Consider the following 115343-nt stretch of genomic DNA (forward strand, 5'->3'; position numbering starts at 1 on the left):
TAAGGAAACTTCTTCAATATTCATGTGAAACAAATCAGCCAATAATTTAACATTGCTGGTGCTTAAAGCCTGAACAAAGGCTGCTCCGTCACCTAATGTATTAATCAGATTTGTTTCGTAACGGTTAAGCGGCTCGTAAATGAGGGATACGCCTTCGCTTTGGGCGTGTTTTCCTAATTTGGTAAGACCTTCGGCCAGCCATTCAAAAGCTTGCTCCCTTTCTACGCCCGGTACCACATTGCCTTGCATCGAGCCAATAATTGCCGGGGCACCAAACTGAGCGCCAAAAGAAATCATATCGGAAATAAAGGTAATGGCCTGTTTTCTTATTTCCTGGTTTGGATCGGTTAAGGTTAAGCCGTGAATAACTTTGCCGGCACCGGTACCCACCGCCGCAAGTGCCAGGTTATATTTTTGGAGCAGGCCGGTTAATATTTCCGGCTCAATAGCACTGGCAGCAGGTGTGAAAAGTTCTAGCGCGTCAAAGCCCAGGTCAGCCGCTTTGGCTATGCCGGTTTCCAGGTTTTCCCAGAATATCCAGGGGCCGGTTTTTATTTCGGGAACTAACGCGATGGTAACACAGGATTTTATCATAGATGCTTATCGGTCAAAATCAACCATTATTTTGGTAATTGGTCCGGGGTTATCCGACCATTCGGCCAGGGCGTCGCCGGCCTCCTCAATAGAAACCACCTTGCTGATAACTGCCTCAACCGGAAATTTGCCGGATTCCAGGTAGCTGATAACATCTTCGAATTCGCCGAGGCAATTGCGGGAGCCCAGGATTTCAATTTCTTTCCGGACAAAAACGCCGGTATTAAATTCGGCTGGTTTCTTGGCGTAGCCAATGCAAACGACCCGGCCGGTATAGGCAACTTCTTCTACGGCGGCCCGGTACGTGGCCGGACTACCTACGGCTTCAATAATTACATCGGGGCCATCGCCGTCGGTAATTTGGGCCAAAGCCTCGTGCAAATCAACCTTGGAAGTATTAATAGTATGAGCTACGCCAATTTTTCGGGCAATTTCCATTTTAGAATCATCGATGTCGATGGCAATTACTTCGGCACCCCGGTTAACGGAGGCAGCCAGGGCACCCATGCCCACAATGCCGCAGCCTATTACTGCTACCCGGTCTTTATCCGAAACCCGGCCGCGGGCCGCCGCATGAAAACCCACCGTCAGCGGTTCTACCAAGGCTAACTCCTGGATCGATAATTTTTCGGAAGAGAATAAATTTTTATAGTTTATAGTAATGTAATTGGTCATGGCACCGGGTCGCCTGACGCCCATGGTTTTATTATCCTGGCAGGCATTCGGGCGGCCTTTGCGGCACGAAACGCAGGTGCCACAGTTTAGGTAAGGATAAACCGTAACCCGCATACCGGGTTTAAAATTTTCGGGCACATTATTGCCCACCTGTTCAATAGTAGCGCCTACTTCGTGGCCCAGAATATTGGGATATTCCTGTAACTCAAATAAGCCCCGGTAGCCATTCAGATCACCGCCGCAGAAACCCACCATCCCAATCCGCAACAACACTTCTTCCGGTCCGGGTGCCTGCGCCTGGATTTCCCGGACTTCAGTTTTGCCGGGTTCAACTAAAAATAATGCCTTCATAATTATTTAGTTAATATTTCTCGCTTAGGAATATTATTAGCCGGGTTGCCTTCAAACCACATCTGGTTTTTAACGGGAGCTACTAAAGCTGCTATTTCGGCTAACAGCCCGTCGGGTATTTGCAAATCCACGGCGTTCAGGTTTTGCCGCACGTGCGTAGGGTTAGACATGCCCACAATGGTGGTGGCAATAGCCGGGTGATCCATGGCATAACGCATTGCTACTTCGCTTAGGTTTACGCCGTAGTTCTGGCATAAGGCTAACAACTTAGGCTGCATGTCTTTTACCGCCTGGGGCGAACGGTGCCATTCGGGTAAAGGTGCATCCGATAAAATCCGCTGCAGCAAAGGGGCCGCGTTCATCAGGCCAAACCCTTTTTCTTTGGATAGCGGCACCAGTTCGTCGTTTATTTCGTCTTCCAGTAAATTATAGTGCGCCCAGGAAAGTACCGTATCGGGTTCCACTTGCCGGGCAATATCGGCGAGATAGCGCACGGGCAAACCTGTAATACCTATGTAGCGGGCTTTTCCCATTTCCTTTACCTTCAAAGCGGCCGGAATGGCTTCGTTTAATATTTGTTCTCTGCTAACAAATTCGATATCGTGTAATTGTAAAATATCAACGTAGTCAGTTTTAAGCCTAGTCAGCGATTCATCAATGCTTTTTAAAACCCGGTTGTAGGAGAAATCAAATTCCTCCAGTCCGTAGCGGCCACATTTGGTAGCCAGAAATATATTATTTCGTTTACCGGCTACTGCTTTTCCCAATCGTTCCTCGGCCAAAGTAAAGCCATAAAAAGGAGCTACATCGAAAAAGTTTATGCCGTGTTCAATGGCATCGTGTACCGCCTCGATGCCTTCCTGCTCAGTGGCTACATCAAACACATTGCCCATCGGCGACGCCCCGAAACCCAGCACCGAAACGTCCATATCGGTTATACCTAATCTGCGATATTCCATGTTTTACTTTTACAGCGTTGCAAATGGTCTTTATTACAAAGACCGTTTGTAAGAATTTATATACCCAGTACTTTATTACCAGAAAAAAAGCGGTTAGGCTATAAGGGGTTTAATATAGGTAATTTTTTCAGGGGAGTACCTATGTAAAGAAAAAGCCTTAGCAATTTTTTGCTAAGGCTCTCCTGTTTAAACGAAACTAATAAAAATTACCGGTTATCGGGGCGCGGTGGATATTGCCGCAGAATATTCGTAACAATCTGGTGAACTTTCTCTTCGCTGATGTTGCGGTTACCAACTTCGGTTTCGCCTACCCCCCGCCACAGTAATTCTTTTTTGTTGGCGTTAACCATGTCTATGGTAATGGTTCCTTCTTTGTATTGCTGTACGGTGGCTCCCATGCCAAACGGATAACCATAATAGCCATAGCCATAAGGCGAGTTGTTGCGGTAGCGCTGCTGATTCGACACATTTACGGAGTAGTTAATCAGCACGTCCGGATTGTTATCAGTATAGGTCATTCCCAAACCCTTCAACTGCGTCTCAATAGATCTTTTCATGCGCTTGTCGAAGAAGGTATCGTAACCTGCTGAATCGGATTTGGTTTTAACTTTATCGGTATACCAGCCAAAAGTTTTAAACTCCCGGAAGTTCGTAGCAACGTCGTAATCACTGCTAACCTGCAAACCCGGCGAACAGGATGCGAGGAATACAAATAAGAATAATATTAAAATACTACTATATTTTTTCATCTCTGATTAGGTTTTTGTTAATTAAATGCTATTTACTTATAGCAATAATAGGACCATTTTTAATTATTTTTACGATTCAACCTACCAGCAGTTCTATTTTATAACGATTTTGATATAACAGCCTAATAGAGATTACTTGAATATGTTTACAAATAAAAAGCCCGGTTACCAAAGTAACCGGGCCTCTTAAAGGAGAAAAATTTATTAAATATTATTCAATACCCGTAGCGGTGGTAACTACTTCGGGTTGGGCATAAGCTTCCAGTGGCGTACAGCTACAAATTAAATTACGGTCGCCGTAAGCGTTATCTACGCGGCTAACGGCTGGCCAGAATTTAGCGGTACGGGAGAACTCGTAAGGGTAAACGGCTTTCTCGCGGGTATAAGGTTTGTCCCAGTTTTCGGCCAAAGCAACCTGCGCGGTGTGCGGTGCATTTTTAAGCACGTTATTTTTCTGGTCGGCGCGGCCTTCTTCCACTTCTCTAATTTCTTCCCGAATAGAAATCATGGCATCGCAGAAGCGGTCCAGTTCTTCCTTCGGTTCGCTTTCGGTAGGCTCTACCATTAAAGTGCCCGGCACCGGGAACGATACAGTTGGTGCGTGGAAACCATAGTCCATTAAACGTTTGGCAATATCTTCTACTTCAACGCCGGCTTTTTTGAATGCCCGGCAATCCAGAATCATTTCGTGGGCGCAGTGGCCGTTGGTGCCGGTGTACAATACCGGATAATGATCCTGTAAACGAGCCTTTATATAATTGGCGTTCAGGATGGCAAACTTCGTAGCCTCGGTTAAGCCTTCGCCGCCCATCATGGAAATATACGCGTAGGAGATTGGCAGAATGCTGGCGCTGCCCCAAGGAGCGGCCGATACCGCTGGAATAGCTTTGTCGCCGCCAGTGGTTACTACGGCATGGCCCGGTAAAAACGGTACTAAATCCGCAACTACGCCAATAGGGCCTACGCCGGGACCACCGCCGCCATGCGGTATACAGAATGTTTTGTGTAAGTTCAGGTGGCACACATCGGCACCAATATTAGCCGGACTGGTTAAGCCTACCTGAGCATTCATATTAGCGCCATCCATATACACGCGGCCACCGTTTTCGTGCACCAACTGGCATATTTCGATGATGCTTTCTTCGTAAACGCCGTGGGTAGACGGGTAAGTTACCATTAAGCAGGAAAGGTCGTTTTTATGAGCTTCGGCTTTGGCGCGCAAATCGGCTACATCAATATTACCGCTTTCATCGCATTTTACCAGCACTATTTTCATGCCGGCCATGGCGGCACTAGCAGGGTTGGTACCGTGTGCCGAGGTTGGAATCAAAGCTACGTTCCGGTGATGATCGCCGCGCGCCTCGTGGTAAGCCCTGATAACCATTAAACCGGCGTATTCGCCCTGGGCGCCGGAGTTTGGCTGCAGCGATATGCCCGTAAAACCGGTAACTTCGCATAACCAGCCTTCGAGGTCCGAGAATATTTGTTTGTAGCCTTTGGCTTGGTCGGCAGGCGCAAAGGGGTGCAGGTTGCCAATTTCGGGCCAGGTTACCGGTATCATTTCGGCGGTGGCATTCAGCTTCATGGTGCAGGAGCCCAATGGAATCATGCCGTTGGTTAAAGAAAAGTCTTTGTTCTCCAGGTATTTCATGTAGCGCAGCAACTCACTTTCGGAATGATAGCGGTTGAAAACTTCGTGCTCCAGGAAAGTGGTTTTCCGAACCAGCGCTTCTGGCCAGTTAACCGCTGCTTCGTTCGGTAGCTCCGATAAATTAGCGGCTTTGGTAGTTTTATTCATTACTTTGGAAAATACTTCTACCAACTCCTGCAAATCAGCTAAATCCGTATTTTCGTTCAGCGAGATACCGATAAAATTATCTTCAAAATAACGCAGGTTAATCTGAGCAGCTTCCGCTTCCTGGCGAATCGCATTTTTCAGTTCCGCACTTTCTACCCGAATCTTTAAAGTATCGAAATAATATTCGTTTACTTGCTCCATGCCTAAGTCTTGCAAAGCTTTTTCCAGTAATTGGGTAAGCAGATGCACATTCAGGGCAATATATTTTAACCGGCGCGGACCATGGTAAACCGCGTACATACCCGCCATTACCGATAATAAAACCTGGGCCGTACAAATATTAGAAGTAGCTTTTTCGCGGCGAATGTGCTGCTCGCGGGTTTGCAAGGCCATGCGGTAAGCTTTATTACCGTGCGCATCTACCGACTGCCCGATAATCCGGCCCGGAATATTACGCTTAAAAGCTTCTTTGGTAGCAAAATAACCGGCGTGCGGGCCACCGTAACCCATGGGCACCCCAAAACGCTGGCTCGAACCCACGGCCACATCGGCACCCAGCTCACCCGGAGGTGTTAATAAGGTCAGGCTTAATAAATCGGCGGCTACAGCCACCATAATGTCACTATCGTGGGCCTGCTTAAAGAAATCCGAATAATCAAATACTTCACCGTCAGCACCGGGATATTGCAGCAGTGCCCCAAAAATGGTTTCGTCGGTTAAGTTGGCTTCTTGGTGATTACCTACAATTAACTCAATGCCCAGGGGCGTAGAACGGCTCTTCAGTACATCTAAAGTTTGGGGCAGCACCTGTTCCGATACAAAAAAACGAGTAGCATTTTTGCGGGAGCCTTTGCGCTGGGCGTAAAACATGCCCATGGCTTCGGCGGCCGCAGTGGCTTCGTCGAGCAAAGAGGCATTGGCAATTTCCATCCCGGTCAGGTCCATTACCATGGTTTGGTAATTAATCAGGGCTTCAAGGCGGCCTTGCGCAATTTCGGCCTGGTAAGGGGTGTAAGCCGTATACCATCCCGGATTTTCCAAAATATTCCGCTGAATAACCGGTGGTAAAACGGTATCGTGGTAACCCAAGCCAATGTACGACCGGAAAACTTTATTTTGCTGAGCAATTTTCTTAAATTTTTTGAGGAAATCGCGCTCGGTTAAAGCCGCCGGAATATTTAACGGTTTTTTCAGCCGGATGGCCGCGGGTACGGTTTCATCTATGAGTTGGTCCAGCGAATCAACTTTAACGGTTTTAAGCATCGCCTGAATCTGACTTTTTACCGGGCCATTGTGGCGCTCTTTAAAAATATCGGCAGGCTTAATTTTATAGGACATATAAGAATATTATGATCTGAGAATTAGGATAAATCTGGTCTTAATAACCTCTTAACACAAAAGTAACGGGAATAATTTAGAAATATAAGCCGCCGGAATTATTTTCCCGGAGCTCCATCGGTATTAAATTTTTAAGTCTGTTTTCTGCCTGTTTCAGTTTAGATTTTGCTTTAAAACAGGAGCAAATATTATTTATTTTAGTACATAGCTATACAATGTATTAAATTTCTTTGTATATTCAAGTTATGAATACATCGGAGTTATTAAAAGGCACTTTAACCACTATTATTCTGAAGTTACTAGCCGATAACGGCAAAATGTACGGCTACGAAATAACCCAGAAAGTAAAAGAACTATCGGGCGATAAAATATTGGTGAAAGAGGGCTCCTTGTACCCGGCTTTGCACAAATTATTAAGCGATGGTTTGGTGGAGGTAGAAACGGTAAATATTGGTAAACGGGTCCGGAAATATTATTACCTAACGCCACAGGGACAAGTCCGGAAGCAAGCCCAGTTTAAAGAATTGCAGGAATTTCTCCAGACCATGCAACACATGCTATTTCCGTCTTTAAACCCGCAAATGCCATGAAGTTATCCGATGAAGAAATAGCATTTATCAGCGCCGAAATTGATAAAAGCAATATTTCGATGCAGGAACTGAAAGATGATTTGCTCGACCATTTCTGCTGTTTTATAGAGCACGAAAAAAAGAAAGGATTATCATTTGCCGAAGCTTATAATAAAGCCACAGTTCAGATTTGCCCGGATGGATTTGCGCAGCTAGAAAAGGAAACTTTGTTTTTGTTGAACGCTAAAAGAATTATTCTGATGAAAAAGCTCATGTATTTTATTGGCCTTATCTCTTCTATGAGTATCAGTATTGGCTGGTTGTTTAAACTCTTACACTGGCCGGGTGGCGGTGAATTATTTACTTACGGCTTTCTAGGTTTTGTACTGCTTTTCTTACCACTGCTGGCAATCGATCGGTACAAATTAAACCTGCAGGCCGCCTTGTCGGAAAAGCTGCGGCTGGTATTGGGCTTTGGCAGCGCCATTGTAACGGGGATGGCCGTATTATTTAAAATGATGCACTTACAGGGTGCTGATATACTATTAATAGGCGGAGCACTAATATTTGCCTTTGGTTTCCTGCCATTTCTGTTTTTCAGGATGTACCGGAAGGCGTTGGAATAAATTCTTACAAAGCCTATTCGCGGCAGCATTGTATGCTATCCAAATATTATTTATTTTCCTAAACCAGTAAGGATAGCCGGGGTTGTTATTTTACGGTAAATCTGATTTAGATTTTAGGCTATCTGTTGTATAGCCGGGCTGTTTATGCTGACTATGAAAAAGATAAAATTAGGCATCATCCGGGAAGGACGCGTACCACCCGACAAACGTGTGCCCTTAACGCCTTTAAAGTGCCAGGAAACCTTAGCCGCTTTTCCGGAAGTGGAAATACTGGTGCAGCCCAGCCCCATACGCAGCTACGCCGACGAAGAATATTTAGAACTGGGGATTCCGGTGCAGGAAGATTTAAGTAGTTGCGATATTTTGATGGGCGTGAAAGAGGTGCCGGTAGACCAGCTGATTCGGGACAAAATATACCTGTTCTTCTCCCACACCATTAAAAAACAACCGCATAACCAGAAACTTTTGCGAGCCATTCTGGAAAAAAATATTACCCTGATCGATTACGAATTGTTGACTACCGATAAAGGCGAGCGTACGGTAGCTTTTGGTTACTACGCCGGTATTGTAGGCGCTTACAACGGTATAAAAACATACGGTGAAAAATGGGAGCTATTCGACCTGAAACCCGCCTGGCAATGCGTGGACATGGACGACATGGAGGAGGAATATTTTAAAGTAAAAGCTTTACCCCCCATTAAAATTGCCGTTACCGGTGGGGGCCGTGTGGCATCCGGTGCCATGGAGGTACTCAATCGGATGGGTATCCGGAAAGTAAGCGTGTTTGATTATTTGTACAAAGAATTTTCGGAACCGGTATATGCGCAGTTGCACTCTTCGGATTACAATGCCCGCCGCGACGGCAAGGTGTGGGATACACCGGATTTTTACGCTCACCCGGAAGAATACGCCTCTACCTTCGGGAAATTTAGCGAGGTAACTGATTTATTAATGGCTGCGGCTTACTGGAACCCGGCGGCGCCGCCTTTATTTACCCCGGAAGAAATGCGCCAGCCTCCTTTTAAAATAAATACCATTGCCGATATTACCTGCGATATTGATGGCTCGGTGCCCAGTACCAAACGGGCTTCTACCATCCTGGACCCGGTTTACGATTATAACCCCGAAACCGAACTGTTAGAGCCGCCTTTTAGCCGACTAGATAATATTACCGTAATGGCCGTCGATAATTTGCCTTGTGAATTACCCCGCAACGCTTCCCGTGATTTTGGCCGGCAGTTAATAGATGCCGTATTCCCGCATTTATTCCGGAACGATGAGCAGGGAATTATCCGGCGGGCTACCATTGCCAGCCAGGGCAAACTTACGCCCCGCTACGAATACCTGCACGATTATGCAACAGGTAAGTCATTGGTGCATTAAGAAGCGTAATGTTTTCTAAATACTATTTCGTGGTGGTGCAGCTGCTAATAGCTATATTTTATTTAATACTTAACTATTTAATCCGGATCAACCTCCTGAATGATGAAGTTGCGAGAGCCGGACTGACCGGTTACACCCAGGTTTTCTAATTGTTGTAACTGATGCTGCAGCAGGTTGTGTTCGCGGCGTAGTTTTTTCAGTTGCTTGCGCATGTGCAAAATAACCTCAATGCCTTCTTTATTTACTTCTAAATCATGGAACAGGCGCAACGTGCGTTCCAGGCGGGTAATAGCTTTGTCCGGTAGAAACTCCCGGTTATCTTCGACGTGTAAGGGTACCAATCCAAAAGCGGCGAACTCCCGGATTAAGGTAACTTCTACGCCGTGGTGGCTACAAAATTCTTCAATGGCAATATATTTCATAGCGGTCTATAGTGATTAGTTGTTAGCTATTAGTAATTAGAAAACAAGAATCAACAACGAACAAACAACACTAATCGAATAACGAACAACGATTAACGCACAACGAATTATTCCCCGCGCGCCTGAGCTAGTTGCTGAAATAAATCTTTTTCTTGCTCGGTTAAATTTTCGGGTAGTTGCAAATTTATTTTTACATACAAATCGCCGAACGTGTCGGGCTGGTTATAAACCGGGAATCCTTTGCCGCGCAGCCGCAGCATCGTGCCGTTTTTCGTTTCGGGTTTTACTTTAATTTTGAGTTGCCCGCTCATGGTATTTATAAAGGCATCCCCTCCCAAAGCGGCTTTATAAACGGGTATATCAGCATCTACGTACAGGTCGTTTCCGCGGCGGGTAAAGCGCGGGTCGGGTTCAAGCCGGAAGGTTAGGTACAAATCGCCGGGTTCGCCGCCGTTGGCGCCGGGACCACCGTTTCCTTTCAGCCTAATGGTTTGGCCATCTTCTACGCCGGGCTTAATATTAATGCGCAGGTTTTTACCGTTAACTGTTATGGTTTTGCGGCCACCGGTGTAAGCTTCGTGCAGCGGTAAAGTCAGTTCGGCGGTATAATCCTGGCCTTTAAACGAACGGCTGCGCCGGGAACCAGCCTGTTGTCCGCCACTGCCGCCCATGCCGCCAAAAATATCCCGGAAAAAATCCGAGAAATCAGTGCCCTCAAAATCGCCGCCCATGTTGCTGTAGGTGTAGCTGCCACCCGGCCGGCCGCCCTGTGCGTACTGCGACCAGTCAAATCCGCCCGGACCACCGCCGGCCTGTTCGTAACGTTTCCAATCAGCACCCAGGGTATCGTACTTTTGGCGTTTTTCATCGTCGCTGAGTACTTCGTGCGCCTCGTTTATAGCTTTAAATTTTTCTTCGGCCTCTTTGTTGCCCGGGTTTACATCCGGGTGATATTTACGGGCTAATTTCTTGTACTGCTTCTTTATCTCCTCTTTGGGGGCTTTCTTGTCAACTTCCAGTATTTTGTAATAATCTTTGTAGTCCACGGTCGTGTCAGATTAAAACTGGTTAGGTTTAGATAGGTTAATAATACGGAAAACTTAATCTGATTGGTTGAATTTAGATGCCAAATCTAACCGAAGTACAGTTAGTAGCGGCTGAATAAAAAAATACTTTTGGGCCTAATACAATTTGCTTATATCGTTACAAAACAAAGAAGGCCTTTGCCCCGGAATGGGCAAAGGCCTTCTTTTCTCATAGTAAAATAAGAACTTATTGGGCTTTCATTGTATCAACTACGCCATCTTTAACGGGTTGGTCCTGAACCGTAGCGGTATCACCTTCGGTGGCCATACCTACCGAATCTAGCTCCGCTTCGGCGGCATCAACGGTGCTTTCGGTAGCATCTTCTGCATTTTCAGCGGGTTTAGAATCGCAAGAGGCAAAAGTAAAAGAAATGGCAGCAAAAGCCAGAACGGAAATTTTTGCTAAATTTTTCATAATTCTATTTTTCTGTTTTGAATTAATACCGGATTTAATAAAAAGTAACCCAAGTAAAGGAATTAAGTAGGGATATTCGCAGAAAGGTTAATGCTTAAATATGTTGCTAAAACAAACAGCCCGACCGGTATAAGCGGTCGGGCTGTTTTAATATTGCAATTATTTAATAATTACTGAGCAACAGTAGTAGTGTCAGTTGTAGTGGTAGTAGTGGTAGTATCAGTTGTAGTTGCATCAGTTGCAGCTGCATCTTCAGTAGCTTCAGTTGTAGTTTCAGTAGTTTCAGTTTCAGTAGTTTGAGTTTCGCCACCGCAAGAAGCAAAAGTGAAAGAGATAGCAGCGAAAGCTAATACTGTTAATTTTGATAAATTTTTCATTGTTGTTTTAATTAGGTTTTAGTTTCTGATACCCTTTATACCCGGGGCGAAAGAAGGTAACCCGTGTTTTTAAAGAATTTTATCTTTTTTTTGCTGATTGGTGTTAAATGCTTAAAGGTCAAGGGAATATTGTGAAAATATTTTTCTGATTTTCCTGAAAATTTTAGTTTAAGCTGTTGCAAGGCTGGCTGCAGAAAAGAAATATTACCCATTAATAAAGCTTTTGTAGTTTTGGTAAAACACTGGTTAAATTTTATGCTGAAAGTTATTTTTTCGCGCGGATTTTGGTTGCTGCTGATTCTGGGTTTTTTCAGGCAGGAATTGGTTGCCCAAACCCAGGTTACCGATAAAGCCATATCGCAATTTATTCAAACAGCTTCCCCCGATTTAAGTAAGTTGTACCAGCACCTGCACACTAACCCAGAACTATCGTTTCAGGAAAAAAATACCTCGGCGCGCATTGCTTCGGAGTTAAAAGCTTTGGGCTACACGGTTACTACCAATATTGGCGGCTACGGCGTAGTAGGGGTGTTAAAAAATGGCAATGGCCCCACGGTTTTAATCCGGACCGATTTAGATGCTTTGCCAATATTAGAAGAAACAGGCTTGCCTTATGCGAGTAAGGCAATAGGTAAATCCGATGATGGCAAGGATGTAGCGGTTATGCAGGCTTGTGGCCACGATGTGCACATGACCGTTTTTACCGGCGTAGCTAAAACCTTAGTTCAGTTTAAAAATAACTGGAAAGGTACGCTGGTTTTAATTGGACAACCCGCCGAAGAACGGAGCGGCGGTGCGAAAGCCATGTTGCAGGAAGGCTTGTTTACCAAATTTCCGAAACCAGATTATATAGTAGCGCTTCATGCTAATGCCAGCATCCCGGCCGGGCAGGTAGGCTACACCGAAGGCAATATTATGGCCAATGTAGATGCTGTAGATATTACAGTGCGCGGCATTGGTGGCCACGGGGCCGTACCGGATAAAGTTAAAGATCCGGTAGTATTAGCCTCGCAATTGGTATTAGCGCTCCAAACCATTGTTAGCCGCGAAATATCTCCTTTTCAGCCGGCAGTAGTTACGGTTGGTTCTATTCACGGCGGTACCTCTTTTAACGTAATCCCCGACGAAGTAAAACTGCAGCTTACCTTAAGGTCTTACAACGACGCGGTGCGTAATAATACCATTGCCAGCATTAAGCGTATGTGCGAGGGGCTGGCCCGCGCCGCCGGCATGCCCGAAAATCGCTTACCCTTGGTAACGGTGCGCGACCAGTTTACCCCCTTTACTTATAACGATGTAGCTTTAACCCGCCGCCTTACAACTTCTTTTAAACGCGTTTTAGGTTCGGATAAGGTAGTGGAAACGCCACCCTCGATGGTAGGCGAAGATTTTGCTTTCTATGGTCGCACCGAAGCCAAAATTCCCATTTGTATGTTCTGGCTGGGCACCGTAGACCCTAAAAAAGTAGTTGAAAGCAAAGCCCAAAATATTGAACTGCCAGGGCTACACTCAAGTAAATTTACGCCTTTGCCGGAGCCTACCATTAAAACCGGGGTGCTGGCCATGAGTACAGCCGTACTGGATTTATTTAACCAAAAATAGTTTTTATTTCCTGCCTAAAGTAGAAGGCAATTGTAGTTATTGAATTATAACCTTGGCCGTAAAAGCGTGTTGTTTATTTATTACCTGTAAAAAGTAAAGGCCGGTTTGCAATTTTTCGGTAGGCAAACTTTCGGTTGCAGCATGGTTGGCGGTTGTTTGTTTGGTAAGCCAGACTTTGCCGTCGGTGCTGGTTAAGGTTATGCTAGCGGGTAAAGTATCAGGGTTATTATATTCGAGTTGAAGCGGCTTGCCTTTTAATATTGGTACCGGATATATTCTAAAATTAAGTTTTGGCGAAGCAACTGTTACGGATTTTAACGGAGAATAAGTAAACGTGCCGTTAGTATCGGTTTGTTTTAAGCGGTAATAATTTATACCTGTTATTGGTTGTGGGTCAGTAAAAGAATATTGCCGTAACACTTCAGAATTGCCGGCCCCTTTCTTTTGCCCTATTTCTTTAAAATGAACCGCATCCGTTGAACGCTCTATGGTAAAAGAAGCATTATTTTGCTCAGAGGCCGTTTGCCAGGAGAGCATCACGCCCGGATGCTTGTATGCGGCTGTAAAGTTTACCAAAGTAACCGGCAACGGCACCCAGTTGGTAGTGGAAAAAGGATATAGCCGGGGCGCTACTATAAAACCACTTCTATCAATTCGCTCTGAGGATATATAGCCATTGCCATTACTGGTAAAAGTAACGCCTTCCAGCTGCCCCTTGTCTATCGAAATACCCAAATTTATCCGTCGTTTATTACCGCTAAAAAAATTGTTGTCTGGGTAATCCCACAATACCCACATAAACAAGCTGAGCAAATTACCGCCATAACCAATCAGAACTATTTCGTTGACATTGGTAGTAGAAATATGGGCATCGGTGATTAAACCGTTTACTGCCAGTTCTTCTTTACGTTCAGCGGTGTGCGTGCCCGGAGTGGCGGGTAAGGTATAATGCACGGTTTTGTAAGTAACCCAGTCTTTGGTAAATAAATGCAACTGGTTATCTTTTACCAGAAAAGCCTCACAATCGAATTTAGTTTTATTACCGCCGGTTGGTACCGGAGTTCCTTGGTCTTGGTATGAAAAATTAATAATATCGGCGGTGACCGAAATATTTGCTCCCGAGCTAATAGCGGTTTTGCTCACCCGGTATATTTTCAGGTCGGAGCGGGCGCCATTTGCATTATTGCCAAAGTCGCCAATATAAAAATAATTTGCGTCGGCGGTTAACGCTTCCCAATCAATATTGGTGGCATTACTTATTTCTACAGTTTGTAGAATACTGCCATCGGTTTCGCTGATTCTATAAATTTTATTATAAACAGCAGGCGGTTCGCCGCTATCGTTCAAGGTCCATAACTGGTTATAGGTATAAATTAATCCGGAGCTTTCGTTTAGGCTGGCGGGTAAAGTTTTTGGGTTAGTTAAAGTGTAAGAGTAGGTGCAACTGCCATCATTGGTAGTTGCATTCGGATTGTAGTTATCGGCTGCCGGGTCGGTACAGCCAGATTGGGCTAAAGCCTTGGTAGAAAATATTAAGCCAATTAAAAGCAAAAGCAGAATTTTCATGGCTACCGGGTAATATATTTGGCTTTATGCAAGCAAAATTTACTTGCTTGATTTTTTAAAGTAATAGAAGCAGAAAATAAAACCCGGCAGCTTTAAAACTGCCGGGTTAATTACGGGCGTTTATTGTTGCTGCTGCAGCATTTTCTCGCGCCGTTCTTTAAACTCGGTGCCGGGTTTCCATGCGGGCCAAGTGTTGCCTTGCGCTACGTCGTAACCTACTCTAAAATACAACTGTAAATCTTCTATTGCTCCGGAAAAATCCCAATCTGGTTTAATTTCATCCGATACTTTGTGGTAATCCTGGGCCGTGTATACATCAGCTTTTTCCTGTAAATATTTGGCATCACGGTTTCTGGCTTTTACACCCGATTCGGCGTAGAGGGCCGGTACTCCTTTTTTGGCAAACTCGAAATGGTCGGAGCGGTAAAACGAGCCTTTTTCGGGGGTAGCTTCCGGCACAATTTCGCGTTGCTGGGTAGCGGCGGCACGGGCCAAAATATCGTCGAGCGTAGAGTTGCCGTAACCCACAATTATTACGTCTTCGGTACGGCCGTAGGGGTTCAGACCATCCATGTTAATATTGGCCAGCGTTTTATTTAAAGGATAAAGCGGGTTGTTGGCGTAATATTTAGACCCTAATAAACCTTTCTCTTCGGCGGTAACCGCTAAAAACAAAACAGATCGTTTGGGTGGCTCGGGTAATTGGGTGTAGGCTTTGGCTAGTTCTATTAAGCCGGCCGTTCCCGATGCATTATCCAGCGCTCCGTTAAATATTTGGTCGCCTTTTAACTTCGGATCGCGGCCCAGGTGATCCCAGTGCGCAGAATAAACCACGTATTCGTCTTTTAGTTTTGGGTCAGAGCCTTCGAGTCTGGCAACTACGTTTTTAGACTGAATTTCGCGTAATTTATTGTTAATGCTAAAGTTAGCCTTTGCACCCAACGGAACGGGTTTAAAGTTTTTATTTATAGCTTGTTGTTTTAGAGCATTAAAATCTTTGCCGCTGGCGCTAAATAATTCCTGGGCTTTGGGTAGCGTAATCCAGGCTTCTACCGGTATCCGGTCCATGTTTTTGTTCGGATTCTTAATATCGAAATTTTCGCGGCTCCAGCTACCCGAAACCACTTCGTAAGGGTAACCGGCCGGACCCGTTTCGTGCACAATAATACAGGCCGCCGCGCCTTTTTCGGCGGCTATTTCGTATTTGTAAGTCCAGCGGCCGTAATACGTCATGGCGCGGCCTTTAAATAAATTATCGTCCAGTTTAGAAGTATCCTGCGGATTAGATACCGGCGGGTCGTTGATGAGCATGACAATGGTTTTACCTTTTACATCCAGACCTTTGTAATCGTCCCAGCCGTATTCGGGCGCCACAATGCCGTAGCCCACAAACACCACATCGGAATTATTTAACTGCACTTGTGGTACAAACCGGTGCGTAATAGCCACATAATCTGTAGGGAAGTTGAGGTTTATTTTTTTGCCGCCGGCGGTAAACGAAGCGGTAGGCTGCGCGGTAAAACCTACCAAGGGTACCTGCTGAATATAAGTGCCATCAGGGTTGCCGGGTTTCAGGCCCAGTTGGGTAAACTGGCGGGTCAGGTAAGCTATGGTAGAATCTTCGCCGCGGGTACCGGGGCTGCGGCCTTCGTAAGCATCAGAGGCTAATATTTTAATGTGGTTGAGCAACGTATCGGGGCTGAAACTGGCGAGGGCGGGTTTAATGGCAGCCGTTGCGACCGTATCAGTAGTTGTAGCGGTGCCGGATTGGGCTTCTCCGGTTTTGCGGGCACTTTCGCTGCAACTGCTTAGCAAGCCTAACAGCAAAAAAGCATAAACACAATATTTCATGCGGTTTTCATAGTTTTGGTACGGCTCTAAGTTAAACTTTTATCCGCATCTAAACCAACGAAAAAAGCCGGCCCCAACTAAAGACCGGCTCCAACACAAACAATAAACCAAACAACAATTACTCAATTACAAAGCTTACTTCTACGGAGGCTCTTACCAAAATCTGGCCTACGGCTAAGGTAGGGCCGCTGGCTCCGGCATCCGCCGATTCCATCATTTTATTAGCCATCTGGAGGCGGGCATAAGGCCGCGGCGTATATTCAGAACCCGACTCGGTAATACTATATACCCGGCCAGGTTTAGCGCCCAATTCTTTCGTCATGGCGGTGGCTTTTTCTTTCGCCGATTGTATGGCTAATTTCCGGGCTTGTTCGCGGTGTTTTTGTAAATCCGAAGTACGGTATTCAATACCTTCTACCCGGTTAGCTCCGGTTTTGTAAATACCGGTTAATATTTCGTCAAAACGGCTAACTTTTCTAATCAGCACCGATACCGATCGTTGGGTCATGTAAAGTTCCGGCGTAGTTTGGCCGTATTCGCCTACGTACTGCGGGTACACACTTAAATTGGTAACCTGAATATCTTTGGCATCAATGCCGGCTTTTTTCAGGTAATTCAGGAGTTCTCTAACTTTGGTGTCGCTGTCCTGGCGGGCGGCTTCTAAACTTTTATTGCGTACATCAATGCCCACATTTAGTAAAACTTCGTTGGGTTCTACTTTAACCTCGCCTACGCCCGATACATTTACCAGCGGCGGCAAAACTGCCGGCACTTGTAGCTGGGCCTGGGCCGAAGCGGCAACACAAAAGAATAAACTTAAAACAACAAGCGGGTATAACAGGAGGCGTTTCATAGGGGTAAAAAGCTTAAATATTTATAACCCGGTGCATCCAAGTATCATGCCATTTCTATATACAACCTTTTTATATACCCTAATATTTTACCCTACGCGGTTTATTTTTGCGGAACGTTGTTTTCAGTAAGCTTTAAGGGTTATCCGCTATCTTTGCAGAGATTAATATTTTAGATATGACTGCGCTTACTTTATACGACCCTTTTGACCGGATGCAGTTTGGTCCCGAAACCTGCTTTTTGTGTGGAACGCCCACTGGTGCTACCGATACAATACCGGTTTTTCCGGGCTGGCTGCAACAACGCTACAACTTAACCAACAAGCAATTACAATTTTTAGATAAAAGCATTATTACTTACCCCGACTTAACCATTCCTTGTTGTGTGGTTTGCCGGGAACAGCACGTGCAGCCGCTCGAAGAAAAAATAGAAAACGCCCATGACCAGGGTGTAGCCGGCTTTAAAGCCCTTGAACAAAAAGATATATTTCTTTGGCTGAGCAAAATATTTTACGGCATTTTAGTGCGGGAACTGCTAAACGAAAAAAATCCGCTAATAATGCCGGAACATGCCGTGGGCGAAAACCCCAAAATGTTTATCAAGTTTCAGGCTTTTTATAAACTGCTGCAAGCCCTGCGGGTGCCCGTTGTTTTCGACGATTTTACGCCTTATAGTTTATTTATTCTGGAAACCGCCGAAACCGACGACACTGTACCCTTCGAGTACCGCGATGAACTAAGCACCATGATGTTCAGCATAAAAATGGGGCGGGTAGTTTTAATTTGTTGTTTACTAGATAATGGTTTGCTGCAGCAGGCCTTAAACCGGGTTTATGTTACTATAAAAGATAAACCGTTGCACCCCGTGCAGGTAGCCGAGTTTACCGCCCGCGCGTATTATGCGGCTTACTTGTTAAATATTATTCCGGAATATTTCGAACGCAAAGCTTCGCCTACCGATAATTTTTTTACCTACGATACTTTAATAGACGATATAACCATGGATATTTTTAACCCTTGGGAAAATTCGGCTTACGCCAAAGTACTGGAAGAAATGTGGAAGAAATGGCAAATTACCCGCGAACAAATATTAAATAATCCGCAGGAACCCATGACGATGCTATACGACGAAACAGGCGCCCTCCGGAATATTGTTAGCTTTCCGCCGATTGTTTAAGCGTAAAAACTATAGACCAGAAATATGCCCTGGTGAAAAATATCTGACGGGGGAGATTTATTAAAATTAGAAACGGACTAGCATTAAAGTCGTAAATTAGAAAGCATAAAGAATGAAATATATGGCTTTAGGAAATATAAAAGCAAATTTTCATCTACTCATCGAAAAAATTGAGAATGAAGAATTGCTTACATCTTTTTATGAATTACTTTTTCAGAAAAGTCAAGCCCAGGAAGGACAACTTTGGGAAAGATTAACCCAAGAAGAGAAAGCCGAATTATTATTAGCTGACGAAGAAAGTAAAGACAGTAATAATTTGCTAAGCGACGAAGAAGTAAGACAAAAACACCAGGAATGGCTAATAAAATAGTCTGGACCAAAAGAGCTGATAAAAAGTTTTTGAATATTTTAAAGTATTTAAATGAAGAATGGGGACAAAAAGTAACCAAAGCTTTTATCAGAAGAACTTATAACTTTTTAGACTTATTAATAGATTTTCCAGAAATGGACGCAGTTCAAAATCCTAGTCGGAATATTCGGGGTTTCTTACTGACAAAGCATACCACCGTATTTTATAGAATAGAAGGTAGAAATATTATCCTACTTAATTTTTTCGATAACCGGAAGAAGAATTAAAGGGGAAGCAGTTAATAATATTAAGGTGATTTTCTTTTAAAAATTGTTCTGGTAATATTATAAAAATCCTGGATGATGTTGATAGCAACATTATCCAGGATTTTTTAATTATTTAAGTAAAATATTGCCTAGCTATCTTCGCGGGCAAATTCGCTTAATTCATCGTTTTTATCGTGGCGGGGGTTCTCATCGCCGTGTTGGGTTTGTTTGCCACCCTGGCCGCCTTGCGAGTGTCCGGCCGGCTGGCCGCCCTGGGCAAATTTAGCTTGCTCGTCCGCCGATTTATTTTGAAGTCCTTCGGTGCTGTTGTTTTCGGCTTCCCGTTGGGTGGCCTGGTCGTTTTTATCTTGTGGTTCCATTGTTTTAAGTGCTTTAAGTGTTTTAAAATACTCTCGGATTACTCTTTTACGGCAGGTTTCCGGAAAAGTACGGATAGGTCTAAAAATATTCGCTTCTACAAATTAGCATTACGCCGAAACTACTCTGGTAATTATCGTAAAACCAATGGTATAAACCGCGGTTAACAAAAGAGAAAAATTATGGCAAATATTCCGCATTATCCTCTGCAACAGGCCCAGGACTTAGATTTATTAATTCAGGAAATTGGTGATGCCCGCATTGTATTATTGGGCGAAGCTTCGCACGGTACTTCCGAATATTATACCTGGCGAACAGCTATTTCCAAACGCCTGATTCAGGAAAAAGGCTTTAGTTTTATATCGGTAGAAGGCGATTGGCCGGATTGTTTTGAGGTGAATAATTTTATCAAAGGCCAGCGCAACGACAATGCTACCGCGCTGGAAGTACTCGCCACCTATAACCGCTGGCCCACCTGGATGTGGGGAAACTGGGAAGTTGCGGCGCTGGCCGACTGGCTTAAACAACATAATAATGGTAAACCCGAAAAAGAAAAAGTAGGTTTTTATGGCCTCGATGTTTACAGCCTCTGGGATTCGCTGCAGGAAATTCTGGCTTATTTAGAGAAGAAAGATGGTGCGGCTGTTGCAGCGGCCCGCAAAGCTTTCCGGTGCTTTGAACCTTACTCCGAAGACCCTCAGGAATATGCCCGCGCCGTAGCGTTTGTATCGCAGGATTGTGAAGACGAAGTGGTAAACATGCTACATACGTTACGTACCAAAGGGCTGGAGGCTGGTACAACACGCGAGTCGGATTTTGATGCGGAACAAAATGCACTTGTAGCAGTTAATGCCGAAAAATATTACCGGGCCATGATTAGGGGCGGCGGCAGTTCCTGGAACGTGCGCGACCGCCACATGATGGAAACCCTGACCCGCCTCCTGGACCTGCACGGACCCAATTCCAAAGCCATAATCTGGGAGCACAACACCCACGTGGGCGATGCCCGCTACACCGATATGGCCCGCGCCGGCATGATAAACGTAGGTCAACTGGCCCGTGAGCAATACGGCGAAGAAAACGTGTATATTGTAGGATTTGGTTCTTACAAAGGCTCGGTAATTGCCGCTGATGAATGGGGCGAACCTATGGCGGAAATGGAAGTGCCGGCCGCGCCACCGGGTACCTGGGAATACATGCTCCACGAAATAGGGGCTAACAATAAACTTATTTTCTCGAAAGACCTCCGCAACCTGAAAGAGCTGGAAAAATCTATCGGCCACCGGGCTATTGGGGTGGTGTATCATCCGCGGCGCGAGCGCTTTGGCAACTACGTGCCCACTATAATACCGCGCCGTTACGATGCTTTTGCTTACATCGATACTACCCGGGCGTTGCATCCCTTAGCCATTCACCAGGACCATACGCAACCACCAGAATTATATCCTTGGGCAGAGTAATTGTTGATGGGTGATGGCTGGTTGTTAGTTAATGGTTGAATATGGGGTTAGTAACCCACATTTATTATTCAGGAAGAAACTTGTTAGCAGGCAGCCAACAAGTTTGCTCCTGAATAATAAAAGTGGGTTTTAGCACTAATATTTTTGATTAAATAATTAAAACCAACAACCAACAACCAATTAGCAACCAGCCATCAATCATCAACAACAACTAAGTAGTGGTATAATGGCGGCGGAGCCATTGGCTTAGGCCGGCCAGTCCCGGAAACAGCACCCGTTCGGTAATATTGGCCTGATCCAGTTTATCGCGCACTTCCCATTTCAGGCGGGCAGGTATTATTATCCGGAAATATAAATCAGAATGGTTGACCAGCCAATCGTTTAAAATCGCATGAGGACTCGACATCATCGAAAACAAGGCAAACTGGTGTACAATGCGCGCGTCGATCGAAGGTGGCTCCAGAAATATTACAAAGTCTTCTTCCTGAAAAGTACCCAGTTCTTTTAAAGAAGAACAAACCGGTTCCAGTATTTCGGGGGTAAACACGTTAGAGCCTTCGGCGTAAATGGTTTCCCGCAGTATTTCCGGAATATAATTGTTTGTTTTTACATAGTTAATGCACCAGATTGCGGCATCCTTGTCAAAATTATTAAAATCGGCGGTAGCAAAATGCAAGGCCACATACGGCGAATAAGTCCAGTCGAGGAGGCGCGTGGGCAAGCCGTGGTGCTGGGCTACGGCCAGCCAGTTCCAGACAGAATTTCCCGGTGAAGCATCTTCGTGGGCGTATTTTTTAAAATTGCGAAGCAGGTGATGTTCCAGCTTGCCGTAATCGCCGCCCAAGCGGATTAAACTCGTTTTTAAATCGTACTTTCTACTGCCCAGCCCCCGGTAAATATACGGCGACCGGAACCGGTTAATGCGTTCGTCCCAGGAATTATGAAATAAAGCTTTTTGCAGTTCTTCCCAGGATTGTACCACTATGTCGTTTTCTAGCTCCATACAGGTGCTGTTTTTGCAAATTCAAAAGTTTGTTGGTTATACGGCAATAGCGTTGCTTTTAAGCGGTGATATGTACGTAAAATAACCGAAGGTTTATACGTAATTCTATTCCGGATTTAAACAAAATTTATGTTGTGCGTATGGCGTTATAGCTAACCGGCTACCATTACCTACAGCTTTGAGGTACATTAAATATTCAATATTATCGTATGAATAAAGCGTTCCTGGTTATTGTTTTCCTGGCATTGTTGGGCGTACTATCGGGGGCTTTTCAGCGAAACAACTCTTTTAAAAATAACATGACTGCAAAAGAGCCATTACCGGTAAACAAAGACCGGCTTTATGCCGATGTAGAATTTTTAACCAGTCTTAAACCTGCCCGCAATGCTTTTAACGTAGCTTCGTTAAATAAAAGCGCGGCGTATATTTACCAGGAGTTTCAAAAAATATCTACTGAGGTAACTTACCAAAACTTTAAGGTAGGTCAGCAGGAGTATAAAAATATTATTTGCTCGTTAGGTCCGGAAACCGGCGAACGCATTGTGGTGGGAGCGCACTACGATGTGTGCGGCGACCAGCCCGGCGCCGACGATAATGCCAGCGGGGTAGCAGGTTTGCTCGAAATAGCACGACTGGTAAATCAGCAAAAGCCGGCGCTAAAATACCGGATAGATTTTGTAGCGTTTGCGCTGGAAGAGCCGCCTTATTTTAAAACCGATGATATGGGCAGCGCCGTGCACGCCAAATCTTTGGCCGAGGCCGGGGTAAAATTAAGAGGAATGGTTTGCCTTGAAATGATTGGTTATTACTCCGAAGAAAAGAATTCGCAACGTTACCCGGTAGCTGCCTTAAAAGCTATTTACCCCAATAAAGGCAATTTTATTTCGGTGGTAGGCAATATGGGGCAGGGCAGCTTAGTAAAGCACCTGAAAAAATATATGCTGGCGGGCAGCCAAATTGGGGTAGAGTCGTTAACAGCGCCGGCTTCGGTGCCGGGCGTAGATTTTTCGGACCACCTGAATTATTGGCGCTACAACTATCCGGCTGTTATGATTACCAACACGGCTTTCTTCCGCAACCCCAATTATCACCTCGAATCCGACACCATTGATACGCTGAATTTTGATAAAATGGCGGAAGTAGTAAAAGGCGTTTACTGGGCAGTGGTGCATTTGTAAGATTTTAGAAGTAGCTGATTTAATATAAACTAAAGCTGATATTTATGCGTAACCTTAAGTTAAAATGCGTCTGATACCAGATGCATTTATCCTATGTACCTGTAAAAAAAAATATATGCAGAGTCACACTAAAGCAATTTATCAGAACCTGAAACGGAACGACTTTCTGACCGTTGCGCCAGGCGTTAGTTGTTTGCAAATAGTAATGGTAAACGTTTACCTGATTAGCGACCCGGCTGATACGAGCGGTAATTGGGTGCTGGTAGATGCGGGGCTGGCTGGTTCGGCTAACCGGATAAAGCGGGCCGCCGAAAAATTGTACGGCAAAGGCACCAAGCCCCAGGCCATTATTCTTACGCACGGCCATTTCGACCACGTGGGTGCTTTGCGCCAGTTATTGGAAGAATGGGATGTGCCGGTTTATGCGCATTTATTGGAATTACCTTATTTAACGGGTCGCTCGGCTTATCCGCCCCCTGACCCAACTGTTGGCGGTGGCGGCATGGCTTTTATGTCCAGGATTTACCCAAATAAACCCATAGATATTAGCCGCCAGGTGCAAGCCTTACCCAACGACGGCACCGTACCGCATTTACCCGGCTGGACTTTTCTGCATACGCCCGGCCACACGGCGGGCCATATTTCGCTTTTCCGCGACAGCGATAGTGTATTAATTGCCGGCGATGCTTTTGTAACCGTTAGGCAGGAATCTATGTTAGCCGTAATGACCCAGAAACAAGAAGTGCACGGGCCGCCGGCTTATTATACGCCTAACTGGGAAGCCGCCAAACGATCTTTAGAGCGGCTTTGGTTGCTGCGGCCCAAAGTAGCGGCTACCGGCCACGGCTTACCTATGTACGGCGAAGAATTATTAGACCAGTTAGGACTTTTGTTCCGGGAGTTCGACGAGCGAGCGTTACCGTCGCAGGGGCGCTATATTAAACAGCCGGCCGAAGCCGATGAAAGTGGGGTAATCTCTTTGCCGCCGCCGGTGCCCGACCCGGTTCCTAAAGTATTGGTGGGCGTTGGATTGGTGGCTTTAGCCGGTATGGCGGTTCTGGCTATTCGCCGCCGCAACAATACCATCGATTTTATAGATAAAAGTTTTCTGGCCGGTATTGCTAAATTTTAAGTTACCCCTGAAAATATTAAAACTAAAGATATTAAAACTAAAAAAGCCGGTTTACCCGGCTTTTTTAGTTTTAATAAAAATCGTTAATCATCGTGCCGACGACGATTACGCCTGTCCCGATTGTAGTTGTCATCTTCATCGGCCCAACGCGGACCGGATTCATAGCCCCGGTTAAAATTGCGGTTTTGCTGCTCCCGGTTGCGGTAATCATTATCATCGTCGTTGCTGGTCATGCTGTTCCATGCATTGCTGATAGAGTCGCCCATCCGGTCGAAAAAGCCGCGATCCCGATCTTGGTTATAATTGCGGTCGTTGCGGTAATTATTCTGGTAACGGTTGCGGTCATCATCGTCATAGTCCTTGCGGCCAATGCCGGGAGCTTCCCAGTTGCCCCGGTTGCCGCTGGTATAACGGTAATCATCTTGCTTGTAGCCTTCGCGCTCGCCCCAGAACCGGGTGCCGCCATGGTCGCCTTGCGGTGGGTCGTTGTAATAATTGCCGCGTCGGTCGCCGTAAGTGTTCTGGCTATCGTAATTTTGCTTATCTCCGAAATTACGATTCTGATTTTGATAGCGGTTCTGGTCTTGGTTATAACGCTGATCCTGGAAACGGTTCTGGCTTTGATCCTGATTTTGGTTCCGGTCTCTGTCGGGCCGGTTATCGCCGTAGTTTATCCGGTTCGCATCGCGGTAGGCGCTGTCGGGGCGGGCACCGTAATGCGTTTGTCCGCGCTCATTGCCTTCGTTGCGATTCTGATAATTTTGGCTGCTGCGGTATTGGTCTTGCGGGTTCCGGTCGCCGCGGTCGCGGTAAATATTACGGCCAACCCGTTGGTTTTCTTCTAAGTGTCTGCGGTCGGGGTTAAAGTTTTGCTCCTCTTCCCCCGAGTGTCTTGTGTTATAATCCATAGTTTTATTTTATTAATTAAGTTAAAATCCTTTGCTAAAGGGTTTGGCTTTTTTTACGGGAATAACTTTAAGAGAGTTAAGAAATAATTGAGCAGCAGAATATTATTAAGCTTTTAGACAGCCGCATTCTAATAATTACTGCTTACGCAGGCACAGATTCTACTAAATATTTTATAGGTATCTGACAATAATGTTATTCCGGAGCTAAACAGGGAAAGTTGTATTTTCTGTAAGGGTTTGTAATACAAAAGGCTATAATTATTATGTACTTATGGGGCTCGGGCTGGTAATTAGATTAATGCCATTTTGTCTTGTTCTTTTGCTCGTGCCTAAATAAAACAGCAATTTTTACAGTATGGTATAAGATTTGTTTTGTTAAGAAACATAAGATCATGAAGGGAAAAGACGATGTATATCATAAAAAATAAAAAAATATTAAAAAGCTTTGGTAACCAGATTGACCAACTAAATACCTTAACCGGTGGCATTAGTATGGCTCAGTTTAAGGTAACTAATAAGCCAGATAAAATGGTGGTAACTGTGTTGGCACCATCGGTTAGTCCAGACCTGATACAGGTACAGGTAGAGTATAATAAACTGATGGTGTATGCTACTTTACCGTTAAACGAAGAATATAATACCGAGCAGCCAAGTGTTAATTTGCCTTTGTTTGCGCAGGTTATTGACATACCGTTTCACGTGGATGTAGACCAGATTCAGGCCAATTACAGAAACGGCAAACTGCACATAAACTTACCGTTTACCGAAGGCCGTTTAAATAACCGCCGCAGTATTCAGATAGAACAGGAGTAAAACTGTTGAAATAAAAATAAACGAGGGGCTATGAATAATGGCCCTTTTTTATTTACTTTATATAAATGGTGCCGGAAAGCGGATAGCTCACGGTGCTTGGCTAAAACCAGAATATACCGGTGGGCCGGAACAAAAACATTTTTATAGGAGTTTAAAGGACATGGTTAATTTAATATTTCCTCCCAAATACATGGCCGTGTATGCGCAATGCATCGATGATTCGTTACCGGCCTTCGAGCCCCAGGAATGGATTCAGGAAGGGCGCATTTACCAGGTTAAACATTACACCGAAGCTTTGAATAATAGTGAGGGTTTTGCCGTTACCATTCTGGACGCAAACGGCGAAGAAATTCATCCGTCGCCGTCGCACTGGAGTTTTGCTTCGGACCGTTTCGAAATATTTAGTATCTGTTTGAATTAATTTTTCGTAGGTGCAAGCATATTTTTTTATTTAGAGCAGAGGGAGAAATGCTGGCACAGGAAGAGTTTAAAGTTTTAACCACCACCGAACAAGTAGCTATTTTGCGCAATCATGGCAATTACATTCATTACCGGGTTAAGGGCTGGTGCAAAATTGAGCTTTATTGGTTTCATAAATTTTACGTAGAAATTTGGTATTTGCACAACGACCAAACTGTTGGATTAATTAGGGTACTTACCGGTAAACCATCGCTGGAGCCTTACCTGGATACCATTCAGCTTAAAGTGGTTTAACCATTTATTTAAGAACAAGCTTTAGAGGTTTTTTAAGGTACCCCCGAAACCGGAATACCTACCGCGGTAAATAATAATTTATCAGTGTTTATAAATAAAATTAGCCGGCCAGTAATATTTAAATATTGCTGGCCGGCTAATTTTATTTTATGCCCATATAACTGGTGGCAAGTGTACGCTTTGCAACTACCTCTACATAATTGTTTTTTGTTGGGTAAAAATAATTTTTACTTTAATACAAAACTTTTGTAAAGCAAACCTGCCCTATATGAAAACAATTGCCTTGATTGCCCATAACGAGAAAAAAAACGAACTGCTAGCCTGGACCAAGCAACACCGCGAAATATTGCAGCATTACGAATTAATTGGCACCTCTAACACCGCTAAATTAATTAGTGGTTTATTGGGTTTAGAAGTAAAGCCTTTTGGCCACGGCCCCAGCGGCGGCGATATTTTACTTTCGGCCAAAATTTTAAAAGGCAAAGTGCAGAAAGTAATATTTTTTATTGATTCTGAAAACCCCCACGGCCACGAACACGATATTCAAACCCTAATCCGGACGGCGGTAATTAACAACGTGCCCATTGCGTTAAACCGGGCCTCGGCCGATTATATTATTTTGGAACAGCAAACGCAACCTTAAGCTAGTCTAGGAAGGAGCAGCCTATTTCTAAAGCGCGTGGAATATGCTAATTTGGTAAATTATCTTAAAAAAAAGGCCTCTGCCGCGTATAGCAGCAGAGGCCTTTATGTAAAAGCAGCTTTGGCTTTTAAGCAGCCTGGTGGTGCTCGTCGTTATCATCCGCAGCCCGGGCCACTACAAAAATTGTTACCACTGCCACCGCAGCTACCGCTAAAACCATTTGCCGGGGCGTTAGTTTTTTACTGGCTTTCATCAGCAGGTGACCGGTATCTTGCAGTAAATCGGGTAGTTTTTCATAGTTACCGTCTTTAAATACGTGCATCACATTTTCGAAAGCCCGCGATAAATCCTGTGGTTGTACTAGGGAAGTATTATTAGCCTGATCCATAATTTTAGTTTTTGTTTAGTGTTCTCTACTTTTTATAGCACCTATTTGTTGCAGGCAGGCCTATTTTAGGCCTATTTGCCAACAGCATTTGCTATACGTAAAACTATAAACCACGGCTAATCATTTTTTAGATTTATCAATAACCAACAATACTAAGCCAATTGGTTGCCGCCAGCGTTTTTTACCTCTTCGCCGATTTTCTGCAATATTTTATCCGGGCTGTACATCATGCTGGCCGGAAAGCCAACATTTACATTGTTTACGGCCAGGGTTTGGGTAGCCTCATCGTAGTTGTATTCGGCTGATACGCCTTTCTCAGAAATACGACCGTTGTTGCCGGCCAGGTTAATGCCAAAGCCAGATAATTTTGAACGAAGATTGTTATAGATTTCGGGAGAGATACCGGAATATTGCGCGCTTTTTGCCATAATTTTAATTTGTTAGTAAGGGTTTAAAGTAAATTAATATTTCTAATTAACGCATTTGCAGTTGATTTTGCCTAAAAAAGAGGACACAAATAGTTGTTTTAACGAATTGTTAATATGCTTTCTGCTTTTAACTACTAAAGGCCAAGTACTTCCAGGCCTTGGTCAAATACCACGTCTACCGGAATATTAGCCTCGCTCAGGCGGTCGAGGTCGGCTTGCAGTTTGCTGTCTATTTTGCCTTGTTCTTCCAGTAATTTTCCTACGCCAGCATAATCGCCGTTGCCTTGCAAGGTTAATATTTCTGCCGATAATTTATTCATGGCCTGTTCCATTTTAGGATAGTTTACGCGGTAGGTATTGGTTTTTTCGTCGCGTTCAAAAGCGCCGTTCTGGGCAAAAAAGTTAAAGCGCACCATATTGGCCTGCCCGTGGGCACTGGCGGCGCCAAACCTTACCGACCGAAAAATACCCGCCAGGAAAGTAGTATAATAATCTTTCATGTCGCCTTGGATTTCGCCTTTGGCGTGCAACTGGTTTATCATGTACAAGCCCAGAATATCGGCTTTGCCTTCTTCCAGCGCCGAGCCTTTTTCTTTTAAAGCATCGCGCACGGTGCCCTGGCCGTTTACCAGGTTTTTAATGCCCAGCCCGTGTGCCACTTCATGAAACATGGTTGTCGCAAAAAAAGCATCGAAGGTAACGTGCTGCCGCTGGTCTTCGGCAATTAAGGTAGTGGCAATGGGCTGCATTATTTTATCGAATTTGGCCTGCATGGCATTTTTTAGCTGCAGCCGCCGGGTGCCTTTTTTTAACTGTACTTCTTCGTCGTTGGGCAGGTTAATGGCAATGGTTTTGCTGCCCGCATTGCAATCGCCGGCGTAGTAAATTACATCGTAGGCGTTCAGGTCAGAGTCGGTGCCGGGCTTTTCTTTTTTATATTTTTCAGCTACCGGTAGGCCGCGCTGTAATTCGGGCAAGAATGCCGCGTACCGGGCCAGTTTTTTACTCCATTCCTGGTCTTTTATTAATACGTAAGCTTCGTGCGCGGCTTTGTAGTTAAATAATTTGTCTTCGTAAACTTCTATGGGGCCTACCACAAAATCGATGGTGTTGGTTTTCATATCCATCCAGGCTAAATCGCTGGGCTGGTAGTTATCGGTGAGCAATGCCTCGGCCCGCAAGGTTAAATATTTCTTCAGCCCCGCATCTTCGGCCAAACCGGCCGCTTGCCGCAATAATTCGGCAGCTTTTTCTACCTGCGCTTTAAATTGCACGTGGTACGGTATGGTTATTAACTGGCCTTTTGGGTCGCGGCGCAGCAAGGTATATTGGCTCTTCTTATCTTTTAAATCAGCTTTTTCAAACTCCTCTTTGGTCATATCGGGCGGGTAAAAATTAGCTGCTTCGGGCTTGGGACCAATATTTTTAATAAAAGGGGTGTTGTTATCTAACCTATCCCAGGGGCCGTAATTTATTTGTACCAGCCGGCGGGTGGCCCCGTCCGAGATAGAATTCAGCAGCGAGTCGCGCTGCCCATAAGCTTCGTACCAGAAAATATCATCCATTATTTTGGCCACCTCAACCAGCAACGGAATCATTTGTTTTTCCTTAGCCGTTAGCTTATTTAAATCGGTGGTGAGGCTAACTTCTTCGTATTTATTCAGGCGTTGGTGCAGCGGTGCGGCAGTTTCGTCTGGGGTGGCCGTGGTGCCCTTGGTTTGGTTGTCGGTTTTCTTTTGGTTAGAACAGCCAGCCAGCATTAAACTGCCCACAGCCAGGAATAGCATATATTTAAGCTTCATACAAAACAGGTTTAGCAAGTGAGGCTAAATTACAAATTTTATTGGGGTATACGTGTCGATTTAACTTTTACCAATTGCTTAGCTCTCGTAAAGTTCCAGGGGTAATTTGTCAGGGTCCTGAAAAAAGGTAAACCGTTTGCCGGTTAGTTCATCTACCCGAATTGGTTCGGTAATTATTCCTTTTGCGTTTAGCTCGGCTACAGCGGCCTCTAAGTCTTTAACTGCAAAAGCCAGGTGGCGTAAACCGCAGCTTTCGGGTTGGCTTTGGCGTGGCGGCGGTTCCGGAAACGAAAACAGTTCTATCTGGTAAACGCCATTTACGGCTAAATCTAATTTATAAGATTGCCGTGGTGCCCGGTACGTTTCCTGTATTACCTGCAGGCCTAATTTCCCAACGTAAAATTCTTTCGAAACAGCGTAATCCGAGCAAATAATGGCAATATGATGAATGCGGTCGAGTTGCATGGTTTAACAGAATAGGTTAGATGCCGTAAAAATAAATATAGAAAGAAACACTATATAATAATATTAAATTCGCGCTAAAGGTAAAGCCGTTTAAACAAGAACCTGAATTGGTGCTCAGCAAAAATTCAGATAGAGCAGCAAGCATGCGTAAAAAAATACTCTTTTTGGGTTTAATCGGTTTACTTGCCTGGGGGTTGGTGAAAATTCTTTTTTTTTCGGGTATTACGCAAACCCCGCCTGCACCTACTTTCCGGAAGGCAACTGAACCCGGTTTTGTGTGGGCCAGTGCCGGCGAACACTATGCCCGGGGCTGGTTAGGTGAATTTTTACTCGGGCAGCACTACCGCCCGGTCTGGACTACGCCCATAAAAGTGCCTGTATTAAATTTAGCTCAGCTAAAAGGTGGCATGCGCGTAGGAAAATTGGGCGGTGGCCAGCAAACTACCAGCTTAAGCTTAATTGCCCCTAACGGACAAACCTGGGTGTTGCGCTCCCTGGATAAAGACCCCGTGAATATTTTGCCGCCGTTCTGGCGACGCACCGTTTTTGCCGATTTATTACGCGATCAGATTTCAGCTTCTCATCCGTATGGTGCCTTGGTGGTAAGCCCGCTAGCCAAAGCCGCAGGAATATTTCATACCAATCCGCAGGTAGTTTTTGTTTCGGCTTCCGATTCCCACATTCAGCCTTTTAAAAACCGGATGGGAGATAAATTATTCCTGCTCGAAGAAAAATACGGCGACAGTGCCCGGGTGTGGCCGCAGTTTAAAGAAGCTTCGGAACTGGTAGATAGCCGCGTTATGCTCGATAGGCGATTCCGGTACCAGAACCACCGCATCGACGAAAAAGCTTTTGCCCAATGCCGGTTGTTCGATTTATTTATTGGCGACTGGGACCGGCACGAAGGCCAATGGAATTGGGCTGCCTTCTCCACTGATTCGGTCACGTATTATAAACCTATTCCGAAAGATCGCGATCAGGCTTTTAGCTTGTACCAGGACGGCCTACTGCCGTGGTTACTTACCCGCAATTTTGCCATGCCTAAGTTTAGCCATTTCGATTACCAGGTTACTAATGTTAAGGGTTACACAATAAACGCCAGTTTTATAGATGCGCGCGCCCTTACCAGCGTAACCTTGCCCGAATTTAAAGCATTGGCTAAGCAACTGCAGGCGCAACTAACCGACTCTGTGCTAGAAGCAGCCGTAAGAATATTGCCACCAGCGGTTTATAAATTAACCGGCCCCGATTTAGTTAATAAACTCAAAAGCCGCCGCCAGAACTTAGTGGCGATAGCAACAAAATATTACCGGGTACTAGCCCGCCACGTAATAATTCCGGGCACCGACGAGCGCGAAAAGTTTGTAATTAAGCGTTTGTCAAACGGGCAAGTACAGGTTACTATTTACCAGCTAACTTCTGCTGGTGCTGTCCGGAACCTGTATTACCAACGCCTTTTTACCAGCCACGAAACAAAAGAAATTACCTTACATGGTTTGGCGGGCGCCGATATTTTTGAAGTAACGGGCAAAGTAGAACAAAGCATTAAAATAAATATTGTGGGCGGTTTAGGCGAAGATATAATCACTGATTATTCGCAGGTAACCAGCGGCCAGAAAAGCACCATTATTATTGATACCCACGAAGGCAACGAAATAATTTGGGGCCCCAGCTCAGAAGACAAAACTTTAAAAGAAGATCTCTCTGTTCATTATTTCGATCGGGAAGGTCTGTAATCCATTGATTATTTATGTGTTATGGTAGTTTAAAAGTTTATTACTACTGATTTTGCTTAAACAAAAAAGGCAAAATAAATATCCTTTCAGGAAGCCTTGCGTTAATTATTTAATTTACTGTTTCGTAATGTTGTACCTGTAAATACTTAACTCACCCAGAAGATGCATAGGCTTATGAGAAAGTATAAATAATTATCTGAATATAAGAATTTTCTATTCCATATTTGCTTATGCGCATATTTATTTTATATGGAGTTTATATTTATATATATTTGGCGAATTTTAAATGATGAAATCTGATGGATAATTATTCTTATATCGCAAATGCCCACGCTGCATATATTGATGAATTATATAAAAGCTACCAACAGGACCCCGAATCGGTGGATTTTGGCTGGCGGAAATTTTTTGAAGGCTACGATTTTTCGGTTAAATACGCCGGCAGCAACGGTAATAGCGCTAACGGACATGCCGCAGTAGCAGAACCTAAGAAAGAAACAACTGCCCCAACTGTTACCAGCGACGTTGACAAAGAAGTACAGGTACGTAACCTGATATACGCCTACCGCAGCCGCGGCCATTTGCGCTCTAAAACCAACCCGGTGCGCCCGCGCAAAGACCGCAAAGCCCGCCTGGATTTACCAGATTTCCATTTAACCGAAGCCGACCTGGACACCGTGTTTAGAGTTGGCGAAGAAATTGGCATTGGCCCGGCTACTTTACGCGATATAATTGGGGCGCTGAAAAAAATATACGAAGGCACCATTGGTTTCGAGTACATGTATATCCGCGATCCGGAAATTCTGGATTGGTTCAGACAAAAAATCGAGCATGAGTCTTTGAATTTTGATCCATCATTAGATTATAAAAAACGCATTCTTTCTAAACTGAACGAGGCCGTTGTTTTCGAAAACTTCTTACATACTAAGTTCTTAGGCCAAAAGCGCTTCTCTTTAGAAGGCGGCGAAACCACTATTCCGGCCTTGGATGCAATTATTGATAAAGGTTCGGAACTGGGCGTAAAAGAAGTGGTAATTGGTATGGCACACCGTGGGCGGTTAAATGTGCTGGCCAATATTATGGGCAAAACCTACGAGCAAATCTTCAGCGAGTTTGAAGGTACCGCCGTACCGGATTTAACCATGGGCGATGGCGACGTAAAATACCACATGGGTTATTCCAGCGAAGTACAAACCCCATCGGGTGGTACCGTTAATTTAAAACTGGCACCAAACCCCTCGCACTTAGAGGCGGTAAACCCGGTAGTAGAAGGTTTTGTGCGGGCCAAAATCGATTCGATGTACGGCAACGATTACAAGAGCATTCTGCCAATTTTAATTCACGGGGATGCGGCGCTGGCCGGGCAAGGCATTGTGTACGAAGTTACCCAGATGTCGAACCTGGATGGTTATAAAACCGGTGGTACCATTCACTTTGTTATAAACAACCAGGTTGGTTTTACCACCGATTTTGAAGATGCCCGCTCATCAATCTACAGCACCGATGTGGCCAAAATTATTGATGCCCCGGTTATTCACGTAAACGGCGACGATCCGGAATCAGTAGTATTTGCCGTGCGCATTGCTACCGAGTACCGCCAGCGGTTCCACAACGATATATTTATTGACATGGTGTGCTACCGCCGCCACGGTCATAACGAAAGCGACGAGCCTAAATTTACGCAGCCGCAGTTGTATAACCTTATCTCGAAGCACCCGAACCCGCGCGAAATTTATAACAAAGATTTAATTAACCGGGGAGAAGTAAATGCGCAACTAGCCGAGAACATGGATAAGGAGTTCCGCGATATGTTACAGGATCGCCTGAACCTGGTAAAACAAAAGCCGTTGCCTTACAACTTCCAGAACCTGGAAAAAGAATGGCGGAATCTTCGCCGTTCCGAGCCGGTTGATTTTGAAAGTTCGCCAGATACCAGCATTAGCGCAGAAGCAATTCAGAAAGTAGGAAAAGCCCTTAGCTCCATTCCGGAAGGTTTTAAACCGCTGAAGCAAATTGAAAAATTGCTGAAAGAACGCCAGGATATGTTCTTTAACCAGCAAAGCTTAAACTGGGCAGCGGCCGAATTATTGGCTTACGGTTCTATTTTATTAGAGAATAAAATTGTGCGTTTATCGGGCCAGGATGTGCAGCGGGGTACTTTCTCGCACCGCCACGCCGTTTTGCACGATGCCGAAACCAACGAAGCCTACAACAGCTTAAATTATATTGATGCCAGCCAGGAAAAATTAAGAATTTACAATTCTTTGCTTTCGGAATACGGGGTACTGGGTTTTGAATTTGGCTATGCCATGGCTAACCCTAATGCACTGGTAATCTGGGAAGCCCAGTTCGGCGATTTTGCCAACGGCGCGCAGGTCATGATCGACCAGTTTATTACCCCATCAGAAACCAAATGGCAACGGATGAACGGTGTGGTAATGTTGTTGCCGCACGGCTACGAAGGCCAGGGCCCGGAGCACTCCAATGCCCGTCCGGAACGTTTCCTGCAATTATCAGCTGAATATAATATTGTGGTGGCTAATATTACCACTCCGGCTAACTTCTTCCACGTTTTACGCCGGCAACTGGCCTGGACATTCCGGAAACCGTTAATTATTATGTCGCCGAAATCAATGCTGCGCCATCCGTTATGCGTATCGCCGCTGCAAGACTTTACCAGCGGTTCTTTCCGCGAAGTAATCGGCGACAATTATGCCGAACCAAAAGCGGTAACCAAAATATTACTGTGTACCGGTAAGCTGTATTACGAATTACTCGAAGAGCAACAGCAAAATAAACGCACCGATGTGGCCATTATCCGGATAGAACAGTTGCATCCGTTCCCGCATATTCAGTTAGAAGCCGAACTAAGCAAATACAGCAATCCTAAAGTTTACTGGGTGCAGGAAGAGCCATCTAACATGGGCTATTGGGCTTATATGATGCGGGCTTTACGCCTCAAAAATATTCTGACGGATGGAATTGCCCGCAAAGCCAGTGCCTCGCCGGCAACCGGTTATCATAAAGTACACGGCAAACAGCAGCGCGAAATCATAGAAAAAGCATTTAGCATTTAAGAAAAAAGAAAAAATTTAAAAAGAAGTTAATGTTGTCTGATTGTTCTTTCTAATTTGCAAAGCGCAATTCTTACTAAAATTAATGTCTGATTTATATTAGAAAAACTATGGGTCTTGAAATTAAAGTGCCGGTTGTAGGTGAGTCCATTACAGAAGTAACCATTGCTAAATGGCTTAAAAAAGATGGCGAGCAGGTTGCAATGGATGAAGTTATCTGCGAACTGGAATCCGATAAAGCCACGTTTGAACTACCCGCCGAAGCTGCCGGTATTTTAAAAATTCGGGTACCCGAAGGCGAAACCATTCCGGTTGGTTCGGTTTTGGCCGAAATTTCTGGTAACGGCGCTGCCACTGCAGCACCAGCCAGCAATGATGGCGGCAATCCCGCCGAAAACCAACAGTCGGGGTATGGCGGTTCAGGTCAGCCAACCAGCAATGCACCAGCTCCGGAAGTTGTTTCGGGGGCTTCTGCTAATCCGCAAGCCGCCGAAGAAAACGCAACTGGCACCGGTGAAGAAAAAGAAATAAAAATACCAACCGTTGGTGAGTCTATAACAGAAGTTACCATTTCTAAATGGTTGAAAAAAGACGGCGAGCAGGTAGCAATGGATGAAATATTGTGCGAATTGGAATCGGATAAAGCTACTTTTGAATTACCCGCCGAAGCTGCCGGAACTTTAAAAATTATTGCCCAGGAAGGCGAAACCATTCCGGTAGGTTCGGTAATTTGTAAAATTCAGGTAGGTAGCGGGGCGGGTGCGGGTGCTTCCGCTCCAACTGCTACCCCAGGTGCTCAACCGCAAGCCCAAGCGGCCGCAGCTCCATCTGGTGGTACTTCGGCGTATGCTGCCGGAACACCTTCGCCGGCTGCCGGTAAAATATTAAGCGAAAAAGGTATTAACGCTACTGATGTGGCCGGTACGGGTCGGGATGGTCGCATTACCAAAGAAGATGCCCTGAAGGCCCAGTCTAAACCCGCTGCTCCGGCTTCCGCACCTGCTTCTCCGGCTGCTGCGCCAGCCGCCGCACAACCAGCTAACGTTGGTAGCCAGGTTGGCAACCGCAACCAGCGCCGCGAGCGCATGTCGAGTTTGCGGAAAACCGTAGCGCGCCGTTTAGTAGCCGTTAAAAACGAAACAGCCATGTTAACTACCTTTAACGAGGTAGACATGAAGCCGATTATGGACATACGGGCCAAGTACAAAGACAAGTTTAAAGAAAAACACAGCGTAGGCTTAGGCTTTATGTCGTTTTTTGTAAAAGCTTGTACCGTAGCTTTACAGGAATTCCCGGCCGTAAACGCCATGATCGACGAAGGCGAAATGGTTTTCAACGACTTCTGCGACATTTCCATTGCCGTATCGGCGCCTAAAGGTTTGGTAGTGCCGGTAATCCGCAACGCTGAATCAATGTCGCTAGATGGTATTGAAAAAGAAGTAATCCGGTTAGCTACCCGCGCCCGCGATAATAAAATATCCATCGAAGAAATGACCGGCGGTACCTTTACCATTACCAACGGTGGCGTATTTGGCTCTATGATGTCTACGCCTATTATCAACGCGCCGCAATCGGCTATTCTAGGGATGCACAATATTGTGCAACGCCCGGTTGCTATTGATGGCCAAGTGGTTATCCGGCCCATGATGTATGTTGCCTTATCTTACGACCACCGCATCATCGATGGCAAAGAATCGGTAAGCTTCCTGGTACGAGTTAAAGAACTCCTAGAAGACCCAATGCGATTATTATTAGGCGTGTAAAATAATTATGAGTTAGAAAGAGGGGGGAGGTTTTAAAGTTTCCCTCCTTTTTTATATATGGTTTTATAGATTCCGGCTTAAATGCCAGAATAATTAATAAATTAAGCGAAATGAAATACGACGTAACAGTTATTGGTTCCGGGCCGGGTGGTTATGTGGCAGCGGTTCGTTGCGCCCAGTTGGGCTTAAAAACGGCCATCATTGAAAAATATAATGTGTTGGGTGGTACCTGCTTAAACGTGGGTTGTATTCCTTCCAAAGCCCTACTCGATTCTTCGGAACACTACCACAATGCGGCGCACACCTTTAAAACCCACGGTATTGAGCTCGATAACCTGAAAGTGAACCTGGAGCAAATGATTAAGCGCAAAGCCGACGTTATTAAATCTAATAACGATGGTATTTCTTATTTAATGAAAAAGAATAAGATAGATACCTATTTTGGCCTAGGCTCTTTCGTAGACAAAAACAAGATTAAAATTACGGGCACCGATGGCCAGGTACAGGAAATTGAAACCGATAAAACCATTATTGCCACCGGTTCAAAGCCTACCATTCTGCCCTTTATTCCGGTAGATAAGCAACGCATTATTACTTCTACCGAAGCTTTAACTTTAACCGAAGTGCCTAAGCACATGGTTATTATTGGGGGCGGAGTTATTGGCTTGGAGTTAGGTTCGGTATACGCCCGTTTGGGTTCTAAAATTACCGTGGTGGAGTTCCTGGATTCGATTATTCCGACCATGGACCGGGCGCTGGGTAAAGAGCTGCAGCGGGTATTAAAGAAAACCTTAGGCTTCGAATTTTTCTTCCAGCACAAAGTAACCGGTGCTACCAATACTGGCAGCGGCGTAACGGTAACAGCCGAAAACCCAAAAGGTGAGACTGTTACGTTTGAAGGTGATTATTGTTTGGTATCTATTGGACGCAAACCTTACACCGAGGGTTTAGGCCTGGAGAATGCTGGCGTACAAATGGGCGAGCGCGGCATGATTGCCGTAAACGACCACCTGGAAACCAACGTACCCGGTATATTTGCTATTGGCGATGTAGTACGGGGTGCCATGCTGGCGCACAAAGCCGAAGAAGAAGGCGTACTGGTAGCCGAATATATTACCGGTCAGAAGCCGCACATTAATTATAACCTGATACCCGGAGTAGTGTATACCTGGCCCGAAGTAGCTGGCGTGGGTTACACCGAAGAGCAACTGAAAGAACAAGGCCGCGCTTATAAAACTGGTTCATTCCCGTTCAAAGCCTCTGGTCGGGCTAAAGCCAGCATGGATACCGATGGTTTTGTGAAAGTACTGGCCGATAAAGAAACCGACGAAATATTGGGCGTGCACATGATTGGTCCGCGTATTGCCGACCTGATTGCAGAAGCCGTAGTTGCCATGGAGTTCCGGGCCTCGGCCGAAGATATTGCCCGCATGAGCCACGCGCACCCTACTTATACCGAAGCCATGAAAGAGGCTTGTTTAGCTGCAACGGACAACCGGGCTATACATATTTAAAATTTCTTTTAGTTTAACGTTAAAAAGCCACTTTGGAATTTCCAAAGTGGCTTTTTAGCATTTATTTAAAGGTGCTTAAACATTTTTTATTTACCCGGTAGCCTGAATGAAAGAAGTTACTGGCAATGGCATAAGCAAATAAGCACAGATGCATGGCAATTATTAATGATATAAATATTCGTAAGCGCTGTTTTCCTTTACAGGATAATCAACAGCGTTGTATTCGTAAGTATTTTTAGCTGTGCTGCTTTGCGGAATGCCCGGCGTATTGGTAAAGGAAGTGGTTTGGGTTTCGATAATATTATTGGGGTTGGTATAGAGGCCCGGCAAACCCAGTTCCCGGTAAATCCGGAAAGGATTATTCTTTGTATCGTACAGGAAAGTTGCCGTGTGAATTAACTGGGGTGTTGCCCCGGCAGATTGATTAAGCAAAGAATAATAATGCTCTTTACTAACATTCCCTCTGCTGTCGTAAGAGAAAGTATTGTATTGCGTAATCCTGTCAGTAGCATCATGAATATTTACCCGTGTAATTAAACTGTCGGTGTATTCAAAGCTTCGCTTCGAAGTATAAATAAATGCATTATTCTGCTTCTGGTAATATTTGGCTGTTATTAATTGGTTGTTTGGGTTAAACGTGTACAGCGTATAACCGGATATTTCGGTGTTGGCAGCCGTCATTAATTCAGTACGCTTGTTTAGCGTAGATGATGAAAAACTGCTAGGGTCAATTGCATTTTCCTGCTTAATTAAATCTCCTTCCTGGTTGTAATAAAATTTGTTATAATAATTAAGACTTTCTGTTTCTAATATTCTCCCCGAAGCATCATAAACAAACCGGGTAGCTGTTTTTCCCGGCAACGCCTTAATTTCTTTTATTAACCAGGAATTTTTAGCTACAGGCGCTACATTCTTTTCTTCTGTACAGGAAAATATTGTAACCAGAAATACAATCAGTGGTAGAATGGCTTTTTTCATGCGCTTTCAGCAGCTTTTATTTTAATGAGTATTATGCATTGCAAATGGTTGCAAGTGGTGACAATGTATTAAATGCTTAAAGCTTAATATTTTTTGTTTTAAGCATTTACGAAGTAGCCTAACTGTATTTAAATTAATATTTTATGGCTTCAGGCAACCCCGCACATCTTAATAGCATCTTAAAAGTATTTATGCCTTTAAATTAAAAATATATAGGTTTAAAATAAATAGGTGAAGTTTTTCGGTTATATAATAAAGAGAAATTATATAAATTATTTGTAATTAAAAATCTAAGCAACTAACTTGTATTGCATACTACTATGCTAAACATATAAGCTGTTAATTTAGGTGACTAAACAAATATATGATTCAGTTAAAAGATATTCATAAATATTATGCGGTGGCCCAGAACAAGCTGCACGTGCTGAAAGGAATTGATTTGCATATCCGGGAAGGCGAATTGGTATCGATTATGGGCTCATCGGGTTCCGGCAAATCTACGCTGCTGAATATTTTGGGTATTCTGGATGATTACGATAAAGGCGATTATTATTTAGCCGGCACCCACATAAAAAACCTGTCGCAAACCAAAGCGGCCTTTTACCGGAATAAATTTCTGGGTTTTGTATTTCAGTCGTTCAACCTGCTTTCTTTTAAAAACGCCATGGAAAACGTGGCTTTGCCGCTTTATTACCAAAAAGTTGGTCGCCGCGAACGCAATAAACTGGCCTTAGAATATTTAGACCGGGTAGGCTTGAAAGAATGGGCCGAACACTCACCCAACGAAATGTCGGGTGGGCAGCGGCAACGAGTAGCCATTGCCCGCGCGCTCATCAGCAAACCTAAATTAATTCTAGCCGATGAGCCAACGGGTGCCCTCGATACCCAAACTTCATACGAAGTAATGGAAATATTTAAAGAGGTAAACCTACAGGGCATGACGGTGGTAATTGTAACCCACGAAAACGATATTGCCGCCCAAACGCACCGCGTTATCCGCCTGAAAGACGGCCTGATAATAAACGAAACCGAAAACGTAGAGCTTTACAACAGTTAATATTTAGCTACGCATCAGCATAAATTAAAAACAAATAATTATGCAGCACCTCAGGATTTTTTCAGTAGCCTTTTTTTTACTAACCTTTACCTGCACAATTGCTTTGGGCCAGGCAATTAATGAAGATTTAATTATTGGTAAATGGAAGTTTGTTAAAGCAACGACCGGTAATACGGAACTAGCTTACCAATATAACGGTGATCCACTCCTTACTTTCGAGAAAGGCGGCCATTGGATTACAGAAGACACTAATCCGAAATACCGGCAAAGCGGCAGCTGGAAAATAGAGAATAATATTTTGATAAGAGATCCGGAAGTATCCGGGTTAGGCGATATCGGGCCTTACACCAGAGTTATAGATAAACTAACCAAAACAGACTTGGTGTTTTATGCCCCTGATAACGGAGCCCGTACCTTTACTTTTTATTTTACCAGAATAGAATAACCAACATTGGCCGTATGGCTGATCGGTTATAAGCTTAAATCCTTTTTAATTTTTTGAACAATACTACTTAGGTATTAATACTCGCAAATGTTAATATAATAAAGGTTTAAGCAATCCATACTTGTCATTCAGGAGGAAACTATTTAGCAGGCAGCCAAATAGGTTCCTCCTGAATGACAAGTGTGGACTCCTGTAAATGAATAGTTATTAAATGTCCCTTTGGAGGGGAAGGTTATAAAGATTAAAACGGCAATTTTGCTAAAGCCCTAATTAATCAGTTTGTAGTAATTAGCAATCGGCAACCAACAACCAACAACCAACAACCAGCAACCAACAACTAACAACCAGCAATCAACAACCAGCAATAAACCATGTTTGATTTAGATAAATGGCAGGAAATATTAGGCACGATGCGCAAAAACAAACTGCGTACTTTCCTGACGGCATTTGGCGTTTTCTGGGGAATATTTATGCTGGTTTTATTACTGGGCGTTGGTAAAGGTTTAGAAAACGGCATTTTTAACCGTTTTGGCGATGGGGCTAAAAACAGTATTTTCTTCTCCAATGGCCGCACTTCTTTGGCGCATCAGGGCCTGGCACCCGGCCGGGAAATAAATTTTACGAACGACGATATTACCGCTATTGAACGGGAGGTAAATAATTTAAAAATTATTGCACCCCGCAACCGGCTTTTCGGCGAATTTACCATTAACTACCAAAAACAAAACGGCTCTTACCAGGTATTTGGCGCTACGGACCAGTTCTTTAAAATGAACGGCGAAAAGCTAAACAAAGGCCGCTTGCTAAACCCCAACGACGATAAAGAAAAACGAAAAGTAATTGTGCTGGGCGAAACGGCTAAAAATGTGTTGTTCGGCGATTCGGTAAATGCGGTGGGCGAATACGTAAATATTAAAGGTATTTATTTTAAGGTGGTCGGGATATTTAATGCCAGCGGCAATAACAAAGGCCGCCGGGAGGAGCGGGCTTACATACCCTTTACCACGCTGCAAACCACTTTTAACCAGCCTAACAAAGTACAGATGCTGGCTTTAGTTGCCCAGGATGGTATTCCTGCCGATGAAATTGAAAAGCGCGTACGCAAAGTGCTGGCTACCCGCCATAAATTCTCAGAAGAAGACCCTTTGGCGCTGCAGGTAAACAACAACGAACGCGAGTTGAAGCAATTAAATGGCCTATTCAGCGGCATTCGTACTTTCGTCTGGATTGTGGGCATCGGCACTTTAATTGCCGGTATTGTGGGCGTAAGTAATATCATGCTCATTATTGTAAAAGAACGCACCCGCGAAATTGGTGTCCGCAAAGCTTTAGGTGCTACGCCTTTCTCGGTGGTAAGCTTGATTTTACAGGAATCTATCGTAATAACTGCTTTTTCAGGGTACCTGGGTTTGCTGGCCGGCGCGGGTTTGTTAGATGGTATCCGGTATTTACTGGAGTCGAGCGGGGCCGAGTTGCCCTTTTTTGCCCGGCCCGAAGTAGACGTGGAAGTTGCCATTGCCGCCACCATTGTGCTGGTTATTTCGGGGGCTGTTGCCGGCTTGGTACCTGCCTTGAAAGCCGCTAATATTAAACCCATAGAAGCCTTACGCGCTGACTAACGCAAATATTCTCATGAGCATTATCGACTTGGATAAATGGAGTGAAATTTATGCTACCGTAAAGAAGCATAAGTTAAGAACTGCCCTGACAGCTTTCGGGGTGTTCTGGGGAATATTTATGCTGATTGTGCTATTAGGTGCTGGCAAAGGCTTGGAGAATGGGGTAGTTAAAGATTTTAACGTGGCTAAAAATGCGGTATTTGTCTGGACCCAGCGCACGAGTATTCCTTACAAAGGCTTAAAAGCTGGCCGGTTTATTCAGATGACCAACGACGACATGGCTGCGATTAAGCGGGAAATTCCGGAAGTGGCTATCATCAATCCGAGTACATCGTTGGGCGGTACTTTTACGGTGAGTTACAAAACCAAAAGTTCTTCTTTTTCGGTGCGCGGCGATTACCCGGAGTTTCGTCAGGTGGAACCCATTCTGATTTTAAAAGGCCGTTTTCTGAACCACCTCGATTTAAAAGACAAACGCAAAGTAGCGGTAATTGGGGAGCGGGTAATAGAAGTATTATTTGGGAAAGACGCGAATCCCATCGGGCAATATATAAATATTAAAGGCGCTTTCTTCCGGGTGGTGGGTGTTTCGCGCGGTGCCGGCAAAGGCGAAGACCTGATTCAAAACGCCCAAACCATTTATATTCCTACTACTACCTTGCAGCAAACCTACAACCAGGTAAATAAAATTGGCTACTTTGCCATGACGCCTAAGCCCGGCATACCCGCCGCCGTGGTAGAAGACAAGGTAAAGCAGTTCCTGATGAGCCGGCACAAAGTAGACCCCAAAGATTTAAAGGCTTTTGGCTCCGCTAACGTCGAAAAAGAGTTTCAGGAGATACAGGGGCTGTTTACCGGCATTGCGGCATTTAGCTGGATTGTGAGCATCGGTACCATTATCGCGGGTATTATTGGCGTGGGTAATATTATGCTGATTGTGGTAAAAGAGCGCACGAAAGAAATTGGCGTGCGCAAAGCCCTCGGTGCTACGCCCTGGTCTATCATTAGCCTTATTATTCAGGAGTCGGTGGTGATAACGGGTTTTGCCGGTTACCTGGGTTTGCTGGCGGGCACCGGCGTAGTGGCTCTTATAGATTACCTGATGACGAAATACGAAGTAGATGCCGGTTTCTTTTCGAACCCGGAAGTAAACGTACCTATTGCCCTGACCGCTGTGTTGCTGTTGGTTTTTACCGGCACGCTGGCCGGCTTAATTCCGGCCACCAAAGCGGCTCGTGTTAACCCCGTAGAAGCCCTCCGGGATGAATAAATTGATTATTGTTGATTGTTGAATGGTTGAAGTGTTGGATTGTTAAATTGTTAATTACTAACAGCTAGTCACTAAAAACTTAAAGCGAACAACTTAAAACTAACTACTAATAGCTAAACACTAATTACTTAAACTTAAATGAAAAAGGTTTTATTAGGAATATTTGGTTTACTTTTCCTGGTCTTATCCGGCTGGCTGGGATATTATTTTTATAAAAAATCGCACACCGATCCTATCGTTTATAAAACCGAAAAGCCTTTTGTAACAAATATTATAAAGAAAACAGTGGCTACCGGTTCTATTGTACCGCGGCGGGAAGTGCAAATAAAATCACAGGTTTCGGGTATAATTGAAGAATTGTATGTGGAGGCGGGCCAGGTGGTAAAAGCCGGTCAATTAATTGCGAAAATCCGGATTGTACCAAACGTGGTAAACGTAAATAATGCCCAAACTACCTTGCAAACGGCGCGCATTAACTACGCTGAAGCCCAGAAAGAACTGGCCCGCCAGCAAGGTTTATTCGAGCAGAAAGTAATCGCTGAGCAGGAATTTAACCGGTTTCGGGTAGATGCCCAATTAAAGAAAGAAGCTTTGGAATCGGCAGAAAGTAATTTGCAGATTGCCATGCGGGGCGCTTCGCGGCGTACCGGTACGGCCTCTAACTCGGTGTATTCTACCGTAGACGGCATGTTGCTGGATGTGCCGGTTAAAGCCGGCGGTTCGGTAATTGAGCGCAACAATTTTAACGAAGGCACCACCATTGCTGCCGTCGCAGATATGAAAAGCCTGATTTTTGAAGGTAAAATTGACGAATCGGAAGTTGGTAAAATACGCGAAGGCATGGACCTAGACTTAACCATTGGTGCCATAGAAGGCCGTACCTTTCGGGCTAAACTGGAATATATTGCCCCTAAAGGTGTACTCGAAGAAGGTGCCATTAAATTTCAGGTGCGGGCCAAAGTATTGCTCGATGATAAAGATTTTATCCGGGCCGGTTACAGCGCCAACGCCGATATTGTGCTGGATAAAAAAGACAGCGTACTCGCCATTAAAGAAAGCTTGCTGCAGTTTGGCAAAGATAGCACGTTTGTAGAAGTAGAAACCGCGCCGCAGCAATTTGAAAAACGCCTGGTTAAAACCGGTATTTCTGATGGCATTAATATTGAGGTAATTTCGGGCATTTCGAAAGAAGATAAGGTAAAAGTAAAAGAGCCGGAAGCAGCAGAAAAAAAAAGTAATACCTAAATAAAGTAGCCCAACAAAGAGCCGGCAGTTATTTATTAGTCTGAGGTGCCAAATTCTGACTACCCCGGCCTGTGCCCTCACAGGCCGGAACATAAACTCAAGCATTAGGACAGATTTGGAATGGTAATGCGTTGGCTTGTCAGGGGACAAACCAAGGAACAGTGGTTTACCTAAATTTTTATTCTTTTTTATCTTCTATTTTTATTACACCTTCTATTCTTTTCCGCTTCTGCGTATAAACCAAAACAAGATTTAAATATTGGCGTTAGCTGCGGCAATTTATGTTGCTTGCAACTGGTGCCAATGCATCTATAAGCCCAAACCAGGTTGTACTTATGAGAAAGAAGGATATTAAACTCCTGTTCGATAATAATATTAGTTTTAACGAAGCTGGCAAACACGTGCGCGATGGGTTATCGGCAGCTTTCCGGACCGGCGATAATTTGTGGCTAAGTTGCGATGAGCGCAGTTCGTTGGAACGCCTGAAACTGACAGATGCAGGTAGCTTTGGCGAGCATCAATCCATTGACCTGAATAAATATTTAAAACTGCCGGCTGGTGGAGATTGCGAAGTAGATATTGAAGGATTAGGCCACGGAAATCATTATTTATGGTTGGTGGGCTCGCATAGTTTAGCCCGTAAAAAGCCCCGCAAAGAAGATAGCCCGGCCAAGCAAATTAAAAGGCTGGCTAAAATAAAAGACGATCCTAACCGCTACTTGCTGGCCCGCATTCCTATTATATTAAACGAAGAAACCGGCAATTACGAACTCTACAAAAGTTGTCCGCACCCCAAGCACCCTGATAAAATATTAACCGCCGCCCAATTAGTGATGCATAAAAAAGGTAATCAACTGATGGATGCTATTGCAGATGATATTCATTTTAAAGATTTCCTCAAAATACCAGGTAAAGACAACGGCTTCGATATTGAAGGCTTGGCAGTGAGCGGCGACCGTATATTTCTGGGTATTCGGGGGCCGGTGCTGCGGGGTTGGGCAGCTATTCTGGAATTAGAGGTAAAAGATACCGAAGACGGTTATTTTGAGCTGAAACCTGATAAACAAAACCGGTTGTACAAAAAGCATTTTCTGCACCTGGAAGGCATGGGCGTGCGCGAACTGCGCGTAAGCGGCAACGATTTGCTGCTACTAGCCGGCCCCACTATGGATTTGGATGGCACTATTGCGGTTTACCGCTGGCCCAACGCGTTGTTGCAGGAAGACGAAGCCATTGTGCACCGCAAAGATCTGGAGCGCTTAATTGATGTACCCCACGGTTCCGGTCCTACTACGGGTAAAGACAAGGCCGAAGGCATGGCCCTATACGACGAAAAGCACGTGCTGATTGTACACGACTCACCAACCGATGACCGCAAAATAGGTGATAACGGCGTAATAGCTGATTTATATACTTTGTAGCCTACGCCAAAAATAGTAGTTTTGCCTTGCTTAGAACAACCTTATTAAATTATGGCTACTACTTCTGCGGCAGCTAAACCCGAAATATTGCCTTATGCTCCGGCTTATAAAGAAGCTTTCAGGCGTTTAAACCACGAATGGATAAACAAATATTTCGAACTCGAAGACTTGGATAACCAAATTCTGGATAACCCGGAAAACTATATTATAGCCAAAGGCGGCCATATTTTATTTGCCCGTTACCAAGGCGAAATAGTAGGCACCTGTGCCCTGCTTAAAGTTACCGATACTACTTACGAGTTAGGCAAAATGGCCGTAACAGAAAAAGTGCAGGGTTTAAAAATAGGACAATCTTTATGCCAGGCCGCTATTGCTGAAGCCAAAGCTTTGGGTGCCACTACCCTAGAATTATATTCCCACCGCAGCTTGCAGTCTGCCCTGCACGTTTACCACAAACTGGGCTTCCGGCAGGTTCCCTGCCCACCCAGCGCCTACAAACGCTCCGATATTAAAATGGAATTGGATTTAACTGCCTCGTAAGCAAAAGCACCTTTTTAAAAGGTAGCCTAAACCGTAACGCCGTAAACTTTAGGGTTTACCCGGCGCACGCTGTCTATCATCCAGCAATCGGTATAAGGCTCGGCGTTCTGCTTGGTAAGGGTAAACAGGAAACCAGAGTCCCAGCCTTCTTCGTTGCGGGTAATAATTATTTGCTGGGCGCATTCCCCATCCGAGACCAAATCGCTGGTTTGGTAAGAGGCAAAATTAAGAATAGGCTGAAACAAAGGGTTTTTAACCTGATGTTTATAATTTAACAGCGGACCTGCCGCCATTTTATTTGCCGGCGAGGCAAAGTTAAAAGTAGTTTCGATGCCAGTATCTTCTTTGTCGTTCTGGCGCAAAGATTCCATTACCAACCCAATTACCTCTTGCGGAGATAATTCGGGCGATGGCATAGGTAAGTCAATCGTGTATTGATAGTTGGCCATGTTTTCACTCAATTAAAAGATTAAAAGATAAACAGGCTTATGTGTAAAACGACTTACGCGTAAAGCGCCGCTCCCAAGCCCCTATGTACTTAACATATAGGTATTTCCATCTTGCAGCTTAAAACTGCGTTGCTTTACTTACGGTAAAACAGCCCTATCGGGTTTTTTATATTTATAAGATTTGTATTAAATTGTGGGTGTTCTTGCCCAAAATTGCCTAAGTAATTTACTTTTCCCGCTGAAAAATCATCACCCCGTTGTGGTAAGTAAGGTGGCCGTTACGGTAGGTTTTGCGGTCGAGTAGAAGTTTGTACCGGTGCTGGCTGGTCTGCATAAAATCCAGCGTAGCCTGGTAAGGGTCTTTCCAGTTGGTGTCGTCTACCAAAATCAGGCAATTATCCGAAAAATAAGGCTCGGCTACTTTTAAACCTTTTAACTGGTCTTCGTACTTATGGCCGCCGTCGTAAATGTAAAAACCAATTTTTTGCCGGTGCATCCGCGAGAAATATTCCTGGTAATCCATATCGTAAAAAGAATGCTTAGGGCTTTTCAGGCGGTTAAAGCGCTTCAGAAAAGCTTCGCGCGGCCCACCAAACTGCGAAAAGTTATCTACTCCAATACAAATTTTATCGGGGTTGTGCGCCACGCCCGATAGAAAAGTAAAACCATTCCACACGCCCACATTTACAAAAACTTCGTCGGGCGCCATTTGCGCCACGGCTTGGTTTATCATGGCACCCACGGCAAACGTAGACATGCGCGGTACCTTACAAACTTCTTTCAGCTTTTCTTTTAGCTCGGCATCCTGCTCGGGCAAAATGGTATTTAGCACATCCAGCGAAATACCCAGTTTCGGCAAAGTCCGTTTTAGGGTGCCAATGCCCAAAGGTTGTTTGGTATGGGGCTGAAAAAACCGGAAAGAAATATTATTGATAAAATCGGGGTAGGGCATCATGAATGTAAAATTTAAAAACGGGTAAAGCTACAAATTGTTATGCATTGCTGGTAAAATCACGTATAAATAATCAGGTGCTAAAATTGGTAAGTAATTTAAAACAAGTATTTTTTAAGGGAAAGCGGCGGCAGCGGTAAGTAATATTGTAAAATAAAAATGCCGCTAGGTGTAACAAAAGTTTGTTTTATCCGATAAAAAGTTCTCCCTTAAGTTGATAGACGAAGCCAATTGTGCCGTTGATCATAAACTATTTAAGGTAAAAATTAATTTGTTACAGATTATTAAACTAATTGAACTATGGAAAATCAAATGAATAATTCCGGACAAAACCAAATGGGTGGAACTGCTGGCAATACTGCAACTGGCAGCCTGATAGATAAAGCAACTTCTATGTTGGGTAACGTGAACCTGAATAATATACCAGATTCGTTGAAGCAATACGGTACTACCGCTGCCAGCAAAGTTAAAAACATGAGCACTACCCAAAAAGTAATTGGTGGTGCTTTATTGGCAGCCGGAGCCTGGTATTTATCTTCCCGTTCTAAAAGCGATTATAAAACTAGCAATCCGGCCCACGCTTCCCGTCGGAGCACTGCCTACGATCCGTCTTAACGGGTTACGGATTGTAAACAAAAAAGCCTGGCTACGCTAACAGCCGGGCTTTTTTGCTTTATATAACGTATTCCGGAATAATTACCCAGTAGTTGTTTAGTCTTCTATAAATAACTAGCTGGTAACAACTTTGCCGGGTTATTTCTTTTATTATTTTTATGTTGTATTATAAATTACCTATGTTTTGGTATTATCTATACCCATAGGTATTACGTATATATACAGGCAACCATCATGTTCTATTCCACAACTATGAAAAAAACGAAATCGCACTTTCTGAAAAAATCATTAGTTTCTTTGGCCAGTGGCTTATCCGGAGCTGTTGCCTTAACCATTGTGCACGAAGCAGCCCGTCGTTTTATTCCGAATGCCCCGCGCATGGATATTTTAGGAATGCGGGCCATTGCCCGCGGTATGTACAAAATGAATGAACAGCCGCCCGAAGAAGAAAAACTGTTTCAATATTCTATTATCGGCGATATTCTGTCGAACTCAATTTATTATAGCCTGACGGGTACGGGGCGGAAAGCCTGGTTGCGGGGAGCAACGTTAGGAGCCTTGGCCGGCATTGGTGGCGTGGTGTTGCCGGGGCCTATGGGCTTGGGCACTGAGCCCAGCGGCCGAACTACCCAAACCAAAGCCATGACCATTGCCTGGTATTTATTAGGCGGCTTAACAGCCGCGGCTTTGTCGCGCACTTTATTTGAAAAGCCAACCGTAGAAGAACTTGATGAAGATGATGTTGCTGTGGTGTAACCAGTTATAAAAACAATATTCAGGAATAAAGCAGTTTATCAAAAGCAGGAGCCGCCGTACCAACGGCTCCTGCTTTTTTGTTTAAGCTAAGTTTATTTCTTAAGCCGGTAAAAAGTATTACCGGTAAAATAAATATTTTCATAAAATTGTAAAAAATAAGAGTTAATGAGGCGGTTATTACCCCGATAATTTTATATTTATAGGAATATTTTCCAAAGCCTTCTTTCGCCATTAAAGAGCTACGCCGTGAAATTAGAAGATGAAATAAAACAGAAAAAAAGTTTTACCAATCCGTACCACCGCATGATTGTAAACATCATGTTTACGGGTAATTGGGTGCAAAAGCATATTGCCACGAAGCTAAAGCCGTACGGGCTTTCGTTGCAGCAGCATAATTTGCTACGGATTTTGCGCGGGCAACATCCTAACCCCAGTACGCTGGGCATGATTCAGGAACGCATGATGGACCCCATGTCTAACGCTACCCGGTTGGTAGATAAATTGCTGGATAAAGAATTGGTGCAGCGCGGCCAATGTGCCGATAACCGCCGGAAAGTAGATATTGTTATCACCAAAAAAGGCCTCGACTTACTAGCCCAAACCGATTATATTATTGCGGAATTTGATCAGTTATATAACACCCTCACGGCTGAAGAAGCAACCTTGGTGGGCGAACTGCTGGATAAATTGCGGAGCTGAGGATATTTAAAAAGAAAATTAATAGCTGTTATTATTATCTGAATTATATAACTATTTTCCTGTAAGGCTATTCTGAGTAGTTGGTATATTTGGTTTTATATCCTTTGTAATTAATTTTGGTATAATGTAAGCGGTTGTAAATAAATACTTAGTGATAAAGGTAATAAGCGTTTAATATAAATATTTAAAAAATAGACAAAGCAAAGGCAGGCGGTTAGTTTGTATTTAAATGATGGCAAGGAAATTGTAATAATTAACTTGTTTTCATAGCTTTTATTCTTCAGGGCAGGAGCGGTTTATAACCGTTTTTGCCCTGTTTTTTTGTTTACGCCAGGTAATAAGCTTAAATATTGGTTGTAATGGCACGGCCATTTATTTAGGTATCAAAATAAAGTAAAACAGTTAATTTACTCCTGGTTAATATCTTTTTAGCGTAATGGGGTAATTAAAATTATTAACCTGAATAATTACCGGTACATATTTCGCTACGTACACGTACAGCAACTTAAACTTTGCTAACCTTAATAAACCTGAACCATGAAATATAATTTATTAGGCGATACCGGTGTGTTGGTATCGGAATTGTGCTTTGGCACCATGACCTTTGGCGGGCAGGGCCACTGGGAGGCTATTGGCCGGCAGCAACAAGATGAAGTTAATGTGCTAATGAAAACAGCGGTAGATGCCGGCATTAATTTTATAGATACCGCTAACGTATATTCTTTTGGTTTATCGGAGCAAATGCTGGGCACCAGCTTAAAACAAGTGGGCCTGAACCGCAACAGCCTGTTTATTGCTACTAAAGTACGGGGCCGCATGGGACCCGGCCTAAACGAATTAGGCTTATCGAGGTACCACGTAATGCAATCTGTAGAAGAAAGTTTAGCGCGTTTGCAGGTAGATCATATTGATTTATTGTATGTGCACGGGGTTGATGCTGCTACCTCGGTAGAGCAGGTGGTACATACCTTGCACGATGTGGTGCAGAGCGGCAAGGTGCGTTACATAGGCGTGTGTAACTGGCCGGCCTGGATGGTAATGAAAGCATTAGGAATTGCCCGTAAACACGGTTGGCACGAATTTATAGCCATGCAATATTTTTACGCCGCTGCTAACCGCGATGTAGAACACGAATTATTGCCTTTAGCGCAAGACCAGCATTTAGCATTTATGCCCTGGAGCCCCCTGGCCGGTGGCTTTTTATCCGGTAAGTTTACCCGCGACCAAACCAATACGGGCGGACAATCCAGGCGCGATACTTTTGATTTTCCGGTTATAAACAAAGAACGGGCCTACGATATTATTGATGTGTTGCTGGAAGTGGCAAATAATTATCAGGTATCGGCGGCAGAAGTGGCACTGGCTTGGGTGCGCCAGCAACCCGGTGTAACCAGTACCATTATCGGGGCCAAAACGCCGGAGCAGTTGCAGGCCAATATTCATTCGGCTAGTTTTAATTTAAACCCCGAGGAGCTAACCCGATTAAACACGATTAGTCAGCCCGAAAAAATGTATCCTGGCTGGATGGTAGAACGGCAAATGGGCGACCGGTTTCCGGTAAAATAAATAGTTAATAAATAATACTTTAAGGAATTGTGGCAACATAATTGCTATAATATAATTACTGTTTTCATAACTTCCTTTTTTGCAGGCCAGGAGCATTTAATTAGCTTCTGGCCTGTTTTTTTGTTACTTGTTCCTAAACGCTTAATTTTAGCACTACACCGGTTATCTATAAAATATTCTGCTTAAAACAGGTTAGTACTCCGCCCAATTAGAAATTATAAATTATAAATTATGAATTACCATCAACTCGACCAATAATGTCTTATTTAATGGATAAGTTTTCTAAATATTAATCTGGAGAAGCACTGGCTATGTCCGTAATTACTTATGCTACCCCCATTGGGCGTTTAGAGTACCTCGTCGGGATGCATTATTTAGAAGTGCCTGCCGAAATATTGCAGCAACTAGGCGGCAAATTTAACATGCGGCTGTTGTGTACGGTAAACCATAAACTTACTTTTCAGGGCGGACTTATGGCGCTGGGGCAGGGGAATGCCTATATCAGCATTAATAATAAGCGCTTAAAGCAGTTGGGGGTAAAATACGGCGATGTAGTGCAGGTAACGCTGCAAGAAGATAAAAGCCAGTACGGAATGGACATGCCGGAAGAATTAGCCGAGTTGCTGCAGCAGGATAATATTGGCCGGGAACGATTCGACCAACTCACGCCGGGCCGGCAGCGCTACATTATTCATTATGTTTCGGCGGTTAAGAACCCCCAACTCCGCATCGATCGGGCTATTTTGCTCATCGAAAACCTGAAACAACTGCCCTTGGGTAAAGAGTCGTTCCGGGAAATGCTGGGGCTAGGAAAAAGGCCTTAACGGTAAATAATCAGCTATTGCCTTCCAGTACTATAGTTTTAATAACGTGAGTTAGTTTTTAGGATAGTCGTTGTTAATTTCTATCCAGTGGCCATCCGGGTCTTGGAAATAAATTTGCTTTACGCCATCTACGCGCACCGTTGGCGCTTTGGCGGTACCCGGCCAGTTGGTATATTCTATGTTGTGCTTAGTTAAGTTAGCGATAAAATCTTCTATAGATTTTACACTAAAACATAAGTGTTCATTTTTATTGTGCGTAGTCGCTTTTTCCGCGCCCTGAATTAAGTGCAATTGCCCGGCTACACCTAACGTAAACCAGGTATGTAAACCATCTTTAAAAGGCTCCGGTATTTTTTGCAATTGCAGCACCTGTTCGTAAAAAGCAGTACTTTTCTCCAGGTTAACCACGTGTACCGCTATATGATTTAAGACCAATATTCCCGGTGCGGCAGCATCTGTTTTCTGGGCTAGCGCAGCACCCGAGAGAAATAAAAAGAAACTCAGAATAAAATATTGGCTAAAGCGTTTCATGGCAACAAGGCTGTCTTAAAGTAAATATAACTTTTAACCAAGCCAAAACATAGCTAAACGCCGGATTAAATCTTCTGAAACACCCTTACATACTATAACCGGCTTGGGAGCAGAGAATTTAAAGCTAGCTTCCGGAACTGCTCTTAATATTTACCTTTATCTTTGCACCGCCAAACAGATAAAAAATTACTGGTAATAAAATTGCGTTATTCTAACATGAAAAAAATATTCCTGATTTTGTTTTTAGTGCCGTTTGTAGCAGCACAGGCGTTGGCTTGGGGGCAAACCGGCCACCGGGTAGTGGGGCTGGTAGCCGAGCAGCATTTAAATAAAAAAGCCCGTAAAAAAGTAGCCGCAGTACTGCAGCAAAATTCTTTGGCCGAAGTTGCCGATTGGATGGATAATATTCGGTCGGATAAAAAGTACGATCATACCGCCGACTGGCATTGGGTTACCATACCCGACGGTATGCAATACGAAGCTACCCAGAAAAACCCGAACGGCGATGTGGTTATGAAACTCGAAGAAGTTATTGCCACCCTGAAAGCCAGTAATTTAGCCCGCGAAAAAGAAGAAGAGTACCTGAAATATTTGGTACACCTGGTAGGCGATTTGCACCAACCGCTGCACGTGGGCGGCAAAGACGACCAGGGCGGTAATCGCGTGCGCCTGCAATGGTTTGGCGAAAATTCTAACCTGCACCGCGTTTGGGACAGCGACATGATAGAAGGCAAGCAATTAAGCTTTACCGAATTAGCCAATTTTGTAGGGCCGGTTACCAAAGAACAAATAAAAGCCTGGCAAACCAATAACATCCGCGATTGGGCCCAAGGCATGATGGTTTATCGTCCGCAGGTTTATAAATTGCCCGAAGACAATAAATTAGGCTATGTTTATTCTTACGAAAACTTTGGTACGGTACAACAGCTATTATTGCAGGCCGGGGTCCGGCTGGCCGGCTTGTTAAACCAGATATACGGCTAAATATTTTAGAACTTAATTAAAGCTTAATTTAAAGCAATGCACCGTTGTGGATATATTCCGGCGGTGCATTTTCTTTTTATTTAAATAATGGTAAATATTGGCGGTTGTTTTCTGAAGTCGAAGCTTTGGGTTTATTTGCCTTAATTTATTTTAAACCGTACTATTACCTACCTGATTTTAATGCGCAAGCCTAACGCCGCCTTATATGCAGTCTTACTTTAAATTAAAAGAAAACAATACCAATGTTTACACCGAAGTAATTGCGGGTATTTCGTCTTTTTTGGCTACGTCTTACATTATTGTGGTTAATCCCAGTATTTTAAGCCAAGCCGGCTTGCCTTTTGACGGGGCGCTAACCGCTACAGTTATTGTATGCTTTTTTAGTAGCCTGATGATGGGCTTGTACGCCCGCAATCCAATATTGGTAGCACCGGGTATGGGCCTGAATGCTTTTTTTACTTTTTCGGCGGTATTGGGTATGCAAGTGCCGTGGCCCGTGGCTTTGGGGGCCGTATTCTGGTCCGGTATTGTATTTTTGCTCTTATCGGCTTTTAACGTGCGCACCTATATTGTGCGAGCTATTCCGCGGCCTTTGCGGTATGCGATTGCAGCCGGTATTGGCTTATTTATTACGCTTATCGGGTTTGCCAATGCCAAATTTATCATTTCTAATCCGGCTACTATTATTGGCGTGAGCCCCTTAAACCCAACCTTGCTTACTTTTCTGGCAGGCCTGCTGGTTACAGCCGTATTGGTAACCAAAAATATAAAGGGCGGCATATTGCTGGGTATTTTATTTACCACGCTGGCGGCTTATCCATTGGGCCGTTGGTGGGCTACCGGCGAGGCGGCCGCTACCCTCGTAAACTTTAACGGTATTTTTGCCGCTCCGGATTTTAGCTTGTTATTTAAGTTAGATTTAATAAACTCGCTGCAATGGGCCGTGGTGCCGGTAATATTTGCTTTTGTTTTTACCGATATGTTCGATAGCCTTTCTACGTTGGTGGGTTTAGCCGAAGCCGCCAACCTGCTGGACGAAAACGGCGAGCCCAAAAACGTAAAACGCGCCCTCATGACCGATGCCGTAGCCACCACCTTAGCTGGCTTGGTTGGTTCCAGCCCCGGTACGGCTTACATTGAGTCGGCGGTTGGGATTGATGCCGGCGGCCGTACCGGGCTTACCGCGGTAGTAGGTGGTTTGCTGTTTTTGCCGTTCTTGTTTTTAGCGCCGCTGCTATCGGTTATTCCGGCAATTGCCACTGCGCCGGCTTTGGTGCTGGTAGGCGTATTTATGATACGGCCCGTCATAAAAATTAATTGGCTGCAACTCGACGAAGCCATTCCGGCTTTCCTGGCGATGGTTTTAATTCCGTTTACCTATTCCATTACCCAAGGCATTATCTGGGGCTTTCTGTCCTGGACCGCCTTAAAATTAATAACCGGAAAAAGAAAAGAAGTCCCCTGGCCGCTGCTGATAATTGATATTTTCTGTATTGCCGCTTTGTTTTTACACCGTTAATAGGATCGTACTAGGGAACGTTATAATGTGCTTTAATTTGTTTTGGTAGAATATTTTATGTGTTTCTAGCCTGACCAATTAACATTAATCCGATCCCAATAAAGAGTATTCCTCCAATTACATTCAGTACTTTATTTCCTTTTTCAGGATTCTTAAATTTAAATCCATGAGAAGGGAAGAACCACATAAAAGCATATTTATTCTTTGTAAAAAATGCGGTATATAAACATAATAAGCCCCAGCAAATAAATGCTAATCCATCTATCATTTTATTGACTTATTTTATTCCTTACGTGTCTTTTACAGATATTTACTTTTAACAAAATTAAAGCGGTTAAATTTATTCTTTATCTCACCCAATACTAAATAGTTAGCGGTAAACAGTTATCAGTTGCCACTAGTCAGTAACAATTGCTAAATTCAGAATACAACCATTTCTTTACCAAGCTAAAAATCTATAAATAATTGCTTGTTTACTGATATCTGCTTACTAATAACTGTTTACTAATAACTGAAATCAGGTTTTCTGTTTTTTCTTTTTGGCGGCGGGGAATAAAATATTATTTAAAATGAGGCGGTAGCCGGGCGAGTTGGGGTGCAGCGAGAGGTCAGTGGGGTTCTCGGTGCCGCGGGGCTGGTAGGCTTCGGGGTCGTGGCCGCCGTAAAAAGTCCAGGTGCCTTTGCCGGCGGTGCCGTTCATGTAGCGCACTTCGTTGGCCGCTTTTGTTTCGCCCATAATAGTTGCTTCGGCTTTCACTTGTTCTTTCTTGAAAGCGGTAGTTTGGCCCATAAACCCTTTAATGGTTTTTTCGTGGTTCTGGGTGAGCATGGTAGGGATAGGATCGTACTTGGCCGAGAAAGTGAACAGCGAAAAGAAATCATCTTCACGGGAAATATTGCGCTCCCAACGCTGGTTATCGATGCTGGAAAAACCTCTTTCGGAAGAATTCAGGCTGATAATAAAATTTTTGAAAGCAAAAGTTTTGCTGTAATCCAGTTTTTGTTGCGCCTGCGGGTCTACGTCATCGCCATCAAATACGGCATCCACAATATCTACGCCCTCCGCCGATAAAGCAATATCGTAGGTGTCGGTGGCCGAACACATGGCAAACATAAAGCCACCACCGGCTACAAATTCTTTAATTTTTTTAGCTACGCCCAGTTTCATGTGCGATACTTTGCCAAAGCCGAATTTCTGGGCAATGCGCTCGGCTTCCTGTTTTTCCATTTGCCGTTCCTGGTAGCGCCGCCGGCCCAACGATTTGCCGTACTGGCCGGTAAAATCTTCGTGGTGCAGGTGCAGCCAATCGTACTTCAATAATTTCTGATCCAGCACTTCTTCGTCGAACAACACGTCGTAAGGTATTTCGGCGTAGGTAAGCACCAACGTTACGGCATCTTCACCGGGAGCAGCGGTTTTAGGCGAATAAACGGCAATCTTGGGCATTTTCTCCAGCTTCATCACATCCATGTTTACCTCGGGGTTGCTAATTTGAGCCACAATGGCCTGGTACTGGGCATCCGAAATAACGCTGTAGCTTACCCCCCGCACCGATAACTCATTTTCCATTTTGGGCGAGTGGACAAAGGCAAAACTACCACCGCGGTAGTTTAGCAGCCAATCTACTTCCTGCTGGTTTTGCAGTACCCAATAGGCAACGCCGTAAGCTTTCAGGTGGTCTTTCTGGTCCGCATCCATGGGTACCAGAATTTCGGCGGCCCTGGCTTTAAAAGCCAGTAAAACAATAAAGGCAAAACTGAGTAGAAGTCGGTTGCTCATAATGGAAAGCCTTTAACGCATTTAAACAAATATAAAAAACCAGCCTGATTTTACCGAAGCCGAATAAATTAATTATGCAATTAATTATTAGGTAATTATAACGAAATAAAGTCTTTTAAGTAGGTAATTTAAGCTAAATATTAACTGGCTTTTGGCGAAGTGCCGTACGCAGGCCGCTAAAATAAAACTGACCAGCGCTAAACGTTTTGGTTGTGGCGAATGCGGTTTACAAATTCCTGCATCCGGTCGAAATGCGAGCCTTGCCAGTAAACCCGCCGGCAGGCAGGGCACTGGTAAAACTGGTTAAAATATTGCTTGGTTTTGGGCGGCAACAGCTCCCATACGGCTTCTTTATTTACCGTAGTAAGTTTGCTGTTGCATTCGAGGCAGCGGGTAAAGGGCGCCAGGGAATCTTTCAAGTTAAAATAGGTTAATACTTCGGTTAGTTGTTCTTCGGTGTGCTGGGAGCGCAGCCAATAACCCCAGTTTATCTTTTTTTGTTTTAGTAGCCCAATATCGCGGGTAAGTACCCGGCGGTTATCGCGGGCCGCTATTTCGGCAATATCTTTATCGGAATAATTATTTTGGTAACAGGTATCAAAACCCAGCAAACGCAGGTTTTTAGCCAGTTTGCCCAGGTGTACATCTAACACAAAGCCGGTTGCTGCCGGCAAATTAGCTTGCAACGAGTAACCTAGCGGCCAGGTACGCCGCGGAATTGCCGGGTAAACTGCTATCTGGTCGTGGGGGTGCAGCGGCTGCATAAATTTGGCAGGGGCCTGGTTTATTAATATTACGTCTACTTCGGGGTGGGGTATGCCTAATGCTTCAATGGCATCTTTTACGGCCGGTAAACTGCTGAACGAGTACCGGATAATGGTATTTCTTTCGCGGGGTCGCAAAAAGTCGTTCAGGTTGCCCTGAAAAAGAAAATCTGCCCATCCGGTCATAGGGTAATATTTCGCACACGAGCATGCGCGTGTTTAGTAAATATTTATACCAGAGGACAGGAATATTTTACCTCAACTTTCCTCTGATAAAATAATGAAATTTTCAAATCAGCCGCCGCCAACTTTTTCCTGGTCGGGATGCTCGTTATAGCTGGTCATGTCTTCTTTCTTGGTATCGCTTTGCGGCGGTACTTCGGAGCCTTCAGCATTAGCGCTTTCGGTTGGGTTATTAGAACCTTGGTTAGCCTTATTTTCTTCGCCTTCGGTTACTTTTGCCCCTTCGGTAGTAATATTTTGGGCCGGATTATTTTCTTCGTTTTCTGCTTGCATAGCCTGCTGGTTTATAATATTTAAATATTTCTGGGTTGGGATTACTTTGTTATAAGTAAAAAGCAGCCGGAATGTTTTAGCATAACACTAGAAACTACCCGTAGCCGCCAGCAGGTGCAACCTAAACTATTTCAATAATTATTCTACCAGATATTGTTTCAAGAGCAGGAATGCTTCTTCGTTGCCTTGCTGGGCCGCTAAATCTAAAGCCGTGAGGCCGCGCTGGTCGCGGAGGGTGGTATTGGCGCCGGCTTCGAGTACTAATTTTACCATTTGGTTGCGTCCAAATAAAGTAGCAAACATAAGCGCGGTGCCGCCGCTGCCGTTCTGTAAATTTAAATCTGCGCCATGAGCTAATAACAACCGGCCAATTTCCGGATAACCTTTAAAGCAAACACCCATTAAAGCGGTGTTGCCGCTGTAATCCTGAATATTTACTTCCGCGCCGGCTTTCAGCAAAAGTTCCGTAGCTTCTAAATGCCCATCGTAAGAGGCAATGATCATGGGGGTAAACCCGCGGCCATCCCGGCTGTTTACGTCTACACCCCTGCTAATTAATTCCTGCAGGTAAGTTATATCGCCTTTGCGGGCGGCATCAAAAAGAAGATCTTCGGGTCGGGAGGAATAAAAAGACATGGTACGTTGGGTTTAGTTCAGGGAAATAATTTAGCCCAAAGTACGGCAAAAGCCCAAAACAGATTTAATTATTTAAGGAGCTGCCAGGTTAGGGTTTACTTAAATTAAAAAAGGTTCTTTAAGCTGCTGCCTAAAGAACCTTTTTTTCAATGCTAAAAATTAATCATTAATAATTAATTGCGGTAATACCATCCGGGCATCGTGTATTGGATTTGGGCGTGTTGCCATTCTTTGGCTACCTGCTCCAGTAGCAGCTGAAAATCGTGCTGGGTAACTACGCGGCGCACCTGGTCGGGGAATATTTCGCGGAGCGGAAATTTATAATTAGGCTTAATTACCAGTTGATACAAATTGGTGAGAGGTAAACCATTATAAGTTTTTTCGGGAACCGTTAAGGCGTAATCGTCGGGGTTATTGGTATTCAGGCCCGGCACCAGCAAAGGACGTACCCGTTCATACACGTCTAGTTGCCGCTCCAGCATTATTTTGGGGCTAGGCAATTTTTTGTCGCGGGTCCACCAAATATTGCGTACTTGTTCCATGGCCGCGTAAGTATCAGCTTCGGTAGGTACGGCTTCCAGCTTTTCAAAAGTGCGGTCAATAAGTTGGGTCATGGCTTGTTCGTAAGGTAAACTGCTCTGCAAAGCTTCCATGCCCAAGGTAACGCCCAGCAAATTAGAGTAAGCATCTTCTACCGAAAAACTCGAAAAACGCTCAGTTACCAGCGGAATAGAAGAAGCGCCAAACCAGGTGGCAATTTCGTGCCACACCGATAAATCGTAAGCAATGCGGCCGGCCAATAAAATAGCGTCGGTGCTATCTAAATCGGCGGGAACGCACAAATTCAGGGTCCGGATGCCGCCTTCGGCGCCCAGGCGTTGCACCAGGGTTTCTTTGCCCGCTGTTTGCTTAATTAAATTATACAAATAAGCGGTCCAATCGGCTTGGTCGCGTAAATGCCCTAAATCTATAAAGCCACCGCGTTTGGTATAAATAATGCCGTTGCCTTCCTGCTCGTTGCCTAAATATTTGTGTGGGCCCAGATTGGCTAAACTGCTGATGTGCGTAATTTTTTTAGTAGGAATAGCCGCTACTTTCAGGTCGGAGCCAAAAGAACAACAAGTCCGGATAATACGCGGTGGCGGCGACTGAATATCTTTGGTTGGTAAATTAATTGGTTTGCTGTAAAGCGGGGTAAAACAACCCACAAAAAAGCTCAATAAAAATAGGTGCAATAGCTTCATTAGTCCCTGAAAAATTATACAAATATACAGGGTAAATCCGGGAAAAATAAGCGGAGATTGATTGAGTAGCCGATTTATCTGGCTAAGTACCAGATTTATCTGGTTAAATGTAAACAGGCAATATTTTTCTGGCCTGGCAAGTTGCTGCCGCAGGATTTTGAGGTAGGGTAAAACCAGGCAAGAAATAAATTAGGTTTGAAAAAACGAGGAGTAATTTCTTCGAAAGAAATATTTAAGAAACTAAGCTAGCTGCTAAAAACTTTAGTAGCCGGCTTATTCATCTGCGACTGCAAATTCCTGTTGGCATTTTTTTAACCAAATCAGCGCCTTTTCCCGGGTGGGGAAAAGACAAACTTTCAGGTGCCGGCCAATTAAGCTCACTTGCATTACTTCGCCGGCCGTTTCGCCAAAAGAGTCTGGTGCCGCCACATGCGCCAAATATCGTACTCCTGCTTTTATAGCTTCGGGTAACCACTCTTTTTCCAGCCACGCTACCGAGTCGTTCCAAGGGCCAGTAAAATAGGTGTTATCGTTTAGCTTAAAAGGGCACCTCACCGCCTTGGTAAACTCCAATCCTACCTGACAAGCTTTTTTTAAATCGGTTTTAGAAGCATAACCCTGCCAATGTGTATCAATAATATTTAATTCCGGATTGTATTTAATAACATAGAAAGTTCTGTTAAAAGCATTTTTGGCTTCTTGGTACATAGGGGAGGCTTATAAAAAGGCAGCATTACCTCTAAAACTAAGAAAGGTAGCAGAAGTTATCATAAACAAAATGTTTTTTAAACAAATTTAAATACAAGCTGCAAGCTGTTCAATTGCGGGTGTAATTATTAGTAATACCTAAAAATCTAAAACTAGTTTATCAGGGAGTTATCGCTTATTACACAAAACCTTCCTGAGCAATGCTCGCAGTAATTAAGCAATTTATTTTGGGTTCACAACTGCCTTAACCAAATAGGTCTATTCTACTTTAACGCAATCGAAAAAATCTTCTTTTTAATAAGTGTTTTTAATTATAGGTATATAAAAACTGGATTTTTAACAGAAAATAATTCCTGAATTTAAATGTATTGCTTGGTGCAACAAATTGACATTTACCTATGTAAAGTATAAAAATAACATTTTAATATTCTAATTCAACTACTAATAATATTAAATATTCTTTATGTATAATGTATTTTACCCCGAACTAGTTTGTTTAAATAATTAATATCAATGGCATTTAATAGCGGTTTATGCCTTTAAGTAATCAAATATTTTATTCCACCCAATTAATAGTTTACTTAAAACAATGTTGTATGATCAATTTTACTCTAAAACACAATTTACCGGCAATCATTAATCGGCAAGAATTGTTCAGGCACAAATATTATTTTCTCCTATTGTTGGTAACCTTGTTGGTTACGCTTAGTAGTTTCCAAACATTTGCCCAACAAAACATTTCTGGCCGGGTAGTTACCAATAAAAATGAAGCATTGCCGGGGGTAACCGTATTGGTAAAAGGAACCAGCACCGGCACCACCACCGATCCTTCGGGTAATTATACTATTACATTGCCCACCGGACAGGAAAATGGCGCTTTAATATTCTCTTTTATTGGCTACACAACCCAAGAAGTGCCTGTAAATAACCGGACTACTATTAACGTAACCTTAGTTGATGATGCCCAGGCCCTGCAGGAAGTAGTGGTAATTGGTTACCAAACCATCCGGAAGCAGGATTTAACCGGGGCGGCTTCGGTGATTACCCCGGAAGCGGCGCAGAAAGTAACGGCTAATACCGTCGCCGAATCTATCCAGGGCTTGGCGCCGGGTGTAACGGTCCGGAATACCGGTCGGCCGGGAGCCGGGGCGGCGGTAGATATTCGGGGCGTGGCCAGCTTTACCAATACCAACCCTTTGTATGTTATTGACGGCATGATTGCCGATGCTTCGCCTACCCTGAACAACGATGATATTGAATCTATCCAAATATTAAAAGATGCTTCGGCGGCAGCTATTTACGGCTCCCGGGCGGGTAACGGCGTAATTATTATTACCACTAAAAAAGGGCGGGAAGGCCCGGCCAAAGTGGGCGTATCGGTTAAGCAGGGCGTGCAGCAGTTGCCAAAATTATGGGATGTTATGAATTCGGAAGAATTTGCCGCCACCCAACGCCAGCAATATATTAACTCGGGCGCTACACCGCCGGCCAGTGTGGCTTTAACGCCAATTACGGGGCCAGGTGCTGTTCGGCATTATACAGTAACCGACACCGACTGGCAGGACGAAATTACCCAACTTGGTACCTTATCGGATTACAACCTTACTTTATCGGGTGGCGGACAAGCGGGTAATTATTTAATATCAGGCTCTTATTTTACCAACGAGGGCGTGGTAACCGGTAACTCATTCGACCGGGCCAGCGTGCGCATCAATACCCAGGGCACCAAAGGCCGGATTACTTTCGGCGAAAATCTGGTATTAAGCCATTCCTGGGAAGAACGGCCCTTATTGGTAAACCCCTTCTACGACATGCCCCAGTTGCTGCCGGTTATTCCGGTGAGAGATCCTAGTTTAGTGGGTCCCGGCAACCCCGGCGGCTGGGGCCTCGGCGACCCGGTTACCGCCCCGGTTTACGCCTGGAATTATATTGCCATGACTAATTTATTTAATACCACGCATAAATATTCCAGGGTAGTTGGCAATGCTTACGCCGATGTAAAAATATTTGATTGGCTAACTTACCGGTTTAATGCCGGCTTAGATGGCGGCTTCGATTTTCACCAGAACATCCGGACCTTGGGTAACTGGGTGCTGGGCCAGGCTTTTGAACCTACTCACGTATATCAGGATCGGCAGGAATTTCATACTGTATTACTGGAAAATACAGTTAATTTTAACAAAACCTTGGGTGTTCATAACCTAAACGGGGTTTTGGGTTATACGCAGCAACGCACCCGCCGCGACCGCATGGAAGCCCGGCGTAATGATCTCCAGAGTTTTGGCGGCCAGGACCTAACCACTATTAGTTCGGCCATTGGGGACCAGACTTCGGAGGGCCGGGTAATGGAAGATTATCATATTTATGGTACCCTGGGCCGGATAAATTATACTTATAACGATAAATATTTGCTAACCCTGACCGGCCGGTACGACCAGGATTCCCGGTTTGGCCCCGATAACCGCAGTAAATTTTTCCCGTCCATCGCTCTGGGCTGGCGCTTGAGCCAAGAAAGTTTCCTGGAAAACTATGACTGGATATCTGACCTGAAACTACGGGCTTCCTACGGCCAGTTGGGTATTGCCACGGTGGGTTCCTGGGATTATATTGGCGTAATAAATAATAACCCCCGGGTAGTTTTTGGGGCCGATAACCAAACCATAGCCGTTGGGGCTTACCAGGCCAGCTTAACCAATCCGGATTTACGCTGGGAAATCCGGACTTCCCGCAATATTGGGTTAGATGGCACCTTTCTGAATAACCGGGTTTTAGTAACCGCCGAATATTATAATTCTTTATCCGAAGACGTTTTGGTGCGGCTGCCTATTCCATTTTACACCGGTAACCTGGGCGGCGATCCTTTTGTAAATGCCGCCTCTATCCGCAACCGGGGCGTCGAGTTCTCGGCTACTTACCGCAGCTCCGAAAATCCGTTTAAGTGGGATGTATCGGCTAATTTTACCACCATTAAAAACGAGGTAGAAGATGTGGGTAACCGGGGCGAAGGCATTAATTACCTGGTAGCTGGTAACACGCGTTCCCAAATTGGCCGGGGCATTGGCGAATGGTACGTCGTGAAAACCAACGGTATTTTCCAGACCGAAGAAGAAGTACTAAATCATAAAAACTCAGCCGGTCAGGTTATTCAACCCTTTTCTAAGCCCGGCGATATCCGGTTCGTGGATTTAAACGACGATGGCCAGATTAACGACGATGATCGTACTTTTGCCGGTTCTCCCTGGCCTACCCTGCAAACTGGCGCTCAGTTTAATGCGGCTTACGGCGGCTTTAATTTTAACCTGCAGTTGATAGGCGTATTCGGGCATACCGTTTACAACGATGTTAGAAGAATTCTGGACTCTTATGTAAACACCAACTTCCGGCGCGATATTAACCCCTGGACTCCTGAAAACCGCAATACCAGCGATCCGCGTTTGGGCCGTAATACCGACCCCGGCATAGATTTTAATAACCGGGGATCCAGCGACCGCTGGCTGGAAAAAGCTTCTTATGTGCGGGTACGTAACGTAGAAATTGGTTATAACCTGCCCGCCACTTTCTTAAGCCGCTTGCATACCAATAATGCCCGCGTATTTATCAGTGGCCAGAACTTACTAACCTTTACCGATTATTCTGGCTTAGACCCTGATGTTACCGGTAATGGCATTCTGGAGCGGGGCGTAGATGCTGGTAGCTGGCCGGCCAGCCGGGTATATTCAATTGGGCTAAATTTTGAGTTCTAGGACTTTATTAACAAAGAATTTTCTTTATGAAAAAGATAATATATTTTTTACTCGCAGCCGGTTTGTTTATTAGCAGTTGTAAACAAGAGCTGGATATAAATAATCCGAATGCCCCCACCACCACTGTTTTCTGGAAAACAGCTACCGATGCGCAACAAGGGGTTAATGCCGTTTACAGTACCTTACACCGCGATAGAATGGTGCTGTGGCAATGGTTTTACTTAACCGTACGCTCCGATGAAGCCTTTAGCGTGAGCCCCGATATAGCTATTCCGAACAACATGGATAAGTTTTTGATTACCAATTATAATTTTGAAAGGTCGAATCTTATTTATGGCGATAATTATGTGGGTATTTTCAGGGCCAACCAGGTGCTGGAAAATGTACCAAATATTCAGATGGATGAAGCCTTAAAAGCGCGGTATTTGGGAGAAGCTAAATTTTTACGAGCATTCTTTTATTATAATTTAGCCAGCCTGTACGGCAATGTACCACTTATTTTAACGCCTTCTAAATCTACAGATTTGCCACCCAATGCTACCCGGGCCCAGGTTTGGGAGCAGGCTGCCAAAGACCTGACCGAAGCCGCCGCCGTATTACCCGTTCGGTACTCCGGCACCGATGTGGGCCGTATTACAAAAGGGGCGGCTAATGCTTTACTGGCTAAAGTATATATGCAGCAAAGGCAATGGGATAAAGCTTTGGCGCCGCTGCAATATTTAGTAGAGGGCGAAGGAAAATCGGTGTATAATTTAGTGCCGAACTACCGCGATAATTTTTTAAGTACCACTGAGAATAATGCCGAATCGGTATTTGAATGGCAGTTAGCGACCAACCTTTCTGAATTTACGCCCGAAGATACCCAAACCCCCAACCAGAACTACGGCTCCCCGCTAGCGCAGTTTCTGGCACCCTTAAACGTGGGCTTCTCCGATGCCGAAATAAACCGCTGGGTAGTTAATGAGCTTCACAAAGATAAAACTACCACCGGTGCCCGCGATCCGCGTTTAGCTGCTTCTTTTCTTTATGACTCTACCGATGTGCGCGGCCCGGAATTTTCGCAGCTCTATGGCCAGACCTTTGCGCAACGTTATGGTTTAACCGGCGGGAACAGGAGCAGGGTTTGGCTACGAAAATTTTCGAACGACGCGGAGCCTGGCCGTACCGGCGAAGGTTTCCGTTCGGCGAATAATTACCGGTTTATCCGCTACGCCGATGTGTTGCTGATGTACGCCGAAACCCTGAACGAGCTTAACCGCACCGCCGATGCCGTACCGCATGTAAACCGGGTAAGACAGCGGGCTGGCCTGGCACCGCTTCCGACGAACCTAAGCCAGGTGCAGTTCCGCAACCAAATAATGCACGAGCGGGTAACCGAGTTAGCCGGCGAAGGCCACCGCTGGAACGATTTAGACCGTTGGGGTTATTTCGAGAGTCAGGACAAAATAAACGAACTTATTCAGCGCGACCCAGCTTTTTCGACCTTTAGGCTGGACCGGCACCGGTTATTGCCGCTACCGCAACGCGACGTGGATATTAATCCGAACCTAAATCAGAATCCAAATTATTAAAAATAAAACCGAGGGTTTTGGCGGTAAATATTCCCTCCAGAACCCTCGTTTTTTATAAGCTAATATTTAAGCAGCAGATGAGTGGTTGATTAATAATAATTTTACGATTAGTCAGCACGAAGAAACTTTACCTAAAGCACCATCATAAAACCTGGTAAAATGCGCACCAATCTTTTCCGGAATATATTTTATTCTTTTTGCTGGCTGCTGGTCCTTACACTTAGCTGCCAGAAAGAAAAAGGAACGGATCTTAAGAAGCCTCCCGGTACCGGTCCTGATCCGAACACCGAAACCACCTTCACCAACCCCATATTGCCCAGCGGCCCTGATCCGTGGGTAATAAAACAAGGTGAATATTACTATTATACCCACACCTTAGGCAATCGCATTGGTCTGGCTAAAACAAAAGCCGTATCACGGTTAAGCCAATTGCCGCTGAATACGGTTTGGACCCCACCTGCGGGTACTAATTATTCTACCAACCTCTGGGCGCCCGAACTGCATTTTATTAACGGTAAGTGGTATATCTATTTTGCCGCCGACGATACCCGCGACATTAACCACCGGATGTACGTGCTGGAAAACACGGCTGCTGACCCCACTACGGGCGAATGGGTATTTAAAGGAAAAATTGCGGATACATCGGATAAATGGGCGATTGATGGTACCGTGCTGGATTACAATGGCCAGCTATATTTTATCTGGTCGGGCTGGCGCGGCGAAAATGATCCCGGTATTCAGCAACTGTATATTGCCCGCATGATTAACCCCTGGACCCTGGAAGGGACCCGGGCAATGTTATCGGAACCAACTTACGCCTGGGAGAAGAACGGGCTGGTAAACGAAGGCCCGCAAATATTAAAGAATAGTAGCGGCCGGGTATTCCTGGTTTACTCGGCGAGCGGCTGCTGGACCGACGATTACGCTTTAGGGATGCTAACCTTAAAAGAAGGCGGTAACCCGCTAATTCCCGGCGATTGGACGAAAAGCCCCAACCCCGTATTTAAAACCAAACCAGCCAGTAACGCTTATGGTCCCGGGCATAACAGTTTCTTTAAATCGCCGGACGGCAAAGAAGACTGGCTGATTTACCACGCTAACTCCGCTGCGAAGCAAGGCTGCGGCGATACCCGTAACCCCCGTATCCAACCCTTTACCTGGAATGCCGACGGCACACCCAACCTCGGCGAACCTGTGAGTACCGGTTCGCCTATTCCCCGGCCATCCGGCGAAGTGCCATAGGGCAACCAATATTTATATAGCAAATATCTGTATATCAGAAAGCTAAATTCCTATTAAGCTTGTGAAGATTGAATAATATTCACAAGTAAAATAGGTGCCCACAATTTTAACCAAAAAAGCATTTGCTACGAAGCAAACTACATCAGTTTGGGCGATGAGGGCCTTTCAGGTTTCCGGTGCGCAGCATTCCGACGTAGGAGGAAAGGAAAGATGAGCAGCCCGAATGACCAAACGGGGCCCCGCGGCCGGGAGCAAACTTAGGCATCAGAAGATAGTTAGCACCTCCGCATTGAAATATGAAATCTTTCAAAAGACAAATAATCTTTCAAAAGACAAAGCCTACCCAAAGCTTTTTATTTCCTCTTACCCCTTTAACCACCTAAAATTTACAGCACCATTAAATTGCCTGAATAAAAGTTATTGGTTATAAGAAATATACTTTCTTTCCGCTTCTGGTTCAATTCCAAAACAGCAGGAGTTTTTTATTTATAGATTATTAGACTAACTTTTGCGCCAGTAAGCAATCCACCAAGAATATTTAAATTTTTAACCAACATGAAGAAAGCTTATCTTCTTTTACTTCTCGGCTTGTGGCTGCAAACCGGTTTGGTACAGGCACAGCGCACCGACTGGAAAATAGTAACAGGCAAAATAACCTCACCCTGGGCCGAAAAAGTAAACCCGGCCAAGCCCTTACCCGAATATCCACGCCCCCAAATGGTGCGCGAAAACTGGCTAAACCTGAATGGCTTATGGGATTATGCCTTACAGCCCAGAACACAGCAGGATAATGCGCCAACCGCATTTGCCGGCCAAATATTGGTGCCGTTCCCGGTAGAGTCGGCTTTGTCGGGGGTAGGCAAAACGGCCGGGCAGGAAAACGTATTGTGGTACCGCAAATCCGTAACCATTCCGGCTAAACTCCGCAAGCAAAACGTATTGCTGCACTTTGGCGCCGTAGACTGGCTGGCCGATGTGTTTGTAAACGGGCAAAAAGTAGGTACGCACCAGGGCGGCTACGACCCCTTCTCTTTTGATATTACCAGCGCCCTGAAAGGCAGCGGTGCCCAGGAAATTACGGTACGGGTTTGGGACCCCACCAATGATGGTCCGCAGCCCCGAGGCAAGCAAGTTAAAAAACCGGAATCTATCTGGTACACGCCCGTAACGGGCATCTGGCAAACGGTTTGGCTCGAAGCGGTACCTAAAACTTACATCCTGGCCACCAAGCAAACGCCCAATATTGATCAGCAAAATCTTACCGTAACAGCCAATGTGCAGAACCTGGGAGCCAACGATCGGTTAAGAATATCGGCCTGGAACGGCAAAAACAAAATATCGGAAAAAGAAGTAGCCGCTAACGCCGAAGCAGTATTGCCGGTAAGCGATGCCAAACTGTGGTCGCCGGAGAACCCGTTTTTATACGATTTGCGCGTAGCAGTGGTGAGCAACGGTAAAGTAGTAGACGAAGTGAAAAGCTATTTTGCGATGCGGAAAATCAGCATGGCGCCCGATGCCGCCGGGGTGCAGCGGATGTTACTCAACAATAAATTTGTGTTCCAATACGGCCCCTTAGACCAGGGCTGGTGGCCCGATGGCTTGTACACGGCCCCTACCGACGAAGCCTTGTTGTTCGATATTCAGAAAACAAAAGAAATGGGCTTTAACATGATTCGGAAGCACGTAAAGGTAGAGCCCGCCCGCTGGTATTACCACTGCGATAAACTGGGTATGCTGGTGTGGCAGGATATGCCAAGCGGCGACATGGGTAACCGTTGGGAGCAGCGGCCCGGCATTATTGGTAAAGGTACCGAAAAAGACCGGACTCCCGAATCAGAAAAAATATTTCGGACCGAATGGCAGGCTATTATGGATGCCAACCATAATTTCCCATCGATAGTAGTTTGGGTGCCATTTAATGAAGCTTGGGGCCAGTTTAAAACCGAAGAAATTACCAACTGGACCATGAAACACGATCCATCGCGGTTGGTAAACAGCGCCAGCGGCGGCAATTTTCACCCGGTAGGCCACATTATAGATCTACACAATTACCCCGAACCCGTTATGCCGGCGCCCAGTTTGTTCGGGGCCAAGCAAATTATTGTACTCGGCGAATTTGGCGGTTTGGGTTTGCCCGTCGAAGGCCACACCTGGCAAGACAAGAACAATTGGGGTTACCAAAATTTCAAAAGCGCCGACGATTTAATTAAACGATACCGCCCTTTTATGGATACCATGACCGACCTGATTCGTCAAGGACTATCGGCCGCCGTTTATACCCAAACCACTGACGTAGAAATTGAAACCAACGGACTGATGACCTACGACCGCAAAATAATTAAAATACCTACCGCAGAATTAAAGCAAATGCACGCCAAATTGTATAGCCCCTCGTTGGTTACGCTGAAGTAAATCAATGGCATAGTTGTTATCGGAAAATACTAAAACAGAAACTACATTTAATAGGTCGCAGCATAACCAAACCGAGTTAAATGTAGTTTTTGTTTTAGCAGCCTGACCCAATATAACGTACCAGTATAAATTGGATACCTGCTTAAATACAAAGCCATGGAAAAAAATTACTGGCCCGAATTATTTTTTGAAGATGCAAAGGAAACTTACCAGACTATTCATCTGTGGACCCAGATAGCTGGTAAAATAAAATTAAGTAAAATGCCCTGGATTAACCATTCCTGGCATGTTACCTTATCCGTTTACCCTTCTGGCTTAACCACCGGCAACATACCCGACCAGCAGCAATATTTTCAGATTAACTTTGATTTTATTAAACATCAGTTACAAATTGTTACCAGCAGCGGCGCCGAAAAAACTTTTGCCCTTGCTAATTTATCGGTTGCCGCCTGTTACCGAAATTTGCTGGGAGCCCTGCAGGAACTAGGCATCGAAGTTAGTATTAATAAAGTGCCTAATGAACTGGTAGACCCTATTCCCTTTCATCAGGATGAACAGCATCATACTTACCAGCCGTTGCATGCGGCTAATTTACACGGGGCCCTATTACGCTCCAACGAAGTGTTAAATCGGTTTCGGGCCGAATTTATTGGCAAGTGCAGTCCCGTTCATTTCTTCTGGGGTAGTTTCGATTTGGCTGTCTCCCGTTTTTCCGGCCGCAAAGCGCCGGCGCATCCGGGTGGCGTGCCTAATCTGCCAGATTGGGTGGCGCGGGAAGCTTACTCCCATGAAGTAAGCAGTTGTGGTTTTTGGCCAGGCAACGAAGCCGTACCTTATGCCGCGTTTTACAGCTATATTTATCCGGAACCACCCGGCTACAAAAGTTTTCCAATCAAGCCTTCATCCGGATTTTACCATAAAGATTTGGGCGAATTTATTCTTCCGTATAAAGAAGTGCAGCAAGCTGCCAATCCCACCCATACCTTATTGGATTTTCTGCAAAGCACCTACGAAGCGGCTGCCGAAACGGCAAACTGGGATCGGGAAAGTTTAGAAAAAACAAAGGAATAAAGTTTGCCGGGTCAAGAATCAGAAAAGATGAGCAAGAAAGCCCTAATTTTAGATTTAGATAATACCATTTACCCTGTGTCGTCAATCGGCGAGACATTATTTAAGTCATTATTCGAACTGATTAGGCAGAGCGGTGAATATTCCGGTGACTTTGAAGAAATCAGGCAGGAAATTATGCGGACGCCCTTTCAGAAAGTAGCTGCCGATTTTAAGTTTAGTAGTCAGTTAACTGCAGCAGGCACCGAATTATTACAAGATCTGACGTACGATAAACCGATGTTGGCTTTTGAAGATTACGCAGCCATAAAAAATATACCCTGTACAAAGTTTTTGGTAACCACCGGTTTTACCAAGCTGCAGCGAAGTAAAGTAGAACAACTCGGTATAGAAAAAGACTTTGCCGAAATTCACATCGTCGACCCCCGGACATCAAACAAAACGAAGAAAGATATTTTTCAGGATATATTAAACAGGTATGGATACAATCAGGCCGATGTACTGGTGGTAGGGGATGACCTGAATTCCGAAATAAAAGCGGCAGCTGAATTAGGCATTGATACCGTGTTATATGATAAATTGAATTTCAATCCGAATATTACTTCGCCAAGTAAAATATCTGATTTCAGGCAGCTCAAAGATTTTGTTTAACAGGGAAACAATTTATTAAATAAAATTCGGTAAAATATAAAAGCATAAGCCAGAGCGAAAGGCTCTTTATTATTTATCCATCTCATGATTAAAAACCAATTCCTTCGGCCAGTAAAAAACTGGTTTTTATTGTGCCTTTTCATAACCAGTTACCTGTCCCTGGCTGCTCAAAGCCTGGATGCTGAATTACAAAATAACACTAGTTACCAGTTGCTGATAAAATCGCCGGGTAACCTAGCCGAAATATTTAATCTGAAAGCTGCTGCCGGGCAAAACCAATTGCAGGCCGACAAAAATATGCCGGTGCGCATTAACCGGGAAATTAAGGTTGTAGACGGAGGGGCAGAGTTAAATTTAACCGTAGAAGCTTTGGCTGATACTTATTTTAGTTTGCAGGGTAAATTCCAAGCGCAGGGCTTTAGTTACGATACTTCGTATACTTTTTTGCCGGGATTTTGGTACCGTAAAAATTTACGGTCGCCGGATAAAGCGCCTTCGGTAAGGGTAAGCAAAAACTGGATAGTGCGGGAAGACCGGCTAAGTGCGCCTTTGGCCGGAATATTTGACCGGGAAAAGCAAATGAGCTACTCGCTGGCCCGCCTGGATAAGGTAGACGAAATTGCCCTTGCGCCGCTGAACCAGGGCGAAGTAATATTAAGTGGCCGCACAGAACTGGGTGCCGTAGGATTTGGCGAAGAAAACGGGCAGCCTTACCTGGCTTTTGCTTATCCGTACCAGGAAGCACCGCACACTTATTATCGTAAACTTACTTTAGGGCCGCCAGTTACAACTTTTTTATCGCTGAAAAAAGGAGAGCGGGTTACCTTGCGTTACCGCCTGATGAAGTTTGCTGCCACCGATTACGCCGACTACATGCGCCAAATCTGGACCCGGTCTTACGATCTATATCAGCCCAAACCCGTTGCAGAAAATAAATTTTCGGATACAGAAGTAAAAAATATTCTGGCCAAATTTTACAAGCAGTCGTTCGTGACGGCGGGTAACTTAAAAGGTTTTTCAGGAATTCATTTGCAAACGCATGTGGTAGAGAAAAGGCCGGTGCTGGAAGTTGGCTTTATTGGTCGGGTGCTGCTGAATGCTTTTAATGCCCTGGAACACGGCGAGCAACACCAGGACCAGGATTTGGAAAACATGGCTTACGACGTAATGAATAGCTACGAGCAAAACGGCTTTGCCCCAACCGGATTTTTCCGGGAGGTAGTAAATGCCGAAAAAAATACCGAAGCTACCACTTATTCTATCCGGCGGCAGTCGGAGGGCGTGTACGCGACTTTGCTGTACCTCGATTACGAGAAGCGCAAAGGGCGGCATCATAAAGTGTGGGAAGATAAAATCCGGCGGTTACTGGATATTATGCTGCAGTTGCAGGCCCGGGATGGTAGTTTCCCGCGTAAGTTTAAAGGCGATCGGCAACTCGTAGATGCTACCGGCGGCAGCTCGCCATCGGCGGTTTTGCCTTTGGTAATGGGCTTTAAATATTTCGGCGATACCAATTACCTGAACGCGGCCCGTAAGGTGATAGATTACCAGGAACGGGAAATTATTTCGAAGTCTGATTATTTTTCGTCTACGCTCGATGCAGATTGCGAAGACAAAGAAGCTTCGTTGTATGCGGCTACCGCGCTGTATTACATGGCCATGGTTACCAAAGGCAAGGAGCAGGAACGCTACGTAAATCTGGCCCGTCAGGCTGCTTATTTCACCTTATCGTGGTATTACCTCTGGGATGTGCCTTTTGCACCGGGTCAGATGCTGGGCGATGTTGGTTTAAAAAGCCGCGGCTGGGGCAATGTATCCGTAGAAAATAACCACATAGATGTTTTTATTTTCGAGTTTGATGAAGTACTCAAATGGCTGGCCCAGGAAACCAAAGAACAGCGTTTTACCGATTTTGCTAACGTTATCCGGACTTCGATGCGCGAACAATTATTACCTTACCAGGGCCACATGGTGGGCATTGCCAAAGAAGGTTATTACCCCGAAGTAGTGCAGCACACGCAATGGGATTACGGCCATTTTGGTAAAGGATTTTATAACCTGCACTTCGCACCCGGCTGGACCGTCGCTTCTATCTGGGAACTCCTCACCGATGAACGTGCTAAGACTTATTTAACCCGGAAGCGTTAAGCGGCTTGATTTGATACTGCTTTAACACAAACAAAGCCCCGGAGCAAATTAGAATAAAAATTATAACAACAAAAAGGCTGTTTCTACTTGAAACAGCCTTTTTTATTGTATTTAGGCAGAACTTAAATTATGCCATTTCTTGCTGAATGCGATCGAGTAAGGCTTTTGTAGCCCGAATACCTTCTTCTTCGCCCAGGCGCGAACCTTCGTATTCAATGCCCACAATGCCTTTCCAGCCGGCAGCTTTAATCATTTTAAACATGCGCTGGTAGTCGGTGCCGGTTTCGTTGCCGCTGGCGTCAAAATCATGCGACTTGGCACTAATACCTTTGGCGTATGGCAATAATTCCTGCACGCCTTTGTACCGGTCGTAAGTTTCGGTTTGGCTAATCCGGAAGTTACCAAAATCGGGCAGTGTGCCGCAATATTTGTTGTTTACGCCCTTCATCACACCCGCCAGCCAGGCACCGTTAGAAGAGTAACCGCCGTGGTTTTCTACAATTACATTAATCTTATTTTTCTGGCCGTATTCCGACAACTTACTTAAGCCTTCAATGGCGGCTTTCTGCACTTCTTCCATGGTACCGCGGCCCGCCGCATTTACCCGGATGGTTTTGCAACCTAAATATTTTGCGGCATCAATCCATTTATAATGATTTTCTACGGCTTGCATCCGTTTAGCGGCATCCATATCGCCCAGGTTGCCTTCACCGTCTACCATTATTAAGTGGTTGGTAATGCCATTATCGTCGGTACGCTTTTTCAGTTCTTTCAGGTAATTTGAGTCTTTTTCCTGCTTCTTAAAAAACGGGCTCACGTACTCCACAATAGAAATCCCAAATTCATTTTTTGCTTTCAGCGGAAAATCCAGGTTATCGAGTTTGCCGGCAGACAATGTCTTGTGCAGCGACCACTGTGCCAAAGAAATCTGGAAGAAAGGTTTTTTGGCCAGCGCCGCTCCGGTTTCTGCCAGGCCACTTGCTTCGGCCGAACTCAGCGTTAAGCCGGGTACCGAAGTAAGAAAGCTGTAGCTGGCAGCGGCCAGCCCTAATTTTTTTAAAAAGTCGCGACGGTTAGCATCCATAAAATTTAAATAATGTAAATAATTAAAATTTAATAAAGTTGAATAGGCAGCAGCCTGTATTTTTAATATTTATCAAAAATATACCGGATTAGCCTGGTTTATCGTGAATATAAGTATTCAATATTTCAAATGTAATAAAACTGCCAGATAAAAAAGTAATCTTTTTGTGATTTTGACAATAATTTATTTAAATTTGAAATTATTAAAATTAATACAGCGTAGTTTAAGTACAGTATGATTCATAACGCGGGGCAACGTAGTATAAAAAAAGGAATAATTGCTTTCTTAAGTCTTTTTATACTAGGAGCCGCTCAGGTAAAAAATACACCGGCCAACGATACGCCGGGTTTTGAAAAATATACCGAACAAATACCCGGCACCAATGTTTCTTTTAGCCTGGTACCTATTGCCGGGGGCGAGTTTTTGATGGGCAGCCCGGCTGCCGAGGCCAAACGTAAACCTGACGAAGGTCCGCAGCATAAAGTTAAAGTGGAGCCTTTCTGGATGGGCACCCACGAAGTTACCTGGGACGAATTTGAAATATTTGTTTACCGCGAACTCGAAAAACAATCGATGAGTGCTTCCTCGGCCACGGGCAAAACCGGTTCCGATGCTGTTTCGCGGCCCAGCCCACCTTACCTCGACATGACTTTTGGCATGGGTAAAAATGGTTTCCCGGCCATTAACATGACCCAGTTTGCCGCCTTAACTTATTGCAAATGGCTTACTGCTAAAACCGGTCATTTTTACCGCCTGCCCACCGAAGCTGAATGGGAATACGCCTGCCGCGCCGGTTCTACTACTGCCTATGCCTTCGGCAATGATGCTGGTAAAATAGATGAATACGCCTGGCATTACAACAACAGCAATGCCGGTACCAAAAAAGTAGGAAGCAAAAAGCCAAATGCCTGGGGCTTGTACGATATGCACGGCAACGTAGCCGAGTGGACGATGGACCAGTACGACCCAAATTATTACGCTCAGTTTACCAAAGGCACCACTGCTAATCCGTGGCTGAAGCCTACCAAACTGTATGCCCACAGCTTACGCGGCGGCTCCTGGGACGATGACCCCGACGCCTTACGCAGTGCTGCCCGGCAATTTTCCAAACCCGTTTGGAAACAACGCGACCCCCAAATGCCCAAAAGCCAGTGGTGGTTTACCGATGCGCCATTTATTGGTTTCCGGGTAGTACGCCCTCTGAAGCAACCTTCGCCGGAAGAAATTGCCAAATATTGGTCAGAACCCATTAAAGATATTTAAAATATTAACCACCATAAATTTTTATTTCACCCAAACAAAAAGAGCATGAGCGAGAATAATTACAACGACAAAGCATTTAACAACGGCGGCTTCTCCCGCCGGGATTTTGTAAAGGGATCCGCTGCCCTGTTGGGTGGGGCTTTGGTTAGCCAGATACCCTTTAGCGCCAGTGCCGGGGCTTACGTTGCCGGCAGCGATACCCTGAAAGTAGCCGTTATTGGCTGCGGTGGTCGGGGTACGGGAGCGGCCATTCAGGCGCTTAGTACTAAAGGTAATGTAAAACTCGTAGCCATGGCCGATGCTTTCCGCGATCGCCTCGACGACAGTTATACCAATATTCAGAAGAAATTTGAAGGTGACAAAAAGCGGGTAGATGTACCCGAAAAAAATAAATTTGTTGGGTTTGATGGCTATAAAAAAGCCATTGCCTTAGCCGATGTGGTTATTCTGGCCACACCGCCGGGTTTTCGCCCGATTCATTTTGAAGAAGCGGTAAAAGCCGGTAAGCACGTTTTTATGGAAAAACCGGTAGCCACTGATGCGCCGGGTGTCCGCCGGGTACTAGCGGCCGCTGAAGAAGCCAAAAAGAAAAACCTGAAAGTGGTTATGGGTTTACAGCGCCGCTACCAGAACGCTTACCTCGAAACCATTAAACGTATTAACGATGGCATGATCGGTGACGTGGTAGCTGCACAGGCTTACTGGCATAATGCCGGGGTTTGGGTACGTCCGCGTCAGGCTGGCCAAACCGAAATGGAATACCAAATGCGCAACTGGTATTATTTTAACTGGCTGTGCGGCGACCATATTAACGAACAGCACATTCACAACATAGACGTGGTAAACTGGGTGAAAAACGGTTATCCGGTAAGTGCTCAGGGTATGGGTGGCCGCCAGGTACGCAACGGCGTAGACCACGGCGAAATTTACGACCACCACTACGTAGAATATACCTACGCCGATGGTACCATCCTGAACAGCCAGTGCCGTCATATACCCAATACCATGAACCGGGTAGAAGAAACCTTTGCGGGTTCTAAAGGCCGGGTTGTGCTGTCCGGCGATGGCAAAGGTATTATTACCGACCTGAGCGGTAAAGTCCTGTACAACCACCGTGGCAAAGACGATCCGAATCCGTACCAAACCGAGCACGACATTTTATTTGCCGCTATTCGGGAAAATAAGCCTTACAACAACGCCGAAATTGCTGCCAAGAGTACTATGACTGCTATTATGGGCCGCATGGCTACCTATTCTGGTCAGGTAATTAATTGGGACGAAGCGCTGAATTCCGAAATCAGCATTATGCCAAAGACTTTTGCCTTTGATGCCGAAACCCCAACCAAACCCGATGCCAACGGCCGTTACCCAATTCCAACTCCGGGTGTTACCAAAGTAGTTTAATAATATTTGATCTTAAATAAGAAAGCCCTCCTGGTACTATCAGGAGGGCTTTCTTATTTGGTATTTATTCATAATGCCCGATAGAAATTATACTACTATCAAATATCAACTACGCTTTATAACGAGTTTTGTCATCCTGAGCTTACATTATTGTGGTCATCCTGAGCTTTTCGAAGGAACTATCACAGCCTTATAATACCAAATAGTAAATATTACCTTCCATAAAACGCAACTTTATTTTTGTCATCCTGAAAGGATCTTTTGGTTAGAAAATCAAGTAGGCAACTTACCCTTTGCCGATAGTTGCCTGTAAGCACATCTAAACAATAGATTTTTTCAAAATGACAGAGAGCGTATCTATGGAAAGCATTTTATACTATTTGGTATAATACCAGAATGAAATGATTGGTTGTGCTTATAAACAGCGCAAAGGTTGACCTCCCAACTCTGTCATTCAGGAAGAACCTATTTGGCAACCCACTAAATAGTTTCCTCCTGAATGACAACGTTGTTTTCCAAGTACTTAATTCTGTTCTTCATTCATTAAAATCTAAGCCAATATACCTTTTACTACTTTTCCGGCTACATCTGTCAGGCGGTAGCGCCGGCCTTGGTGCTTAAATATTAGTTGTTCGTGATCGATGCCCATTAAATGCAGCATCGTGGCCTGGAAATCATGCACATGCACCGGGTTTCTTAAAATATTATACCCAAATTCATCGGTTTGGCCGTAGGTAAAGCCTTTTTTAACACCGGCACCGGCCATAAAAATGGTGAAACACCGCGGATGGTGGTCGCGGCCGTACATATCGGGGGTTAATTTGCCTTGCGAGTAATTGGTGCGGCCAAATTCCCCACCCCAGATTACCAAGGTATCTTCTAACAAACCCCGTTGCTTTAAATCTTTAATTAATGCCGCCGAAGGCTGATCTACAGATTTGGCCATGTGCCGGATATCGTTGGGCAAGTTGCCGTGCTGGTCCCAGCCCTGGTGGTAGAGTTGTACAAAGCGTACGTCTTTTTCGATGAGCCGACGGGCCAGCAGGCAGTTGGCGGCAAAGGTGCCAGGCTTGCGCGAATCTTCACCGTACATGTTGTAAATATATTCCGGCTCGCGGCTGATATCTAACGTTTCGGGCACCGACGATTGCAACCGGTAAGCCATTTCGTATTGCGATATCCGGGAATTTATTTCTTCATCGTACACATGTTTGTATTGCGCTTCGTGCAATTTGGCCAAATGATCGAGTACCCGACGGCGGCTTACTTTATCCATGCCGTTGGGGTTGTTTAAATAATAAACCGGGTTGTCGCCGGACCGGAATATTACGCCCTGGTGCTCGGAAGGCAGAAAACCATTGCCCCACAACTTAGCATAAAGCGGCTGATCGCCTTCGCGGCCACGAGAGAGTAATACCACAAAAGCGGGTAAGTTCTGGTTTTCGCTGCCCAAGCCGTAGCTTAACCAAGAACCCATACTGGGCCGACCGGCTTGCTGGCTACCCGTCTGGAAAAAAGTAACGGCCGGGTCGTGGTTAATGGCTTCGGTAAACATTGATTTAATAAAGCACAGTTCATCGGCCACTTTGCCAATGTGCGGCAATAATTCAGATAATTCCGCGCCGCTTTTGCCGTGCTTTTTAAAAGCAAACTTGCCCATTGCCAGCGGAAACGATTTTTGGTTTGAGGTCATGCCGGTTAAGCGCTGGTTGCCCCGGATAGAGGCTGGCAGTTCCTGCCCGAACATTTCTTTCAGTTTAGGCTTGTAATCGAAAAGCTCCAGCTGCGACGGTGCGCCGCTCTGGAACAAATAAATTACCCGCTTAACTTTGGGCGCAAAATGCGGCAGTATGGGTTTCGGATTAGTATCTCCAAATAGTTGCTGCGGCAAAAGCGACGATAAAGCGGCCAAACCCACGCCGGCCAAGCTGGTGCGGGTCAGGAATTCGCGCCGGTTCATCTGCTTGGCAACTTCTCCGTGGTGGTGATGGTAACACATAGCTTAATATTTATCGCTTTATCACAAATTCATCAAAATTCATCAGGGTGTTGGCCACTACGGCACAGGTTGCCAGTTTGGCGGGGCGCAGGGTTTTATTTATTTTGTATTCGCCTTCTTGCAAAAGCTTTGTGGCCCGATCCGGGTGCTTTTCAAAATCTGCTAGTTCTTCCTGATATAAATTTTTCAGAATTTTTAATTCGTCCGGGCGCGGAAAGCGGCTGGTCAGGGCACGGAAAGCATAGGTAATCTGGGCTTCTGGCGTACTGCCGCCTTCTTGCAGCATCCGCTCGCCTAATACCCGGCTGGCTTCCACGTATTGCACATCGTTCAGCAGCACCAGGGCTTGTAATGGCGTACTGGTTTTCTGCCTCCGGATACTGCACATATAACGGTCGGGCACGTCGAAATTAATCATGGCGGGGTGCGGTGAACTGCGTTTCCAAATGGTATACAAACTACGGCGGTACAAATCTTCGCCTTTGCCCTGCTCGTATTTTACGGCGTTGCGCACGGCCAAGGCTTCCCAAACGCCACCTGGTTGGTACGGATATACACTCTTACCGCCTACTTTTTTTACCAATAATCCGCTTGCGGCCAAGGCATTGTCCCGAATCATTTCCGCCGACATCCGGTACGAAGGTGCCCGGCTAAACAATATATTATCCGGGTCTAAGGTTTTGCTTTGCTCCGTAGGAACCGATGATTGCCGGTAAGTAGCCGACATAACCATGGTTTTCAAGAGGCCTTTTACGTTCCAGCCACTTTCGCGGAAAGTTACGGCTAGCCAGTCGAGTAGTTCGGGGTGAGTGGGCAAATCTCCCTGGTTTCCAAAATCCTCGGCTGTTTTCACAAGGCCCTGGCCAAAGCACTGTTGCCAGAACCGGTTTACGGCCACCCGGCTAAATAATGGCTGATCTTTGCTTAATAACCACCGGCTCAGGCCTAAGCGGTTGCGGGGTAAATTTTTATTTAAGGCCAGCACATTTTCGGGTGTAGTTGGGGTTACTCTTTCTTTGGGTGCATCGTAGGCACCGCGGTCGAGAATAAAAGCGGGTCGGGGCCGGGGCAATTCTTTGTACACCATTACCTCTTCCTGGTTGGTCAGGAGTTCGTTTTCTTTGGCGCGGTTTTGCAGCAATTCGGCCTGTACCTGGGCATATTGTTTATCGAAAGCAAACAGGTAAAAACGGAATAATTTTTCTCGCTGAGCAGCGGTTAACTGTTCTTTCGGCGTTTTTAATAAATGCAGAATTGCTTGCTGCTGCCCAGCTAACTGTGTTACCTCTAAAGGCGATAGTTGCCGGTTATAAGCCTGAAATTCGTCGAAAGCAACATTGGTGATGGATTTGATGGAGGCCTGACCTAGCCGGAAATGATGAATACCCCAGTTGGCTTTGTCTTTGGCATATAACATACTCTGCTGCAGGTTATCATTAACAACTTTAAAAGTAGCTGCCTGCCCATTTATATAAAATTTAACGCCTTTAGCTTTGCTGCTGCCATCGTAAGTTAATACCAGGTGCTGCCATTTTTTCGGGGTAAGTTTCTGATGGGTTACCAGCTCAATGCCATTGGCCGGGTAAACGTGCGTAAACCTTATGCGCAGCGTACCGTCTTTATTCAGGCCGCAAAGGTATCCGCGCCAATTATCCAGTTCGCCGTTGGTACGGTTAAACAGCGGGCCCTCTTCGCCCGGATTGCCGCTGTTTACCCAAACACTGATACTAAAGGGCTGGTGTCGGTCAAAAGTCAGGTGTTCGTTAAATTCAATGCCCATATCGCCGTCTACCCGAATGGCCTGCCCGAACTTACCCGGTACCGCCACCGGACTCTTGCCCTCTTCCCCGCTCCGGTAAGCCGCCGTTAAAGGTGTTTGTAAGGCGTTTTTTGGCTCTTTTTCGTCGAAAGTAAAGTGCCCGATTAGCCCCGGTTTAGCTGCCGCATATTTTTCGGGTTGTTTCGCAGCTTCGGCCAGCCACTGATCAAAATTTTGCGCGTAAGCTTCCGGATTATTGGCCTTTTTTTCCAGGGGTTTAATATTGGTGCGAATGTAGGTTAACAGTTTTTCAGTTTCGGGCGTGGTAAGAATCAATGTGGGGCTGGCTTCGCCGGTGTAAGGTATTTCGCCGGACTCGTTGTTGCTGTTGAAGAAAGCGCCTAACTGGTAATAATTTTTCTGCGAGATGGGATCGTACTTGTGGTCGTGGCAGCGGGCACACTCGGTACTGAGGGCCAGGAAAGTTTTGCCAAACGTGTTAACCCGGTCCGCCACGTACTCGGTGCGGTATTCTTCGTCCACGATGCCGCCTTCCTGGCTCTGCGGGTGGTTGCGCAAAAAGCAGGTAGCCATTATTTGCTCGCGGGTAGGGTTGGGCAATAAATCGCCGGCCAGTTGCCAGGTAATAAATTTATCGTAAGGCAAGTTTTTATTGAAAGCATTTATTACCCAGTCGCGCCAGGGGTAAGCATTGCGCAGGCCGTCGTCCTGGTAACCGTGCGTGTCGGCGTAGCGGGCCACGTCCAGCCAATCCACGGCTAAGCGCTCGCCAAAGTGCGGCGATTGCAACAGCCGGTCAACTACTTTTTCGTAAGCGTTCGGCGATTTATCGTTTAGGAAAGCATCTATTTCGGCAATGGTAGGCGGCAAACCAGTTAAGTCGAAGGAAAGGCGCCGGATTAAAGTTTCGCGGCTAGCTTCGGGGTTAGGCTTCAGTTGTTTTTCTTCGAGCTTCGCCAGCACAAACCGGTCTATCGGGTTTTTTACCCAGGCAATATTTTCAACCTTGGGTAATTTGGTTTTTTGCGGCGCAACCAGCGACCAGTGCGGTTTGTATTCGGCGCCATCTTGTATCCATTTTATTAGAATTGCTTTTTCTTTGGCGGTTAAAGTCAGGTGCGATTCGGGGGTGGGCATTACAAGTTCCGGATCGGTACTAATAATACGGTGAAAAACTTCGCTTTTGGCCAGGTTGCCGCCTACTAAAGCAAACCGCCCGCTTTCGGCTTTCTTTTCGTGGGCCGTAGGCAAATCCAAACGCAGGTCGTTTTCTACTTTATTTTTATCGGGCCCGTGGCAGGCAAAACAACGGTCCGATAGAATAGGCTTTACGTGCTGGTTGTAATCTATTTTGGCGGGTATTTTGGCCATGGCCAGTTTTACCTCCTGCGGTAATTCAGGCTCGCTGCAGCTCCAAAGATTCAGGAGTAAAACCAGTAATCCTAAATATTTTGCTGGGTGGTTCATAACGTGCCGGAGGTATCAGATGCTGGCTGAAAATTAATAGCTAGTTGGGTGCCCCTGGCTTGCTGCAAGGCCGCTACACCCTGCGGGGTTACCCCGGTTTGCCACAAATACAAAGATTTCAGCTTTTTACAAGCGGTTAAACTTTTCAGGCCTTTATCCGATATTTTAGTGCCGTACAAGTTTAAATAATGCAGGTTAGTTAAGGCTGCCAGGTGTTGCAGCCCGGCATCGGTAATGGCGGTATTATCCAGGCTCAGGCGGGTCAGGTTTTTAAAGCCGGCCAATAGCGGCAAGCCTTTATCGGTAATATTTGTTTCGGACATATCGAGCCACAGAATTTGCTCGCGCAGGTTGGCCAGCAGTTGCATATCGGCGTCAGAAAAATTAGTAGCATTTACCAGGTTAACCGTCAGGAAAGGGCTGTCTTTAGCTACGGGCATAAGCACTACGCCTTTGCTTTGCAGTTGCCGCACATGCTCCGGATTGGCCGGCGCTACCTTCACATCCGGTATTTCGGAAGGCTGGGTACTTTCACTGGTTTGTCCGCTTCCCAGGCTAACTTCGGCAATAATTTCGTTTATGGCTGGGTCTTTAGCTACCTGGGCTACTTTTTTGGTGAAATCGCCTTTACCGGCCGTAATCCACCAATGAATCAGTTGTACTTCGGCTTCGGTTAACTGGGGTTTGCCTTTGGGAGGCATCCGGTCGTCGTGGTTCAGGGGTAAAACCAAACGTTTGTATAAGTCGCTTTTATCGGCGTTGCCGGCCACCAATATTTCTCCGTTTTCGCCACCTTTTAATAAATTTTCCTGGGTATCGAGGCGCAGATCGCCTTTTTGTTTTTTGCTGCTGTGGCATTGCCAGCATTTTTGTTCCAGCACCGGCTCCACCAAATCCTGGTACACCAGGGCTTCGTTTACATTTTTAATGGGCGGTCGCACTTTTTTACCGGGGCTTTTACCAATAATGGCGTAAACCGGCTGGGTTAAATAATCGTCGCCGTGGGTTAAGTTGCCGCCGTAATGCCCCGTGGCGGTTAATAATATTAATACGGCCAGAACAGCCGGGGTTTGCAGCTTTTTAAAAAACGCTTTATTCCGTAACAAAACCAACAATATTGCAAATACCGCTAAGGCAATTCCCGCATATTGGTGGGCATCTACCGCCTCCGGGTCGTAGCCGCCGCTTAGTTTTAAAAGAAAACCGGCTACACAAGCCAATATAGCCGATACTGCGCCGGCAAACCAAAGCACCGGCATTAAGGGATTAATGGTGGCAAAGGTGGGTCGGCGTGCCAGAAAATGCAGACAAATGGCTAGCATTAAGATACCAATAGGCAAATGCACCAGGAGCGGGTGTAACCGGCCAAAAAACAAAACTAGGTTCTCCGACATAACTATTAATGGTGGTGGTTAAAAAGGCAATCAGGAATAGCGCGAATAAAGCAATATACAAAAAGGCGGGTAACTAAAAAATTAGTAAAGTATAAACGCTTTAACGAGTTCTTTAACTAAATTATAACTATTAAAATATATATTTAAACAATATTCTCTTTAATTATATAGAAAATCAAAATTTAACAATGCAGCTTCAATCAGAAATTATTCGAAAATATTTTTGATTCGATTTTTTCTCTTAATTTAGCTTCAACTTTTACAAATAATTAGTAAAAGTTCCTCTTGTTTTCCTTTAACCAGCTTACTATTAGCTATTTGCATAAAGAGGATTAGTTTTAATCAGAATATTTCAGGCTAGTATTAATAATTGCATTTATCCTGTTTCTAGAAACGGGCCTTTTTTGCTACCGGAAATTTACCAAAACGGTTTCCGGAAGGAGTGGCAGCTTACCATTAAAATTCTCAGGTTTAACAACCTGCGCCGATACTTAATTACCTGTAAACAATTAGTGCCAATATCCACCTAAAGCAAATTGAATTGAAAGCAATAAACGTCAAAACACCTCCGGAATAACCGGCTCATCACCATTCTTCTGCCATTTGTTTTAATTCAGCAAAGGCCCGATCGCAAAATTTTTCTTCCCGAAAAATAAAGGGGAATTTATTGCCCGGACTTCCAGAATTTCTGGTATTGGGTGCTTTTTTATTAGCGCCATTTTTACTATTAACCTCTTTTTAACAAACAAACCTTTATTCTATGATGCGTAATTTACCACTAACAGGTAAGCTATTAACTGCCTGGGACAGGAAAATCCTGAACCCGGCCAAAAGCCTTCGCTATGGCTTACTCTTAATTTCCTTAATCTGTGTTTCGGGTATGGCTTATGCCCAAAACCAGATTTCCGGTAAAGTAACTTCCTCGGCCAGCGAATCTTTGCCCGGGGTAACGGTACTCTTAAAAGGTACCTCCAACGGTACTACCACCGATGCCGACGGTAATTATTCTTTAAGTGTGCCGGTAACCAGCGGTACTCTTGTATTTTCTTTTATTGGTTATACCACTACCGAAAGGACGTTTTCGCGGCCCGGCACCGTTAACGTAGCCCTGCAAACCGATGCTAAAGCCCTGGAAGAAGTGGTAGTAATTGGTTACGGTACTGCCCGGAAATCTGATTTAACCGGAGCGGTAGCCTCCGTTAAAGAAGAACAAATAAAAGAACGGGCTGCCCCTTCCTTGAACCAAGCCTTAGCCGGTAAGATGCCGGGCGTGCAGGTAAATACCAACTCGGGCCGGCCGGGTGGTCGTACCAATATTCGTATCCGGGGTTTTAGCTCTATTAACTCCTCTAACAACCCCTTATATGTAATTGATGGGGTAATGATGCCGCAGAGTAATTTGGCGCAATCCAGTAATCCCATAGATTTTATTAACCCGAACGATATTGTTTCGGTGGAGGTACTGAAAGATGCTTCTTCTACGGCTATCTACGGTGCCAGAGGTGCCAACGGCGTTATTCTGGTTACCACTAAAAAAGGTAAATCCGGTGAAGGCCAGATTAGCTATAACGTAGACTTTAGTACTACTACTAAAGGACCGAACAGCCCGGAAGCACTAAACGCGGAAGAATACCTGAGGGTAGAAGAACTGGCCTGGCGCAACATGGAAAAATACGATCCATCTGGCTGGGCCGCCGGCAAATGGGCCTACTTAAATCCTGCTTTGAAGCGGGCTGACCCTGCTCTGAGAGCTAAGGGTGTATTTGACGCAAACGGCAACCCGCTGCACGATACCGACTGGCTGAAAGAAACTACCCAGTCGAAAATATCGCAAAACCACCAGTTAGGCTTTAGCGGCGGTAGCGAACGTACTCAGTATTCCCTATCCATGGGCTACCGCGATGACCAGGGTTACCTGGTAAACTCTTACATGAAACGGTACTCCGGCCGCTTTACCATCGACGACCAAATTAAAAAGTGGTTGAAAGTAGGTGGTACCCTGAGCTATAATTATCAAACCGAAAACCTGGTAGATATTTCGGACCAGGTTGCCCGGCAAATTGTAGAAGATTTCCCTTTCCTGCCGGTAAGGTATCCGGACGGCACTTTTGCTAACAACCGCGATTATCCTTTTGCCGAAGGTACCATGAGTTCCATGCACCGCTTATATGGTCGTAAGTTTATATTGAATACCCAAACCGCCATTGGTAGCTTGTATTCTAATATTCGGTTTGCCGAAGGGCTCGAAATGCGTACTGTTTTGGGTACCAATATTCTTACCCAGGAAAACAACGATGCCACTACCCGTACCCTGGATATTGGTAACCGGGGTAACGCCGCTTCCCGTAACCGCCGTGAAAATTTCTGGTCTTTAGAAAACTACCTGACCTACAACAAAACTTTTAACGAGATTCATTCTTTTACTGGTTTATTAGGTATTTCGTGGCAGGAAACAAATACTTTTAACGTAGATGCTACAGTTCGCAACTTTGCTACTGATTACTTCCTGTATAATAACTTAGGTGCCGGTAGTACTTCGCCAGCAGTGGGTTCAGGTGCTTCCCGTACAGCTTATAACTCTTATTTCGGCCGGATTAATTATGGCTTAATGGATAAATACCTGGTTACTTTTACCGGACGGGCCGATGGTTCTTCGCGCTTCGGTGAAAACCACAAGTTTGCCTTCTTCCCATCGGCGGCATTGGCCTGGCGGATTTCGGAAGAAAGCTTCCTGAAAGGTAATAACACATTGACCAACCTGAAACTGCGCAGCAGCTATGGCATTACCGGTAACTCCGAAATTCCGGCTTACTCCTCTTTAGCGCTGTTAAGCTCTAACTACGCCGCTGTATTGGGCGATATTCGGGTTGGCGGAACTGGCCTTACCCGTTTGGCGAACCCTGAACTGAGATGGGAAAAAACCGCCCAGTTCGATGTGGGCGTAGAAGTAGGTTTGCTTGGCAACCGCGTTAGCCTGGAAGCTGATTATTATTACCGCAAAACCACCGATATGCTCCTGGATGCTCCTGTACCGCGCACCACCGGTTACGGCACCATCCGGAAGAACGTAGGTTCCATGGAAAATAAAGGAATAGAGTTATCCTTGAATACGATTAACATTGAGTCGGGTGGTTTCCATTGGAGTACCGGCTTCAACGTTTCTGTAAACCGGAACAAGGTGCTTACTTTAGCTTCACCGGCCGATATTTTTGGGGTAGGTGGTCCTAACTTTACCAACCAAACCAATATTATTCGTATTGGCGAGCCGGTAGGTTCTTTCTGGGGTCTTACTCGTTTGGGTATCTGGAGCGAAGCCGAAAGAGATGAAGCCGCTGCCTTTACCAGCTACCGCCCAGGCCAAACTTTATTACCCGGCGATATTAAATACCTGGATGTAAACGGCGACAAAGCCATTACCGATGCTGACCGCAGCATTATTGGCAATGGTAGCCCGAAAGCCTGGGGTGCTCTCACCAACACCTTCCGCTTCAAAAATTTCGATTTACTGGTAGACCTGCAATATTCTTACGGCAACGATGTGCTGGATATGACCTTGCACTCCAGCGAAGACCGTCAGGCCCTGGCTAATAGCTACAAAACTGTACTCAATGCCTGGACGCCACAAAACCAGAATACCATGATTGCGGAAGTACGGGGTACCCAAGCCGGCTATATCACTAACGTAGATACCCACTGGATTAAAGATGGTTCCTTTATCCGGGGCCGGAACATTATGTTAGGTTATACCTTCCCGGCGGCCGTTACCGAAAGAATTAAACTAAACCGTTTGCGGATTTATACCTCCGCTCAGAACTTATTTTTATTAGTGGATGATGAATTGATTGGTGACCCCGAAACGGTTGGTATCCGGGATGGAGATGCCCAAAACGTGTTCTCTCAAGGTCAGAACTGGCACGGCTATCCTAAGCCCAGAACCTTTTTAATGGGTCTGCAAATCGGCTTGTAATTAGTCTTTTCATCTAAAAAAGAGTTATCATATGAAGATTTATAAATTAAGAAATTTAACTAAAGTATTACTCTGCGGCGTATTGCTGCTGGGGGCCGGCTGTAAAGATCACCTGGATGAGGCGCCGCCTTCTAACTTAACGCCGGATAACTTTTATACCATTCCGGACCATGCGGAAGCTGCTTTGGCCGCTGTTTATGCCGATACCCGCCTGGTATATGATGGTTCCGGTATATTTTCGTCTACCTGGCAAATGCTGGAGGCTCCAACCGGTATCTCTACCACCGAAACCGGCCAGAACTCAGACCTGAATAACCTTTACGGTTTAATTTACGATGGCAACACCGGCCACATAGCCAATTACTGGAATGGCTTGTACCGGCTTATTGCGCAGGCCAACCTGCTACTAGACAGAGTGCCGGCTATTACGCCCATGGAAGAAGCCCAGAAAAAGAAAATATTGGGTGAAGCCAAGTTCCTGCGAGCCTGGGCTTATTTCCGGGCCGTACAGTTATGGGGCGATGTTCCTTTAATTACTAAACCGCAGACCATTGAATCAGAAGATTTTCTACCTAGTCGGGCGCCAAAAGAAGAAGTATATAATTTAATTGTAGAGGATTTAAAAGAAGCCGAAGCAGCCGGTTTACCCTGGATGGATGCCACGGGTCGGGCATCGCAGGCAGCTGCCAAATCGATGCTGGCTAAGGTTTACTTAACCATGGCCGGTTTCCCGCTGCAAAAAGGTGCCTCGCATTATAAACTAGCCGCCGATAAAGCCTTTGAGGTGGTGTCTTACGCCAATGCCAATCCTGGTACCATTAATTTGTTCCCTACCTACCTCGACGTACACAAAGAAAGTACCGAAAACCGGTTAGAGCATATTTTTATGATTCAGTACAACAACCTGGTAGCTGGTAACCCCATGGAAAACATGTACCCCAACTTTAAACCGGTTACGTATTCCGGTCCGGGTGGTACAGGCAGCACCATTCCTACGGTTGCGTTCTATAATTCTTATGAAAGCGGCGATTTGCGGGCTAAAAACCAGGAAGGCTATTTTTATACCACTTACTTTACTAATGGTACTGGTGCTGAATTTAATTTAGGTGCTCCTTATATTTTTAAGCACTTTAATCAAATTTCGGCGGGTGCTCCTGGTCTTACCCCTACCCGTAACAACAACCTGAATGTACCGGTTATCCGCTACGCCGAAGTACTGCTGATTTATGCCGAAGCGCAGAACGAAGTTTCTGGGCCTAATATGGAGGCTTACAATGCACTCAAAAAAGTACGGGATCGTGCAAAATTAACTACTCCGGATATGGGTACTTTCAACCAGACCAGCTTCCGGGAAGCCGTTTGGCGCGAGCGCTGGTACGAACTGGCCTACGAGCAAATTACCTGGTTCGACATGGTACGCCTGCGGAAAGTATTTAACGAGGATACCAAAGGCTTCGATAATTTTGTGGGGCACGTTAATAAAAACTCCAACAAGCCCTTACAAGAGAAGCACTTGTTGTTCCCGCTGCCTACGCCCGAACGCCGGAATAATCCGAACTTGAGCCCGCAAAACCCAGGTTACCCGGAGTTTTAACGGAAGTTTTTGAAAAAACCTGGTACCGTGGGTGCCAGGTTTTTCTATTTTATCTGTGCCGTTATTTTGCAGACAATATTTAAGACCAAGCCTGTTTACATACATATAACTGTTGTGCAACGGTTAAAAAAAGAGGTTTAAGCAATCCATCTCTGTCATTCAGAAGGAAAGTGGGCTCTAAATACTCTCTAAAAACTGATAAAAAGGGTACAGTTTAATTAGGCTTAATCTCAGTTAATTATTCCTGAACAATCTATTCGGGAATATTTTGTTCAGGAATATTCTATCCAGGGAAAATCAAAAGAATATAAAACATACATGGAAAAAGACTTTACAAATCAGGAAAAGCCGGCTAATTCCCGCCGGGGTTTTATAAAGGCTGCTGCGGTTACAGCGGCCAGTTTTATGATTGTACCGCGCCACGTGTTGGGCGGTAAAGGCTTTTTAGCTCCCAGCGACCGCTTAACAATTGCTGCCGTTGGGGTAGGTGGTAAAGGCCGCTCCGATATTGATGCCTTTAACAAAAGTGGCAAAGCCAATATTGCTTACCTCTGCGATGTAGACGACCGCCAGGCGGCCACATCTGTTACAAATTTCCCGAAAGCCAAATATTACAAAGACTGGCGGGAAATGTTTGATAAAGAAGCTAAAAAATTCGATGCCGTTTCGGTATCTACCCCCGACCATACGCACGCGGTAGTAGCCATGGCGGCTATGCAACTGGGCAAACACGTGTACGTGCAAAAACCCATGGCCCACGATATTTACGAAGCCCGCAAACTAACCGAAGCCGCTAAACGCTACAAAGTAGTTACCCAAATGGGCAACCAGGGTGCTTCCGGCGATGGCGTCCGGCAAATGCACGAATGGTTTAATGCCGGGGTTATTGGCGACGTAGATACCGTTTACCTCTGGACCAACCGGCCCATCTGGCCGCAAGGCATTCCATGGCCCAGCACCTCAACGCCGGTACCAAAAGAACTAAACTGGGATTTATGGCTGGGTACCGCCCCTTATAAAGAATACGTAGATAAATTAGTACCCAAGAGTTGGCGCGGCTGGTGGGATTACGGCACTGGCGCCCTCGGCGATTTAGGTTGCCACCTGATGGAAGCCCCCTTCCGGATATTAGATCTGAAATATGCCACTGATGCGCAGGCCAGCGTAGGCAGCGTGTTTGTAGATTGGGGCAAGCGGGGTATTTTCCCGGATAGCTGTCCGCCTGCGAGCCACGCTACTTTAACCTTCCCCAAAACCAGCAAAACCAAAGGCCCCATAACCATGCACTGGATGGATGGCGGCATTAAGCCCGATCGGCCGGAAGAACTAGGACCCAATGAATTATTTGGCGATGGTAACAGCGGTATTTTATTTGTTGGTTCTAAAGGTAAAATGATGGCTAGCGAATACGCCGCTAACCCACGGTTGTTGCCCCTGTCGCGGATGCAGGAAGTACAGGTAAAACAAACCTATGCGCGGGTACCCGGCAGCGCCGACGGCCATTATGCCCAATGGGTAGAGGGGGCAATAGCCGGTTATGGCAAAAAAGAAATGAGCTCGCCTTTTGAAATGGCCGGCCCGCTTACAGAAGCTATTTTAATGGCTAACCTGGCCATTAGAGGCGCCGATATGGCTAAACCCCGTGCTACCGGCAACGGCTTCGATTATCCTGGCAGCAACCTTAAAATGATCTGGGACAACCAAAATATGAAAGTAACCAACTTCGACGACGTAAACCAGTTTGTAAAACGCACTTACCGCCAGGGCTGGAGTTTAGGGGTATAAGCCCTAACAATATTAGCTGCACCTTAGCCGTATTTATTATGAGCTAAGGTGCAGCTAATATCCGGAAAAGTAAACCCTACTACTATAAGCAATTTATTTTAACCAGATTATACAGATTATAATTTTAAAAACATCTGTATAATTATTACAGGATATTCCCGGATTTATTAGCGGCACCGATAAAAATACAGAAAAAAGTGTGTATACTTAAACGGGTAACTTTCCGGCGAAGTGTGAAAAGATAAAATATTAACTTCTCAGAAAACCTTGTCTGGAAAACGCTTCTCAGGCTACCCTAATGTAGTTTTAAGCTGGTAACTATTTATTCCGGATTCTTTTCTGCCTTATTTACTGCACTAGGCTGGATTTAGGTAAGTCCCGAATATTTTTTATTTATGCAAATAAATTTATCCACCATTTATAAGCTCTAAAAGCAATTAAACCAACTTATGGCATTTCAGATTAAAAAGAAGGGCGAAGTTTACGATGTAGTAATTGTAGGTTCCGGGGCAGGAGGCGGTATGGCAGCTAAAATTTTGGCGGAAGCCGGCGTGAAAGTAGCCTTGCTCGAGGCTGGCCCTGATTACGATCCGGCTAATCCGGAGCAGCAAACCCAGTTAAAATGGTCTTATCAGTCGCCGCGGCGCGGTGCCGGTACTACCCGGGCTTTCGGCGATTTTGATGCGGCCTACGGCGGCTGGGAAATAGACGGAGAACCGTATACCCGCAAAAACGGTACTGAGTTCGATTGGTTCCGGGCCCGCATGATGGGCGGCCGTACCAACCACTGGGGCCGCATTGCCCTCCGGTTTGGCCCTAACGATTTTAAACACAAAAGTGTAGACGGCCTCGGCGACGATTGGCCTATTTCTTACGCCGATATTAAACCTTATTACGACCGCGTAGATAAACTAGTAGGCGTATTTGGTACCAACGAAGGCCTGGTGAACGATCCGGATGGCTATTTTCTGCCGCCACCCAAGCCCCGTTTGCACGAGCTGATGATAAAAAAAGCAGCTACCGGCATTGGCGTTCCGGTTATTCCGGCACGTAAATCTATGCTTACCCGGCCCATTAACAAAGACCGGGGTGCCTGCTTTTTCTGTTCCCAGTGCGGCCGCGGCTGTTCGGTTCACGCCGATTTTTCGGCGGGTACGTGTCTGGTAAAGCCGGCCCGCAACACCGGTAACGTTGAGTTGTATACCAACGCCATGGCCCGCGAGGTACTCACCGATAAATCGGGTAAAGCTACCGGTATTTTATACACCGACCGGACTGACCTGCAGGATTACCAGGTAAACGGCAAAGTAATTATGCTGGCGGCCAGTGCCTGCGAATCTGCCCGCTTATTATTAAACTCCAAATCAGCAGCGCACCCCAACGGCCTGGCCAACTCCAGCGGCGTAGTAGGTAAATATTTACACGATTCTACCGGCGCTTCGCGCAGTGCGTTTATTCCGCATTTAATGGATCGCAAACGCTACAACGAAGACGGCGTGGGTGGTATGCACGTGTATTCGCCGTGGTGGCTCGATAACAAAAAACTGGACTTTGCCCGGGGCTACCACATTGAATACGGCGGCGGCATGGGCATGCCTGGTTATGGTTTTGGCGGTGGCATCGAACGGTTAAACGGTAAATACCCGGGCCGCGACGGTAAAATGAAAGATGCCGGTGGTTACGGCGCTTCGCTCAAAGACGATTATCGTCGTTTTTACGGGGCCAATGTAGGTTTTGCCGGGCGCGGCGAGTGTATTGCCCGCGAAGATAATTATTGCGAAATAGACCCCAACGTAGTAGATAAATACGGCATACCGGTACTCCGCTTTAACTACACCTGGAGCGACCACGAAATTAAACAGGCCAAGCACATGCACGAGACCTTCGAGGCAATTATTGATGCCATGGGCGGCGTAGCGTTAGGCGATAAACCAGGCGCCGACAGGCAATACGGGTTAGAAGCACCGGGCCGTATTATTCACGAAGTAGGTACCACCCGCATGGGCAACGACCCCAAACGCTCGGTTCTGAATAAATTCTGCCAGGCGCACGAGGTTAATAATTTGTTTGTAGTAGATGGCGGACCATTTGTATCGCAAGCCGATAAAAACCCGACCTGGACCATTATGGCCTTATCGATGCGGGCTTCTGAATACCTGCTGGATGAAGTTAAAAAGCGGAATATTGTAACCTAGAAATAGAAACAAAATATTATGGATAGAAGAGAATCCCTGAAAGCGCTGGCTATTGGTACATTAGGGGCCGGAACCTTGGGAGCCGGTACCCTGCTGGTAGGCTGCGATACCAAAACCGACGAAAAAAGTACCCAGGCCGTAAAGAACGATGCTAAATCTGAACTTTATGGCCGCACTCCGGAAGAAAAAGAGCGGGATGCCCGCCTCATGGAAGAGAAATTCTTTACCGAGGGCGAAATGGCAACTATTACGGTTTTAGCCGATATTATTATCCCGGCCGATGACCGCTCCGGCAGTGCTTCGGATGCCGGTGTACCAGCGTTTATCGAGTTTATTGTAAAAGACCGGCCCGAGAACCAAACACCCATGCGCGGCGGCTTACGCTGGCTCGACATAAAATCGCACAAAATGTTTGGCAAAGCGTTTACCGATGCCAGCAAAGAACAACGAATAGAACTGGTAGATCTGATTGCCTACCCCGAAAAAGCCAAACCCGAAAATTCACAAGGCGTAACCTTTTTCAACCAAATGCGCAACCTGACGGCTACCGGCTTTTTCTCCAGCAAAATAGGTATTGAAGACATGGAATATAAAGGCAACACCCCTAATGCCTGGGATGGTGTGCCGGATGAGGTACTAAAACAATACAACCTGGCTTACGACGAAAAAACCTTAGCCCAATGCCTCAAAAACGAAGAACGCGGCCAACTAATGACTTGGGACAATTACCCGGCCCCGCGGACTTAAGAATTATTAGGATGATTGATTCCATATTTTTGAACAACCTAACCGTTGGGCAATAATATGTTTCAGGATTGAATAGGTTTCAGTACTTGAAATCCATTTCTGTTATTCAGGAGGAAGCTATGTAGCAGATAGCCAAATAGTTTCCTCCTGAATGACAGAGATGGCTTCCTGGTTTCTTGAACTTAAACGCTTTTAATTAAAGAGCAATTGCGGTAAGTAATTCTATATTGAAGTAAAAAGGTCAGGCGGGAATAAGCGAATATACAGTAGCTTATTTCTGCCTGACCTTTTTGCCATAAATGTAGTTTAAAGTACCCAAGCGGTAATTTTCAGAAGAAGGAAAATATTAACGGCGCTACTTGCTATAGCAGGAATGGCGCAAAGAAGTCGTTCGATCTTTAAACCTCCCTTGGTCCCCTCCGAAGGGGGACTGTTCAATAGTGTAGAAATTCCGGTATAGAATAAACCTGCTGGAACTGAAGTTTTGGAATTGGGGTGCTGGAATCTAAGCTTGGTAACGCTTCGCTGCTGCCGCGTAAAATTTTACAATGAGGCTAAGCTTAATGCTTTACAAGAATAGCAGGCCGGAGAGCAGGAACGTTTAAATGTTTACTTTTAATATTTCCGGCCAGTGCGTAGTATAGCGGTCGCTGCGGTGCGATACAGTCATTTTCCAGTCTTTTTTAAGGCCGGCGGTGGCGTAACCGACTACGTTTACGGCCCATTCGTTTGTGCCCATTTTGGCGTTGATCTTATCCAGGGCCTGCATCAGTTTCTGGCTTTTATCCCGGTCGGTGGTATCGAATAAATTTGTTTGTACCTGGTGTTCCGGCATAAATTCAGACAAAATAACACCGGCTTTTTTATAAAAATATCCCTGTTGGTAAATTTGTTGCAGGGCTTGCAGCGCGTAGCGGATAAGTTCACCCGAATCGGCGGAAGCAATGGGTAAGGTTACCGTGGCGCTCTGGTGGTACTGGGGCGCCTGCACCGAAAACTTATTTGTCCGGATGAAAACCGTAATACCTTTGGCTGCGCTGCGTTGCTGGCGTAGCTTTTCGGCGGCCCGGCTGGTATAAGTGGCTACGGCTTCCTGTAATTCCCGGAGGGTAGTAATGTACTGCGAGAAAGAACGCGTACAGGAAATATTCTTGCGGGCTGGTGCTTCCTTAAAATCCAGTTCCTGGCAGGGCTGACCCAATAATTCTTGCCGCAACCGCACGCCTACTACGCCACCCAGATGCTTGTATACCCAGCCAGGACTGCGGTCTACGAGGTCCGCGACGGTATAAACCTGATGCTGGTGCAGTTTGGCAGCATAGCGGCGGCCTACGCCCCAAATATTTTCGACGGCCAGGTGGCGGCGCGCGACGGCTTGTTTGGCGGGTGTATCGAGTAGCATAACACCGTTGTAAACGGGGTTTTTCTTAGCCAGGTGGTTGGCGGCTTTGGCGAGGGTTTTGGTAGGGGCAATGCCCACGCACACCGGCAAATCGAGGTGCTGGCTAATGGTTTCCCGGATGGTGGCGGCGCATTTTTCCAGGTCGGCGGCCGGCACATGGGTTAAATCAACAAAGGCTTCGTCAATCGAATAAACTTCTACCGCGCCAAAGGTTTTCAGAATTTGCATCACGCGCCTGGACATATCGCCGTAAAGCATAAAGTTCGATGAAAATACTCGCACGCCGGCCTGCTCGATAACGGGCCGGGCTTTAAACAAGGGTTCGCCCATTTTTATACCCAAATCTTTAGCTTCCTGCGAGCGCGAAATAATACAGCCGTCGTTATTCGAGAGCACCACCACGGGTTTGTGCTTGAGCCCCGGCTCAAATATGCGTTCGCACGACACAAAAAAGTTGTTGCAATCAATCAGGGCCAGCATAATATTTATACTTTATGCAGCACATGAATTACTACGCCCCATACCGTAAAACCCATATCGGGCAATATTTCCAGGGGCTGGTAACGCTCGTTTTCGGGCCGCAGAAAAACTTTTTTACCCGCGTAGTGCAGCCGTTTTACGGTAAACTCGCCGTGCACCACCGCCAGCACAATATTGCCGTGTACCGGTTTCAACGATTTATCTACCACAATTACATCGCCTTCGTAAATGCCGGCATTCTGCATGGAGTCGCCGCTTACCTGTACAAAAAAGGTAGAAGCCGGGTGTTTTACAATAAACTCGTTTAAATCTAAGGTGCGTTCGGTAAAATCGGCAGCCGGCGACGGAAAGCCCGCCGGTACGTTATGCTCGTACAATTTTACCTGCACCTGGCTGGGCTGACCAATGGGAAAATAAGTAGCTAGTAGTTGCATAAGCGATTAGCAAGGTAATTATTTGCTAAATATACTGGCTAATTTTAAATATAGTTTATTTATATGCTAAATATTTTAGTAAAATAATTAAAATCAGGCATTTGAAAATCTGAAAATTTCTACTTTGGAGAGATAGGGGCTATCGTTAAGACACAAAAGCTAAACCTAGTCTGTTATGCTGAAAGCATCTATTGAATAGAAAGGGAAGTAGGTAAAAGAAGCTATTGCTTATTTACCTGTAAGACCATTTAACCAATATTTCTTTTCAAGATGACACAAGTTAAATTCTTTCTATTGGCAAGGTAATCTTCATTATGCTATGTTCTAGCCGTAGGAGGTAAGGGGGTAACTCAACGTGTAAACCAATAACTTCCCGAAAGTCCTGGAAGGTTATCGCTACAACGGTACTTTTTATAATGCAAAGCAGGCGGGGCTGTGGCCTAAAAGCAAAACGGCATCTTAACTAGATGCCGTTTTGCTTTGGGTTTAATAATTATTCAGGACGTTAGCCAGGTTGCTGTTTTACGCTTTAAATCCTCCCCTGACTCCTCCAAAGGGGGACTGTCCGATAACTTAGGTCTACAGGTTGGTAGGGCGGTTACGGTTGCGTTCCTCGTCGGTCAGGTAAGTATCGTCATCATCATCGAGGCGGGGCCGGTTGGTATCAGCGTCCAGGTTTTCTACGTCTACCTCGGTTTTACGCACCGTGTCGCGGATTACTTCGTCGCGTTCGGTTACCTCTTTGTCCAGGGTTATTTCTTCTACCACGCGGGCTTCTTTGTTTACCACCGGTACTTCGGCGTGTTCGGTTAGTTCAATTTCACCTTCTTTAAAAGCATTAATATCGGCTTCGGTGGCCGGACGGTTTACCGGCGTACGTTCTACGTTTATGTGCTCTTCGCGCAGGGTAATATTTTCTTCTACTTCTTCTTCCACAATCCGGCTGCTAATACGGGCGCCACCGGTTTCTACTTCGCGCTTCCCTATTTCCACGTCTTCTTCTATTATCGGAATAGACGTATTATCGGTTAAATCGCGGGTAGTGTTGGCATCGGTATAGTCGGTATCAGTGAGGTCACGGGTGGTATTTGCATCGGTATAATCATCGGTTAAGTCCCGGCGATTACGATTCAGGCCGCGGTCGTTAAAGTGGTTGTGTTCGTAAAAATCATCGCGGGTATTCGTGTCGCCGGTAAGGGTATCGCCGGCCTGGTGGGCCGCACCGCTTATAGCCGCCCCGGTAGCTCCGGCCGCTGCTCCCAAGCCACCAAATATCGGGCGGATAGAAGTTTCGGTATCGCGGCCTATCCGGTTTTTCTCGTACACGGGTAAAGCGCGCAACTGCTCGGCGGTAACGTTGGGCAATATTACATCATCGTCGTCTTCGTTTAACTGGGCCAGGCCAATCGGTACCAGCACGTTGCGCGGTTCCAGGTCCAGCACACTGTTTTCCAAATCCACTACCATGTAGCGTACTTTCCGAGATTGCACATCAAATATGAGTTCTTCTACCTCGCCAATGGTTTCGCCTTGCGGGTTTTTAATGGTCCAGCCTTTAATATTGGGTTGGCCGTCGGCTATTTCAAAATCGCTGCCGCCTAACTCCTGCAGGCGGTTGGTTTCGTTATAATTATTATCTCTTTCCATGGTTAAATTTGGTTAAGGGCGCCAGGGTAGGCGCTAATTAAAATATGGTAAACCAAGGTTATCTATTGGTTTACGTATCAGCCTAAAAGGTTATTCCGCGCGGCGGGCTACAATTTCTACGCGGCGGTTTTGCTGACGACCGGCAGCCGTTTCGTTAGAAGCTATGGGCCTGGCCTCGCCTACGGGGTGCAGCGTAACATTATCCGGGGCAATATTGCCGTTCTGGGTCAGCCAGTTTTGTACGGCGGCGGCCCGCTCTTCGGCCAGTTCTTTGTTATAGCTGGCGCTGCCCCGGGCATCGGTATAGCCATAAATACGCACCTGACTGTTGGCAAAGCGTTTGCCCATCGAGCCCGCAATCTGCTTCAGCTTCTCGGCGGCCTGAGGCTTAATCGTACTTTTATCGGTATCAAACAAAACGGTTTCGTCTACGCTGTAAATGGCGTAATCGTCGTTGCCGCGCACTTCAATATTCCGGTCGGTTATTTCCTCGTAGGTAGCGGCCGGCGCATTAAAATCTACGGTACCCCAGCCATCATCGGTGGCGGTGCCATCGGCAGCAGCAGTGGTTGTTGTGGTATCGGTTAGGGTGGTGCCCATAGCGTCGGCATCGTCGTTGGTACGGCTGCAACCGCGCGATAAAACAAATAATACCGCAATTGCTATCAGGGCTAATAAAAGCCATATCCACCAGGGCCGGCTTTTTTTGGGTTGTACATCTAAATCTGCCATAGTTTTTTCAGGTTAGTTTGGATTTTGTTACGAAATAGAAATTATATAAACGTCTGACGGTTTACGCGTATTTCTATATATTAGTTCTTGTAAGTTATTTATTTTCAGGCGGAAGCCGGTAAAGTAACTGGTAAACGCGGTGAAACCGGTAAGAGACAGCGTTTTAAATAAATTGGATAGTATAAAGGATAAGGCATTATAGGCCAGCGGCAAGGAACCCGACAATGATAGCATTACCGGCTTTATTAACTTAGATGCCCGGGCAAATAGTGAAGGACTTTTTTATTATAAATAACCAGAAATTTCTTACAGAACCATTGTATCTTTCCTAAAAGATGCCCTATGCAATTTCTGCTACTGCTCGAAAATATTAAAAGCACCCATGTGCACCTGCACGATGCCGCTGCCAAAGCGGTAAACAAAATGCTGACCATCCGTAACTGGCTCATTGGCTTTTACATTGTAGAATACGAGCAGAACGGCGAAGACAGGGCGCAGTACGGTGAAAAATTGTTGTATACTTTAGCAAAGGAACTCACTTCTGAGAAATAAAATTGCCGGCATCTCCAATTATGCCGGCAATTTTATTTCGTTTATCCGCAAATTAGTCAGTCAGTGACTGACCTTTTAAGAGATAACCACATTTCGCAATCAGTGATTGCGCAATTGCAGTTGACTAATAATCAAAACGATAAGACCCGACGATCTAAGGCTACCATATCTGACCTAAGTGTTTTACAGGTTCCGCCGGAGAAGCTGATTTGTAAACTTTCATTTACACATTTGGTGCAGTTACTCACTATTACGGACCAGCTTCAACGGACATTCTACGAACTGGAAGCTATAAAAGGCAACTGGAGTGTGCGCGAACTGAAGCGGCAAATAAATAGTCTTTATTTTGAAAGGATAGGCTTGAGCCGGCAGCCAGAAAAATTAGCCCAATTGGTGCACGAAACCAACAACACGCCGGCCCAACCCGCCGATTTTATCAAAAACACCTACGCTTTCGAGTTTTTAGGCCTTCCGCAAAAAGCATTGGTAACCGAAAACGACCTGGAGCAGGCGCTTCTCGACCATTTGCAGGAATTTTTACTGGAGCTAGGCCACGGCTTTTGCCTGGAAGGACGCCAAAAGCGTATTTTAATCGGCGATGAATATTTCTTTATAGATTTGGTATTTTACCACCTAATATTAAAATGCCATGTACTAATCGAATTAAAAATAGCCGACTTTAATCACGTTAACGCCGGTCAGCTCAACACTTATCTAAATTACTACAAAGCAGAGGTGATGCGGCCCGATGATCAGCCGCCCGTAGGTATATTGTTAGTAACCCATAAAAACGATGCCTTGGTGCAATACGCCACCGCCGGCCTCGATAACCAGCTTTTTGTGTCGAAGTACCTGGTACAACTGCCGTCTAAAGAACAACTGGAAAATTTTATACGGAATGAATTGCGGTAGTCTGGAGGCAAGTTTTGGAAGCTAAGCTAAATGGATGTTAAAACAAATTCTGAAAATAGTCAGATGAATCATACCCGATTTTATCACATGCAAAATGTATTCAGGCAACAAGCTGTTGCCCATTTGCTAATTGAAAAAAGCCAACAACCTGTTGACCAATTCTGAGGGCATTAAATCTTGTTTTCGCAAAAGCCAAAAACTATTAAAATATAGCCAAAAGTTTATTAAAGCTCGGGGCAAAATATTACATTAAGGAGATTTTGCACCCGATGGACGATAAAGGCGTAATAGAGCAGTTTAGTAGTATAAAAACCTGGCAAAGCAAAGGCACCCGTGCCCCGCACAAGCCGCTTTTAATGCTGCTGGCCCTCGGCGAAATACAAAGAGGCAACACCGGCTTTATACCTTATGCCACTATTGAGCCCAGACTGAATAATTTGCTAGCCGATTTTGGCCCGCCCCGCAAGCAAATTTATACCACCTTCCCGTTTATTCGGTTGGCCAATGATAGGCTCTGGCAGTTTAACAAGCCCGAATTGCTAAACACCAAACAGGATTATACCGCCAAATATTTGCTGATGAACGATTTACAAGGCAAGTTTCCGGACGAGGTGGTGCAGCAGTTAAAGGCCAGCCCCGATTTATTAGTAAGTGTGGCCGAACTGATACTGGAACAGAATTTTCCGGAAACGCTGCACCAGGATATTCTGGATGCGGTAGGTTTAAATATTGCCATTAGCCTAACCGGTGCCAAACAAATCCGGAAGCGCGACCCGCTGTTTCGCGAGAGTATTCTGAAAGCTTACGAATACCAATGTGCCGTTTGTGGGTTTAGTGTGCGGCTGAAAAATAAAATACTGGCCCTGGAAGCTGCTCACATTAAATGGCACCAGGCCGGCGGACCGGATGAAGAAGTAAACGGCCTGGCTTTATGCGCCACCCACCACAAGCTTTTCGATTTAGGAGCTTTTACGGTAAGTCCCGAGTTAAAAATGCTGGTATCGGATGAAGTAAATGGTCAGGGAGCTGATTTGTGGTTAATTCAGCATCATGGCAAATCTATTAAACCTCCTCAGAAAAAAGCTTTTTATCCTAATCCGGATTTTACGGCCTGGCATGTGAATGAGGTTTTTAAAGGTGGGTATAGGGAGTAATAAAATTGACCTTTAACTATAAATGATAGAAGTAACCTGCGCCATAATAGAAAAGGATGATAAAGTCCTCTGTGCACAAAGGAGTGAATTAATGAAGCTTCCTTTAAAATGGGAGTTTCCCGGAGGAAAATTAGAAACAGGAGAAACTTTAGAAGATTGTTTAATTAGGGAGATAAAGGAGGAACTGGGAGTTGAAATTTCTATAAAAATGAAGCTTCCACCCAATATTTATGCCTATGATAATTCTAAAGAAATTTGCTTGTATCCTTTTATTTGTACTATCCAGTCAGGAGCAATATTTTTAAAGGAACATAAACAAGTGATTTGGCTTAAATTAAATGAATTGGAGATTTTGAATTGGGCCGAAGCAGATATCCCAATTTTAAACCATTACATATCTCTCAAGAATGCTTAAAGCAGGTATTTACGAACAGCTAGTAACTTCAGCCTTACAGAAAAAGATTAATGAGTTACCTGTTAAAGAATTTTACATTGCACAGACTAACTTAGATAAAGAAGAGGCAGCTAAAGTTCTTGCTGAATACCTAATCGGAATAATTCAATTGGCACTGAAGGTAGTTAGGCAAGAAGACAACGTGCTAAAGCAAATAGAGTTGTGCAACAATATTATTCAATTTGTTGATGAAAAAGTAAGCTTAAATTCAAGTGAAAACCTTGTATCCTTAGAAGGCCAAATATTAACTGCAGTTCTGAATAAAATTGGTAAAACAGATAAGCAGCTAGAAGAGGAATTAAGTCGCAAAATTCCACAAACAGGCCTTTCTGTTAGTAGCCTTTTTACAGGTAGTAATTCTGATATTTCCATTGATAACGAAATAAAACGAGATATTCTTTCTACGGATAAAATTTATTGGATTGTATCTTTTATCAGATGGTCGGGGCTTAGAATATTTGAAAAAGAATTAGAAGAGTTTACAAAACGGGAGGATGTAGAATTTAAAATAATTACTACAACTTATATGGGCGCAACAGAAGCGCGTGCATTGGATTTCTTATCTAAACTTCCCAGAACTCAAATAAAAGTATCCTACCAAACTCAAACAGAGCGCCTTCACGCAAAAGCCTATATTTTTGAAAGAAATACTGAATTCAATACGGCCTATATCGGTTCATCCAACTTGTCTAAATCGGCTTTGACTAAAGGTTTAGAATGGAATTTACGGGTAACAAGTCAGGAAAATTTTCATATCATAGAAAAAGCAAAAGCTACTTTTGAACATTACTGGAACAGTATTGATTTTGAAGATTTTAAAATTGGCGGTTTAACAAAATTTAAGGAAGCAATTCAGCACGAAAAACAAAGAGATAGTTCTATTTCTTTAACAGAATATTTTAAAATAAATCCATACCCGTTTCAAAAAGAAATTTTAGAAAAGCTGAAGCTGGAAAGGGATTTTTATGGGAATAAGCGAAATCTGATAGTAGCAGCAACTGGAACAGGAAAAACAGTAATTTCAGCTTTTGATTATCATCACTTTTATCATGCTCAAAAAGGAAAGGCAAATTTATTATTCATTGCTCACAGAAAAGAAATATTAGAACAAGCTCGTACTACCTTTAGAGCTGTACTTGGTTCAGGCTTTCGGGAGTATGGCCAACTTTGGGTAGGGGATTATGTTCCCCAGAATGGTGATTTAAAGCATCTTTTTGTTTCTATTCAGACTTTTAATTCTCAAAAAGAATTCTTTCGAGAAAGGCTGCCAAAAGATTATTATGACTTTATAGTAATTGATGAAGCCCATCATAGTCAAGCCGATACTTACAGAATAATATTTGACCTCTTTAAACCTAATATTTTATTAGGGTTAACGGCAACACCCGAAAGGATGGACGGGAAAAGCTTGCTTCCAGACTTTTGTGATAAAATAGCTGCGGAAATTAGATTGGCAGATGCTTTAACACTAAAACTGTTAAGCCCATTCCAATATTTCTGTATAACAGATGAAAGTGTAGATCTAAGAAATGTAAAATGGAATGCTGGTAAATACGACACTTTAGAATTAACGAACCTTTTATCAACTAAAAAAAGGGTTTCTTTGATAATTGAAGCAGTAGAATATTATTTAACAGCGCCTTTTGAGTCAAAGACGCTTTGTTTCTGCACGTCTAGAGATCATGCAAAATTCATGAGCGAAGCCTTTACTGAAGTGGGCTATCGAGCTACCTATTTAGTTAGTGGAAACGGGAATAATGGGGAAAGAAATAATATCCGACAAAGCCTAATTAAAGGGGAAATAAACTTTGTTTTCGTAGTTGATATTTTTAATGAGGGAGTTGATATTCCGGAAATCGACACTGTTATTTTCCTACGTCCCACCGAAAGCCTTACTATTTTCTTGCAGCAACTAGGTCGCGGCTTAAGGTTAGCAGAAGGGAAGGAGTGTTTAACCGTTTTAGATTTTGTAAGTCAAGCACATGCAAATTATAATTTTGGAGAAAAATTTCGAGCAATAGCCGGAAAATCAAGGTTTAGTATACAGAAGGAAATAGAAAATAATTTTCCTCACTTACCAGCAGGTTGCAGTATTCAGATGGAGCAACAAGCTAAAACTTATATTCTTGATAATATTAAACAGGCTGTCTTTAATGCCAGAAGACTCCGTCAGGAGATTGCTTCATTTCGGCATCATACCCATCGAGAGCTAACCTTGTCTAATTTTCTCCAGTATCATCAGTTAGATATTCGAACCGTCTACGCATATAATACCTGGTCCGATTTAATGAAAGATGCTGGCCTCATATCTTTTGAAACTGAAGGTTATTACCATCAAATAGCAAAAGGTCTAAGACGCTTAATACATATTGATTCACCTCATTATTTAAATTTTATCTCTTGCCTCATCGATAATGATTTTATTTATTCCCCCAACCAAAAAGAAGATGAGCAATTTGCTTTAATGTTTTACTATGATATCTGGCAAAAAGGCATTAGTGAATTTAGTTTTAGCAGTATTTATATAGGAATCAAGGAAATAGCTAACTATCCAGTTCTAGTAAATGAATTGAAAGAAATTATTGCTCACCTAAAAAGTAATTTAAATCATACAACCAGATCATTAGAATTAGATTATGCTATTGCCTTGGAGGTTCATGCACAATATTCAAGAGATGAAATTTTATGTGCTTTCGGGAAAACTACTCCTGAAAAAGCCTTTCCTTCGCAAGAAGGCGTTGTAAATATTCCAGATTTAAATACAGAGCTTTTGCTGGTTACTTTGAATAAATCAGATAAAGATTTTTCTCCAAGCACTCAGTATGATGATTATGCTATTAATGAAAAAATATTCCATTGGCAATCTCAGAATAAAACTGCACCTGAAACATCAGTAGGTATATCTTATATCCGGCATAAGGAGAATAAAAAGAATGTCTTACTTTTTGTGAGAGAAGAGAAAAAGAATATTTACGGATTTACAAGTCCATATTATTTCCTAGGCCCTGTCAATTATATCTCACATACTGGTTCAAAACCAATGAATATCAATTGGGAACTGCAAGAGCCTATACCGCCTATTCTATGGAAAGCAGCCGCTAAGATGGCTATAGGTTAAATATATTAAAGAAAATTTCTTATATAAATTATTGAGCACTCGCTCTGACGCCAGTATTTAGTGCAGCAGGCCTAATGTCTTTACAAAAATGTAAATTGGAATCCATATTTCCACCCCGTAACTTACCTGTATTATCCTTTAACCAATAAAGATGCAAACAGAAGAAAAACAGGCGGTGCTGGATTTGGTAGCCGAAGCGCACAGCCGCGTAGAACAGGCTTACCTGGAAAACCTGGCGGCGAAAGGTACGCCGGCCTACACGCAGAAACGCCGCTTATTACTCGCCGATTTATCGTTGCACCTGGTACAAGCCGCCCTGAAAGGCGATGAACTCAGCATAAAGCATTTGCAACGCTCCTTGTTTTCGGTGCTAACCATCTCCGATGAATTTATGCCGGAAGCCGGTTTAAAGGAAACTGCCCAACGCCTGGCATCAGTTTAGGGTAAGCGGAGCTGGTGCCAAGGGAATGTCACGACTGACTTAAATTATTGTATCTGGCGAAGACTAATCTTTAAAAGGATGCTGCTCATATTTGGTAAAACCAAATACTTCTATTTCCTGCTGATCAGCATTAACTCAGCGCAACTAGCGCAAGTGTTAAGCGAAGCGTCACTTGTGCTGCTGCATGATCGAAAGTCTTCCGACTTTCGTAAACAGCCCTAACCTATAATTAAAAGACTTTCGTCTACTGCCAAATGAGCACCAAATACAAGATACGGGATAACCAAAAGCTGTATTTTTTAACTTTTGCGGTAGTGGCCTGGGTGGATGTTTTTACCCGGAAAGCTTATAAAGATGTATTAATAGAAAGTTTACGCTATTGCCAGCAACAGAAAAAATTGGATCTGTATGCTTATTGTATAATGCCCAACCATGTCCATTTAATTGCCGGCGTTTCCGAAGGCGGTAATCTTTCGCATGTTCTGCGCGATTTAAAAAAGTTTACTTCGGTATCCATTATTAAAGCAATAGCGGAAAACCAACAGGAGAGCCGGCGCGATTGGATGTTATGGATTTTCAGAAGGCATGGCGCCCGTAACAGTAACAATACCCATTACCAGTTCTGGCAGCAGGATAACCACCCCATTGAACTAAATAGTAATCTGCTGCTGGCCCAAAAGCTGGAGTACATTCATCAAAATCCGGTGCGGGCCGGCATTTGCTATACGGCAGAAGATTATATTTACAGCAGTGCAGGTCAGTACGCCGGCGGAGAGGCCATGCTGACGGTAAAGTTACTGGAATAATGGCTGTTGTTGGCAAGTCTGAAGACTTGCATGCAGCAAAAGTCACCAGTGACGCTTCGCTTAACATTGGCGCCAGCGTGGCTAACCTAAATAGGCACCAGCGATGCTTCGCTTAATACTGGCACCAAGATAGGTTGACTTGGGTATGGTAGCCAAAGATTAAAAAACATAGCTTTTATTCAAATAAAGATTCTTCTGTCAACGGGCGGTTACTATTATGAATAGCTATAATATTGATTTGGCTAGTGCTTACCAAGTGATAAATAATGCGGTAGTTTCTGAAAATTACCTCCCTGATTTCTGGTTTCCCTATTTCCGGAACTACCCTGCCTATTTGCGGAAACTTGGCCAAACTCTCTGCTTTCTCAAAAAATTTATCGGTGAGTTCTTCGGCAAATCGCTTGGATTGATGGCCAAAATATTCTCTTATTTCGTGGATGTTTTCTATTGCCTGGCGGGTCCAGTTTATTTTGACCATTGCTTCAGCATTCCTTTGGCATCTTCCGTAGAAAAGACTTCTCCTTTTTTAGATTGCTCCAATCCGGTTTCTATTTTTTGTAATAACATTAACTTGTCTATCAATTCATCTATCGAAAACTTTTCGGGCAAATCGTTCAGGCTACTGATTACTTTCTCCTTTGTTAACATATTTATATGCATTTTAATATTTAGTAATATACTAAATATACGAAGTATTAAACTAGCAGGCTAATTCTTTAAGGCTAGGTAGGTACTAATAAAGTTTAAACTGGTGTAGAAAATGTGTTACTTCTAAACCAGCCTTAAACTTTTTACCAACCACTGTCTATATTATTTCACCGGGTTACCATACATATCCAACAATATTACCGGGCCGTTGGCGAAGGTTTTTACCTCGTTGTACTGGGTGGCTTTATCGCCGACTACCACGTACACCATTTCTTTTTCCGGGATGTATTTATTTATGGTGGCTTTAAAATCCGGGAGGGTCATGCGCATAAGGGCCTGCTGGTCTTCTTCTACAAATTTAGCAGATTTGCCGTACTTGCTTATTTCGCGCAGCATACCCAGTTTCTCGTTCAGGCCCTCGTAGGCCAGCGTATTGCCTTTTAAAATTTGATTTTTGGCTATTTTTACGTCGGCCTCGCTAAAGGTAGGGCCATAATCCCGGAGCATCTGGCGGATTAGTTGCAGCGAGGGCAGCGTGGCATTGGCCCGGACACTGGTATTTAAAATAAAAGGTGCTACTTCGTTTAACGCCGGCACAAAAGAGTAGGCCCCGTAAGTGTAGCCTTTCTGGATGCGCAGGGTCTGGAACAAACGGCCGCTGGAACCCCCGCCCAGCACCACGTTCGCGAAATTAAGTGGGCTGCTCTGCGGGTCTTTCCCCGAAAGGGTTAGTTTGCCAATGTACAGCACCGATTGCTTGGCATCGGGAACATCTATAAAATATACTTTGCCGCCTAAGTTCTGGGCCGGAATCTGGTAAACCGGTTGTTTTACTTCTTTGGCGGCCCACCCGGCGGCCAGGGTATTTAAAGCTGCCTGTACTTTTGCCTGATCAATAGCGCCTGTTACATGAAAAGCGGCTACCGAAGGCGAAATATTGGTGTTGTAATAAGTTTTAAGATCCTGGAGGGTAATATTGGCAGCCGTTTGCAGGGTGCCGGCCTGGGGGTAACCCATAATATGATTGGGGCCGTAGAGCAGGCGGGTAAAGTTCTGGTAGGCCAGGGCAGTAGGGTTGGCTTCCTGTCCTTTCAGGTTGGTTTCGAGGGCCTGCTTCAGGCGGTTAAACTCGGCTACGTCCCAGCGGGGTTGCAGCAATATTTCTCTTACCAGGGCCAGTGTGGGTTCGAAGTTCCGGGCCAGGCAATGGGCCTGCAGGCGTATTTCTTCGTTGGTGCTGTATACCGAAATATTGGCGCCCAGCAAATCAATGGCTTCTTCGAGTTGGGCCGGGGTTTTCTGGGCGGTGCCCTGCATCATGAGCTGGGCCATTAAAGAGGCCGCGCCGGCTTTATCCAACGGGTCGAGGTAGTGCCCGCCCGGGATGGTAATATCGAAAGCCACCAGCGGTACTTCGGTGTTGTAGATGCCGTAAACTTTCAGGCCGTTGGGCAGCGCGGCGTTCCAAATGGCAGGCATTTTAAATAAAGGCGCTTCGGAAAAGGGCGGTTCCGAACGGTCGTGCTTTGTAACGGTTTTCTCGAATTGGGCTTCTTCGCCCTGGCCTACCTGCTCGTTTTGCACGCCCGCCACAATTTGCTCCTGGAAAACCGTTGCCGGTTCGGCACCTTTTACAATTAATGCTTTCTGGCCTTTCGGTACCACGCTGGTCATAACGTAAGGTTTGTTTTTGAGGTATTTTTCGTAAACCCGTAGCACATCGGCGCGGGTAACGGCCTGGGTTAATTTGGCCGCTTTAGTAATGTAGCCGGGGTCGCCGATAAATTCGTTGTCCTCGCCCATTTGCGAGGCTTTGCTTAAAATGGTTTCTACCCGGCTATACAGGTTGGTCTCAATTTTAGCCCGGATTCTTTCCAGTTCCCGATCCGAAAAACCCGCCGTTTCGAAGCGCTGCAAGCCTTCCTGGATAGCCGCATGTACTTCCTGCAAACTCACGTTGGCATTGGCGCGTACCTGAAAAGTAAACTCACCGGCCAGTTCCTGGCTGTACTGGTAAGCGTTTACGCCCGGTGCCTGTTTCTTTTCTTCTACGATAATTTTATAAAGCGGCGCGTTGCGGTTGCCGGCGAGCAGTTGGGCCAATATTTCGAGGGCATAGGTATCGGGGTGGTAGCTTTCGGCGGTCGGGAATACCAGGCGCAGCTCGGGCAACTTGGCAAAATTATCTTCGAAATACAGCGATTTTACGTTGCTCAGGGTAACGGGCTTGGGGCCAATGGGTTTTACTTCCGGGCCTTTCGGGATTTCTCCGAACCAGCGTTCTACCTTGGCTTTGGCTTCGACTAGGTTTATGTGGCCGGCAATTACCAGCGTGGCGTTGTTAGGGCCGTAATATTGGTGGTAAAATTCTTTTACATCGGCTAAAGTCGCCGACTGCAAATCAGGCAACTGGCCAATCACGGTCCAACTATACGGGTGGTCGGCGGGGTATAAATTCTTGCGGATAATTTCGTTGGTGAAGCCGTAAGGAGCATTGTCTACGGATTGCCGCTTTTCATTTTTTACTACTTGTATTTCGCGGGCCAGCGCTGCTTCGGTTACGGTTTTAATCATGTAGCCTAGCCGGTCCGAATCGATCCACATTATTTTATCGAAAGCATCTTTGGGTACTACTTCGTAATAAATGGTGCCATCGGACCAGGTGCCGCCGTTGCGTTCGCCGCCCCACTCGGGTATTAATTTCCGGTTAGCGCCCACGGGTGTATTTTCCGAATCGTTAAAAGACATGTGCTAGAAAAAGTGCGCAAAGCCGGTTTTGCCGGGTTTCTCGCGGTTAGAGCCCACGTGCATAATGGTAGCCACCGCCACAATTGGGTCGGAGTGGTCTTCGTGCAAAATAACTTCCAGGCCATTGGCGAGCACAAACTTTTCGTAAGGCAATTCGAAAGAACCGGTTTTTTTGGCAGTAGTTTCGGAAGAAGCTTCTTTGGTGCTTTTGCAGGATAAAGTGGCTCCGCACAAGGCTGCCGTTAAGAGCATAGCGGAAAAGCTGATTTTATAGGTGCGCATGGCAGGCAAGGGGTTTAATAATATTGCTGGTTGGGTAGGCTGAATATTTTATTGGCGCAGGCTATTGCTTGCCCCTGTAAGGTTTAAGGTAAGTATTATTTTGGATAAAAGCGGTACCGGAATTGAATATTTATTTTAGCGCTGATTAGCTGTTTGAAGGGGGAATATTCTGAAGGTTACCACCCCCAGCCCCTCCTAAAATAGGCGGGGAGCGGCGGTAATGCATTTTGTGCCGTAACTTTTAATAGCTAACGGTTTAGGCAGTAAGTAATAACACTATTAAATAGAAAATACGCTTAAGTCTACATTATTGGCCATCCTGAACTTGTCGAAGGAACTATAACAGCATGGTAAAATAACTAATAGCTATTTCAACAAGCTTAACAGGACTACAATAACTTAAGCGCATCAACCAATTAATATTGGGCGCAACAGGCCCAGTGTTTATTTCAGCTTGAATGAAGCCGGCCGGCTAGGCATGCTTGCTTTTCTCTAGGTCGGGTAAAAAGCCGGTAAGTAGCCCAATAAGCGGCAAAAAGGCGCATAACTGAAATACATAACCAATGCTGGTCTGGTCGGCTACTTCACCGAGTACCGCCGAGCCAATGCCCGCAATACCAAAAGCAAACCCGAAAAACAAACCCGCAATAAGGCCTACTTTACCCGGCACCAGTTCCTGGGCATACACCAATATAGCCGAAAACGCCGAAGAAAGAATAACCCCGATGAGCACAATGAGTACGCCGGTCCAGAATAAATTGGCGTGGGGTAGCAGCAAGGTAAAAGGCGCAACGCCCAATATAGAGCCCCAGATAACGTACTTGCGCCCGAAGCGGTCGCCGACCGGGCCGCCAATAAACGTACCGGCCGCCACCGAAAACAAAAATACGAACAAGTACATTTGCGAGCTTTGCACCGATACCCCAAATTTATCGATGAGGTAAAAGGTAAAGTAGCTCGTCATGCTGGCCAGATAAATGTGCTTGGAGAAAATCAGGACTAATAATATTACCAACGATAAAACAATTTTAGGCCGCGACAGATTGGTTGCAACTTCCGGTTGCACCGTAACTGCTTTCTGGCGGATTTTGGCCGTATGATTTTTCTGCCAGCGGCCTACCCGCCACAAAACCAAAATGGCCAGCAAAGCTACCAGCGAAAACCAGCCAATAGAAACCTGCCCGAACGGCACAATAACCAGCGCCGCCAGAATAGGCCCCAGCGAACTGCCTGCATTACCGCCCAACTGAAACAACGACTGCGCCATGCCCCGCCGGCCGCCCGAGGCCAGGTGCGCCATGCGCGAAGCTTCCGGGTGAAATACCGCCGAACCCATACCTACCAAAGCCACGGAAAACAACAAAAACATAAAGCTGCCAGCCTGCGACAACAGCAACAGACCCAGCAAGGTAAAGCCCATGCCCACTGCCAGTGCGTAAGGCTGCGGTTTTTTATCGGTATAAAATCCTACAAAAGGCTGCAAAATAGAGGCCGACAACTGAAAGGTTAAGGTAATTAAACCAATCTGCGCAAAATCCAGCCGGAACGAATCTTTTACCAGCGGATAAATAGACGGAATCAGCGATTGCATGGTATCGTTGAGCAGATGCGAGAAGCTGAGGGCAAACAGCACCGGAAAAACCGCTTGCTGGGCTACTTGCTGCGGAATAGCGCTTTCGCCGGATAAAGTATTGTTCATTGGAATTTGCTATTTTCTTTTGGGTCTGTTATTTAAACTTTAGCTTAAATGCCGTCCCGTGCGCAAAGTTAAAGCCAATCTGGCAGGCTTCCTAACCAGAATAGTAACCCGGCAGAGCCGTTAAAGTTGTTTTTTACGAAGAAGTTTTAAAAACTCCCGAGAATATTTAACTTTCTAACTTAACCAGCTTCAATCATCCTTATCCACCATGTTCAAAAAAATAATTTTTCTCTCTTCCGTCCTGGGGGCGTTGGTTGCCTGCAACTCCCCGAAAAAATTGGCCAACACAACCGAAATTACCAAATGGCAGTATGGCCGGAACGCCGCCGTTTCGCTTACCTACGACGATGGCTCTACCAACCAGTTTGCCAAAGCAATGCCTATTATGGACCAACTGGGTTTGCCGGCTACCTTTTTTATTATTACCGGCCAAATACCGGGCTCGCAGTACCAGGGAAAATTTATTGGCCGGCCGGTAAAAGAAATTATTCAGGAAACGGCTACGCAGCCTACAAACAAAGAGAATTTTTTTGAGCGGGCTTCGGCCGTGGGTTTTCTGGGCTACCAGGGCACCATTGATTATCATACCCAGGCGGGCGCTTTAATAGATGCCGGCAAAGAAGCAGCAGCTTACAAGGTAATAGATGAAGTATATAAAAAAGTAAGGGCCGGCGAATTTAAACCCGGCTACCAGAGTAACAACGAAGTAGCCGAAGCCCGGGGCGTAACCTGGGATAAGATTAGAAGCTACGCTAAACAAGGCCACGAATTTGCCAGCCACACGGTTACGCATCCCCGTTTAGCAGCTTTAGACGAAGCTAATTTGTTGTACGAACTGGAGAAGAGCAAAGAAGATATTTTGAAGCAATTAGGCCCGGAATATACTTTTTCGGCGGAAGGCCCTTACGGCACCGAGAACGAGCGGGTAATGGAATACGCCTATAAAATATACCCCGCCCTGCGCAACCGGATGCCCGAACCGTACCTGGAAGAAATAAACCGGGGCAGCAAAGTGCAGCCCGGTACGGCTAAAAAAGAATACGTGCAATGGCAACGGGGCGCTACCACCAAAACACCTTTGCCCCTGATGAAATCGTGGATAGATACGGTGGCAGCGCACCAAAACAACTGGCTGGTACTGGTATTTCACGGGGTAGATAATATTGGCTGGGAAGCCCTGTCCTCCAGTCTTTTAAAAGAATATTTTGAGTATATTAAAGCCCGGGAAAATAAAATTTGGGTAGCTACTTTTGGCGATGTAAGCAAGTATATGCGGGAACGCATGAACGCCAAAGTGCAGGTGCAGGAAAAAGCAGATAAAGTAGTTGTTAGTCTTACCCACGACCTGGATAAGAACTTGTATAACCTGCCGCTTACTTTAAAATCTTATGTTTCGCAAGACTGGAAAACGGTGCAAGTGAAACAAGGCGAAGAAACACAGCGTGTGCAGCCCCAACAGGATGCCACCGGAACCTTTGTGCTTTACCAGGCCAAGCCTAATGCCCAATCCATCGAGCTTTCGGGTGTTTAACCAACCCTCCTGATAAGATGAAATATTGTTGATGGCGCGAGGCTCTGCCCAATATCCATTTTTCTTCCGGCCTCTGGCCTGTATAACGTATCAGCCGAAAGTATTTTATAAATATTTGTAGCGGCCAGAGGCCGGAAGAAAAAATCACGAGCGGGACGCTCGCGATAGCAGAGGAGAATAATATACTAACGAGTGAATGGCAGCTGCTACTGGCAATTGACATCAGTTTGGGCGATGAGGGCCTTTCAGGTTTCCGGTGCGCAGCATTCCGACGGAGGAGGAAAGGAAAGATGAGCAGCCCGAATGACCAAACGGGGCCTCGCGGCCTTGAGCGAACTTAGACAGCTAAAATCAGTTAGCACCTTCCCATTGAAAGATGAAATCTTTCAAAAGATATAAGTAAATATTAGCTGCCACAGTAGAAATTAAGCTTAAGACCCTATTCTACAAAACAGCGCTATTAAATCCCAAAAAGGTTTTATTTTAATACACCTTTGTTTAAATTGAGATTGCCGCCTTGCCCATACTCTAATTAGCCAACCATATCCACCAAACCCATGAAAAACCAACCCACTGCTGTACCCTGGTTTGCTTCCGTAAAGCAATTAGTTTATCCCGAAACTGCTGCCGGGGCGGCACGGGTAAAGTCGCCTGCTAAAACCCTGCACCCAGGCAATCCGGAAAATAAACCTGCGCGCCTGCTCTCCATCGATGCCTTGCGGGGTTTTGATATGCTGCTGATTGCCGGCGGCGGCACCTTTCTGGTGTTAATGAAAAATTTAACCGGATTAGCCTGGGTAGATTGGATAGCAGACCAACTAACGCACCCGGCCTGGCACGGCTTTACCTTCTACGATTTTATTTTTCCGTTATTTCTGTTCCTGGCGGGTGTTTCGCTGCCTTTTTCTTTAAACCGGGGCTTGGAAATGGGCCTGAGCAAATCCGATTTATACCGTAAGGCTTTCTGGCGCATGGTTATTTTAATTGCTTTGGGTATGCTGGATAAAAACGCGCCCTTTCCCATTTTTGAGCCATCACAAATCCGGTTGGGCAGTGTGTTGGGCCGCATTGGTTTGGCCGGTTTTGTTACCACCTTGCTTTATTTAAATTTCTCAGGCAGAAAGCGTTTATCGTTGGTAGGAATTATTCTGGTGCTGTATTATGCGGCGCTTTTCCTGTTTCCGGTACCGGGTTATGGCGCTGGTAATTTAACCATGGAAGGCAACCTGGTAGGTTGGATCGACCGTACTTTTCTGCCCGGACGCTTA

At 45.1% G+C, this 115343-nt stretch carries 99 protein-coding genes (2 of these 99 running past the window's edge); 55 read left to right on the forward strand and 44 right to left on the reverse strand.

Features of this window, described 5'->3' with window-relative positions; translation table 11 throughout:
* The 5 genes from F0145_RS12320 to gcvP all read right to left on the reverse strand — a co-directional run.
* Positions 1–594 carry the 5' portion of a sugar phosphate isomerase/epimerase family protein gene (locus F0145_RS12320; RefSeq protein WP_150088713.1) on the reverse strand. It extends 228 nt beyond the left edge of the window, so 594 of the gene's 822 nt are visible here — the first part of the coding sequence; its start codon is at positions 592–594; the stop codon falls past the left edge of the window.
* 6 nt (positions 595–600) lie between these two features.
* Positions 601–1620 carry a zinc-binding alcohol dehydrogenase family protein gene (locus tag F0145_RS12325; RefSeq protein ID WP_150088714.1) on the reverse strand — a complete coding sequence of 340 codons (1020 nt, stop codon included), beginning with the start codon at positions 1618–1620 and terminating at the stop codon, positions 601–603.
* A gap of 2 nt (positions 1621–1622) precedes the next feature.
* On the reverse strand, positions 1623–2579 hold the full coding sequence (locus F0145_RS12330; protein WP_150088715.1) for an aldo/keto reductase: 957 nt from the start codon (positions 2577–2579) through the stop codon (positions 1623–1625).
* 206 nt (positions 2580–2785) lie between these two features.
* Positions 2786–3328, reverse strand: a complete 543-nt coding sequence (locus tag F0145_RS12335) for a DUF4136 domain-containing protein (protein WP_150088716.1) — start codon at positions 3326–3328, stop codon at positions 2786–2788.
* Positions 3329–3539: 211 nt separating this feature from the next.
* A complete protein-coding gene (gene gcvP / locus F0145_RS12340) occupies positions 3540–6464 on the reverse strand; it encodes an aminomethyl-transferring glycine dehydrogenase (RefSeq protein ID WP_150088717.1) in 2925 nt (974 codons plus the stop codon).
* 245 nt (positions 6465–6709) lie between these two features.
* Here gcvP and F0145_RS12345 point away from each other — a divergent pair, with 245 nt between their 5' ends.
* The 3 genes from F0145_RS12345 to F0145_RS12355 all read left to right on the forward strand — a co-directional run bounded on the left by F0145_RS12345 (position 6710) and on the right by F0145_RS12355 (position 9042).
* Positions 6710–7054 carry a PadR family transcriptional regulator gene (locus F0145_RS12345; RefSeq protein WP_150088718.1) on the forward strand — a complete coding sequence of 115 codons (345 nt, stop codon included), beginning with the start codon at positions 6710–6712 and terminating at the stop codon, positions 7052–7054.
* Positions 7051–7659, forward strand: coding sequence for a hypothetical protein (locus F0145_RS12350; RefSeq protein WP_150088719.1), 609 nt, complete (start codon positions 7051–7053; stop codon positions 7657–7659). Before F0145_RS12345 ends, F0145_RS12350 begins: the two co-directional genes overlap by 4 nt.
* 153 nt (positions 7660–7812) lie before the next feature.
* Positions 7813–9042, forward strand: coding sequence for an NAD(P)-dependent oxidoreductase (locus tag F0145_RS12355; protein ID WP_150088720.1), 1230 nt, complete (start codon positions 7813–7815; stop codon positions 9040–9042).
* Positions 9043–9119: 77 nt separating this feature from the next.
* Here the strand turns inward: F0145_RS12355 and F0145_RS12360 are convergent, their stop codons facing one another.
* From F0145_RS12360 to F0145_RS26205, 4 genes are all read right to left on the reverse strand, one after another.
* On the reverse strand, positions 9120–9464 hold the full coding sequence (locus F0145_RS12360; RefSeq protein ID WP_150088721.1) for a chaperone modulator CbpM: 345 nt from the start codon (positions 9462–9464) through the stop codon (positions 9120–9122).
* Positions 9465–9571: 107 nt separating this feature from the next.
* Positions 9572–10510, reverse strand: a complete 939-nt coding sequence (locus tag F0145_RS12365) for a J domain-containing protein (RefSeq protein ID WP_150088722.1) — start codon at positions 10508–10510, stop codon at positions 9572–9574.
* Positions 10511–10736: 226 nt separating this feature from the next.
* The gene (locus tag F0145_RS12370; RefSeq protein WP_150088723.1) at positions 10737–10964 is read right to left on the reverse strand and encodes an entericidin; all 228 of its coding nucleotides are present in this window, start codon (positions 10962–10964) and stop codon (positions 10737–10739) included.
* A gap of 170 nt (positions 10965–11134) precedes the next feature.
* Entirely contained in the window at positions 11135–11341 is a 207-nt protein-coding gene (locus tag F0145_RS26205; RefSeq protein WP_190277538.1) for a hypothetical protein, read from the reverse strand.
* 255 nt (positions 11342–11596) lie between these two features.
* Between F0145_RS26205 and F0145_RS12380 the strand changes: the two genes are divergently transcribed.
* Positions 11597–12943 carry an amidohydrolase gene (locus F0145_RS12380; RefSeq protein WP_150088724.1) on the forward strand — a complete coding sequence of 449 codons (1347 nt, stop codon included), beginning with the start codon at positions 11597–11599 and terminating at the stop codon, positions 12941–12943.
* A gap of 36 nt (positions 12944–12979) precedes the next feature.
* On the opposite strand, the gene F0145_RS12385 is transcribed toward F0145_RS12380, so the two are convergent.
* From F0145_RS12385 to F0145_RS12395, 3 genes are all read right to left on the reverse strand, one after another.
* Positions 12980–14509: a T9SS type A sorting domain-containing protein gene (locus F0145_RS12385; RefSeq protein WP_150088725.1), complete on the reverse strand. Its 1530-nt coding sequence runs from the start codon at positions 14507–14509 to the stop codon at positions 12980–12982.
* Between the two features lie 120 nt (positions 14510–14629).
* Positions 14630–16360, reverse strand: a complete 1731-nt coding sequence (locus tag F0145_RS12390; RefSeq protein WP_150088726.1) for a M28 family metallopeptidase — start codon at positions 16358–16360, stop codon at positions 14630–14632.
* Between the two features lie 118 nt (positions 16361–16478).
* Positions 16479–17213 (reverse strand): SIMPL domain-containing protein, encoded by a 735-nt coding sequence (locus tag F0145_RS12395; RefSeq protein ID WP_150088727.1) that lies wholly within the window; start codon positions 17211–17213, stop codon positions 16479–16481.
* A gap of 176 nt (positions 17214–17389) precedes the next feature.
* Between F0145_RS12395 and F0145_RS12400 the strand changes: the two genes are divergently transcribed.
* The 3 genes from F0145_RS12400 (at position 17390) to F0145_RS12410 (ending at position 19024) form a co-directional block, all read left to right on the forward strand.
* A complete protein-coding gene (locus tag F0145_RS12400) occupies positions 17390–18388 on the forward strand; it encodes a hypothetical protein (RefSeq protein ID WP_150088728.1) in 999 nt (332 codons plus the stop codon).
* 112 nt (positions 18389–18500) lie between these two features.
* Positions 18501–18758: a hypothetical protein gene (locus tag F0145_RS12405; protein WP_150088729.1), complete on the forward strand. Its 258-nt coding sequence runs from the start codon at positions 18501–18503 to the stop codon at positions 18756–18758.
* Entirely contained in the window at positions 18743–19024 is a 282-nt protein-coding gene (locus F0145_RS12410) for a type II toxin-antitoxin system RelE/ParE family toxin (RefSeq protein WP_150088730.1), read from the forward strand. The genes F0145_RS12405 and F0145_RS12410 overlap by 16 nt, the downstream gene beginning before the upstream one ends.
* A 128-nt stretch (positions 19025–19152) precedes the next feature.
* On the opposite strand, the gene F0145_RS12415 is transcribed toward F0145_RS12410, so the two are convergent.
* On the reverse strand, positions 19153–19383 hold the full coding sequence (locus F0145_RS12415) for a hypothetical protein (protein ID WP_150088731.1): 231 nt from the start codon (positions 19381–19383) through the stop codon (positions 19153–19155).
* A 180-nt stretch (positions 19384–19563) separates the two neighbouring features.
* Here F0145_RS12415 and F0145_RS12420 point away from each other — a divergent pair, with 180 nt between their 5' ends.
* Positions 19564–20841 carry an erythromycin esterase family protein gene (locus F0145_RS12420; protein WP_150088732.1) on the forward strand — a complete coding sequence of 426 codons (1278 nt, stop codon included), beginning with the start codon at positions 19564–19566 and terminating at the stop codon, positions 20839–20841.
* A gap of 211 nt (positions 20842–21052) precedes the next feature.
* On the opposite strand, the gene F0145_RS12425 is transcribed toward F0145_RS12420, so the two are convergent.
* Positions 21053–21844 carry an FRG domain-containing protein gene (locus F0145_RS12425; protein ID WP_150088733.1) on the reverse strand — a complete coding sequence of 264 codons (792 nt, stop codon included), beginning with the start codon at positions 21842–21844 and terminating at the stop codon, positions 21053–21055.
* Between the two features lie 209 nt (positions 21845–22053).
* On the opposite strand from F0145_RS12425, the gene F0145_RS12430 reads away from it, so the two are divergent.
* The gene (locus F0145_RS12430) at positions 22054–23022 is read left to right on the forward strand and encodes a M28 family peptidase (RefSeq protein WP_223816012.1); all 969 of its coding nucleotides are present in this window, start codon (positions 22054–22056) and stop codon (positions 23020–23022) included.
* Between the two features lie 115 nt (positions 23023–23137).
* On the forward strand, positions 23138–24154 hold the full coding sequence (locus tag F0145_RS12435; RefSeq protein WP_150088734.1) for an MBL fold metallo-hydrolase: 1017 nt from the start codon (positions 23138–23140) through the stop codon (positions 24152–24154).
* 83 nt (positions 24155–24237) lie between these two features.
* Here F0145_RS12435 and F0145_RS12440 read toward each other — a convergent pair whose 3' ends face one another.
* Positions 24238–25062, reverse strand: coding sequence for a hypothetical protein (locus F0145_RS12440; RefSeq protein ID WP_150088735.1), 825 nt, complete (start codon positions 25060–25062; stop codon positions 24238–24240).
* A gap of 408 nt (positions 25063–25470) precedes the next feature.
* Between F0145_RS12440 and F0145_RS12445 the strand changes: the two genes are divergently transcribed.
* The 4 genes from F0145_RS12445 to F0145_RS12460 all read left to right on the forward strand — a co-directional run bounded on the left by F0145_RS12445 (position 25471) and on the right by F0145_RS12460 (position 27232).
* A complete protein-coding gene (locus tag F0145_RS12445) occupies positions 25471–25875 on the forward strand; it encodes an Hsp20/alpha crystallin family protein (RefSeq protein WP_150088736.1) in 405 nt (134 codons plus the stop codon).
* 160 nt (positions 25876–26035) lie between these two features.
* Positions 26036–26296, forward strand: coding sequence for a hypothetical protein (locus tag F0145_RS12450; protein WP_150088737.1), 261 nt, complete (start codon positions 26036–26038; stop codon positions 26294–26296).
* Positions 26297–26343: 47 nt separating this feature from the next.
* On the forward strand, positions 26344–26589 hold the full coding sequence (locus F0145_RS12455; protein ID WP_150088738.1) for a hypothetical protein: 246 nt from the start codon (positions 26344–26346) through the stop codon (positions 26587–26589).
* Between the two features lie 268 nt (positions 26590–26857).
* On the forward strand, positions 26858–27232 hold the full coding sequence (locus tag F0145_RS12460) for a methylglyoxal synthase (RefSeq protein WP_150088739.1): 375 nt from the start codon (positions 26858–26860) through the stop codon (positions 27230–27232).
* 127 nt (positions 27233–27359) lie between these two features.
* Here F0145_RS12460 and F0145_RS12465 read toward each other — a convergent pair whose 3' ends face one another.
* From F0145_RS12465 to gloA2, 4 genes are all read right to left on the reverse strand, one after another.
* On the reverse strand, positions 27360–27620 hold the full coding sequence (locus F0145_RS12465) for a hypothetical protein (protein ID WP_146894861.1): 261 nt from the start codon (positions 27618–27620) through the stop codon (positions 27360–27362).
* A 152-nt stretch (positions 27621–27772) separates the two neighbouring features.
* On the reverse strand, positions 27773–28048 hold the full coding sequence (locus F0145_RS12470) for a hypothetical protein (RefSeq protein ID WP_150088740.1): 276 nt from the start codon (positions 28046–28048) through the stop codon (positions 27773–27775).
* Between the two features lie 134 nt (positions 28049–28182).
* Entirely contained in the window at positions 28183–29850 is a 1668-nt protein-coding gene (locus F0145_RS12475) for a dipeptidyl-peptidase 3 family protein (protein WP_150088741.1), read from the reverse strand.
* Positions 29851–29928: 78 nt separating this feature from the next.
* Positions 29929–30315, reverse strand: coding sequence for an SMU1112c/YaeR family gloxylase I-like metalloprotein (gene gloA2 / locus F0145_RS12480; protein ID WP_150088742.1), 387 nt, complete (start codon positions 30313–30315; stop codon positions 29929–29931).
* Positions 30316–30458: 143 nt separating this feature from the next.
* Here gloA2 and F0145_RS12485 point away from each other — a divergent pair, with 143 nt between their 5' ends.
* The 4 genes from F0145_RS12485 to lpdA all read left to right on the forward strand — a co-directional run bounded on the left by F0145_RS12485 (position 30459) and on the right by lpdA (position 38402).
* Positions 30459–32051: a hypothetical protein gene (locus F0145_RS12485; RefSeq protein ID WP_150088743.1), complete on the forward strand. Its 1593-nt coding sequence runs from the start codon at positions 30459–30461 to the stop codon at positions 32049–32051.
* Between the two features lie 299 nt (positions 32052–32350).
* Positions 32351–35128 (forward strand): 2-oxoglutarate dehydrogenase E1 component, encoded by a 2778-nt coding sequence (locus F0145_RS12490; RefSeq protein ID WP_150088744.1) that lies wholly within the window; start codon positions 32351–32353, stop codon positions 35126–35128.
* Between the two features lie 107 nt (positions 35129–35235).
* Positions 35236–36888: a 2-oxoglutarate dehydrogenase complex dihydrolipoyllysine-residue succinyltransferase gene (gene odhB / locus F0145_RS12495; protein ID WP_150088745.1), complete on the forward strand. Its 1653-nt coding sequence runs from the start codon at positions 35236–35238 to the stop codon at positions 36886–36888.
* Between the two features lie 110 nt (positions 36889–36998).
* Entirely contained in the window at positions 36999–38402 is a 1404-nt protein-coding gene (gene lpdA / locus F0145_RS12500) for a dihydrolipoyl dehydrogenase (RefSeq protein WP_150088746.1), read from the forward strand.
* Between the two features lie 162 nt (positions 38403–38564).
* On the opposite strand, the gene F0145_RS12505 is transcribed toward lpdA, so the two are convergent.
* The gene (locus F0145_RS12505) at positions 38565–39380 is read right to left on the reverse strand and encodes a hypothetical protein (protein WP_150088747.1); all 816 of its coding nucleotides are present in this window, start codon (positions 39378–39380) and stop codon (positions 38565–38567) included.
* A 364-nt stretch (positions 39381–39744) separates the two neighbouring features.
* Here F0145_RS12505 and F0145_RS12510 point away from each other — a divergent pair, with 364 nt between their 5' ends.
* The 7 genes from F0145_RS12510 to F0145_RS12540 all read left to right on the forward strand — a co-directional run bounded on the left by F0145_RS12510 (position 39745) and on the right by F0145_RS12540 (position 46977).
* Positions 39745–40437 carry an ABC transporter ATP-binding protein gene (locus F0145_RS12510; RefSeq protein ID WP_150088748.1) on the forward strand — a complete coding sequence of 231 codons (693 nt, stop codon included), beginning with the start codon at positions 39745–39747 and terminating at the stop codon, positions 40435–40437.
* Between the two features lie 40 nt (positions 40438–40477).
* Positions 40478–40882 (forward strand): hypothetical protein, encoded by a 405-nt coding sequence (locus F0145_RS12515; RefSeq protein WP_150088749.1) that lies wholly within the window; start codon positions 40478–40480, stop codon positions 40880–40882.
* Between the two features lie 371 nt (positions 40883–41253).
* Entirely contained in the window at positions 41254–42501 is a 1248-nt protein-coding gene (locus tag F0145_RS12520; RefSeq protein ID WP_150088750.1) for an ABC transporter permease, read from the forward strand.
* A gap of 13 nt (positions 42502–42514) precedes the next feature.
* Positions 42515–43771, forward strand: a complete 1257-nt coding sequence (locus tag F0145_RS12525) for an ABC transporter permease (RefSeq protein ID WP_150088751.1) — start codon at positions 42515–42517, stop codon at positions 43769–43771.
* Between the two features lie 138 nt (positions 43772–43909).
* A complete protein-coding gene (locus F0145_RS12530; RefSeq protein WP_150088752.1) occupies positions 43910–45016 on the forward strand; it encodes an efflux RND transporter periplasmic adaptor subunit in 1107 nt (368 codons plus the stop codon).
* A 335-nt stretch (positions 45017–45351) separates the two neighbouring features.
* Entirely contained in the window at positions 45352–46437 is a 1086-nt protein-coding gene (locus F0145_RS12535; protein ID WP_150088753.1) for a DUF3616 domain-containing protein, read from the forward strand.
* Between the two features lie 51 nt (positions 46438–46488).
* Entirely contained in the window at positions 46489–46977 is a 489-nt protein-coding gene (locus F0145_RS12540; RefSeq protein ID WP_150088754.1) for a GNAT family N-acetyltransferase, read from the forward strand.
* Between the two features lie 26 nt (positions 46978–47003).
* On the opposite strand, the gene F0145_RS12545 is transcribed toward F0145_RS12540, so the two are convergent.
* Both F0145_RS12545 and F0145_RS12550 read right to left on the reverse strand, forming a co-directional pair.
* Positions 47004–47426: a hypothetical protein gene (locus F0145_RS12545; RefSeq protein ID WP_150088755.1), complete on the reverse strand. Its 423-nt coding sequence runs from the start codon at positions 47424–47426 to the stop codon at positions 47004–47006.
* 226 nt (positions 47427–47652) lie between these two features.
* Positions 47653–48381, reverse strand: a complete 729-nt coding sequence (locus tag F0145_RS12550; RefSeq protein WP_150088756.1) for a class I SAM-dependent methyltransferase — start codon at positions 48379–48381, stop codon at positions 47653–47655.
* Positions 48382–48678: 297 nt separating this feature from the next.
* On the opposite strand from F0145_RS12550, the gene F0145_RS12555 reads away from it, so the two are divergent.
* Positions 48679–48993, forward strand: a complete 315-nt coding sequence (locus tag F0145_RS12555; RefSeq protein WP_150088757.1) for a hypothetical protein — start codon at positions 48679–48681, stop codon at positions 48991–48993.
* Between the two features lie 252 nt (positions 48994–49245).
* Complete coding sequence (locus F0145_RS12560; protein WP_223816014.1) at positions 49246–49749, forward strand: hypothetical protein; 504 nt, start codon at positions 49246–49248, stop codon at positions 49747–49749.
* Positions 49750–49768: 19 nt separating this feature from the next.
* On the opposite strand, the gene F0145_RS26835 is transcribed toward F0145_RS12560, so the two are convergent.
* Positions 49769–49891: a hypothetical protein gene (locus F0145_RS26835; RefSeq protein ID WP_262719727.1), complete on the reverse strand. Its 123-nt coding sequence runs from the start codon at positions 49889–49891 to the stop codon at positions 49769–49771.
* Positions 49892–49995: 104 nt separating this feature from the next.
* Here F0145_RS26835 and F0145_RS12565 point away from each other — a divergent pair, with 104 nt between their 5' ends.
* From F0145_RS12565 to F0145_RS12575, 3 genes are all read left to right on the forward strand, one after another.
* Positions 49996–50448 (forward strand): MarR family winged helix-turn-helix transcriptional regulator, encoded by a 453-nt coding sequence (locus F0145_RS12565; RefSeq protein WP_150088758.1) that lies wholly within the window; start codon positions 49996–49998, stop codon positions 50446–50448.
* A 537-nt stretch (positions 50449–50985) separates the two neighbouring features.
* Positions 50986–52014, forward strand: a complete 1029-nt coding sequence (locus F0145_RS12570) for an aldo/keto reductase (protein ID WP_150088759.1) — start codon at positions 50986–50988, stop codon at positions 52012–52014.
* 311 nt (positions 52015–52325) lie between these two features.
* Positions 52326–52838 (forward strand): YdeI/OmpD-associated family protein, encoded by a 513-nt coding sequence (locus F0145_RS12575; protein ID WP_150088760.1) that lies wholly within the window; start codon positions 52326–52328, stop codon positions 52836–52838.
* A 51-nt stretch (positions 52839–52889) separates the two neighbouring features.
* On the opposite strand, the gene F0145_RS12580 is transcribed toward F0145_RS12575, so the two are convergent.
* Positions 52890–53369: a VOC family protein gene (locus F0145_RS12580; protein WP_150088761.1), complete on the reverse strand. Its 480-nt coding sequence runs from the start codon at positions 53367–53369 to the stop codon at positions 52890–52892.
* Positions 53370–53585: 216 nt separating this feature from the next.
* Between F0145_RS12580 and F0145_RS12585 the strand changes: the two genes are divergently transcribed.
* Together F0145_RS12585 and F0145_RS12590 are read left to right on the forward strand one after the other, a co-directional pair.
* A complete protein-coding gene (locus F0145_RS12585; protein ID WP_150088762.1) occupies positions 53586–54353 on the forward strand; it encodes a S1/P1 nuclease in 768 nt (255 codons plus the stop codon).
* Positions 54354–54558: 205 nt separating this feature from the next.
* Positions 54559–55872: an NCS2 family permease gene (locus F0145_RS12590; protein ID WP_150088763.1), complete on the forward strand. Its 1314-nt coding sequence runs from the start codon at positions 54559–54561 to the stop codon at positions 55870–55872.
* A 55-nt stretch (positions 55873–55927) separates the two neighbouring features.
* On the opposite strand, the gene F0145_RS12595 is transcribed toward F0145_RS12590, so the two are convergent.
* The 7 genes from F0145_RS12595 to F0145_RS12625 form a co-directional block, all read right to left on the reverse strand.
* A complete protein-coding gene (locus F0145_RS12595; RefSeq protein WP_150088764.1) occupies positions 55928–56140 on the reverse strand; it encodes a hypothetical protein in 213 nt (70 codons plus the stop codon).
* Between the two features lie 249 nt (positions 56141–56389).
* Entirely contained in the window at positions 56390–57652 is a 1263-nt protein-coding gene (locus F0145_RS12600; protein ID WP_150088765.1) for an asparagine synthetase B, read from the reverse strand.
* A gap of 197 nt (positions 57653–57849) precedes the next feature.
* Positions 57850–58602, reverse strand: a complete 753-nt coding sequence (locus F0145_RS12605) for a Mut7-C RNAse domain-containing protein (RefSeq protein WP_150088766.1) — start codon at positions 58600–58602, stop codon at positions 57850–57852.
* A 108-nt stretch (positions 58603–58710) separates the two neighbouring features.
* Positions 58711–58932 (reverse strand): hypothetical protein, encoded by a 222-nt coding sequence (locus F0145_RS12610; protein WP_150088767.1) that lies wholly within the window; start codon positions 58930–58932, stop codon positions 58711–58713.
* A gap of 138 nt (positions 58933–59070) precedes the next feature.
* Positions 59071–59568: an ankyrin repeat domain-containing protein gene (locus tag F0145_RS12615; RefSeq protein ID WP_150088768.1), complete on the reverse strand. Its 498-nt coding sequence runs from the start codon at positions 59566–59568 to the stop codon at positions 59071–59073.
* 173 nt (positions 59569–59741) lie between these two features.
* Positions 59742–60812: a DUF4056 domain-containing protein gene (locus F0145_RS12620; RefSeq protein WP_150088769.1), complete on the reverse strand. Its 1071-nt coding sequence runs from the start codon at positions 60810–60812 to the stop codon at positions 59742–59744.
* Between the two features lie 273 nt (positions 60813–61085).
* Positions 61086–61520, reverse strand: a complete 435-nt coding sequence (locus F0145_RS12625) for a hypothetical protein (protein WP_150088770.1) — start codon at positions 61518–61520, stop codon at positions 61086–61088.
* Positions 61521–62116: 596 nt separating this feature from the next.
* Here F0145_RS12625 and F0145_RS12630 point away from each other — a divergent pair.
* The 7 genes from F0145_RS12630 (at position 62117) to F0145_RS12660 (ending at position 74355) form a co-directional block, all read left to right on the forward strand.
* Entirely contained in the window at positions 62117–65263 is a 3147-nt protein-coding gene (locus F0145_RS12630) for a SusC/RagA family TonB-linked outer membrane protein (RefSeq protein ID WP_223816016.1), read from the forward strand.
* Between the two features lie 26 nt (positions 65264–65289).
* Positions 65290–66834, forward strand: coding sequence for a RagB/SusD family nutrient uptake outer membrane protein (locus tag F0145_RS12635; protein WP_150088772.1), 1545 nt, complete (start codon positions 65290–65292; stop codon positions 66832–66834).
* Positions 66835–66993: 159 nt separating this feature from the next.
* Positions 66994–68076 (forward strand): glycoside hydrolase family 43 protein, encoded by a 1083-nt coding sequence (locus tag F0145_RS12640; RefSeq protein WP_150088773.1) that lies wholly within the window; start codon positions 66994–66996, stop codon positions 68074–68076.
* 555 nt (positions 68077–68631) lie between these two features.
* On the forward strand, positions 68632–70488 hold the full coding sequence (locus F0145_RS12645) for a glycoside hydrolase family 2 protein (protein ID WP_150088774.1): 1857 nt from the start codon (positions 68632–68634) through the stop codon (positions 70486–70488).
* Between the two features lie 156 nt (positions 70489–70644).
* The gene (locus F0145_RS12650; RefSeq protein WP_150088775.1) at positions 70645–71559 is read left to right on the forward strand and encodes a DUF5996 family protein; all 915 of its coding nucleotides are present in this window, start codon (positions 70645–70647) and stop codon (positions 71557–71559) included.
* 27 nt (positions 71560–71586) lie between these two features.
* On the forward strand, positions 71587–72207 hold the full coding sequence (locus F0145_RS12655; RefSeq protein WP_150088776.1) for an HAD family hydrolase: 621 nt from the start codon (positions 71587–71589) through the stop codon (positions 72205–72207).
* An 84-nt stretch (positions 72208–72291) separates the two neighbouring features.
* Complete coding sequence (locus F0145_RS12660; protein ID WP_150088777.1) at positions 72292–74355, forward strand: hypothetical protein; 2064 nt, start codon at positions 72292–72294, stop codon at positions 74353–74355.
* 127 nt (positions 74356–74482) lie between these two features.
* Here the strand turns inward: F0145_RS12660 and F0145_RS12665 are convergent, their stop codons facing one another.
* Complete coding sequence (locus F0145_RS12665) at positions 74483–75439, reverse strand: sugar phosphate isomerase/epimerase family protein (protein ID WP_150088778.1); 957 nt, start codon at positions 75437–75439, stop codon at positions 74483–74485.
* Between the two features lie 234 nt (positions 75440–75673).
* Between F0145_RS12665 and F0145_RS12670 the strand changes: the two genes are divergently transcribed.
* Together F0145_RS12670 and F0145_RS12675 are read left to right on the forward strand one after the other, a co-directional pair.
* Entirely contained in the window at positions 75674–76702 is a 1029-nt protein-coding gene (locus F0145_RS12670; protein WP_150088779.1) for a formylglycine-generating enzyme family protein, read from the forward strand.
* 45 nt (positions 76703–76747) lie between these two features.
* A complete protein-coding gene (locus F0145_RS12675; protein ID WP_150088780.1) occupies positions 76748–78106 on the forward strand; it encodes a Gfo/Idh/MocA family protein in 1359 nt (452 codons plus the stop codon).
* A 550-nt stretch (positions 78107–78656) separates the two neighbouring features.
* Here F0145_RS12675 and F0145_RS12680 read toward each other — a convergent pair.
* The 3 genes from F0145_RS12680 to F0145_RS12690 are packed head-to-tail and all read right to left on the reverse strand — an operon-like array spanning position 78657 to position 84746.
* Entirely contained in the window at positions 78657–80105 is a 1449-nt protein-coding gene (locus tag F0145_RS12680) for a DUF1501 domain-containing protein (RefSeq protein WP_150088781.1), read from the reverse strand.
* Positions 80106–80115: 10 nt separating this feature from the next.
* Positions 80116–83352 carry a DUF1553 domain-containing protein gene (locus F0145_RS12685; RefSeq protein ID WP_150088782.1) on the reverse strand — a complete coding sequence of 1079 codons (3237 nt, stop codon included), beginning with the start codon at positions 83350–83352 and terminating at the stop codon, positions 80116–80118.
* Positions 83349–84746 (reverse strand): c-type cytochrome domain-containing protein, encoded by a 1398-nt coding sequence (locus F0145_RS12690; protein WP_150088783.1) that lies wholly within the window; start codon positions 84744–84746, stop codon positions 83349–83351. The genes F0145_RS12685 and F0145_RS12690 overlap by 4 nt, the downstream gene beginning before the upstream one ends.
* Before the next feature lie 760 nt (positions 84747–85506).
* On the opposite strand from F0145_RS12690, the gene F0145_RS12695 reads away from it, so the two are divergent.
* The 5 genes from F0145_RS12695 (at position 85507) to F0145_RS12715 (ending at position 95034) form a co-directional block, all read left to right on the forward strand.
* Complete coding sequence (locus F0145_RS12695) at positions 85507–88713, forward strand: SusC/RagA family TonB-linked outer membrane protein (protein ID WP_150088784.1); 3207 nt, start codon at positions 85507–85509, stop codon at positions 88711–88713.
* A 31-nt stretch (positions 88714–88744) separates the two neighbouring features.
* Positions 88745–90307, forward strand: a complete 1563-nt coding sequence (locus F0145_RS12700; protein ID WP_150088785.1) for a RagB/SusD family nutrient uptake outer membrane protein — start codon at positions 88745–88747, stop codon at positions 90305–90307.
* A 318-nt stretch (positions 90308–90625) separates the two neighbouring features.
* Positions 90626–92092 carry a Gfo/Idh/MocA family protein gene (locus tag F0145_RS12705; RefSeq protein ID WP_150088786.1) on the forward strand — a complete coding sequence of 489 codons (1467 nt, stop codon included), beginning with the start codon at positions 90626–90628 and terminating at the stop codon, positions 92090–92092.
* 449 nt (positions 92093–92541) lie between these two features.
* Positions 92542–94287 carry a GMC family oxidoreductase gene (locus tag F0145_RS12710; protein ID WP_150088787.1) on the forward strand — a complete coding sequence of 582 codons (1746 nt, stop codon included), beginning with the start codon at positions 92542–92544 and terminating at the stop codon, positions 94285–94287.
* Positions 94288–94305: 18 nt separating this feature from the next.
* Positions 94306–95034, forward strand: coding sequence for a gluconate 2-dehydrogenase subunit 3 family protein (locus F0145_RS12715; protein ID WP_150088788.1), 729 nt, complete (start codon positions 94306–94308; stop codon positions 95032–95034).
* 601 nt (positions 95035–95635) lie between these two features.
* Here the strand turns inward: F0145_RS12715 and F0145_RS12720 are convergent.
* From F0145_RS12720 to F0145_RS12735, 4 genes are all read right to left on the reverse strand, one after another.
* Positions 95636–96916 carry a Y-family DNA polymerase gene (locus F0145_RS12720; protein WP_150088789.1) on the reverse strand — a complete coding sequence of 427 codons (1281 nt, stop codon included), beginning with the start codon at positions 96914–96916 and terminating at the stop codon, positions 95636–95638.
* Between the two features lie 5 nt (positions 96917–96921).
* Positions 96922–97350, reverse strand: a complete 429-nt coding sequence (locus F0145_RS12725) for a LexA family protein (protein WP_150088790.1) — start codon at positions 97348–97350, stop codon at positions 96922–96924.
* A 579-nt stretch (positions 97351–97929) separates the two neighbouring features.
* A complete protein-coding gene (locus tag F0145_RS12730; RefSeq protein ID WP_223816018.1) occupies positions 97930–98997 on the reverse strand; it encodes a DUF2382 domain-containing protein in 1068 nt (355 codons plus the stop codon).
* Positions 98998–99087: 90 nt separating this feature from the next.
* Positions 99088–99729, reverse strand: coding sequence for an OmpA family protein (locus F0145_RS12735; RefSeq protein ID WP_150088791.1), 642 nt, complete (start codon positions 99727–99729; stop codon positions 99088–99090).
* 342 nt (positions 99730–100071) lie between these two features.
* Here F0145_RS12735 and F0145_RS26995 point away from each other — a divergent pair, with 342 nt between their 5' ends.
* The 7 genes from F0145_RS26995 to F0145_RS12765 all read left to right on the forward strand — a co-directional run bounded on the left by F0145_RS26995 (position 100072) and on the right by F0145_RS12765 (position 107167).
* Positions 100072–100281, forward strand: coding sequence for a DUF1016 N-terminal domain-containing protein (locus F0145_RS26995; protein ID WP_394349587.1), 210 nt, complete (start codon positions 100072–100074; stop codon positions 100279–100281).
* 120 nt (positions 100282–100401) lie between these two features.
* The gene (locus F0145_RS26590; RefSeq protein ID WP_394349588.1) at positions 100402–101193 is read left to right on the forward strand and encodes a PDDEXK nuclease domain-containing protein; all 792 of its coding nucleotides are present in this window, start codon (positions 100402–100404) and stop codon (positions 101191–101193) included.
* A gap of 269 nt (positions 101194–101462) precedes the next feature.
* Entirely contained in the window at positions 101463–102347 is an 885-nt protein-coding gene (locus F0145_RS12745) for a phosphorothioated DNA-binding restriction endonuclease (protein WP_150088792.1), read from the forward strand.
* A 22-nt stretch (positions 102348–102369) separates the two neighbouring features.
* Positions 102370–102762: a (deoxy)nucleoside triphosphate pyrophosphohydrolase gene (locus F0145_RS12750; protein ID WP_150088793.1), complete on the forward strand. Its 393-nt coding sequence runs from the start codon at positions 102370–102372 to the stop codon at positions 102760–102762.
* The gene (locus F0145_RS12755; protein WP_150088794.1) at positions 102755–105919 is read left to right on the forward strand and encodes a DEAD/DEAH box helicase; all 3165 of its coding nucleotides are present in this window, start codon (positions 102755–102757) and stop codon (positions 105917–105919) included. Before F0145_RS12750 ends, F0145_RS12755 begins: the two co-directional genes overlap by 8 nt.
* A 151-nt stretch (positions 105920–106070) precedes the next feature.
* Positions 106071–106361 carry a hypothetical protein gene (locus F0145_RS12760; RefSeq protein ID WP_150088795.1) on the forward strand — a complete coding sequence of 97 codons (291 nt, stop codon included), beginning with the start codon at positions 106071–106073 and terminating at the stop codon, positions 106359–106361.
* Between the two features lie 254 nt (positions 106362–106615).
* Positions 106616–107167 (forward strand): REP-associated tyrosine transposase, encoded by a 552-nt coding sequence (locus F0145_RS12765; protein ID WP_150088796.1) that lies wholly within the window; start codon positions 106616–106618, stop codon positions 107165–107167.
* Between the two features lie 175 nt (positions 107168–107342).
* Here the strand turns inward: F0145_RS12765 and F0145_RS12770 are convergent, their stop codons facing one another.
* The 5 genes from F0145_RS12770 to F0145_RS12785 form a co-directional block, all read right to left on the reverse strand.
* Positions 107343–107645, reverse strand: a complete 303-nt coding sequence (locus F0145_RS12770; protein ID WP_150088797.1) for a type II toxin-antitoxin system RelE/ParE family toxin — start codon at positions 107643–107645, stop codon at positions 107343–107345.
* The gene (locus tag F0145_RS12775) at positions 107633–107827 is read right to left on the reverse strand and encodes a hypothetical protein (RefSeq protein WP_223816020.1); all 195 of its coding nucleotides are present in this window, start codon (positions 107825–107827) and stop codon (positions 107633–107635) included. Before F0145_RS12775 ends, F0145_RS12770 begins: the two co-directional genes overlap by 13 nt.
* A gap of 150 nt (positions 107828–107977) precedes the next feature.
* Positions 107978–110563 (reverse strand): M16 family metallopeptidase, encoded by a 2586-nt coding sequence (locus F0145_RS12780; protein ID WP_223816022.1) that lies wholly within the window; start codon positions 110561–110563, stop codon positions 107978–107980.
* Positions 110564–110566: 3 nt separating this feature from the next.
* On the reverse strand, positions 110567–110845 hold the full coding sequence (locus F0145_RS26595; protein WP_223816024.1) for a hypothetical protein: 279 nt from the start codon (positions 110843–110845) through the stop codon (positions 110567–110569).
* A 472-nt stretch (positions 110846–111317) separates the two neighbouring features.
* Positions 111318–112544, reverse strand: coding sequence for an MFS transporter (locus F0145_RS12785; protein WP_150088798.1), 1227 nt, complete (start codon positions 112542–112544; stop codon positions 111318–111320).
* A gap of 208 nt (positions 112545–112752) precedes the next feature.
* Between F0145_RS12785 and F0145_RS12790 the strand changes: the two genes are divergently transcribed.
* Positions 112753–114075: a polysaccharide deacetylase family protein gene (locus F0145_RS12790; RefSeq protein WP_150088799.1), complete on the forward strand. Its 1323-nt coding sequence runs from the start codon at positions 112753–112755 to the stop codon at positions 114073–114075.
* 557 nt (positions 114076–114632) lie between these two features.
* A protein-coding gene (locus F0145_RS12795) for an acyltransferase family protein (protein ID WP_150088800.1) crosses the window boundary here: on the forward strand, positions 114633–115343 show its 5' portion. Its footprint extends 513 nt past the window's final position; the window shows 711 of its 1224 coding nt (coding positions 1–711); it begins with the start codon at positions 114633–114635; the stop codon falls past the right edge of the window.

Source organism: Adhaeribacter rhizoryzae, from assembly GCF_008629685.1.
Classification (GTDB): Bacteria; Bacteroidota; Bacteroidia; order Cytophagales; family Hymenobacteraceae; genus Adhaeribacter; species Adhaeribacter rhizoryzae.

Bases quoted from the DNA above. Each gene is read 5' to 3' on its own strand.
- F0145_RS12530 (WP_150088752.1), top strand. From the start codon at position 43,910: ATGAAAAAGGTTTTATTAGGAATATTTGGTTTACTTTTCCTGGTCTTA.
- F0145_RS12775 (WP_223816020.1), bottom strand. From the start codon at position 107,827: ATGCATATAAATATGTTAACAAAGGAGAAAGTAATCAGTAGCCTGAAC.
- F0145_RS12625 (WP_150088770.1), bottom strand. From the start codon at position 61,520: ATGTACCAAGAAGCCAAAAATGCTTTTAACAGAACTTTCTATGTTATT.
- F0145_RS12400 (WP_150088728.1), top strand. From the start codon at position 17,390: ATGACTGCGCTTACTTTATACGACCCTTTTGACCGGATGCAGTTTGGT.
- gloA2 (WP_150088742.1), bottom strand. From the start codon at position 30,315: ATGCAACTCGACCGCATTCATCATATTGCCATTATTTGCTCGGATTAC.
- F0145_RS12645 (WP_150088774.1), top strand. From the start codon at position 68,632: ATGAAGAAAGCTTATCTTCTTTTACTTCTCGGCTTGTGGCTGCAAACC.
- F0145_RS12550 (WP_150088756.1), bottom strand. From the start codon at position 48,381: ATGATGCCCTACCCCGATTTTATCAATAATATTTCTTTCCGGTTTTTT.
- F0145_RS12450 (WP_150088737.1), top strand. From the start codon at position 26,036: ATGGTTAATTTAATATTTCCTCCCAAATACATGGCCGTGTATGCGCAA.
- F0145_RS12355 (WP_150088720.1), top strand. From the start codon at position 7,813: ATGAAAAAGATAAAATTAGGCATCATCCGGGAAGGACGCGTACCACCC.
- gcvP (WP_150088717.1), bottom strand. From the start codon at position 6,464: ATGTCCTATAAAATTAAGCCTGCCGATATTTTTAAAGAGCGCCACAAT.
- F0145_RS12410 (WP_150088730.1), top strand. From the start codon at position 18,743: ATGGCTAATAAAATAGTCTGGACCAAAAGAGCTGATAAAAAGTTTTTG.
- F0145_RS26595 (WP_223816024.1), bottom strand. From the start codon at position 110,845: ATGCGCACCTATAAAATCAGCTTTTCCGCTATGCTCTTAACGGCAGCC.
- F0145_RS12485 (WP_150088743.1), top strand. From the start codon at position 30,459: ATGCGTAAAAAAATACTCTTTTTGGGTTTAATCGGTTTACTTGCCTGG.
- F0145_RS12370 (WP_150088723.1), bottom strand. From the start codon at position 10,964: ATGAAAAATTTAGCAAAAATTTCCGTTCTGGCTTTTGCTGCCATTTCT.
- F0145_RS12330 (WP_150088715.1), bottom strand. From the start codon at position 2,579: ATGGAATATCGCAGATTAGGTATAACCGATATGGACGTTTCGGTGCTG.
- F0145_RS12345 (WP_150088718.1), top strand. From the start codon at position 6,710: ATGAATACATCGGAGTTATTAAAAGGCACTTTAACCACTATTATTCTG.
- F0145_RS12435 (WP_150088734.1), top strand. From the start codon at position 23,138: ATGCAGAGTCACACTAAAGCAATTTATCAGAACCTGAAACGGAACGAC.
- F0145_RS12405 (WP_150088729.1), top strand. From the start codon at position 18,501: ATGAAATATATGGCTTTAGGAAATATAAAAGCAAATTTTCATCTACTC.
- F0145_RS12585 (WP_150088762.1), top strand. From the start codon at position 53,586: ATGAAAAAAATATTCCTGATTTTGTTTTTAGTGCCGTTTGTAGCAGCA.
- F0145_RS12605 (WP_150088766.1), bottom strand. From the start codon at position 58,602: ATGACCGGATGGGCAGATTTTCTTTTTCAGGGCAACCTGAACGACTTT.
- F0145_RS12505 (WP_150088747.1), bottom strand. From the start codon at position 39,380: ATGAAAAAAGCCATTCTACCACTGATTGTATTTCTGGTTACAATATTT.
- F0145_RS12430 (WP_223816012.1), top strand. From the start codon at position 22,054: ATGAATAAAGCGTTCCTGGTTATTGTTTTCCTGGCATTGTTGGGCGTA.
- F0145_RS12575 (WP_150088760.1), top strand. From the start codon at position 52,326: ATGTCCGTAATTACTTATGCTACCCCCATTGGGCGTTTAGAGTACCTC.
- F0145_RS12325 (WP_150088714.1), bottom strand. From the start codon at position 1,620: ATGAAGGCATTATTTTTAGTTGAACCCGGCAAAACTGAAGTCCGGGAA.
- F0145_RS12705 (WP_150088786.1), top strand. From the start codon at position 90,626: ATGGAAAAAGACTTTACAAATCAGGAAAAGCCGGCTAATTCCCGCCGG.
- F0145_RS12655 (WP_150088776.1), top strand. From the start codon at position 71,587: ATGAGCAAGAAAGCCCTAATTTTAGATTTAGATAATACCATTTACCCT.
- F0145_RS12490 (WP_150088744.1), top strand. From the start codon at position 32,351: ATGGATAATTATTCTTATATCGCAAATGCCCACGCTGCATATATTGAT.
- F0145_RS12580 (WP_150088761.1), bottom strand. From the start codon at position 53,369: ATGAAACGCTTTAGCCAATATTTTATTCTGAGTTTCTTTTTATTTCTC.
- F0145_RS12515 (WP_150088749.1), top strand. From the start codon at position 40,478: ATGCAGCACCTCAGGATTTTTTCAGTAGCCTTTTTTTTACTAACCTTT.
- F0145_RS12665 (WP_150088778.1), bottom strand. From the start codon at position 75,439: ATGGATGCTAACCGTCGCGACTTTTTAAAAAAATTAGGGCTGGCCGCT.
- F0145_RS12390 (WP_150088726.1), bottom strand. From the start codon at position 16,360: ATGAAATATTGTGTTTATGCTTTTTTGCTGTTAGGCTTGCTAAGCAGT.
- F0145_RS12600 (WP_150088765.1), bottom strand. From the start codon at position 57,652: ATGAGCAACCGACTTCTACTCAGTTTTGCCTTTATTGTTTTACTGGCT.
- F0145_RS12780 (WP_223816022.1), bottom strand. From the start codon at position 110,563: ATGTCTTTTAACGATTCGGAAAATACACCCGTGGGCGCTAACCGGAAA.
- F0145_RS12545 (WP_150088755.1), bottom strand. From the start codon at position 47,426: ATGGCCAACTATCAATACACGATTGACTTACCTATGCCATCGCCCGAA.
- F0145_RS12710 (WP_150088787.1), top strand. From the start codon at position 92,542: ATGGCATTTCAGATTAAAAAGAAGGGCGAAGTTTACGATGTAGTAATT.
- F0145_RS12630 (WP_223816016.1), top strand. From the start codon at position 62,117: ATGATCAATTTTACTCTAAAACACAATTTACCGGCAATCATTAATCGG.
- F0145_RS12475 (WP_150088741.1), bottom strand. From the start codon at position 29,850: ATGAAGCTTAAATATATGCTATTCCTGGCTGTGGGCAGTTTAATGCTG.
- F0145_RS12555 (WP_150088757.1), top strand. From the start codon at position 48,679: ATGGAAAATCAAATGAATAATTCCGGACAAAACCAAATGGGTGGAACT.
- F0145_RS12420 (WP_150088732.1), top strand. From the start codon at position 19,564: ATGGCAAATATTCCGCATTATCCTCTGCAACAGGCCCAGGACTTAGAT.
- F0145_RS12720 (WP_150088789.1), bottom strand. From the start codon at position 96,916: ATGCTGGCCCTGATTGATTGCAACAACTTTTTTGTGTCGTGCGAACGC.
- F0145_RS12635 (WP_150088772.1), top strand. From the start codon at position 65,290: ATGAAAAAGATAATATATTTTTTACTCGCAGCCGGTTTGTTTATTAGC.
- F0145_RS12520 (WP_150088750.1), top strand. From the start codon at position 41,254: ATGTTTGATTTAGATAAATGGCAGGAAATATTAGGCACGATGCGCAAA.
- F0145_RS12445 (WP_150088736.1), top strand. From the start codon at position 25,471: ATGTATATCATAAAAAATAAAAAAATATTAAAAAGCTTTGGTAACCAG.
- F0145_RS12700 (WP_150088785.1), top strand. From the start codon at position 88,745: ATGAAGATTTATAAATTAAGAAATTTAACTAAAGTATTACTCTGCGGC.
- F0145_RS12425 (WP_150088733.1), bottom strand. From the start codon at position 21,844: ATGGAGCTAGAAAACGACATAGTGGTACAATCCTGGGAAGAACTGCAA.
- F0145_RS12760 (WP_150088795.1), top strand. From the start codon at position 106,071: ATGCAAACAGAAGAAAAACAGGCGGTGCTGGATTTGGTAGCCGAAGCG.
- F0145_RS12680 (WP_150088781.1), bottom strand. From the start codon at position 80,105: ATGTGTTACCATCACCACCACGGAGAAGTTGCCAAGCAGATGAACCGG.
- F0145_RS12540 (WP_150088754.1), top strand. From the start codon at position 46,489: ATGGCTACTACTTCTGCGGCAGCTAAACCCGAAATATTGCCTTATGCT.
- F0145_RS12670 (WP_150088779.1), top strand. From the start codon at position 75,674: ATGATTCATAACGCGGGGCAACGTAGTATAAAAAAAGGAATAATTGCT.
- F0145_RS12745 (WP_150088792.1), top strand. From the start codon at position 101,463: ATGGACGATAAAGGCGTAATAGAGCAGTTTAGTAGTATAAAAACCTGG.
- F0145_RS12730 (WP_223816018.1), bottom strand. From the start codon at position 98,997: ATGGAAAGAGATAATAATTATAACGAAACCAACCGCCTGCAGGAGTTA.
- F0145_RS12790 (WP_150088799.1), top strand. From the start codon at position 112,753: ATGTTCAAAAAAATAATTTTTCTCTCTTCCGTCCTGGGGGCGTTGGTT.
- F0145_RS12590 (WP_150088763.1), top strand. From the start codon at position 54,559: ATGCAGTCTTACTTTAAATTAAAAGAAAACAATACCAATGTTTACACC.
- F0145_RS12685 (WP_150088782.1), bottom strand. From the start codon at position 83,352: ATGAACCACCCAGCAAAATATTTAGGATTACTGGTTTTACTCCTGAAT.
- F0145_RS12510 (WP_150088748.1), top strand. From the start codon at position 39,745: ATGATTCAGTTAAAAGATATTCATAAATATTATGCGGTGGCCCAGAAC.
- F0145_RS12360 (WP_150088721.1), bottom strand. From the start codon at position 9,464: ATGAAATATATTGCCATTGAAGAATTTTGTAGCCACCACGGCGTAGAA.
- F0145_RS12335 (WP_150088716.1), bottom strand. From the start codon at position 3,328: ATGAAAAAATATAGTAGTATTTTAATATTATTCTTATTTGTATTCCTC.
- F0145_RS12695 (WP_150088784.1), top strand. From the start codon at position 85,507: ATGATGCGTAATTTACCACTAACAGGTAAGCTATTAACTGCCTGGGAC.
- F0145_RS12415 (WP_150088731.1), bottom strand. From the start codon at position 19,383: ATGGAACCACAAGATAAAAACGACCAGGCCACCCAACGGGAAGCCGAA.
- lpdA (WP_150088746.1), top strand. From the start codon at position 36,999: ATGAAATACGACGTAACAGTTATTGGTTCCGGGCCGGGTGGTTATGTG.
- F0145_RS12525 (WP_150088751.1), top strand. From the start codon at position 42,515: ATGAGCATTATCGACTTGGATAAATGGAGTGAAATTTATGCTACCGTA.
- F0145_RS12470 (WP_150088740.1), bottom strand. From the start codon at position 28,048: ATGGCAAAAAGCGCGCAATATTCCGGTATCTCTCCCGAAATCTATAAC.
- F0145_RS12770 (WP_150088797.1), bottom strand. From the start codon at position 107,645: ATGGTCAAAATAAACTGGACCCGCCAGGCAATAGAAAACATCCACGAA.
- F0145_RS12765 (WP_150088796.1), top strand. From the start codon at position 106,616: ATGAGCACCAAATACAAGATACGGGATAACCAAAAGCTGTATTTTTTA.
- F0145_RS12640 (WP_150088773.1), top strand. From the start codon at position 66,994: ATGCGCACCAATCTTTTCCGGAATATATTTTATTCTTTTTGCTGGCTG.
- F0145_RS12380 (WP_150088724.1), top strand. From the start codon at position 11,597: ATGCTGAAAGTTATTTTTTCGCGCGGATTTTGGTTGCTGCTGATTCTG.
- F0145_RS12690 (WP_150088783.1), bottom strand. From the start codon at position 84,746: ATGTCGGAGAACCTAGTTTTGTTTTTTGGCCGGTTACACCCGCTCCTG.
- F0145_RS12350 (WP_150088719.1), top strand. From the start codon at position 7,051: ATGAAGTTATCCGATGAAGAAATAGCATTTATCAGCGCCGAAATTGAT.
- F0145_RS12440 (WP_150088735.1), bottom strand. From the start codon at position 25,062: ATGGATTATAACACAAGACACTCGGGGGAAGAGGAGCAAAACTTTAAC.
- F0145_RS12660 (WP_150088777.1), top strand. From the start codon at position 72,292: ATGATTAAAAACCAATTCCTTCGGCCAGTAAAAAACTGGTTTTTATTG.
- F0145_RS12615 (WP_150088768.1), bottom strand. From the start codon at position 59,568: ATGTCTTTTTATTCCTCCCGACCCGAAGATCTTCTTTTTGATGCCGCC.
- F0145_RS12535 (WP_150088753.1), top strand. From the start codon at position 45,352: ATGAGAAAGAAGGATATTAAACTCCTGTTCGATAATAATATTAGTTTT.
- F0145_RS12455 (WP_150088738.1), top strand. From the start codon at position 26,344: ATGCTGGCACAGGAAGAGTTTAAAGTTTTAACCACCACCGAACAAGTA.
- F0145_RS12465 (WP_146894861.1), bottom strand. From the start codon at position 27,620: ATGGATCAGGCTAATAATACTTCCCTAGTACAACCACAGGATTTATCG.
- F0145_RS12725 (WP_150088790.1), bottom strand. From the start codon at position 97,350: ATGCAACTACTAGCTACTTATTTTCCCATTGGTCAGCCCAGCCAGGTG.
- F0145_RS12785 (WP_150088798.1), bottom strand. From the start codon at position 112,544: ATGAACAATACTTTATCCGGCGAAAGCGCTATTCCGCAGCAAGTAGCC.
- F0145_RS26995 (WP_394349587.1), top strand. From the start codon at position 100,072: ATGCAATTTCTGCTACTGCTCGAAAATATTAAAAGCACCCATGTGCAC.
- F0145_RS12560 (WP_223816014.1), top strand. From the start codon at position 49,246: ATGAAAAAAACGAAATCGCACTTTCTGAAAAAATCATTAGTTTCTTTG.
- F0145_RS12750 (WP_150088793.1), top strand. From the start codon at position 102,370: ATGATAGAAGTAACCTGCGCCATAATAGAAAAGGATGATAAAGTCCTC.
- F0145_RS12460 (WP_150088739.1), top strand. From the start codon at position 26,858: ATGAAAACAATTGCCTTGATTGCCCATAACGAGAAAAAAAACGAACTG.
- F0145_RS12395 (WP_150088727.1), bottom strand. From the start codon at position 17,213: ATGAAACGCCTCCTGTTATACCCGCTTGTTGTTTTAAGTTTATTCTTT.
- F0145_RS12595 (WP_150088764.1), bottom strand. From the start codon at position 56,140: ATGATAGATGGATTAGCATTTATTTGCTGGGGCTTATTATGTTTATAT.
- F0145_RS12620 (WP_150088769.1), bottom strand. From the start codon at position 60,812: ATGAAGCTATTGCACCTATTTTTATTGAGCTTTTTTGTGGGTTGTTTT.
- F0145_RS26205 (WP_190277538.1), bottom strand. From the start codon at position 11,341: ATGAAAAATTTATCAAAATTAACAGTATTAGCTTTCGCTGCTATCTCT.
- F0145_RS12715 (WP_150088788.1), top strand. From the start codon at position 94,306: ATGGATAGAAGAGAATCCCTGAAAGCGCTGGCTATTGGTACATTAGGG.
- odhB (WP_150088745.1), top strand. From the start codon at position 35,236: ATGGGTCTTGAAATTAAAGTGCCGGTTGTAGGTGAGTCCATTACAGAA.
- F0145_RS12735 (WP_150088791.1), bottom strand. From the start codon at position 99,729: ATGGCAGATTTAGATGTACAACCCAAAAAAAGCCGGCCCTGGTGGATA.
- F0145_RS12570 (WP_150088759.1), top strand. From the start codon at position 50,986: ATGAAATATAATTTATTAGGCGATACCGGTGTGTTGGTATCGGAATTG.
- F0145_RS12610 (WP_150088767.1), bottom strand. From the start codon at position 58,932: ATGCAAGCAGAAAACGAAGAAAATAATCCGGCCCAAAATATTACTACC.
- F0145_RS12650 (WP_150088775.1), top strand. From the start codon at position 70,645: ATGGAAAAAAATTACTGGCCCGAATTATTTTTTGAAGATGCAAAGGAA.
- F0145_RS12675 (WP_150088780.1), top strand. From the start codon at position 76,748: ATGAGCGAGAATAATTACAACGACAAAGCATTTAACAACGGCGGCTTC.
- F0145_RS12385 (WP_150088725.1), bottom strand. From the start codon at position 14,509: ATGAAAATTCTGCTTTTGCTTTTAATTGGCTTAATATTTTCTACCAAG.
- F0145_RS12755 (WP_150088794.1), top strand. From the start codon at position 102,755: ATGCTTAAAGCAGGTATTTACGAACAGCTAGTAACTTCAGCCTTACAG.
- F0145_RS26835 (WP_262719727.1), bottom strand. From the start codon at position 49,891: ATGAAAATATTTATTTTACCGGTAATACTTTTTACCGGCTTAAGAAAT.